The following is a 114,622-nucleotide window of genomic DNA, read 5'->3' on the forward strand; positions in this document are numbered from 1 at the left end:
GTAGTTCAGTTGGTTAGAATACCTGCCTGTCACGCAGGGGGTCGCGGGTTCGAGCCCCGTCCGTTCCGCCAATTATTTGATTATGCCTGCTAATTTTAGCAGGCATAATGTTAAGCGTCATTTAGGGGCGTAGCTCAGTTGGTAGAGCACCGGTCTCCAAAACCGGGTGTCGCGAGTTCGAGTCTCTCCGCCCCTGCCATATTGAAACCCTTCGCGAAAGCGAGGGGTTTTTTTTCGTCTGCAATTTGTACTCCCTTCTTCCCGCGTTCATTAATCCTCCAATAAAATCCCTTCCCTGACGACTTTTGCACCATTTACGCTCAACATGCCCCATTTTCCTGGTTGTTTTTTGTCATGTTTTGGCTGAATACATGCACTAATTGATTGTTATCCCCGTATGTGACCCCGCTCATGCTCCCTTTTTTCCAGTGTACTAAACCTAATCATCGTCCTGTGACGACAAACCGCTCCTGACATTACAGTTTTCATTCTTTTTCCTGACGTCTGGGAGCGAGAAATGAAGACTAATGTCGGGTGAACGTCCTGGCCGTACCCTACGAGTCATAACAAAAAGTAGCTCAGACTACACGCGAGGAAAGAAACATGTACAAACGCTTATTTGTGGCAGCAGCAGTGGCAACAGCACTTTGTGGCGCGGCTCACGCAGCTCCGCTGGTTGTTGGTTTTTCGCAGATCGGCTCTGAGTCTGGGTGGCGTTCTGCGGAAACAAAAGTGTCTAAGTCCGAGGCTGAAAAACGCGGTATCACGCTGAAAATTGCTGATGCACAGCAAAAACAAGAAAACCAAATTAAGGCAATCCGCTCCTTCATCGCTCAGGGCGTGGATGCCATTTTCATCGCGCCGGTTGTGGCAACTGGCTGGGCTCCTGTTCTGACGGAAGCCAAAGAAGCCAAGATCCCGGTATTCCTGTTAGACCGTACTATCGAAGTCAGTGATCCTTCCCTTTACACCGCCGCAGTCGCTTCTGACAGCGTGTATGAAGGCAAAGTGGCCGGAGACTGGTTAGTGAAAGAAGTGGCCGGTAAACCATGTAATGTTGTTGAATTACAAGGCACAGTGGGCGCCAGCGTCGCATTAAACCGTAAGCAAGGCTTTGCCGATGCACTGAAAGCTGCGCCAAACGTCAAAATTATCCGTTCGCAATCTGGTGACTTCACCCGTAGTAAAGGCAAAGAAGTCATGGAAAGCTTCATTAAGGCAGAACAAAACGGTAAGAACATTTGTGCCGTTTATGCCCATAACGATGACATGGCAATCGGTGCAATTCAGGCCATTAAAGAAGCCGGTCTGAAACCTGGCTCGCAGATCAAAATCGTTTCAATCGATGGTGTTCCTGACATATACAAAGCGATGTTAGCGGGTGAAGCGAATGCTTCTGTCGAGCTGACGCCTAACATGGCAGGCCCTGCATTTGATGCCCTGATCGCAATGAAAAAGGATGGGACTCAGCCGAAGAAATTCATTCAAACTCAGTCTGCGCTGATCCTGCCGGATATGGCTCAGAAAGAATATGACATGAAAAAAGACATGGGTTATTAAGCCGGTTTACCGGCTTGCCATTGTGGCAGGCCGGTAAAAATTATTCCCTTTTCGCCCTCTGGCGAATGCAGCAGGAGTAGTGATGTGACGGATAATCCTGGTTTTGAAACACTGCTTGAAGTCCGCGGTTTATCCGTTGAATTCCCTGGCGTGAAAGCACTGGAAAATGTCGACTTCACGCTTGAACGTGGCGAAATAGTGGCACTGTTAGGTGAAAATGGTGCGGGCAAGTCCACGATGATTAAAGCACTTACGGGTGTTTATAAGCGTTCCTCCGGACAAGTCTTCCTCAACGGAAAATCGATCGAACCTGTTAATACCGCTGATGCTCAGACGCTTGGGATTGGCACCGTCTATCAGGAAGTAAATCTCCTGCCGAACATCTCCGTAGCCGCTAATCTCTTCATCGGGCGCGAGCCAACCCGCTTCGGGCTGGTCAATCAGCGCAAGATGGAACAACAGGCTGAAACGCTTCTTGAAGGCTATGGCCTGCATCTGGATGTCAGCCAGCCTCTCTCCACGTATTCCATTGCTATCCAGCAGATCGTGGCCATTGCCCGCGCGGTGGATTTGTCTGCGCAGGTACTGATCCTCGATGAGCCCACCGCCAGCCTTGATGCCAAAGAAGTCAGCATGCTGCTCGATATTCTTGTTCAGTTACGCGAAAAAGGTGTGGGTATGATCTTCGTGACTCATTTCCTCGATCAGGTTTATCGCATCAGCGACCGGATAACTGTTTTAAGGAACGGCAAACGGGTGGGATCTGAACGTACTGTTGATCTGCCGCGTATCGATCTGGTGCCTATGATGCTGGGACACAGCTTTGATGAGAGCCTGCTAAAACGTACCGGGCACCGCAATGTGACGGGCGAGCCTTTAGTGGATTTCAGGGATTATGGTCGTCGTGGAGTGATTGAAAATTTCGATCTGAAAGTGCGGCGTGGCGAAATTGTGGGCCTGGCCGGATTGCTGGGATCAGGGCGAACAGAAACCGCGCAGTTGATCTTCGGTATCAAGGGACATGACAGCGGCAGCGCACAGGTCGATGGTAAATCAGAAACCATCAGCACGCCCCGAAAGGCTGCGAAGCTTGGATTTGGTTACTGTCCGGAAGATCGCAAGACCGATGGCATTATCGGGGCCGCTACAGTGCGTGAAAATATCATTCTTGCCTTACAGGCACAGCGCGGCTGGTTGCGCCCTCTACCGATGAAAGAGCAGCATCAGATCGCCGAAAAATTTATCAAACTGCTCGGTATCCGCACACCCGGAACAGAGCAGGAAATTCAGTATCTCTCCGGGGGTAATCAGCAGAAAGTGCTTCTTTCCCGCTGGCTGGCGACCAACCCCCGTTTCCTCATTCTTGACGAGCCAACCCGCGGCATTGATGTAGGGGCTCATGCAGAAATCATCCGGCTCATTGAGAAACTTTGCGATGAAGGGTTGGCCTTACTGGTCATTTCATCCGAACTGGAAGAGCTGTCAGGGTATGCCGACCGCATCGTGGTGTTACGCGACCGGCGACATGTTACCGAAATTGAGCAGGCTGAGATCTCCGTGCCAGCCATTATGAAAGCCATTGCGGCGCAATGAGGAGATATCAATGAGCAACAGGAGTCTGCCAATGACGGGAAGACCGCGCAAAGTAAGATTTGTGTTTCCTAAAGGTGCCACGCAAATCGGCGCCTTTATCGCAATATTAGTGATCGACAGTCTGGTCGCCCCCGGATTTTTCTCTATTCATATTCAGGATGGCCGTCTGTTTGGCAGCCTGGTGGACATATTCAATCGCGGCGCGCCCGTCGCATTGCTGGCTCTGGGAATGACGCTGGTTATCGCCACCGGCGGTATCGACCTTTCCGTTGGGGCTGTGATGGCAATAGCGGGCGCAACGGCAGCGACCATGACCGTTCAGGGATATCCGCTGGCGATAGTATTACTGGCGTCGATTGGTGTCGGCGCGATATGCGGCTTGTGGAATGGATTTCTGGTCGCAGTCCTGCAAATACAACCCATTGTTGCCACGCTGATGCTGATGGTCGCGGGAAGGGGTATCGCACAGCTGATTACTGAAGGGCAGATCGTCACGTTTGAACACAACGGTTTATCGCAGTTTGGCAGCGGTTCTCTGTTCTATCTGCCGATGCCGGTGATAATTGCCGTCGTCATGCTGGTACTGGTATGGGCATTGACCCGCAAAACGGCGCTCGGACTGTTTATTGAATCTGTCGGTATCAACATTCGTTCTGCTTACAACGCCGGTGTAAATGCCCGTTTGGTCCTGATTTCCACTTACGTTATCTGTGGTATTTGCGCAGCCGTCGCGGGCGTTATCGTGACGGCTGATATCCGTGGGGCGGACGCCAATAACGCCGGATTATGGCTGGAGCTCGACGCCATTCTGGCCGTCGTCATTGGGGGGGGCTCGTTGCTGGGCGGCCGCTTCAACCTGCTTCTTTCGGTAGTCGGTGCGCTGATTATTCAGGGGATGAACACCGGTATTCTGCTTTCCGGCTTTAAACCCGAATTTAATCTGGTACTTAAAGCTCTGGTGGTTCTCGCCGTACTGGTGGTTCAGTCGCCCCGGGTTTCACTCAGTAATCTGTTCCGGAGGAAGGGATAATGCTTAAAAGAAATCTGCCCCTGCTGATTACTATCGTGGTTTTCCTGGCCGGATATGCTTACTGCTTCACGCAGTTTCCGGGCTTTGCGTCCACGCGCGTATTCTTTGATTTACTGACGGACAACGCTTTTCTCGGCATTGTCGCCGTCGGTATGACGTTCGTTATCCTCTCCGGTGGCATCGACCTGTCAGTAGGCTCTGTTATCGCGTTTACCGGGGTTTTGCTGGCCAAACTGATCGGCGCTTACGGGGTTGCACCGGGTTACGCTTTTGTCATTGTCCTGCTGATGGGCGCGTTATTTGGTGCGCTGATGGGATGGATCATTGATACGCTGAAACTGCCGGCTTTCATCATCACGCTGGCGGGCATGTTTTTTGTCCGTGGGATGAGTTTTATCGTCTCGGAAGAATCGTTACCGATTAATCATCCGGTTTATGATTTTCTCGCCAATTACGCCTGGAAAATGCCCGGTGGTGGGCGTTTCACTTTACTGGCTCTGGTGATGCTGCTGGTGGTACTGGGCGGGATTATTCTGGCGCATCGCACACGATTTGGTAACAACGTCTACGCCGTCGGCGGAAGTAATGTATCGGCTGCGCTGATGGGGGTGCCGGTTCGTCGTACCACGATTTATATTTACATGCTCTCAAGCACGCTGGCCGTGTTATCCGGCATTATTTTCTCGCTGTATACGTCAGCGGGTTACGCACTTGCCGCCAGCGGTGTAGAACTCGATGCTATCGCTTCTGTCGTCATCGGCGGCACGTTGCTGAGCGGCGGCGTAGGCACAGTGTTAGGCAGCCTTTTTGGCGTGCTCATTCAGGGGCTGATTCAGACTTACATTACCTTCGATGGCACGCTCAGCTCATGGTGGACCAAAATCGTGATGGGCGTTTTGCTGTTCATCTTCATCGGATTGCAAAAAGGGATGGGCACCTTCTGGACAGCCAGAAGAGCACGTCATCCGAGGCCGGAACCGTCCTGAATCAGAACGGCTTCAGAAATTAGTGAGCAGCGGTGTTTTGAGTAACTGGCGGATCAGAACCTGTTGATCGCTGGTTTGCAGCCAGACGGCGTACAGCGGGCGGATCACCGGAGGGATGTCTTCATGCGCTGCCAGCTGAGGATATTCCTTTGCCCAATGTGCGGGCAGGAAAGCGCAACCCCCGGTGTTTTCCAGCAACTGACGTGTCAGATGCGCAGACGTTGTGGTCAGCACCGGTTCCTGATCGCTGTTTTGCAGCTTTTCCTGTTGCGGAAAATCTGCGCCCCATTCCAGTTTCACATACGGCGGATGCTCTTGCCTGACCGTTTTCTGTGATGAAAAAAGTCGTAACGAGAAATTACCTAGCAGCTGGCTTGAAAGCTCATCCATCTTTGGCGGTTCAGTAGTGATCAGTAAATCCAGTTGTCTTTCATGCAATTGTTTTACCAGCGATTGGCGAAGGGCGATGCGTGCCTCGAGTCTCAGCGTGCCACGCTGGGTGTAAAGCGACTGCATCCAAGGTGTCAGATAGGCTTCCCAAAGTGAGGCCGTGGCACCAATCGACAACTCAGTGTGCTGTAACGAGCGCACCACCTCTTTTTTCGCCATTTGCCAGGTCGACATCAGATTCTCTGCATAAGGCAGCAGACGCTCTCCTGCGGGCGTTAAGCGGATGTTATTGCGATGCCGTGTGAATAAATTGGCGCCAAGTTGGGTTTCCAGTTGTCGGATACGAAAGCTGACAGCAGATTGCGTCAGATAAAGGGATTCCGCCGCCCGACCAAAGTGGCGAGTTCTACTGACCTCCAAAAAGGTTTTCAGTAATTCCGTGTCCAAAACTATCTCCAATATTTTTTGTCGTTAAGATTTAAATGTTTTGTTTTACACAATGTCAAGCCTAACTAATACTCCGCGCCATAACAGCACGACCATGAGAGAATTAGGAGCGTGTCAGATGGCGGAAAGCTTCACCACGACAAATCGTTTTTTTGATAATAAACATTACCCTCGCGGGTTCTCCCGGCATGGCGATTTCACCATTAAAGAAGCGCAAATGCTAGAACGTTACGGCTTTGCATTTAACGAGCTGGATCTGGGAAAACGTGAGCCTGCTAACGACGAAGAAAAACTGTTCCTGGAGGTTTGCCGCGGTACGCGTGAACCTGTGACAGATGCAGAGAAAGTGTGGAACAAATACATTGTCCGCACCCGTCGTCCGAAGAAATTCCACACGTTGTCTGGCGGTAAACCGCAGGCTGACGCTGTAGAAGACTACACGGAAAGCGATGACTAATGAAACGGGGCGATGCCCCGTTTTTTTATGCCAGACTCTTATGCAGAGTTAACAATAGCCTATCCATGCTGCGATAGCTCAATGCCTCAGCAATATGTCTTCGTTCAATCGCTTCCACGCCCCCCAAATCAGCCAATGTTCTCGCGACTTTCAGAATGCGGTGCCAGGCTCTGACCGATAATCCCAGTTTATGCAGTACCTCTTCGAGAAATTCCGCATCCGCTTTGGTTAATACGCAATACATTTCCACTTCGCTGCTGCTCAGATGGGCGTTGATTTTGCCCGCGCGTTTTAACTGAATCTCTCTGGCGAACAGCACCCGTTCCCGCACTTGTCCACTACTTTCCCGGAGGGTGGGAGTATGGTTTTGCTGACTCAAAATGCCGGGCGGCAGCAGCGGGACTTCAATAGAAAGATCGAACCGGTCAAGGAAAGGCCCGGAAAGACGGCTCAGATAGCGTAAAACCTGCTGTGGCGGCGTGCGGTTATGGATGCCCTGATAATGCCCGGTCGGACTGGGATTCATCGCGGCAATCAGCTGCGCTCTTGCCGGATAGCGGACTTTCGCCCTTGCGCGGGAAATGGTGATTTCCCCGGATTCCATCGGCTGGCGTAAAGCATCCAGAACCTGCCGCTGAAATTCAGGTAGTTCGTCAAGAAACAGCACACCGTTATGTGCCAGCGATATTTCTCCCGGTCTGGGCAGCGAGCCACCGCCTACCAGCGCACTCATCGACGTGCTGTGATGCGGCGCCCTGAATGGACGTACGCGTGAAAACCCGCCGTCTTCTTCCGGGTTATACACCAGACTGGCGATGGCAGCGGTTTCTAACTTTTCCTCATTGGTCAGCGGCGGTAATAATCCCGGCAACCGGCTCGCCAGCATAGTTTTTCCGGTGCCCGGCGGTCCTATCAGCAACAAGTTATGGCCGCCTGCCGCCGCGACCTCCAGTGCGCGCTTAGATTGTTCCTGTCCGATGATCTCCGAAATGTCCGGCTGATGTGCCTGAACCGGCGAATGAGCGGAAAATTCGATGGCAGGCAAATTGTCTTCGCCCTGCAAAAATGCACAGACCTGCAGCAAATGCCCGGCAACTTTTGCCACGCCGGGATCAAGCAGCGTCATTTCCGTTTGATTATTTTGCGGCAGGATCAATATCCGGCCCGCTTTCTGCGCCTCCAGTGCTGCCGGAATTGCGCCATTCACGCTGCGCAATGCACCGGAAAGCCCGAGTTCTCCCACAAACTCGTACTCCTCAAGCTTATCCCCCTGAAGTTGCTCAGAGGCCACCAGAATCGCCAGCGCAATGGATAAATCGTACCGGCCACCTTCTTTAGGTAAATCGGCAGGCGCAAGATTCACGGTGATGCGTTTTGCCGGAAAGGTGAATCCGCAGTTGATGATGGCGCTGCGCACCCGATCCCTGGCTTCTTTGACAGTGGTTTCAGGTAAACCGACCAGTGTCAGAGCCGGTAAACCGTTGCTGATATGTACCTCGACCGAGACGCCGGGCGCCTGAACACCCAGTGAGGCGCGGGTATGCACCACGGCTAATGTCATGCTGATTCCTTTGCTGTGAGATTTCCTGACGGCAGCATGCCTGAGCCTGAAACTTTTTCGGGGAGAAGATTTGCACGATGCGTACTATCACGGATAAATATTTTGTAAGTCAGCCGTTTAGCAGGGAGTAATGCGAGGTGCGCCGCAACCTCAGCAATACTCATTAACAGTTTGATGTCTTCGGAAACAAATTAGGCCGCTAATTAAGTTGCTGGTTATACAGGCTGAGGTGTTTAATTTGATTGTATTTAACAATAAATAAACAAATGCGAATCATTGATTAACATCTCGCGGCCTTACTGAGGGTTTTCCGGAACGCTACGGTGAGCGCATAACCTACAGCTATTCCGGAATAGGGATACACCCATGTTTGGTTGGACTTCTCGGCAGCGTAACGTTGCCATCGCCAGCTTCCTCAGCTGGACTCTTGATGCCTTTGACTTCTTCGTTCTGGTCTTCCTGCTCAGTGATATTGCCACGGCGTTTCAGGTGGATATCAAACAGGTTACGCTGGCTATTCTGCTGACGCTGGCCGTGCGGCCCATTGGCGCGCTGCTTTTCGGGCGTGCGGCGGAAAAATACGGGCGCAAGCCGGTGCTGATGGTCAACATCGCGCTGTTTTCATTCTTCGAACTGTGTACTGCGGCGGCACCTTCGCTGACGGTATTCCTCATCCTTCGCGTTATTTACGGCATAGCGATGGGCGGTGTCTGGGGCGTGGCTTCTTCGCTGGCGATGGAAACGATTCCTGACCGTTCACGCGGTCTGATGTCCGGGATTTTCCAGGCAGGTTATCCGTTTGGTTATCTTCTGGCCGCTGTGGTGTATGGCTTGCTGTTTAACGTGGTGGGCTGGCGCGGAATGTTTGTGATAGGTGCGGTGCCGATTTTCCTGCTGCCCTTTATCTGGTTCAAAGTGCAGGAATCACCGGTCTGGCTGGCGGCGCGGGAACGCAACGAAAGCACGGCCCTGATGCCGGTGTTGAAGAAAAACTGGAAGCTGTGCGTCTATCTCGTGGTGCTGATGGCAGGCTTTAATTTCTTCAGCCATGGTACGCAAGATCTCTATCCTACATTCCTGAAGGTTCAGCATGGTTTCGATGCACATACCGTCAGTTTAATTGCCATAAGCTACAACATCGCGTCAATTATTGGCGGGGTCTTCTTCGGTGCGCTTTCTGAAAAGATTGGTCGTAAGAAAGCCATTATCATCGCCGCGCTGCTTTCCCTGCCGGTCATTCCCTTATGGGCATTCTCCGGCGGTTCGTGGATGCTGGGGCTCGGGGCGTTTCTGATGCAGTTTATGGTGCAGGGCGCATGGGGCGTGGTGCCAACCTATCTTACCGAACTGGTGCCCGCCAACACGCGCGCCGTTCTGCCGGGGTTCGTCTACCAGCTCGGGAATCTGATTGCGTCAGTGAATGCGACACTTCAGGCCTACATTGCCGAAAGTCACGGACATAATTACGGACTGGCGATGGCTATTGTAGCCGGTACCGTCGCCATTCTGATTTCTGTTCTGGTGGCATTTGGCCGGGATACCCGCGGAAAAGCCATTGCCGGAGCAATAAATAATCAGGCGGTCAATGATCACGCTAAGGTTTGATTTATCTGACGATTTCTTGCGGATTGTGCAACGGACTGCAAATAATAACGCAAGAAAAGTGTTGTCATTAAATAGCTGACTGTGATAACTCTGTAGGTAATCGTTCGCAATATGAATTTCAGAAACCTAAAAATGAAAGCCCTTCTCCTCGTAGTTAGCCTAGTCGTGATTAGCGTGGTGGTGATTATTATCCCACCGTGCGGGGCTGCACTTGGACGAAGAAAGGCTTATTAAACAAGCCTGAAACTGAAAAGAAACCCCGCACCGAAAGGTCCGGGGTTTTTTTTTGGGTCAGGAATTTCAGAGAACAGTGAAGCGGGGTCGGAAAATGAGCAACAGCATAATATTCTGCACTTGTCGCAAAAAGGCAGGAGAATAAGGATGAATGGAGCACAGTGGGTAGTACAAGCGTTGCGTGCGCAGGGTGTAAATACAGTATTTGGTTATCCTGGCGGGGCAATCATGCCGGTATACGATGCATTGTATGACGGCGGCGTGGAACACCTTCTGTGCCGGCATGAGCAGGGCGCCGCAATGGCGGCCATCGGTTATGCCCGTTCAACCGGTAAAGTCGGGGTGTGTATCGCCACTTCCGGCCCTGGCGCGACCAACCTGATCACCGGTCTGGCCGACGCCTTGCTCGACTCCGTTCCTCTGGTTGCCATCACCGGTCAGGTCGGTTCTGCCTTCATCGGTACCGATGCGTTTCAGGAAATTGACGTTTTAGGTTTATCCCTGGCCTGCACCAAACACAGCTTCCTGGTCGAATCGCTGGACGCACTGCCGGAAATCATGGCTGAAGCGTTTGCCATCGCCACGTCCGGGCGTCCGGGTCCGGTTCTGATCGACATCCCGAAAGACATTCAGCTGGCGACCGGCGAACTGCCACCGCATCTGCTGGCGGTGGAAGAGATTTTCCCGCACCCGATAGCTGAACTGGAACAGGCCAGCGCGATGATCGCCGCAGCACAAAAACCGATGGTTTACGTCGGCGGCGGTGTGGGCATAGCACAGGCGGTTCCGGCGTTACGTGAATTCATTTCAGCCACAGGAATTCCGTCTGTTGCGACCCTGAAAGGCCTGGGCGCACCGGATGCCGCTGACCCATGTTACCTGGGGATGCTCGGCATGCACGGCACCAAAGCCGCGAATCTGGCGGTTCAGTCCTGTGATTTACTGATTGCCGTCGGTGCACGTTTTGATGACCGGGTGACCGGGAAACTGAATACCTTCGCGCCAAACGCGGCCGTTATCCACATGGATATCGATCCCGCCGAGCTGAACAAACTGCGTCAGGCGCACGTGGCGTTGCAGGGCGATTTGAACTCCCTGTTACCGGCATTGCACCAGCCGCTGAATATCAATGCCTGGCGTGATGAAGTGATGACCCTGAAAGCACAGGGCGAATGGCGCTACGATCATCCGGGTGAAGCCATCTATGCGCCGCTGTTACTGAAACAAATCTCAGATCGTAAATCTGCCAGTACCGTCGTGACCACCGACGTCGGGCAGCACCAGATGTGGACTGCGCAGCATATGCAGTTCAGCCGCCCGGAAAACTTCATCACCTCCAGCGGTCTGGGCACGATGGGCTTTGGGGTTCCGGCTGCCGTCGGCGCACAGGTTGCCCGTCCGGACGATATGGTGATCTGCGTTTCCGGTGACGGTTCATTCATGATGAACGTTCAGGAACTGGGCACCATCAAGCGAAAACAGCTGCCCGTCAAAATACTGTTACTGGATAACCAGCGGTTAGGCATGGTCCGGCAGTGGCAGGAGTTGTTCTTTGACGGACGCTTTAGTGAAACCAACCTTTCTGATAATCCCGATTTTGTGACGCTGGCAAGCGCATTCAACATCCCCGGCCAGCGTATTCACCGTAAAGACCAAGTCGATGCCGCTCTGGATGCGTTCTTCAATAGCGAAGGCCCGTATTTGCTTCAGGTTTCCATCGACGAAAATGAGAATGTCTGGCCGCTGGTTCCACCGGGCGCAGGCAACGAAACCATGTTGGAGAAAATGTCATGATGCAGCATAACGTCTCAATCCAGGCCCGTTTCCGCCCTGAAATGTTAGAACGCGTATTACGCGTTGTTCGCCACCGTGGTTTCCAGGTGTGCGCGATGAACATGACCCCGATGGTCAATGCGGAAAACATAAATATCGAATTGACCGTTGCCAGCCAGCGCCCGGTGGATTTACTGTCTTCACAGTTACGCAAACTTATGGATGTCGCTTGTGTCGAGATCCAGCAACATACATCACAACAAATACGCGCGAATGCGTGAGTAAAGGAACGAGAGAATGACGAAGAAAGCTGATTACATTTGGTTCAATGGCGAGATGGTTCCGTGGGCAGAAGCAAAAGTTCACGTCATGTCACACGCACTGCATTACGGCACTTCCGTATTCGAAGGCGTGCGTTGCTACGACTCCCACAAAGGGCCGGTCGTATTCCGTCACCGTGAACATATGCAGCGTCTGCGCGATTCCGCAAAAATCTACCGTATGCCGGTTTCTCAGAGCGTGGATGAGCTGATGGAAGCTTGCCGCGAGACCCTGCGCAAAAACAATCTGGTCAGCGCGTATATCCGTCCGCTGGTGTTTGTCGGCGATGTGGGTATGGGCGTTAACCCACCGGATGGCTACAAAACTGACGTGATCATCGCCGCTTTCCCATGGGGCGCATATCTGGGTGAAGAAGCGCTGGAGCAGGGTATCGACGCGATGGTGTCTTCCTGGAACCGCGTTGCTGCGAACACTATCCCGACAGCGGCAAAAGCCGGTGGTAACTACCTGTCCTCATTGCTGGTCGGCAGCGAAGCACGTCGCCACGGTTATCAGGAAGGTATCGCACTGGACGTTCACGGTTATGTGTCTGAAGGCGCTGGCGAAAACCTGTTTGAAGTGAAAGAGGGCATTCTGTTTACGCCTCCGTTTACCTCTTCCGCCCTGCCGGGTATCACCCGCGACGCTATTATTAAACTGGCGAAAGACATGGGCCTGGAAGTGCGTGAACAAGTTCTGTCCCGTGAATCTCTGTATCTGGCAGACGAAGTCTTCATGTCCGGTACCGCCGCAGAAATCACGCCAGTTCGCAGTGTTGACGGCATTCAGGTCGGCATCGGCAAACGTGGTCCGGTCACCAAACAAATTCAGGATGCGTTCTTCGGCTTGTTCACAGGCAAAACCGAAGACAAATGGGGTTGGCTGGATCCAATCAACCCACAATAATTTTAAGAATGAAATTCAGCAGGCAGCGATTTCGCAGCCTGCTAAACAGAAATGATTTGGAGTGAACAGAGCATGCCTAAGTACCGTTCCCACACCACGACACATGGCCGCAACATGGCTGGTGCCCGCGCTTTATGGCGTGCCACCGGCATGACCGATGACGATTTCGGCAAACCGATTATTGCTGTCGTCAACTCATTCACCCAGTTCGTTCCGGGCCACGTGCATTTGCGTGACTTGGGTAAACTGGTTGCCGAGCAAATTGAAGCGTCCGGCGGCGTAGCGAAAGAATTCAACACTATCGCCGTGGATGACGGGATCGCCATGGGTCATGGCGGCATGCTGTATTCACTGCCTTCCCGTGAGCTGATCGCAGACTCCGTGGAATACATGGTTAACGCGCACTGCGCCGATGCCATGGTGTGTATTTCCAACTGCGACAAAATCACGCCGGGAATGCTGATGGCGTCACTGCGCCTGAACATTCCGGTGATCTTCGTTTCCGGCGGTCCGATGGAAGCCGGTAAAACTAAGCTGTCTGACAAAATCATCAAACTTGACCTGGTCGATGCGATGATTCAGGGCGCAAACCCGAACGTCAGCGATGCCGACAGCGAGCAAATCGAGCGTTCTGCCTGTCCGACCTGCGGTTCCTGTTCCGGTATGTTTACCGCCAACTCCATGAACTGTCTGACCGAAGCGCTGGGCCTGTCTCAGCCGGGTAACGGTTCATTGCTGGCGACCCACGCCGACCGCCGTGACCTGTTCCTGAACGCCGGTCGTCGCATCGTTGAGCTGACCAAGCGTTATTACGAGCAGGACGACGCCAGTGCGTTGCCGCGCAACATCGCCAGCAAAGCCGCATTCGAAAACGCCATGATCCTGGATATCGCCATGGGCGGTTCCACCAATACCGTTCTGCACCTGCTGGCTGCGGCGCAGGAAGGCGAAATCGAATTCGACATGACCGACATCGACCGGCTGTCACGCAAAGTACCGCATCTGTGTAAAGTCGCGCCAAGCACCCAGAAATACCATATGGAAGACGTTCACCGTGCCGGTGGCGTGCTGGCCATTTTGGGCGAACTGGATCGTGCCAATCTTCTGAACCGCGACGTGAAGAACATTCTCGGCCTGACCCTGAACCAGACGCTGGATCAGTACGACATCATGCTGACCAAAGACGAAGCGGTGAAAAAAATGTTCCGTGCGGGCCCGGCCGGTATCCGCACCACTCAGGCATTCTCACAGGATTGCCGTTGGGACACGCTCGATGATGACCGTGCTGAAGGCTGTATCCGCTCGCTGGAACACGCGTTCAGCAAAGACGGTGGTCTGGCCGTGCTTTACGGCAACATCGCCGAAGCAGGAAGCATCGTTAAAACCGCTGGCGTGGATGCATCCAATCTGACCTTCCGTGGTCCGGCAAAAGTTTACGAAAGCCAGGACGATGCCGTTTCCGCAATTCTCGGTGGCAAAGTGGTGTCCGGCGACGTGGTGGTTATCCGTTACGAAGGGCCAAAAGGCGGGCCGGGCATGCAGGAAATGCTGTATCCGACCACTTACCTGAAATCCATGGGTCTCGGCAAAGAATGTGCGTTGATCACCGACGGTCGTTTCTCCGGCGGTACCTCGGGTCTGTCTATCGGCCACGTTTCTCCGGAAGCGGGCAGCGGTGGTCTGATTGCACTGGTTGAAGATGGCGACATCATCGATATCGATATTCCAAACCGCAAAATGGTGCTGGACGTTCCTGCGGCGGAACTGGCTGCACGTCACGAAGCCGAGCTGGCTCGCGGCGACAAAGCCTGGACGCCGAAGAACCGCGAACGAGTGGTTTCTCTGGCGTTGCGTGCTTACGCATTGCTGGCGACAAGTGCTGATAAAGGCGCAGTACGCGACAAGTCTAAGCTGGGAGGCTGACGGTCATGGCGGTATCACAACCTCTACCCGACCAGCCGTGCGGCGCAGAATATCTGCGTGCCGTGCTGCGAGCGCCGGTTTATGAAGTCGCGCAGGTGACGCCTTTGCAGGTCATGGAAAAGATCTCTTCCCGGCTGGGTAACACCATTCTGGTGAAGAGGGAGGACCGCCAGGCCGTACACAGTTTTAAACTGCGCGGCGCATATTCCATGATCGCCGGCCTGACCGAAGACGAGGCCGCACGCGGTGTCGTCACGGCATCAGCCGGTAATCACGCGCAGGGCGTGGCGCTTTCAGCCACCAAAAAAGGCATCAAATCCCTGATTGTGATGCCGGTCGCGACGGCTGATATCAAAGTCGACGCCGTGCGTAATTTCGGTGGCGAAGTGTTGCTGTATGGTGCGAATTTCGATGAGGCGAAAGCCAAAGCGGTCACGCTGTCGCAGGAACAAGGCATGACCTTTGTGCCGCCGTTCGACCATCCGGCGGTGATCGCCGGACAGGGCACGCTGGCGATGGAACTGCTGCAACAGGATGCGCATCTCGATCGCGTATTCGTTCCCGTCGGCGGCGGTGGTTTAGCTGCCGGTGTGGCGGTGTTGATCAAACAGCTGATGCCGCAAATTCAGGTGATAGGCGTTGAAGCAGAAGATTCTGCCTGCCTGCGTGCTGCGCTGGATGCCGGTGAACCGGTTGATCTGGCGCGTGTTGGGTTGTTCGCAGAAGGCGTGGCCGTGAAGCGTATCGGTAACGAAACCTTCCGTTTGTGCCGCGAATATCTGGATGACGTGATCACCGTTGACAGCGATTCCATCTGCGCGGCAGTGAAAGATTTATTCGAAGATGTTCGTGCAATTGCTGAACCTTCCGGCGCGCTGGCGCTGGCAGGGCTGAAGAAATACGTGCAGCAGCACAATATTCAGGGCGAGCGCCTGGCGCATGTGCTTTCCGGCGCGAACGTGAATTTCCACGGTCTGCGTTATGTGTCAGAACGCTGCGAGCTGGGCGAGCAACGCGAAGCGCTGCTGGCGGTGACTATTCCTGAGCGTAAAGGCAGCTTCCTGAAATTCTGTCAGCTGCTGGGTGGCCGTTCGGTGACGGAGTTCAACTACCGTTATGCCGATGCGGATAATGCCTGCATCTTTGTGGGCGTGCGCCTGACGCGCGGTCATGCAGAACGTCAGGAAATTATCGACGAGCTGAATCACGACGGTTATCAGGTAGTGGATCTGTCCGACGATGAAATGGCGAAACTTCACGTGCGTTACATGGTGGGCGGGCGCCCGACCAAACCTTTGCGCGAGCGGCTTTACAGCTTTGAATTCCCGGAATCTCCGGGTGCTTTGCTGAAATTCCTGCATACGCTGGGCACGCACTGGAATATTTCGCTGTTCCATTACCGCAGCCATGGCACCGATTTTGGTCGCGTGCTGGCGGCGTTTGAGCTGAATGAAGAAGAGCCGGAGTTCGAGCAGAACCTGTCTGCTCTGGGTTATGACTGTCACAACGAAAGTGATAATCCGGCGTTCCGCTTCTTCTTAGCGGGCTAGAAAATCCAGGGGCCCAAACGGGCCCTTTTTCTTTGCCATCATTTTGTCGCGAAGACCGGTTATAACAGCTGCCAGAACGCGTCGATCAGCGGTTCGTTCAGCCGTTTTTTCTGCACGCAAACGCCCAGTTCCAGCGGTGCGCCGAGCGTGACGTTATCCAGAATAGAAATACGGTTGCGCACCGGTTCCGGGCTGTTATCGACCACCACCGACGGAATGAGCGCGATGCCGCAACCTAGCGCGACCATCGACACAATGGCTTCATGGCCGGACACCGTGGCGTAAATCAGCGGGTTGCTCAGACGGTTGCGTTTGAACCACACGTCGATGCGTTTTCGTGCCGGGCCATGTTCCGGCAGGATGAACGGGATTTGTGACCAGTCCGGATGCGGTTCGCTGACTTGCGTACGAACGGCGCAAGGCAGGGAAGGGGAAATCAGGATCATCGGAATTTCGCCGATCTGCGTGAAATCGACGCTGCCCGGCAAACTTTCCGGACGACCGGCAATCCCCAAATCCGCTTCGGTGGACTGCACTTTTTCCACCGCGTCGGCAGCATCGCCGGTGGTCAGTTTGATTTCGACCAGCGGATGCTGCGCACGAAAGCGGTCTAGGATTGGCGGCAGATGGCTGTAGGCAGCCGTCACCGAGCAGAACAGATGCAGTTCGCCGCTCAGCGTCGGGCCATGTTGATCTAACCCGCTGCGCAGTTGCTGATAATGCAGCAGCGTCTGCTGGGCAAAGCTTTTGAGTTGTTCGCCCGCACTGGTCAGCTGCACGGTGCGGTTATCTCTCTGAAATAACGGCTGGCCAAGTTCCTCTTCCAGCCGCTGTATCTGGCGCGATAACGTGGACGGGCTGACATGCATTGCCTTCGACGACCGCCCAAAATGGCGGCTTTCCGCCAGATGTAAAAACAGTTTCAGATCACGTAAGTCCATAAAGAATATCCGGCTCTTTGGTTTCACAGATGACAGGTTAAGTATATTGCATAATCTGCAACGTCATCTTCGTAATATATCAATTTAAGCAATGTGTCACATGACATATAGTGAATTCACGGCGTTCACCAGCTCAACGGTGAAACAAAAAATAACAGCACTTACCTCGATAGAACGGAGCAATACATGGCTAACTATTTCAACACACTGAACCTGCGTCAGCAGCTGGCACAACTGGGCAAATGCCGCTTCATGGGTCGCGATGAATTCGCAGACGAAGCCAGCTACCTCAAAGGTAAAAAAGTGGTGATTGTAGGCTGTGGCGCACAGGGCCTGAACCAGGGTCTGAACATGCGTGATTCCGGTCTGGATGTGTCCTACACCCTGCGTGCAGAAGCAATTGCTGAGAAGCGTGCTTCATGGCGTAAAGCGACCGAAAACGGCTTTAAAGTGGGCACCTACGAAGAACTGATCCCGCAGGCTGATCTGGTGGTTAACCTGACGCCAGACAAACAGCACAGCGCTGTGGTTAAAGCGGTTCAGCCTCTGATGAAAGATGGCGCAACACTGGGTTATTCCCACGGTTTCAACATCGTTGAAGTTGGCGAGCAAATTCGTAAAGACATCACCGTCGTGATGGTTGCGCCGAAATGCCCAGGTACTGAAGTACGTGAAGAATACAAACGTGGTTTCGGCGTACCGACTCTGATCGCGGTTCACCCGGAAAACGACCCGAAAGGCGAAGGCATGGCGATTGCTAAAGCCTGGGCAGCAGCAACCGGCGGCCACCGTGCGGGCGTTCTGCAATCTTCCTTCGTTGCTGAAGTGAAATCTGACCTGATGGGTGAGCAAACTATCCTGTGCGGTATGTTGCAGGCGGGTTCTCTGCTGTGCTTCGACAAACTGGTCGCTGACGGCGTAGATGAAGCTTACGCAGAAAAACTGCTGCAGTTCGGCTGGGAAACCATCACCGAAGCGCTGAAACAAGGCGGCATCACGCTGATGATGGATCGCCTGTCCAACCCGGCGAAACTGCGTGCTTACGCGCTGTCCGAACAACTGAAAGAGATCATGGCGCCACTGTTCCAGAAACACATGGATGACATCATCTCCGGTGAATTCTCCAGCGGCATGATGGCTGACTGGGCGAACGACGACAAAAATCTGCTGACCTGGCGTGAAGAAACGGGCGCAACTGCGTTCGAAAACGCACCACAGTTCGACGGTAAAATTTCCGAGCAGGAATACTTCGACCACGGTGTTGTGATGATTGCGATGGTGAAAGCAGGCGTTGAACTGGCCTTCGAAACCATGGTTGACGCCGGGATTATCGAAGAGTCTGCTTACTACGAATCACTGCACGAGCTGCCGCTGATCGCCAATACTGTTGCACGTAAGCGTCTGTATGAAATGAACGTGGTTATCTCTGACACCGCTGAATACGGTAACTACCTGTTTGCTAACGCAGCAGTGCCGTTGCTGAAAGAGTTTATGACCACACTGCAGGCAGGTGATCTGGGTAAATCTGTTGCGGGCACCAACGTTGATAACGCGCAGCTGCGTGACGTTAACGAAGCCATCCGTAACCACCCGATCGAAGAAGTAGGCCACAAGCTGCGCGGCTATATGACCGATATGAAGCGCATTGCTGTAGCAAGCTGATACCCTTCATACTTCGAACTACAGATGCAAACAAAAGGGCACTGCATGAAAATGCGGTGCCCTTTCTTTTACTGCGACTGTGCTAAAACGGAAACTCAGTTGCGGTACAGGATCTTAATAATGTGGTAACCAAACTGGGTGTGCAGCGGGCCTTGTGGCTCGATAAGTGGTGCAGAGAAAACCACTTTATCGAAAGCCGGCACCATTGCGCCTTGCTTGAACTCACCTAAGTGGCCGCCTTTCTTACCCGACGGACAGGTAGAGTGCTTCTTAGCCAGTTTTTCGAAATCGCCACCGTTCTTGAGTTGTTCAAGAAGATCAAGCGCCTGTGCTTCTTCCTTTACTAGGATGTGCATTGCTGCGGCAGTTTTTGCCATGATAAGACCTTTTTGCGAGAGTGTTTCCAGGCGGGTAATGTAACATCTGCAACCACCTGAGTGGAATCCGGCCTGCGTTCCGGGATGACAAATTGCCCGATAAAGCCAGTCAATCTTGGAAGACGTTTCTGCTACAATCGCCGTCCTTGTCTATCAGGTGAGCAAAAATACGCCATGCGATTAAACCCCAGCCAACAAAACGCCGTCGAATTCGTCGCCGGACCCTGCCTGGTTCTGGCGGGGGCTGGCTCCGGTAAAACCCGGGTAATTACCAATAAAATCGCACACCTGATCCGTGAATGTGGCTATCAGGCGCGTCACATTGCGGCCGTCACCTTTACCAATAAAGCTGCGCGTGAAATGAAAGAGCGTGTCGGGCAAACCCTCGGACGCAAAGAAGCGCGGGGCTTGCTGATTGCGACGTTCCATACGCTCGGGCTGGAAATCATTAAACGTGAATTTGCCGCGCTGGGGATGAAATCAAACTTCTCCTTATTTGATGATCAGGACCAGCTGGCGCTGCTCAAAGAGCTGAGTGAGAAATGGCTTGAGAACGACAAGGCGTTGCTGCAGCAGCTGGTTTCGACGATCTCCAACTGGAAAAACGATCTTATTGATCCTTCTCATGCCGCCGGGCTGGCACGATCAGAGCGTGATCAGATCTTCGCGCACTGCTACAGCCTTTATCATGACCACATGCGTGCCTGTAATATTCTCGATTTCGATGACCTGATCCTGCTGCCGACCCTGCTGTTGCAGAAAAATGAAGAAGTCCGTGAGCGCTGGCAGAACAAGCTGCGTTATCTGCTGGTCGATGAATATCAGGACACCAACACCAGCCAGTACATGATGGTGAAATTACTGGTCGGTAACCGCGCACGCTTCACCGTGGTGGGCGATGATGACCAGTCGATTTACTCCTGGCGTGGCGCGCGTCCGCAAAACCTGGTGCTGCTGAAAGAAGATTTCCCGCAGTTGCAGGTCATTAAGCTGGAGCAGAATTACCGTTCCACGCAACGGATCCTGAAAGCCGCCAACATTCTGATCGCCAACAATCCGCATGTGTTCGAGAAACGTCTGTTCTCTGAACTGGCATATGGCGAGTCACTGAAAGTTGTCACGGCGAATAATGAAGACCATGAAGCAGAACGCGTCGTGGGTGAGCTAATTGCGCATCACTTCATTAATAAAACCGCTTACGGCGATTACGCGATTTTGTATCGCGGGAACCACCAGTCACGCCTGTTTGAAAAAATGCTGATGCAGAACCGCATCCCGTACCGGATTTCCGGCGGCACTTCCTTCTTCTCTCGTCCTGAAATTAAAGACCTGCTGGCGTATTTGCGTGTACTGACCAATCCCGATGATGACAGCGCATTCCTGCGAATTGTGAATACGCCACGCCGTGAAATCGGCGCCGCAACATTGCAAAAACTGGGCGAGTGGGCGAATCAGCGTAACAAAGGGTTGTTCAAAGCCAGTTTTGATATGGGGCTGAGCCAGTCTCTGACAGGGCGCGGGCTGGAATCCCTGCAACGTTTCACGCACTGGATGGGCAATATTTCCGCACTGGCAGAACGTGAACCGGTCGCTGCCGTAAGAGATTTGATCCACGGTGTTGATTACGAAAGCTGGTTGTTCGAAACCTCGCCGAGCCCTAAAGCAGCGGAAATGCGAATGAAAAACGTCAATCAGCTGTTCAGCTGGATGACGGAAATGCTCGAAGGCACTGATCTGGATGAGCCAATGACGCTCACCCAGGTGGTCACGCGCTTTACCCTGCGCGACATGATGGAACGTGGCGAGAATGACGAAGAGCTGGATCAGGTTCAGCTGATGACGCTGCATGCCTCTAAAGGTCTGGAATTCCCGTATGTCTATCTGGTCGGTATGGAAGAGGGGCTTTTACCGCATCAGAGCAGCATTGACGAAGACAACGTGGATGAAGAGCGGCGTCTGGCCTACGTGGGGATCACACGCGCGCAGAAAGAACTGACGTTTACCCTTTGCCGCGAACGCCGTCAGTACGGCGAGCTGATCCGCCCGGAGCCGAGCCGCTTCCTGCTGGAGTTACCACAGGACGATCTGGCGTGGGAAAGTGAGCGCAAAGTAGTGAGCGCGCAGGAACGCATGGTGAAAGGGCAAAGCCATCTGGAAAAAATCCGCGAACAGCTGGCGAAAGCCAAAAACGGAAATTAAGCATGAATCACAAAAAAAGCAGAGGCTGATAACTCAGGCTCTGCTTTTTGGTAATGATTTATCAGACCAGCAGTTTACTGCTCTTCGACAAACAGCGGCCAGTGGACATAACTTTGCCAGTGGCTTTCCTGTTCTAACTCTTCAGCGCGCAGCGGATGCTGTTCCAGCCAGCCCTGCGGCACAATCACACTCAGCTCATCATCATTGGCACGTAAACGCACCGCAGGCAATGTGTCGTCGCGACGACGGCTGGCAAAGATAATCGCCAGTCGCATGATGCGGCAAAGACGTTGCGCCTGACGCGGCGGAAGGGCGTTTTGCTCGTTAAGCAGCGGTAAATCCAGCGTGCCATTCTGATTTTGCAAAAGCGTTGCCAGCAGCTTTTTTTGCGCAGGCGTGAAGCCCGGCAAATCCAGATGACGGATCAGATACGCGGCGTGATGTGGCGCTTTTTTGAAATCGACACTCAGTCCGATTTCGTGGATCAGACAGGCGCTGTTGAGTAAATCACGGGCGCGGGCATCCAGTTTCCATTCCTGTGCCACCTGCAGCGAAAAGTTTTCTGCCAGTTGCGCCACACGTTCTGCCTGTTCATTATCGAGCAGATAACGGCGTTGCAAATTTCGCAGCGTACGCTGGCGGATATCCTGCTCAATAGGCAAATGCAGCATGCCATAGACCAGACCTTCACGCAGTGCACCGCCTGCCAGAGTCATCATTTCGATGTTCAGCGTTTTGAAGATGGCGATCAGAATGGACAGTCCGCTAGGGAAAACCAGCGCGCGTTCGAGTGTCAGGCCTTCAATTTCCAGCTCTTCCAGTTTGCCGCACTGAATGGCGCGCTGTTTGAGTTGCTGAAGTTTAGGCAGCGTGATGCGTTCATCCATGCCCTGAGCGACCATGATTTCCTGCAATGCCTGCACGGTACCGGAAGCGCCGACGCAAATCTGCCAGCCGTTAGCTATCAGTTCAGGAGCAACAGGAAGGATCATATCGATCGCGGCCTGTTCGGCCTGATCGAAGTTTTCTTTGGCCAGATTGCGGTCAGTAAAATAGCGCTCAAGCCACGTCACACAACCCATTGAAAGGCTGAACAGCGTAGTAGCCTGCGCGCCGACACCAGTGACCAGCTCTGTGCTGCCGCCACCAATATCAACGACCAGACGTTTATCCGGGCCGCCCGTCGTATGGGCAACACCGTGATAAATCAGACGCGCTTCTTCTTCGCCGGAGATAACCTGAATCGGACAGCCGAGGATTTCCTGTGCTTTACCCAGAAATTCATCAGCATTGCTGGCAAGCCGCAGCGTTGCGGTGGCAACGACGCGGATTTGATCCCGGGGGATGTCCTGCAATCTTTCAGAAAACAGCCTCAGGCATTGCCAGCCACGCTGCATGGCATCCTGAGAAAGCAGGTTTTGTTTATCCAGACCGGCAGCCAGACGCACTTTGCGTTTAATTCTGGCGAGGGTCTGGATACTGCCTGCCACCTCACGAACAACCAGCATGTGAAAGCTGTTAGAGCCCAGATCAATCGCTGCATAAAGTGAGGTGGAGCTAAGCATAGGTTATCAGCCCGGACGTTTACGGTTGCTACGTGGTGCACTGCTGCGACGTGAAGACGAATTGCTGTTGCGACGCGGGCCGTTACCGGTACGCGAGCGGGCAAGACGTTTTGCAGGAGGCAAATCAGCTAACAGCGCATCGCTGTTGTATTTACTGACCGGAATGCTGTGGCCGGTATAGGTTTCGATCGCCGGCAGATTCAGGGCATATTCTTCACACGCCAGGCTGATGGAATGACCACTCAGACCCGCGCGACCGGTACGGCCAATGCGGTGAACGTAGTCTTCGCAATCGTCAGGCAGGTCATAGTTAAAGACGTGCGTCACGGCAGGAATGTGCAAGCCACGGGCAGCAACGTCGGTTGCAACCAGAATATCCAGCGTACCTTTGGTGAAATCTTCCAGAACGCGCAGACGTTTTTTCTGCGGAACGTCGCCGGTCAGCAAGCCAACGCGATGTCCATCGGCAGCCAGGTGGCCCCAGACGTCTTCACAGCGATGTTTGGTGTTCGCGAAGATAATGCAGCGGTCTGGCCATTCTTCTTCAATCAGCGTCTGCAACAGGCGCATTTTTTCTTCATTTGAAGGGTAGAACAGCTCTTCCTGAATACGGTGACCGGTTTTTTGTTCCGGTTCGATTTCAATCGACTCGGCATTGTTCATGTTTTCGAACGCCAGTTCTTTCACACGATAGGAAAGCGTTGCTGAGAACAGCATGTTCAGGCGTTGATTAGCAGGCGGCATCCGGCGGAACAACCAGCGGATATCTTTGATGAAGCCAAGATCGAACATACGATCTGCTTCGTCCAGTACCACCACCTGAATCGCGCCCAGGTCGATGTGGTTCTGTTTGGTGTAATCGATTAAACGGCCGGTGGTTCCGATCAGGATGTCCACGCCGCTTTCCAGCACTTTAAGCTGTTTGTCGTAACCGTCGCCGCCATAGGCCAGACCTAATTTCAGTCCGGTAGATTCAGATAATGCTTCGGCGTCGGAGTGGATCTGCACCGCGAGTTCACGCGTAGGTGCCATGATCAAGGCACGCGGCTGGTTAGTCTGACGACCTTCCGCAGCAGGGTTAGAAAGCAGATAATGGAAAGTAGACGCTAGAAAAGCCAGCGTCTTGCCGGTACCGGTTTGCGCCTGACCTGCAACATCACGCCCAGCGAGCGTGATCGGCAATGCCAATGCCTGAATTGGCGTACAGTAATGGAACCCTTTCTTTTCAAGGGCTTCTACTGCCAGCGGGTGCAGGGCGAAGTCGGAAAACTTCTGTTCGGTCAAGTGTGTTTTGCTCATAGTGTGGTAGAATATCAGCTAACTATTGCTTTACGAAAGCGTATCCGGTGAAATAAAGTCAACCTGATGTTGGTTAATGCTACATCAACAAGGTAAAGATAATCCTTTGGAGTAAACATGAGCGATAAAATTATTCACCTGACCGATGACAGTTTCGACAACGACGTATTGAAAGCCGAAGGGCTGGTGCTGGTCGATTTCTGGGCAGAGTGGTGCGGACCATGCAAAATGATCGCTCCGATTCTGGATGAGATTGCCACTGAGTTCGAAGGCAAGCTGACCATCGCGAAACTGAATATCGATGACAACCCAGGTACTGCACCTAAATACGGCATCCGTGGTATTCCTACCCTGCTGTTATTTAAAGGCGGCGAAGTCGCAGCAACTAAAGTTGGCGCACTGTCGAAAGGTCAGCTGAAAGAGTTCTTAACAGCTAATCTGTAATCGGTCGGGATGACCAAAGCCAGGTGTTTAGCGGGCTGCCGTGTTTTTCACATTGTCCGCTAGACGCCTGTCAAGAAGCGTGCTAAGTTTACGCTTACTGCAAATAGAGCTTACCTGTAGTTTGATTCTTACGTTTTACTCTGTTGTGTCAAAAACATCTGCCTATAAAGTTTCTTTGAATAATAATTAAATTGAACTGGCACTGTGCTTGACCATCTAACGGTTTTGACAAAATCGGCTTTAAGACACCTTCAATATCAGCATTACCCCTCAAGAATCGCCCGCGAGCGACTGCCTGCGGCTGGATTTCTGGGCTGTTATTTGAGTGTCATACAATAAACAGGCATGGATGACCCTGCCATACCCATTCACGACAGATGTTCGAGACATACCCCGAGTTTAAGAACCCACCATTATGAATCTTACCGAATTAAAGAATACGCCGGTCTCTGACCTGATTGCACTCGGCGAAAATATGGGACTGGAAAACCAGGCCCGCATGCGCAAGCAAGACATTATCTTTTCAATATTGAAGCAGCATGCGAAAAGCGGAGAAGACATCTTCGGTGATGGCGTACTGGAGATATTGCAGGATGGATTTGGTTTCCTCCGCTCCGGAGACAGTTCCTACCTCGCAGGCCCCGACGACATCTACGTATCACCAAGCCAAATCCGCCGCTTCAACCTTCGCACTGGCGACACCATTTCCGGTAAAATCCGTCCACCTAAAGAAGGTGAACGCTATTTTGCCCTGTTGAAAGTTAACGAAGTTAACTACGACAAACCAGAAAACGCCCGCAGCAAAATCTTGTTCGAAAACTTAACCCCTCTGCATGCAAACTCACGTCTGCGTATGGAACGTGGTAACGGTTCAACAGAAGATTTGACCGCTCGCGTACTTGACTTAGCTTCCCCGATTGGCCGTGGCCAACGTGGTCTGATTGTTGCACCGCCGAAAGCCGGTAAAACCATGCTGCTGCAAAACATCGCTACCAGCATTGCGTACAACCATCCTGATTGCGTACTGATGGTTCTGCTAATTGACGAACGTCCGGAAGAAGTGACCGAGATGCAACGTCTGGTAAAAGGTGAAGTTATCGCTTCTACCTTTGACGAGCCTGCATCCCGTCACGTCCAGGTAGCCGAAATGGTTATCGAGAAGGCGAAGCGTCTGGTTGAGCATAAGAAAGACGTTATCATTTTGCTGGACTCCATCACCCGTCTGGCGCGTGCCTACAACACCGTAGTTCCAGCGTCAGGTAAAGTCCTGACCGGTGGTGTGGACGCCAACGCCCTGCACCGTCCAAAACGTTTCTTCGGTGCTGCACGTAACGTGGAAGAGGGCGGAAGCCTGACCATCATCGCGACGGCGCTGGTCGATACCGGTTCTAAAATGGATGAAGTTATCTATGAAGAATTCAAAGGTACCGGCAACATGGAACTGCATCTGGCGCGTAAAATCGCTGAGAAACGTGTATTCCCTGCGATTGATTACAACCGCTCAGGTACCCGTAAAGAAGAGCTGCTGACTACGTCTGAAGAGCTGCAAAAAATGTGGATCCTGCGCAAAATCATTCACCCAATGGGTGAGATTGATGCGATGGAATTCCTCATCAACAAGCTCGCCATGACCAAAACCAATGACGACTTCTTCGACATGATGAAACGTTCGTAATTTGGTGTAAAACTCAGTCTAACGCCACGCTCAGTCGTGGCGTTTTTTGCTTTTGGTAGCTACCATAATGCTACTTTTGAGAAAATTGTCAGACTATTCGGATAATAGCTGATGGTTTTTCAGATGCCCTTTCTTTACTTTGTCGGTTGATTAACTGGGAAATGGCAGCAGATAAGGTCTTGCACGAGACCAAACCATAACTGTCACCATAGGATATGATTTAAGGCTGTGAGGTTTATGATGTTTTCGCTCCCCCGCACCTTATTTTTGCAGAAGAGATCTCTTAACTGTGAATTTACTCAATATGAGTACTGAGCTAGCTGTTGTCTTCGTATTTTCATTCCTCTTTTTGTTCGTTGCCAGGAAGGTCGCGAATAAAATAGGACTCGTTGATAAACCCAATTTTCGTAAACGTCACCAGGGTCTGATCCCGCTGGTGGGTGGCATCTCTGTCTATGCTGGCGTTTGCTTTGCCTTTCTGATCACCAATTACACTATTCCACACGGCAGGCTTTATCTCGCCTGCGCCGGTCTGCTGGTGCTCGTCGGCGCACTGGACGACCGGTACGATATCAGTGTCAAAATCCGCGCCATGGTTCAGGCCGTCGTCGCTATCGCGATGATGAGTTTTGCTGGCCTCAACCTGCGCAGTCTCGGCCATCTGATAGGCCCGTGGGAAATGGTATTAGGCCCGTTTGGCTACCTCATCACCCTGTTTGCCGTATGGGCGGCCATCAATGCCTTTAATATGGTCGATGGCATCGACGGATTACTGGGCGGACTGTCTTGTGTCAGCTTTGGTTCCTTGGGCATCATCATGTATGACAGCGGGCACATGGAGCTGGCGTTGTGGTGCTTTGCCATGATTGCTGCCATCGTTCCTTATATTCTGCTCAATCTGGGTGTTTTGGGGCCGCGCTATAAAGTCTTTATGGGCGATGCGGGTAGTACGCTGATTGGGTTCACCGTGATTTGGATCCTTTTGCAAAGCACGCAAGGGGAATCACACCCTATGAACCCGGTAACCGCGCTGTGGCTAATCGCCATTCCGCTGATGGACATGGTTGCCATCATGTACCGCCGCTTACGCAAAGGGATGAGCCCGTTCTCTGCCGACCGTCAGCACATTCATCATTTGATCATGCGGGCAGGTTTTACTTCCCGTCAGGCTTTTGTTCTGATCACATTAGCGGCAGCGCTCCTCGCGGGCGTTGGCGTGATTGGCGAGCATCTGAGTTTTGTGCCCGAATGGGTCATGCTGGCCTTATTTTTTGTTGCCTTTCTGTTGTACGGTATTTGTATTAAACACGCATGGCGTGTGGCGCGGTTTATTAAACGTATTAAAAGGCGTATGCGCCGTTCCTCCAATCAATAATCACTCTCTTAAGCAAGGGTATACTGGCTGTGGATAAACCAGAAATGATCAGAAACCAGAACGAACACGACATCGAGAATGAACTCGATATTCGCGGCCTGTGCTGCACGCTATGGAAAGGTAAATTCTGGATTGCTGGCCTGGCGATACTGTTTGCTTTGGTGGCTCTGGGTTCGTCTTATCTGATGAAACAGGAGTGGAGTTCCACGGCGATTACCGATCGTCCGACAGTGAACAATCTGTCCTCCTATTTCTCCCAGGCACAGTTTCTGCGCAATTTAGATATCCGAAATGCGCCGCCATCGGACGTCAGCCGTCCTGCGATTTCTGATGAAGCGTATAACGAGTTTGTTATGCAACTGGCCGCGTATGACACACGTCGTGATTTCTGGCTGCAAAGCCCTTATTACAAGCAGCGTCAGGAAAATGACCCGCGTTCCGATGCCGTTCTGCTCGATGAACTGATTAACGACATTCAGTTTACTGCGCGTGATGCGGCAAAAGTCCCGAATGACATTGTTAAACTGACGGCGGAAGACGCACCGGACGCCAACAAACTGTTGCGTCAGTATGTTGATTTCGCCAGCCAGCGCGCGGCACAGCATTTATATGATGAACTGGAAGGCGCGTGGGCCGCGCGTACCCAGTCCATGAAAGCACAGGTAAAGCGTCAGGAAGCTGTGGCGCAGGCTGTTTTCGCCCGCACGACCAACAACACCGAACAGGCACTAAAGATAGCTCAGCAGCAAAATATCAATAAAAGCGTGACCGATACGCCTGCCGAAGAGCTGCCAGATTCCGATATGTTCCTGTTGGGCGTGCCGATGTTGAAAGCGCGTCTGGAATTATTACAAGCTTCAGGTCCGGGTTTTGATCTCGATTACGATCAGAACCGCGCGATGCTTTCCACGCTGAATGTCGGCCCAACGCTCACTGCTAAATTCCAGACTTATCGTTATCTGAGAACACCGGAAGAGCCAGTAAAACGTGACAGTCCTCGCAGGGTATTACTGATGATTATGTGGGGCATTGTCGGTGGTTTAATCGGGGCTGGTGTGGCCCTGACTCGCCGTAAAAATAAGAGAAACACATTGTGAAAGTGTTGACGATTTTCGGCACTCGTCCGGAGGCCATTAAAATGGCCCCGCTGGTGCTCGCTTTGTCGCAGGATGCGGCATTTGAATCCAAAGTTTGTGTCACGGCTCAGCACCGTGAAATGCTCGACCAGGTATTACGCCTCTTTGAAATTACACCGGATTATGATCTTAACGTCATGAAACCGGGACAGGGGCTGACTGAAATTACCAGCCGCATTCTGACCGGGCTGAAACCCGTTCTCGATGAATTCCAGCCTGATGTTGTGTTGGTTCATGGCGATACGACGACCACTTTGTCGGCCAGCCTCGCCGCGTTTTATCACCAGATCCCTGTCGGTCATGTTGAGGCCGGATTGCGTACCGGTGACCTGTCCTCACCCTGGCCGGAAGAAGGCAACCGCCTGCTGACGGGGCACCTGGCTAAATGGCATTTCGCGCCTACGGAAAATGCCCGTGAAAATTTGCAGCAGGAAAATATTTCTCCGCAGGGCATTTTTGTCACTGGTAATACCGTGATTGATGCGCTGCTGTGGGTACGCGACCGCTTTAGCAGTGATGCGTCGCTGGCTCAGCAGCTGGCAGATAGCTATCCGTTTCTTGATGCCTCAAAAAAGCTAATCCTGGTCACCGGCCATCGCCGTGAAAGTTTCGGCGGTGGTTTCGAGCGGATCTGCTCAGCACTGGCCGATATTGCCCTCCAGCATCCGGACGTACAAATTGTTTACCCGGTGCATCTCAATCCCAACGTCAGTGAACCGGTAAACCGTATTCTGCAAGGCATTGATAATATCGTTCTGATTGATCCGCAGGACTATCTGCCGTTTGTTTATCTGATGGATAAAGCGTATCTGATCCTCACCGATTCCGGTGGTGTGCAGGAAGAAGCGCCGTCGCTGGGTAAACCGGTTCTGGTGATGCGCGAAACCACAGAACGTCCGGAAGCGGTGGATGCCGGAACAGTGAGGCTGGTTGGGACAGATCCCGCTAAAATAGTAGAGGAAGTGAATCGCCTGCTGAACGATGAAAACGAATACAACAGCATGAGCCGGGCGCACAATCCTTACGGTGACGGGCATGCCTGTCGCCATATTCTTGATGCTTTGAAAAATCATTGGGTATCACAATGAGTTTTAACACTATTTCTGTTATCGGCCTGGGTTACATCGGTTTACCTACCGCCGCCGCTTTTGCCTCCCGCCAGAAAAAAGTGGTGGGTGTGGATATCAATAATCACGCCGTGGAGACGATTAACCGCGGGGCTATTCATATCGTTGAGCCGGATCTCGATGTGCTGGTAAAGCGTGCAGTTGACGAAGGTTTCCTGCGCGCAGTCACACAGCCTGAATCTGCCGACGCTTTCCTGATTGCGGTACCGACGCCATTTAAAGGCGACCATCTGCCGGATATGAAATTCGTCGAATCCGCCGCCCGCTCGCTGTCTCCGGTTCTGAAGAAAGGCGATCTGATTATTCTGGAATCCACTTCGCCGGTTGGCGCGACGGAGCAGATGGCGCAGTGGCTGGCAGAAGCCCGTCCTGATCTGAGCTTCCCTCAGCAGGCCGGCGAGCAGTCTGATATCAATATTGCCTATTGTCCGGAACGTGTTTTGCCGGGGCAGGTGATGGTTGAGCTGATTAAAAATGACCGCGTGATTGGTGGCATGACCGCGGTTTGTTCACAGCGTGCCAGCGATTTGTACAACATTTTCCTTGAAGGGGAATGCGTCATTACCAACTCCCGCACCGCTGAAATGTGCAAACTGACCGAGAACAGTTTCCGTGACGTGAATATTGCGTTTGCGAACGAGTTATCACTGATTTGCGATGCGCAGGGGATTAACGTCTGGGAGCTGATCAGTCTGGCTAACCGCCATCCGCGTGTGAATATTTTACAACCGGGTCCGGGTGTCGGCGGCCACTGTATCGCAGTTGATCCGTGGTTTATTGTGGCGCAAAACCCTGAGCTGGCGCGGATGATCCGCACGGCGCGTGAAGTGAATGACAGCAAGCCGCACTGGGTGGTTGACCGCGTGAAAGCGGCGCTGGCGGATTGCCTGACCGTGACCGGCAAGCGTGCTGCTGACATCAAAATCGCCTGCTTCGGTCTGGCGTTCAAACCCAATATCGACGACCTGCGTGAAAGCCCGGCAGTGGAAGTCACCCATCTGATTGCCGACTGGCATTCTGGGGAAACATGGGCGGTTGAACCGAACGTTCATCAGCTTCCGGCCTCAATTGCCGGTAATGTCACGCTGCAACCGCTTGATCGTGCGCTGAAAGAAGCCGATCTGCTGGTGATGCTGGTCGATCACGCTCCTTTCAAAGCGATCCCTGCCGATCAGATTCGACAATCCTGGGTAGTGGACACCAAAGGCGTATGGCGATAAACCTGTCGTTGCGCGGCGTGCTTGAACCGCTCGTCTGGGAGAGTGATTTCTTCCGGCTGAAAAGCGCGCGACTGACACCTGACGCCGCAGCGACTGACATCACGACGCAGGCGCTGGATAACTATGCGCTGGTGCAGGCAAAAGTGGATGCGTCAGAAACGCACACCCTGGACGCGCTTTCGGCATTGGGTTTCCGGCTGGCAGAAGGTGAAACTGACCTTTGCGTGGCGGTAACTGCGCAGGATAACGTCCTGATGTCAGGCCGTCTGGCGGTGCCGGAAGATATTGCGGATGTGACGGCGATTGCCTGTCAGGCATTTCGCCACAGCCGTTTTCGTGCGCCCTGGTATCAGCCGGATGACAGCGCACGTTTTTACGCGATGTGGGCGGAAAAAGCAGTCCTAGGCACCTTTGATCATCTTTGCCTGTGGGCTGATGATGAACAGGGTAACGGACTGGGATTTGTTACCCTGCGGCGTCTTTCTGCAGATGAAGTAAGAATTGGCTTGCTGGCTGTGAAACCTGAGTTTCAGGGACAGGGAGCGGGCAAAAAGTTAATGGCGGCTGCGAAAAAATGGTGTGCTGAGCAGGGCGTGACGCGATTGTATGTCGCCACGCAAACCGGCAACCTCGCGGCCTTGAATCTTTATCTCGCCAGCGGTGGCAAAGTCACCCGCACGGCGTACTGGTTGTACAGGTGAAACGATGATCCCTTTTAATGCGCCACCGATTGTGGGTACTGAAATTGATTTCATGCGCGAGGCGATGAGCAGCGGCAAACTCTGTGGCGATGGCGGATTTACCCTGCGCTGTCAGAAATGGTTCGAACAACGTTTTAACTGCCCGAAAGTTTTGCTGACCCCTTCCTGTACCGCGTCTCTGGAAATGGCGGCGTTATTGCTCGACATCCAGCCTGGCGACGAAGTGATCATGCCGAGCTTCACCTTTGTTTCTACCGCCAATGCGTTTGTTCTGCGCGGCGCGAAAATCGTCTTTGTGGATGTCCGTCCGGACACCATGAACATCGATGAAACTCTGATTGAAGCGGCCATCACTGAAAAAACCAAAGTCATTGTTCCGGTGCATTACGCCGGGGTGGCCTGTGAAATGGACACCATTATGGCGCTGGCCGAAAAACATCATCTGTTTGTGGTGGAAGACGCCGCGCAGGGCGTGATGTCGACTTACAAAGGCAAGGCGCTGGGCACTATCGGTCACATCGGTTGTTTCAGTTTCCACGAAACCAAAAATTACACCGCAGGTGGCGAAGGCGGAGCAACGCTGATTAACGATCCGGCGCTGATTGATCGCGCAGAAATCATTCGCGAAAAAGGTACTAACCGCAGCCAGTTCTTCCGCGGGCAGGTGGATAAATACACCTGGCGCGACATCGGCTCCAGCTATCTGATGTCTGACTTACAGGCCGCGTATCTGTGGGGAAATCTGGATGCCGCTGAAAAGATTAATCAGCGTCGTCTGAGCATCTGGAACCAGTACTACGAAACGTTGCAGGATCTGGCCGACGCGGGGCGTGTTCAGCTGCCTTCAATCCCGCAGGATTGCGTGCAAAACGCCCACATGTTCTATGTGCGTCTGAACGATATCGAAGATCGTGATGCGTTTATTCGCCACATGAAAGCGGCGGATATCCTCACCGTCTTCCACTACATTCCTCTACACGCCTGTCCGGCAGGTGAAGATTTTGGCCGTTTCTCCGGCGTGGACTCTTTCACGACAAAAGAGAGCGAACGTCTGGTACGTCTGCCGCTGTTCTACAACATGACTGATGACACGCAGCGCACGGTAATTGCGGCCATGCTGCAATACTTCGCCTGACATGTCGCTGGCAAAAGCGTCCGTCTGGACCGCCGGTTCCACGCTGATTAAAATTGGTGCCGGGCTGCTGGTGGTGAAACTGCTGGCTGTGGCTTTCGGCCCTGATGGTGTCGGGCAGGCGGGGAATTTCCGCCAGCTGGTGACCGTGCTGGGTGTGTTATCCGGCGCTGGAATTTTCAACGGTGTCACCAAATACGTTGCCGAGCATCATGAAAATCCGGAGCGGCTTAAAGCCGTTCTCGGAACATCTTCCACGATGATTTTAGGTTTCTCGACAGTGCTGGCGGCTGTTTTTCTGCTGGCCGCCGGACCGGTGAGTGTCGCGCTGTTCGGTCATGACCGCTATCAGGCGGTGGTTCGCTTTGTGGCTTTTATTCAGATGGGCATCGCCTATGCCAACTATTTTCAGGCGATACTGAAAGGCTATCGCGATGCCATGGGCAACGCGCTGGCGGTGATCGGCGGCAGCCTGATTGGTCTTCTGGCCTATTTGTTGTGTTTCAAACTGGGCGGATATGAAGGCGCGCTGGCCGGACTGGCGCTGGTACCTGCGCTGGTTGTCCTGCCAGCGGGCGGTATGTTGTGGCGGCGAAAATCCTTCCCGCTGCACTATTTAAAGCCGGGCTGGGATCGCTTTATTGCCAGTCATTTAGGCAAGTTTACGCTGATGGCGCTGATCACATCCGTTACCTTGCCGGTCGCGTATGTGATGATGCGAAACCTGCTGGCGGAACATTACAGCTGGAAAGAGGTGGGGATCTGGCAGGGCGTGAGCAGTATTTCAGATGCCTATCTGCAATTCATTACCGCCTCTTTCAGCGTATATCTGTTACCGACATTATCGCGCCTGACCGACAAACGGGACGTCACGCGTGAGATAATGAAATCGCTGAAATTCGTTTTACCTGCGGTGGCCGCGGTCAGTTTTACCGTCTGGCTGCTGCGCGACTTCGCCATCTGGTTGCTCTTTTCAAAACAATTTATTGCGATGCGTGATTTGTTCGCCTGGCAATTGGTCGGCGATGTACTGAAAGTCGGCTCGTATGTTTTTGGGTATCTGGTGATCGCCAGAGCGTCATTGCGCTTTTATGTGCTGACTGAAATCAGCCAGTTCGCGTTACTGACCGGTTTTTCTCACTGGCTGATCCCGATACACGGTTCTCTTGGCGCTGCGCAGGCCTATATGGCGACCTACATCGTCTATTTCACCCTGTGTTGCACCGTTTTTGTTATCTATCGTAGACGAGCATGACAACGCTGATTCACGTTTTGGGCTCTGACATTCCCCACCATAATGTCACCGTACTGCGCTTTTTTAATGATGTTCTGGCCGAATCCGCGCCAGAAAAGCTGATCTGTCATTTTATGGTCGCAGCAGCGGATGCTTCCGCATTTTCTGAGTTCACGCGTCTGGATATTCGCGTTTATCCGGATAAAAAGACGCTGGCAGCGGCAGTTATTTCCCGCGCGCAGGACCGGACACATCACTTTTTCTTCCACGGTCAGTTTAATCCGACGCTCTGGCTGGCATTGCTGACGGGCAAAATTAAAGCGCGGCAGGTCAGCTGGCACATCTGGGGTGCAGATCTTTATGAATCGGCGGGAGGATTGAAATTCCGCCTGTTCTATCTGATGCGTCGTCTGGCACAGGGGCGTATCGGACATGTTTTCGCCACCCGCGGAGACCTGATCCATTTCCATCAGCGCCACCCCCGCGTGCCGTCTTCGTTGCTTTATTTCCCGACGCGAATGGATCCGGCACTGACGCAGGCTGCGGATCTGCCTGAGCCGCAAGGGCCGATGACGGTCCTGGTTGGCAACTCCGGCGACCGTACTAACCGCCATATTGAAGCGCTGCGTTCGTTGCATCGGCAGTTCGGTGCCAATATCCGGGTAATTATCCCGATGGGGTATCCGGCCAATAATGACGCGTATATCGAACAGGTTCGCAGTGAAGCGTTAAAGCTGTTTGCGCCCGAAAACATTGAACTGATGACCGGCGCGATGGCCTTTGACGACTATCTCAACGTGCTGCGCCGCTGTTCGCTGGGGTATTTTATTTTCGACCGCCAGCAGGGCATTGGGACGCAGTGTCTGTTAATCCAGTTTGGCGTGCCCTTTGTGGTCAGCCGTCAGAATCCATTCTGGCAGGATTTGGCTGAGCAGCATCTGCCGGTGCTGTTTTATGGTGATGCATTGGATGCCCGGACGGTGGCGGAAGCGCGCCGTCAGTTACTGAACGCTGACCGCGAAAATATCGCCTTCTTTAATCCGAATTACATTGCGGGCTGGGAGCAGGCACTGCTGCTGGCAGCGGGAGAGGCATCATGACACTGACACAGCTCGGTGGCTTGTCATTGGTGTATGCGTTCTCGCTGATGTTCATTCTGACGCTGACGTACAAAGAGTTTCGCCGCGTGCGTTTCAACTTCAACGTCTTGTTCTCGCTGCTTTACCTGCTGACTTTCTATTTTGGCTTCCCGCTGACCTGTCTGCTGGTTTTCCAGTTTGACGTGAAAGTCGTGCCGGTCGAAAACCTGTTGCAGGCCATGCTGGCAGCTACCTGTTTCTACGGCATCTACTATGTCAGCTACAAAACGCGGCTGAAGGCAAAACGTGACGGCCCCTCGCGCCCGCTGTTTACCATGAACCGGGTGGAAACCCATCTGACCTGGATGCTGCTGGCGCTGATTGCAGTGGTGACTGTTTCTGTCTTCTTTATGCACAACGGCTTTTTGCTGTTTAAACTGAAGTCCTACAGCCAGATCTTTTCCAGTGATGTTTCCGGTGTGGCGCTCAAGCGCTTCTTCTACTTCTTTATTCCGGCCATGCTGGTGGTCTTTTTCCTCAAGCCCGATGTGCGCCGCTGGCTGTTTTTCCTCGCCAGTACGGTAGCTTTTGGTTTCCTGACGTATGTGATCGTCGGCGGAACCCGCGCCAATATCATTATCGCGTTCGCCCTGTTTCTGTTTATCGGCATTGTCCGCGGCTGGATCAGCTTATGGATGCTGGCGGTGGCGGGCGTGCTGGGTATCGTCGGGATGTTCTGGCTGGCGCTTAAACGCTACGGTCTGAATGTCAGCGGTCCGGAAGCCATTTATACGTTCCTTTATTTGACGCGCGATACTTTCTCGCCGTGGGAGAATCTGGGGCTGTTGTTGCAAAACTACGACAAAATCAGTTTCCAGGGACTGGCTCCGATCGTGCGCGACTTCTATGTCTTTATCCCGAGCTGGCTGTGGCACGATCGCCCGGGCGTGGTGCTCAACACCGCCAACTACTTCACCTGGGATGTGCTGGATAACCATTCCGGTCTGGCGATTTCACCGACACTGATTGGCTCGCTGGTCGTGATGGGCGGCGTGTGGTTTATTCCACTGGGTGCGGTAGCTGTGGGTATGATCATCAAGTGGTTTGACTGGTTGTACGAAAAAGGCAAAGCAGATACCAACCGCTACAAAGCCGCCATCCTGCAAAGTTTTTGCTTTGGTGCGGTATTTAATATGATTGTGCTGGCCCGTGAAGGCGTTGATTCCTTCTTCTCACGGGTGGTCTTTTTCTGTGTTGTTTTCGGCGCATGTCTGGTGGTCGCCAAATTGTTGTACTGGATGTTTGACGCCGCCGGGTTGATACATGCCAAAATACCCCGCAAAAGAAACCTCATGGAGCCGCTGGCAGTAAGGAAGAGTCATGAATCTGGAGAGTAACGTTCCGCAGTACGACATCCGTGGGATCCGCCTTTGGGGCTTTCGCAACATGGAGCATTTTCTCGATTACCTTTTTGCCGGACATAAAGTGAAAACAGGTGCTCTGGTGGCGATGAATGCCGAGAAGGTGCTGACCGTCGAAAGTAATCCGGAGATGAGTGAGCTGATTGGCCGTGCGGAATACAAATATGCGGATGGCATCAGTATTGTGCGGGCTATCCGCCGTAAATACCCGCAGGCGCAGGTTTCGCGTATCGCCGGTGCAGATCTCTGGGAAGGACTGATGGAGCGCGCCGGTCGCGAAGGTACGCCAGTCTTTCTGATTGGCGGCAAACCTGAAGTTCTGGCACAAACGGAAGATAAGCTGCGTGCGCAGTGGAACGTGAACATTGTCGGCAGCCAGAATGGTTACTTTACGCCGGAGCAACGTGGCGCTTTATTTGAACGCGTCAGAAGCAGCGGGGCAGCTATTGTCACGGTGGCAATGGGGTCGCCGAAGCAGGAAATCCTGATGCGAGATTGCCGTCAGGTTCATCCTGACGCGCTCTATATGGGCATCGGAGGTACCTATGATGTTTTCACCGGACACGTTAAGCGGGCGCCAAAAATCTGGCAAAACATGGGGCTGGAATGGCTCTATCGCCTGATTTCACAGCCAAGTCGTTTGCGTCGCCAGCTGAAACTGCTCAAATTCGTTCGTTATTACTACACCGGTCGTCTGTAATGAATTCGCCGTTCTGAATCTTCAGGACGGCGTGTCACCTCTCATTTCTTCATTTTTTGCCTGCCTTTAGTACCCGCTATGCCAATCAATGCTTATCTTTCTCAATAGACGTTTGCAACTCTTCGGGAAATACGGAAACATAGCGCCGTTTTTCCGTCCTATACGGGCATTTCCATCATAAAAATAACATTCCGGTCCTTCCGGAAGGCAAACACAATTACAGAGAAATTGAGGATCTATGGCGAACCAAGAAGAGAAGGGTGGGCTACACCGGGGGCTTGAAGCCAGGCACATTGAGCTGATCGCACTGGGCGGCACTATCGGTGTCGGATTATTTATGGGCGCGGCGAGCACCCTGAAATGGGCCGGGCCGTCAGTGTTACTGGCGTATATTCTGGCCGGTGTATTCGTCTTCTTTATTATGCGCTCAATGGGTGAAATGCTGCACCTGGAACCCGTCGCCGGTTCGTTTGCGGTGTATGCGCATAAATACCTCGGGCCGTATTACGGCTATCTCACCGCGTGGAGTTACTGGTTCATGTGGATAGCGGTGGGGATATCGGAAATCACCGCGATTGGCGTTTACGCGCAGTACTGGTTCCCTGATTTACCCCAGTGGATCCCCGCGCTGGCTGCGGTGCTGATTGTCGCTGCGGCAAACCTCGCGGCGGTCAAACTGTATGGCGAGATGGAGTTCTGGTTTGCGCTGATCAAAATCACCACGATCATTGTGATGATCGTGGTCGGTCTGGCGGTCATTTTCTTCGGATTTGGTAATCACGGAGAAGCCGTTGGTTTTGCGAATCTGACGGCGCACGGCGGCTTCTTTGCAGGGGGCTGGAAAGGTTTCCTGTTTGCGTTGTGTATTGTGGTGGCGTCCTATCAGGGCGTGGAGCTGGTGGGGATTACCGCCGGTGAAGCGAAGAATCCGCAGGTTACGCTTAAACGCGCCATCAATAACATCCTGTGGCGTATCCTGATTTTCTACGTCGGCGCGATTTTCGTCATTATTACCATCTTCCCGTGGAACGAGATGGGTACGCATGGCAGCCCGTTTGTCCTGACCTTCGCGAAGATTGGTATCGCTTCTGCGGCAGGCATTATCAACTTTGTGGTGCTGACGGCGGCGCTGTCAGGCTGTAACAGCGGAATGTACAGCTGCGGGCGTATGCTCTATGCATTATCGCAGAATCGTCAGTTGCCTGCGTTCCTGAGCAAAGTCTCGAAAAGCGGCGTACCGGTTTACGGGATTGCGATCACCATTTTATGTCTGCTGGTCGGCTCGTGTCTGAACTACATCATCCCGAATCCTGAAAAAGTGTTCGTGTATGTCTACAGTGCCAGCGTCCTGCCGGGCATGGTGCCGTGGTTTGTGGTGCTGGTCAGCCAGCTCCGTTTTCGCGAGGCGCACAAAGAGAAACTGAAAAACCATCCGTTTAAATCGATTCTCTTCCCTTATACCAATTACCTGACATTGATTTTCCTGGTGTGTGTACTGGTGGGGATGGCGATTAATCCGGATACGCGGGTTTCTTTACTGGTAGGCGGTATTTTCATCGCGGCGGTGTCGCTGATATACTTCTGCCTCGGCATGCACAAACGTGCCGCGCTGACGGCGGAAAAAGCAAAATAACGCTGTAAGTCATGGGTGGGGAAGGGAAGGCGCTTACTTTTAAGGCGTATTGGATAAAGCGTAATCAAACGCAATATTTCTGAAAAAAAGCACTAGACAGCCAAGCGTTAAAACCGTAGTATCCCCACCCGCAACGGCGCTAAGCGCCCGTAGCTCAGCTGGATAGAGCGCTGCCCTCCGGAGGCAGAGGTCTCAGGTTCGAATCCTGTCGGGCGCACCATTTAGTATGCGCTAGAGTTGCGGTGAAATGTTGAAGTTTGACAGTTCACGTTAGTAGTTAGAGATATGGTGGCTATAGCTCAGTTGGTAGAGCCCTGGATTGTGATTCCAGTTGTCGTGGGTTCGAGCCCCATTAGCCACCCCACTCTAAAAATGATTTTGTGATTGTGACATGCGATGGTGGCGGAATTGGTAGACGCGCTAGCTTCAGGTGTTAGTGTCCTTCGGATGTGAGGGTTCGAGTCCCTCCCTTCGCACCACACACAAATTTCATTTAAATGATGCAGTTAGCATCATAAAGTAGTAAGATGCACGACATCGGCGAGTAGCGCAGCTTGGTAGCGCAACTGGTTTGGGACCAGTGGGTCGGAGGTTCGAATCCTCTCTCGCCGACCAATTCGAAGAAACCTGCTTTTTAAAGCAGGTTTTTTTTCGTCTGTAGTAAATGAGGATGAGAACCTCCGAAGGAGGTTTGAGCCGAGCGAAGCGAGACCACGTTGCTTTAGCAACGGCCCGCAGGGCAAGCATCGAAGATGCGCGTCATCCTCTCTCGCCGACCAATTCGAAGAAACCTGCTTTTTAAAGCAGGTTTTTTTTCGTGTGGAGTTTATGAGAATGAGCCTTTCTGGTCTTGTTGTTTATCTGCGACATTCGTACTTTTCTCTGTCTCTTTCAGGAGACACCTATCTTGTTGATAATTAAAGAGTCACATAAGCTGACATTCAAACGTCGTTTACCGGCGACAGAATGGCGGTGTACTGACCTATTCCTGTCTCCCGCAAAAACTCAGTTGTGCAGCCTGATAAAATAAAAACGTTAATTATTAGTGCAATAGAAAAATTTAAACAGATACTTGCCATCCTGGCACGCGTCCTGCAATATTCCCGCCGTAGATGCTCATTCCACCCATTATGTTTGCTCCGGCTTCATAAACCTGGGAATGATGCAGAGCCAATTTACAGTGCCTATTGTCATCCTGACCGATATCGCGCAAGCGTTATCATCCAGAAGGCAAAACGTTGAGTGAGGCACTAAATCTGTTGTCCTAGACCTGATTGTTTTTATACACCTGCCCATACGCAGGTGTTTTTTTTTGCCCGTACCCGTCATCCTTTGAGCTGCAGAGGTGTTGGCTGCTCTTAGTCACCCGGAACCACTGACTTATGTCAGCTCATCGGGATTCTTGCTTATGCCGCCTTTTAGCAACTCAAATGATTCTGGGTATAAGTATTGAAGACATAAAAAAGGCTCCCGAAGGAGCCTTTTGCAGACAGCAATTGAATCAGGGTTGCTGTGAATTATTCAGCGTCAGCATCAGCCCTTCACGGCGCATCTCTGCAGCTTCTGCCGGTTTATGCAGTTTATCCAGCGCATCAGCCAGCCACGCATAATCATACGCGTCAGGGCGTTGTTTCAGCGCTTCACGGAACGCATCGCTCGCCTGTTGCCATTCACCATGCTTCATCAGCAACTGACCCAGCGTGCTGCTCAGCAGCGGAGTGGTGCCATTTTGCTTAATGAGCTGGTGCAGGGTTTTTTCCAGTTGCTCAGGATTGCCCGAACGCAGTTTAGGCATCAGGGCGACCAGACGGTCGTCGTAATGACGTTTAAGACCGTCAAGTATCACTTCCTGCGCCAGATCCTGATCGTTGCATTCAATCAGATGCGTCGCCATTGCCACCTGCAACGCCACTTCATGACGGGTTTTGCGGCTCTGATCCTTCCACCAGCGTTTCAGGCCTTCGCTGCCTTCTTCTGCCATCAGCTGATTCATCATGCCGATATAAGCCTGTTCCTGAAGAACGCGGATTTCATCGTCACTACGGACATCGGCTTTGGCCATTGAAGGCAAAATTTCCAGCAACGAACCGTACGCGCCGGTACGCAGATAGGCCTGTTCCGCGAGACGTAAAACTTCCGGATGGCGTGGCGACTGTCCGAGTAAACGGTCAACGCCGTGGCGCGCGGCATGAATTTCACCCTGCGCCAGTTGGATGCGCACACGGGTGATATCCACCGGCATCTGATCGGTATCAGCGATTTCCGCCGCACGTTCCAGATACTGATTGGTGCGGATATCATCGCCGCGCTGCTGCGCCGCTTCCGCTGCCAGCAAATAGTTCACCACCGGTTGTTCGGCGTGATCGGCATTGCGTGCCAGCAGTTTTTCCATCTGGCGATGATCGCCTTCTGCCAGTTTGAGCATCGCAGCATGAGTTTGCTTACGTGCTTTAGAGCTTTTACGCCCGGCAAACCAGCCGCGGGTACGTGCACCGGTGCGCAGAACGCGTCGCAGGACCCATTCAATAAAGAACAGCACCAGAATCAGCACGACCAACATAATGACTAAACCGGTGACGCTGGTTTCAATGTTGTAGTTGTCTGTCTGGATCAGGACATAGCCCTGATGACCGGCGAGGATCGGGCCGACAATAATCCCGGCAAACACAATCAGGAATAATACGAAGACTCGTAACATGCGTTATTCCCCCTGCGTTGCGGCGGCGGGCTGCTGGAGCAGGTTACGCACGCGGGTCTGCATCAGTTTTTCCAGTAACGGCTGGCTTTTCAGCTCGTCCGGTACATCCATTGAAATGGATTGCTGACTGAGATTATCCAGTTCTTCCAGGAAAGCTTTGGTAGACGGGTCAGACGTATCAAAATAGGCGCGAACCCAGGTCGAAACGCTTTCCAGCGACTGTTTGTAGACTTCATCCTGATGACGCGGCACGGCCTGTGCGGCAATCAGCAGACGCGAACGGATATTTTCGCGCAGATACACATCCTGATTCGGTGCCAGCAACGGTTCAGCGCTGCTATCACGGCGGCGGATGGTGATAAAGTCATCCATAAAGTTGTGCCAGCTTTTGGTCAGGTTCTGACGCCATTCCGTCAATGAACCAGAAAGGCTTGAGCTGTCGTTGTCCATCGGGGAGTCGTCAGTGTCATTGTCGGCCAGGCGCAGGTTATCCACCTGATTTGACAGCTGATTCAGTTTAAGAATGATACCGTCGAAATCAACCTGTGCAACAGCAGACAGGCCGCCCACGTCTTCGTTCAGCGCGCGGCGCACGTCAATCAGGCTCGGGTCATTCATGTCAGCAAGGCTGGCATCGGCGCTTTTCAGCAGTGCAGCCGCAGTGGTGACATCCTGATCGCTCCACAGCTTGCGACCCGCCAGTTTCACCAGATAATCGGCCTGAGCCAGTAACCAGGTTTTGGCATCGCTGCCTGAAATGCTGGCAACTTTATCTTGTAACTCATTCAGCTGACGACCATACGACGCCTGCTGGCGATCAGCAGCCTGCTGAGTTTTATCCTGCTGAGCGAGCAGGGCAGCGATTTGCTGCTTATCCTGTTGCTGGCTTTTTTGCAGGGCATCAAGCTGTGCAGAAAGCGCCTCGTTGGAGGCGGCCTGGGCCAGCGATTGCTGGTGTCCGTGATAGTAAAGACCAGCACCAAGTGCGATCACTAATACAATCGCGATAGCGCCTAACACCGGCGCGGTACGTTGCTTTTTACGCAGCGTTGTCAGCTCCTGGTCACGGTCTGAAGCTTCTGGCTGGGGGCTCTCAACCGCTGGGGAGATAACAACATTCTCATCCGGCGCGGAAGGTTTTTTTTGTTCCGTCATTTTGGCACATCCCTTAGTCAGGTAGTTGTAATGCGCGGATCAGCGCATCATTGTCTGCATTTTCGGCAACCCGAACAGCACTCCAGCCGAGCTGGCGGGCGAGGGTTGCCAAACGTTCACTGACCACGACCAGATTACAGCGCAGTAACCATGAGTTTCGGTAGTAATCAGGAACTAACTGGTACAGCTGTTGCAGCATTTCTCCGCTGGTCACGACCAGCGTATCAATTCCGGCGCGTTGCCAGAGAGCGCTCTGTTCGCTGGCATCGTAGTAAACCGGGCTGCGTTGATAACATTCGCAGTAGGTCACTTCAACGCCGCGTTCGGTGAGCGTTTCGGCCAGCAATTCCCTTCCGCCATTGCCACGCAATATCAGCGCTTTTTTGCCTTGTATGCGTTGCAATGCCGGGAGATTCAACAACATCTCGCTGGTTTCACCATCCTGTGGATAGACAACCGGGAGACTGCTGGCACGATGAAACAACAGGCCTGTGGTGCGGCCAATCGCATAATAGCTGACGTTATCCGGCCAGCGGGTGGCAGACTGACGCAGTGCGCGATCGGCGTAGTTCACGGCATGTTGAGAGAGAACAAATACCAGATCCTGCTGATTTAATGAGGATAGCAGGTTCGGCAACATTACGAGCTGGTTCCCCGGCGCAAATTCAATCAGCGGGGAATGAAAGGCTACCCGGCCCATAGTACGCAGCCGGTTAACCAGCTTTTCTCCTGCCGGAGAGGGACGGGTAACCAGAATGGTCATTGGGGAGCGTTCCCTTTATAGACCTCTTGCAGAATTTCACGTGCGCCGTTTGCCAGCAGTTCTTCGGCAAGTTCCACGCCCATGCTGTACGCGTTAGCGGCAGGACCGCGACGTTCGCCGGATACCATCTGGCTTCCGTCGGGTGCGCCCACCAGCGCACGCAGCCACAGCTGGTCGCCGTCGAGTTCGGCGTAGCTGCCAATCGGCACCTGACAACCGCCTTCGAGGCGCATGTTCATCGCCCGTTCAGCCTCAACGCGTACCGTGGTTTCGCGGTGCGCCAGGGGGGCAAGTAAATCGCGGGTGTTTTGATCGTCGAGACGGCATTCGATGCCGACTGCACCCTGTCCGACCGCTGGCAGACACTCTTCGGGCGTCAGCGCCGTACGGATGCGATTCTCAAGACCCAGGCGTTTGAGTCCGGCGACGGCCAGAATAATGGCATCGTATTCGCCGTTATCGAGTTTGGATAAGCGGGTGCCTACATTGCCGCGCAAATCACGGATCACCAGATCCGGGCGTTTCTGGCGCAGCTGGCACTGACGGCGCAGGCTGGAGGTACCTACTACGCTACCATGCGGCAACTCGGCCAGACTGGCATAATGATTTGAGACGAAAGCATCGCGCGGGTCTTCGCGTTCACAAATTGTGACCAGTCCCAGGCCTTCAGGAAACTCAACCGGCACATCTTTCATAGAGTGCACGGCAATATCCGCGCGGCCATCGAGCATCGCCAGCTCAAGCTCTTTCACAAACAAGCCTTTGCCGCCGACCTTGGCCAGCGGGGTATCTAAAATGATATCGCCCTTGGTGACCATCGGGACCAGTTCCACTTGCAAACCGGGATGACAGGCCATCAGCTGGCTTTGAACATATTGTGCCTGCCACAGAGCCAGAGGGCTCTGACGGGTGGCAATTCGAATGATTTTGTCTAACATGTTTGTTACCGTTTAACTGTCTCTGTGACCATCCTACCACTGACAATAGAAAGCTGTCAGCGTAAGAAGCCATTCGGAAAAGTAGGGTAACGGTCAGTGCGGGGAATTGTCCCTTTCAGGAACAGACGGTAAAATCCAGAGAAGCGGAAGAGTAATTGTGGTGCGTTACTTTCTTTACGGTCAATCAGCAAGGTGTTAAATTGATCACGTTTCCAGCAATAATTCGTCAACTATTTGCGCAATCATGATTGTTCAAAGCATAAGCATCACGATAAATGACGGATTTGGAACGGGGTTATTTCCAGACACTGTATAATCAGGCGAAACGTCTTGTACCTCTACATCGAGACATTGAAGCAAAGATTGGATGCGATCAACCAGTTACGAGTCGATCGTGCGCTGGCAGCCATGGGTCCTGCGTTTCAACAGGTCTACACACTGCTTCCTGTCTTTTTACATCAACATCACCCTCTGATGCCGGGATACCTTGAAGGTAAGGTTCCGCATGGTATCTGCATTTTCACGCCTGATGAATCCCAGCAAACCTATCTGACTGACCTCGAAGATAAATGGGGCAGCGCGCTCGAGCCTATGGTGAAAGGCGAATTGCCGATAACCGGCGTCTATTCGATGGGCAGCACCTCCTCAATCGGTCAGAGCCAAAGTTCTGATCTGGATATCTGGGTCTGTCATCAGTCCTGGCTCGATAACGAAGAACGCAACCGCTTACAGCAAAAATGCAGCCTGTTAGAAAAATGGGCGGCCTCGCTGGGCGTGGAAGTCAGCTTCTTCCTGATCGACGAAAACCGCTTCCGCCATAACGAAAGTGGCAGCCTGGGTGGCGAAGACTGCGGTTCAACGCAGCACATCTTATTACTCGACGAATTCTATCGTACCGCGGTGCGCATGGCCGGTAAGCGTATTCTGTGGAATATGGTGCCGGGCGAAGAAGAAGCACATTACGACGAATACGTCCTTTCGCTATACGCGCAGGGCGCTCTGACACCAAATGAGTGGCTTGATCTGGGCGGCCTCAGCACGCTTTCGGCGGAAGAGTATTTCGGCGCGAGCCTGTGGCAGCTGTATAAAAGTATCGATTCGCCTTATAAAGCGGTACTAAAAACGCTGCTGCTGGAAGCCTATTCGTGGGAATACCCGCAAACTCAGTTGCTGGCGATGGATATCAAACAACGTCTGCATCAGGGCGAGATTGTCAGCTTCGGGCTGGATCCTTACTGTATGATGCTCGACCGCGTGACCCGTTATCTCACCCAGATTGAAGACCCGACCCGCCTTGATTTAGTCCGCCGCTGTTTCTATTTAAAGGTCTGTGAAAAACTTTCCCGCGCACGGGCATCCGTTGGCTGGCGTCGTGAAATTCTCAGTCAACTGGTCGCGGAATGGGGCTGGGACGAAGAACGTCTGGCGATCCTGGATAACCGGGCGAACTGGAAAATCGAGCGTGTGCGTGAAGCGCATAACGAACTGCTCGATGCCATGATGCAAAGCTATCGCAACCTGATCCGCTTTGCCCGTCGTAACAATTTAAGCGTCAGCGCCAGCCCGCAGGATATCGGCGTGCTGACCCGTAAGTTGTACGCCGCATTCGAAGCGCTGCCGGGCAAAGTGACGCTGGTGAACCCGCAGATTTCGCCTGACTTGTCTGAGAACGATTTAACCTTTATTCATGTGCCGATTGGCCGTGCGAACCGCACCGGCTGGTATTTGTATAACCAGTCGCCGTCGATGGAATCCATCGTCAGCCATCAGCCGCTGGAATATAACCGTTATCTGAACAAACTGGTGGCGTGGGCCTATTTCAACGGTCTGCTGACGTCTACGACGCGCCTGCATATAAAAAGCGGCAGTCTGTGTGATATCGCTAAATTGCGCGAACTGGTGGCGGATGTGTCGCATAACTTCCCGCTGCGACTGGCTGCGCCGACGCCAAAAGCGTTATACAGCCCGTGTGAAATTCGCCACTTAGCGATTATCGTCAATCTGGAACACGATCCGACCGCCGCCTTCCGCAATCAGGTGGTGCATTTTGATTTCCGTAAACTGGATGTTTTCAGCTTTGGGCAAAATCAGGAATGTATGGTCGGCAGTATCGACCTGCTTTATCGCAACTCGTGGAACGAAGTGCGTACGCTGCATTTCAGTGGTGAACAGGCGGTGCTGGAAGCGCTGAAAACTATTCTGGGCAAAATGCATCAGGACGCCGCACCGCCGGAATCGGTGGAAGTGTTCTGCTACAGCCAGCATTTACGCGGCCTTATCCGCACGCGTGTTCAGCAACTGGTGTCGGAATGCATTGAACTTCGCCTTTCGAGCAAGCGTCTCGAACCTGGCCGTTTCAAAGCCGTGCGTGTCGCCGGACAAACCTGGGGCCTGTTCTTCGAACGCCTGAGTGTTTCAGTGCAGAAGCTGGAAAACGCCATCGAGTTCTACGGTGCGATTTCCAATAATAAGCTGCATGGACTGTCGGTAAAATTGCAGACTGACCAGGCGCATCTGCCGGCGGTTATTGACGGCTACGCCAGCGAAGGGATCATTCAGTTCTTCTTCGAAGACAGCTCCGACGACATTGGTTTTAATATTTATATTCTTGACGAGTCGAACCGCGTTGAGGTCTATCACCATTGTGAAGGCAGTAAAGAAGATCTGGTGCGCGACGTGAGCCGCTTCTACTCCTCCTCGCACGACCGGTTTACCTACGGCTCAAGCTTTATCAACTTCAATCTGCCGCAGTTCTACCAGATCGTGTCCCTTGATGAGCGCATTCAGGTGATCCCGTTTCGCAGCAACGTGTTATCTGCGGCCTGCGCCACTGTGCCTGAAACTGAGGTCGAACCTTCCCGGTTGAAACAGCAATTTCAGTTGCATTAGAAAAGATGTCCCAATCCCGGACACGCGGCAGAATATCTGGCTTTCCTTCTCTTTAAACCCTGAAAATGTGCCCGCGTGTTTTATCGATTCCTGTTGCTTTTCATGATCCACCTGCGATTATAGAGAGCTTGGTCGCATGAATTACGGGCATTCATAAAATGAAAAACGCTTTACGCTGGTCTCTGGCCGCGACGATATTATTTTCTCTCTCCGGTTGTGGACTGAAAGGGCCGTTGTATTTCCCACCACCGGAAAAATCAACGACTCAGAAAACCAGTAATGTTCCAGGTACTGCTAACGACGGTTCATCGCAGCAGAAAGGTGTATCACCAGAAGATCTCACGACTAATTCCAGAGATTAACCGGCCTGTGCCGGGGGTTTCGTGCAGCACTGCCGGAGCCCTTTTCTTAAGGGATCATCGCGACTGGATTTGACCAGCGGTAAACGGAGTCAGTTATGCAGTTCTCCAAAATGCACGGCCTGGGAAACGATTTTATGGTCGTTGATGCCGTTACTCAAAATGTCTACTTCTCGCCTGAGTTGATCCGCCGTTTGTCCGATCGTCACCGTGGTGTGGGTTTTGACCAGCTACTGGTGGTAGAGCCACCTTATGACCCCGAACTCGATTTCCATTACCGAATCTTCAATGCCGACGGCAGCGAAGTGGCGCAGTGCGGCAATGGCGCGCGTTGCTTTGCCCGCTTTGTCCGCATTAAAGGTCTGACCAACAAACGCGATATTCGCGTCAGTACGCAGACCGGCCGCATGGTGTTGACGGTAACGGAAGATGAAGAAGTTCAGGTCAATATGGGCGAGCCGGTGTTTGAACCGCAACAGGTTCCTTTCCGTGCAGCGAAACCGGAAAAGACCTATATTCTGCGTGCAGAAGAGCGCACAGTATTCTGCGGCGTAGTGTCGATGGGAAACCCGCACTGCGTGCTACAGGTTGAGGATGTGTTAACGGCAGAAGTCGAAGTTCTCGGACCCATGCTGGAAAGCCACGAACGCTTCCCCGAACGTGTGAATGTCGGGTTCATGCAGATCCTCAGTCCGGAAAGCGTAAAGTTGCGCGTGTACGAACGAGGTGCCGGTGAAACACAGGCGTGCGGAAGCGGTGCCTGTGCCGCCGTTGCGGTAGGCATCCAGCAAGGGTTACTTGCTGAAGAAGTTCAGGTGGAACTGCCGGGAGGCAGCCTCGAAATTCGCTGGAAAGGGCCGGGTCACCCGCTGTATATGACCGGACCCGCCACTCATGTTTACGACGGATTTATTCATCTATGAACAATCTTGATGACCAGATTGAACCGGTGATAGCGCTCGACGACGACAGCGTGATGCAATATCTGCTGCAAAACCCGGATTTCTTTATTCGTAATGCCCGCAGCGTCGAGCAGATGCACGTACCGCATCCGGTGAAAGGCAGCATTTCGCTGGTTGAATGGCAACTCGGGCGTCAGCGTCATCAGATTGCGCAGCTTGAAGAAGAAATTACCTTGCTGATGGAGCAGGCGTCGATCAACGAATCGCTGTTCGGGCGGATGATCGAGTTACAGGCTACGCTCGCGGCGGCCAGCAGTTTGCAGGATATGCTAAACCGCCTGCAACGCTGGGCGCGCAGTCTCGGGCTGGCGGGTGCCAATGTGCGTCTGTTCAGCGAGGGATGGCGCATCGGCGCGCCTTCTGATTTCACCCATCTGGCGGTGAGCCGCAGCGCGTTTGAATCGATGCGTATTCAGCGTCTGGGCGAAACCCCGCACTATCTTGGTGGCCTGAACGGCCCGGAACTGTTGCTGTTATTACCGCAAGCCAAAGCCGTCGGTTCTGTCGCGCTTTCCCTGATGGGTGAGCACGGTGAACTGGGTGTGCTGATTTTCAGCAGCCGCGACCCGCAACACTACCAGCCGGGAATGGGCACAGTCTTACTCGATCAGCTGGCCAAAATGTTACCTGGCCTGCTGGAACGCTGGATAGAAAGGGTATGAGCCACACCGAATCGCCTCTCTATCCCGCGGTCGAGGCGTTTCTGCGTTACCTGCACGTCGAACGTCAACTCAGTCCGCTCACAACCACCAATTACAGCCGTCAGTTAGAAGCCCTGATCGCCATCAGCGGCGAAATAGGCATTTCTCACTGGCAGCAGCTTGATGCACCTAAAGTCCGCATGTTACTGGCGCGCAGCAAACGCGCCGGTTTAGGGCCTTCCAGTCTGGCGCTTCGCATGTCTTCGTTGCGCAGTTTTCTCGACTGGCTGGTGCGTCAGGGCGTATTAAGCGCCAATCCTGCCAAAGGAATTTCCACGCCGCGCTCCCCGAAACATCTGCCAAAAAATCTGGATGTCGATGAAGTGAATAAACTGCTGGAAATCGATCTTAACGATCCGCTTTCCGTGCGTGACCGCGCGATGCTGGAAGTGATGTACGGCGGCGGGCTGCGTCTTTCTGAACTGGTGGGTATCGACTGTAAACATATCGACATGGCCTCCGGCGAAGTGCGCGTGCTGGGTAAAGGCAGTAAAGAACGCAAGGTGCCGATCGGGCGTACTGCCGTCACCTGGCTGGAACACTGGCTGAAACACCGCGCTGATTTTAATCCGCAGGATGACGCGATGTTTTTGTCGAGCAAAGGCAACCGTATTTCTGCGCGTAATGTTCAGAAGCGTTTTGCCGAATGGGGCGTGAAACAGGGTGTTAACAGCCATATTCATCCGCATAAACTGCGTCACTCGTTTGCCACACATGTGCTGGAATCCAGCGGTGATTTACGCGCGGTACAGGAACTGCTGGGTCATGCGAATTTGTCCACTACGCAAATCTATACCCATCTGGACTTTCAACATCTGGCGACGGTTTACGACGCCGCGCATCCCCGCGCAAAACGAGGAAAATCATGATGAAGTTCTATCGTCCGCTGAAACGCATTGAAGCGATCACCTTCGATTTAGACGACACGCTGTATGACAATTACGATGTTATTCGTCGTACCGATTCTGAAACGCTGAAATCGATTCAGGGTTTCCATCCGGCGCTGGCTGAAATGGCACCGGACACCATCCGCCTGATGCGCGCAGAATTGCTGGCAGAGGACGCTGAGATTTATCACGACGTCACCGAATGGCGTCGTCAGGCCGTGTTGCTGGCGATGACCCGCGCAGGCCTGAGCGAAGGCGATGCCAAACTGGGCACAAAAGCCGCGATGGAAACCTTCGCCCTGTGGCGCAGCCGGATTTATGTTCCCGGAGAAAATCACGACGCGCTGGCCGCGCTGGCTGAACGCTGGCCTTTAGTGGCGATCACTAATGGCAATGCCGATCCGCACGCCTGCGGTCTGGCGCAATATTTCCAGTTCACCTTGCGCGCGGGCGATCATGGCCGGGCGAAACCTTACGCCGACATGTATAAAAAGGCGTCGATGAAGCTGGATATTCCGCTGGAAAACATTCTCCACGTCGGCGATGACCTGACAACTGACGTCGCGGGTGCCGTGCGTTGCGGCATGCAATCGTGCTGGATTAATTTGCGCGAAGGCGACCTGATGCACATTAACGATGCCCGCCTGTTACCGCATATTGAGATTTCGCAGTTGGCATCGCTGACAGCATTGCTATAATCCCTTCTTAAATTACTCTGTATAAATTCACAGTAGAAAAGCATTCACGTGGTGAGTGCTTTTCTCATCCTGACAAACGGTGCCTATGGACGTTTCTGACCTGCTCGACAGCCTGAATGAAAAACAACGTGAAGCCGTGGCCGCGCCGCGCAGCAATCTGTTGGTGCTGGCCGGGGCAGGCAGTGGCAAAACCCGCGTACTGGTTCATCGCATCGCGTGGCTGCTGGCAGTCGAAAAGTGCTCGCCGTATTCCATTATGGCGGTGACTTTCACCAACAAAGCGGCAGCGGAAATGCGCCACCGTATCGACCAGCTGATTGGCACCAGTCAGGGTGGCATGTGGATTGGTACCTTCCACGGCCTTGCGCACCGCTTGCTGCGTGCGCACCATCTGGACGCTAATCTGCCGCAGGATTTCCAGATCCTCGACAGTGACGACCAGATGCGTCTCATTAAGCGTCTGATCAAAGCGCTGAACATCGACGAGAAACAATGGCCGCCGCGCCAGGCAATGTGGTACATCAACGGCAAAAAAGACGAAGGTCTGCGTCCGCAGCACGTTGAGACTTACAACAATCCTGTCGAAGCGACGTGGTTACGCATCTATCAGGCCTATCAGGAAGCCTGTGACCGCGCCGGGCTGGTGGATTTCGCCGAGTTACTGCTGCGCGCTCATGAGCTCTGGCTGAACAAGCCGCATATTTTGCAGCATTACCGCGAACGCTTTACCAACCTGATGGTGGACGAATTCCAGGACACCAACAGCATTCAGTACGCGTGGATCCGTCTGCTGGCGGGCGATAACAATAACGTGATGATCGTCGGCGACGATGACCAGTCGATCTACGGCTGGCGTGGTGCGCAGGTTGAAAACATCCAGCGCTTCCTGAAAGATTTCCCAAATGCAGAAACCATTCGTCTGGAGCAGAACTACCGTTCAACCAGCACCATTCTGAAAGCTGCCAACTCGCTGATTGAAAACAATAATGGCCGTATGGGTAAAAACCTGTGGACTGAAGACGGCGAGGGCGAACCGATTTCACTGTATTGCGCATTCAACGAACTGGATGAATCGCGCTTTGTGGTTAACCGTATCAAAACCTGGCAGGACAACGGCGGTGCGCTGAAGGATTGCGCCATTCTTTACCGCAGCAACGCCCAGTCGCGTGTGCTGGAAGAAGCGTTGTTGCAGATGGCGATGCCATACCGAATTTATGGCGGGCAGCGGTTCTTCGACCGTCAGGAAATCAAAGATGCGCTGGCGTATCTGCGTCTGATGTCCAACCGCAATGATGATGCGGCGTTTGAACGGGTGGTGAACACTCCGACGCGCGGCATCGGCGACCGTACGCTGGATGTGGTTCGCCAGACCGCCCGTGATCGTCAGCTGACCATGTGGCAGGCTACGCGAGCGCTGTTACAGGAAAAGGTGCTGGCGGGCCGTGCAGCGTCTTCCCTGCAACGATTTACCGAACTGGTGGACGCGCTGGCACATGAAACTTCAGACATGCCGCTGCACGTGCAAACTGACCGGGTGATCAAGGATTCCGGCCTGTTCATCATGTATGAGCAGGAAAAAGGTGAAAAAGGTCAGGCGCGAATCGAAAACTTAGAGGAACTGGTGACGGCAACGCGTCAGTTCAGCTATCAGGATGAAGACGAAGATCTGATGCCGTTGCAGGCGTTCCTGTCGCACGCTGCGCTCGAAGCGGGCGAAGGGCAGGCGGATGCCAATCAGGATGCCACCCAGCTGATGACACTGCACTCTGCAAAAGGTCTGGAGTTCCCGCAGGTGTTCATCGTCGGTATGGAAGAAGGCATGTTCCCGAGCCAGATGTCGCTGGAAGAAAGCGGGCGTCTGGAGGAAGAACGTCGTCTGGCGTACGTTGGCGTCACCCGCGCCATGCAGAAACTGACCCTGACTTACGCCGAAACCCGCCGCTTATACGGCAAAGAAGTCTCACATCGTCCGTCGCGTTTCGTGGGTGAATTACCGGAAGACTGTGTCGAAGAGGTGAGGATGCGCGCTAATGTGTCGCGTCCGATGAGCAACCGCAGCGTCGGCACGTCAACCAGCGTCAGCGATACCGGCTTCAAACTCGGCCAGCGGGTTACACATCCTAAATTTGGCGAAGGTACCATCGTCAACATGGAAGGCAGCGGCGAACATAGCCGGTTGCAGGTGGCGTTCCCGGGGGAAGGGATCAAGTGGCTGGTTGCCGCCTACGCACGGTTAGAAGCCGCAAGCTAGCTTACTTGCGATCTTGAGCCCGGGCAGTGCTCGACATCCTCATGGACTACGTGTCCATTCCGGTGTCTCCGCGCTGGCCGGACTCAACCTCGCTGCGCCGCTGACGCTTGCACAACGGTGTATTAAAGGGCAAAAACGTCGCCCACTTCGGCTTTCGCATACCATTCCAGCGTTTCTTTTACGCCTTCTTCGCCTTCCGGCGGCGTGCCTGGCAGATAGTCTTGTTCTTGCACCGGCTGATACGCGCCGTGTTTCACTTCAAAAATCACGCCGCCTTCGTCGAGGGATAACACGCTGTGCCAGGTGTTGGCCGGGATTTCCAGCAGGCGGGTTTCTGCGCCGAGCCAAAGGCGGTCGGTGACTTTGCCGCTGTTATCGTAAATCAACACCAGAAAACGTCCGCGCAGGGCAGTCAGCATTTCCCACGTGTGGGGATGGCGGTGGATACGCACGTATGTACCCGGTTCCATCGCAATCGCCAGACGTTGCACGTCATCTTCCGGTGCCGGATGGATATTCAGATTCTGGCGCAGTCGCGGGGAATGAGAGGCTTTGGTGATCAGATCACACAGAGTGTCCTGGTTTATTTGCTTAATCATGATGAGTCTCTGCCTGAGAAGCTATGGGAATGGGGAAATCCAGTGCCTGAGTGTAGCCAAAAAAACGGTCAGACATAAGCCGGGAACGCTTACCAACACCGTCTGAAATTTATGCATAAATGTTGCCAGAATAGATTTGTTCGCGGTTGACAGTCTTTTTATTACCGGCGTAACATGCGCGCACTATTATCAATGAGGAACTGCGCCTTGGACACACCCAGTAGATACTGGCTCAATAACCTGTTTTCCAGGTACCACTTCTAAGGCCCTCCTCATTGCTGATGGCCTTAGTGGTTGTCAGCGACCCCGTTCTGTCGCTGTGAGTCAGATCTGAAGTTGGTCTGAATTACGCCGGTGACATTTTTCACTCCGTGATTTTCTGTGCTTCAACGCGTTGTCCACTTTCCGTAATTTTTGGGAGAACGGGCACATGCTGAGTGCTTTTAAATTAGAAAACAGCCGCTTATCCCGTTTAGAACTGGACGAGTCAGACGATCTCAAAACTTCATTGTGGGTAGATCTGGTTGAGCCTGACGAGCAGGAACGTGAGCGCGTTCAATGTGAATTAGGGCAAAGCCTGGCGACGCGTCCTGAACTGGACGACATCGAAGCCTCTGCACGTTTCTTTGAAGACGAAGACGGTCTGCATATTCACTCCTTCTTTTATTACGAAGATGCCGAAGACCATGCGGGCAACAGCACCGTCGCATTTACCGTGCGCGAAGGCCGTCTGTACACCCTGCGTGAACGCGAATTACCGGCGTTTCGTCTTTACCGTATGCGTGCCCGCAACCAGAAACTGGTCGATGGCAATGCGTACGAACTGCTGCTGGATTTGTTCGAAACCAAAATCGAACAGCTGGCAGACGAAATTGAAAATATCTACAGTGATCTGGAAAAACTCAGCCGCGTGATTATGGAAGGGCATCAGGGCGACGAATATGACGCCGCGCTTTCCACGCTGGCAGAGCTGGAAGATATCGGCTGGAAAGTCCGTCTGTGTCTGATGGATACCCAGCGCGCGCTGAATTTCCTGGTGCGTAAAGCCCGTTTACCGGCAGGTCAGCTGGAGCAGGCGCGCGAAGTATTACGCGATATCGAATCCCTGCTGCCGCACAACGAATCCCTGTTCCAGAAAGTGAACTTCCTGATGCAGGCGGCGATGGGCTTTATCAACATCGAGCAGAACCGCATTATCAAGATTTTCTCGGTGGTATCCGTCGTATTCCTGCCGCCAACGCTGGTGGCATCCAGCTACGGGATGAACTTCGAATTCATGCCTGAGCTGAAATGGTCATTCGGTTATCCGGGGGCGATTGCACTGATGATCCTCGCCGGTCTGGCACCTTATCTGTACTTCAAACGTAAAAACTGGTTATAACCGGGCAGACAATATTTCTCCCTCTCAGGCGCGCTCTGAGAGGGAAATTCCTGCATTGTTTCCCCCTCCGGCGTTTGAAATATGTTAATAAAGAGCGTCGAATTCTCTTAACTACAGACCAGAAACCATGTTGATGGAAAGGATGGCTCCGGCGGGCCAGTGGTTTATACTCGTTGTTGCCTCGCTTGTCCTGGGCATTATTTTTCAGACCTTCCATGTGCCAGCCGCACTGTTACTGGGGCCGATGATTGTCGGCGTCATCATGGGGCTGCTGGGCGCCAGCGTGCGTATCCACCCGCTGTTTTTCAAAATCTCTCAGGGCGTTTTGGGTTGCATGATTGCCCAAAGCCTGTCGCCGTCGATATTACCTCCGTTACTCAATGACTGGCCGCTGGTGCTGATGGTGCTGGTCGCAACGCTGCTGGCCAGCGGCCTTTCCGGCTGGCTGCTGGTGCGCTTTAGCCAGTTACCCGGCCCGACCGGTGCATGGGGTTCATCCCCCGGCGGTGCCAGCGCCATGGTCGCCATGGCCGGGGATTTCGGGGCAGATGTACGTCTGGTGGCGTTTATGCAGTATCTGCGCGTGCTGTTTGTTGCCACGGCTGCCGCATTTGTTGCCCGCATGGCGATGGGCGACAGCGCGTCGCTGGCGGCTGCGGTCGTGTGGTTTCCGCCGCTGACGTGGCGCTTTTTCGCCACGGTATTTCTGGCGCTGGCGGGCGTCTGGCTCGGGCCGCGTTTGCGTATTCCTTCCGGCGCATTGCTGTTTCCTGCGGTGGTCGGTGCGGTCTTACATTCCACCGGCACCGTCACGTTAGAAGTACCGGAATGGTTGCTGGCGATGGCTTATACCCTGATTGGCTGGAGTGTCGGACTGCGGTTCACGCGTCCCATTTTCAAACTGGCACTGCGTACGCTGCCGCAGATGATCGCATCGATTATCGGGCTGATGCTGATTTGCGGCGGTATGGCGTGGGTGCTCACCAAATTACTTGGCGTGGATATGCTGACGGCGTATCTGGCGACCAGCCCTGGCGGGCTGGACACCGTGGCCATTATTGCAGCAGGGAGTCATGCGGATTTAGGGTTTGTGATGGCGATGCAGACGTTGCGTCTGATCACCATCCTGGCGACCGGTCCGGCGATGGCGCGGTTTATATCACGCAGCGCTGTTCCCGCTTCTTCCTCGTCGTAAACGGCCCTGGGTGTAGAGTGCGTCGGTGATAAAGCACAGCAATCCCACCCAGATAAATCCAAAGGTGATGAGCTGCGATGTATTAACGGTTTCGCCGTAGAATACTACCGCCAGCAGGAACATCAGTGTCGGGCCGAGATACTGGAAAAACCCCAGCGTTGAAAGCTTCAGTCGGGCGGCGGCGGCGGTGAAGAACAGCAGCGGAATAGTGGTAATAATCCCGGCGGCCATCAGCAGTAAATCCAGCGACCACGGATTAGCAGCCAGATTGCTGGTCGGACTGTTGGCGATAAAGAACAGATAGACTCCCGCAACTGGCAGCAGCCACAGCGTTTCAATCAGCATGCCCGTTTGCGAATCCACACCGATTTTTTTACGCAGCAGACCATAAAAGGCAAATGTCAGTGACAGCCCGATAGCGATGATGGGCACCGAACCAAAAATCCACACCTGAATCAGTACTCCGCCGAAAGCCAGCGCGACAGCAAACCATTGCAAACTACGGAATCTTTCCCGCAAAAACAGCATGCCAAGCACCACATTCACCAGCGGATTGATAAAGTACCCCAGGCTGGCTTCCAGAATGTGATCGTGATTTATCGCCCAGATAAAAATCAGCCAGTTCCCACCGACAAGCAGGGCGGTAATCAGTAACATGCCGACTTTCTTTGGTTGTGCCAGCACCCGCCGGACATCGCCCCAGCTGCGGCTGACGGAGAGCAGCACTAACATAAAGAAGAATGACCAGATCACCCGGTGAGTCAGAATTTCATCAGCAGGCACCTGTTTGATCAGTTTGAAGTACGCGGGCGCGACTCCCCAGATCAGATAGGCGATAAAGGCAAAAATAACACCTTGCCGGGTACGTTGTGCGTCCATGAGGTACCTGAAAAAAGAGTAAGGAAAGAAGCGGAGTTTACCTGATCTCAGCCGACCATATAGGTCGCCGTGGTCGTGGCGATGTGAACGCCGGTATCACTGTGCAAATCGACACGCGCCACCGAAACTTTATTCCCGGCGCGGACCAGGCTTGCCGAAGCAATAAAGTAATCACCACGGCCCGGACGCAGATAATCCACGCGCAAATCGATGGTACCCATTTTTGATAACCGCTGGCGCATTTCCGCTTCCAGCAACGGGTGATCGGGTTTGTCGCGGCGGATAAGCGAACTGGTCACGCAGACCAGACCGGCGGCGACATCCAGCACTGCCGCAATCACGCCGCCATGCAGGATTTTTTGTGCAGCATTGCCCACCAGTTTGGTCTGGTTGGTAAATTTTAATTCTGCGTAATCGCAGTCGAGACGTTTCAGCTCGAGGCCCAGTTCGCGGTTAAACGGCATATCGTAAACGAAAATATTGCCGATCAGTTGCAGGGCAGCCTCGTGGCTGAGGGACAAAGCAGACATGAATGAATTCCTGACGAAAACGAGTGGAACCTATGTTCGCCGAAAAAGTTAACGAAGTGTTGATTTTAGGTGCGGGAGAAAGGGATTACTACCTGACGAACGATAAATGTATTACATATTCATGTGGAAATGTATTTGCATGTAAAATACTCTGCTGCGAGATTTTTGGAATTTAGCCAATAATTCGCCGATCAAAACAGCAGGATTATTTCAAAAATAATTAATCAATAACTTTAGGGCGAGGATAAGGAATAATGCGTAAAAATTGGGCTGTCGGTGCCACGTTGTTGGCGTTGCCATTAGCAGGCTTTGCAGAAGAAGCCACGGTACAGGAAGTGCATGATAAACCTGCTGTGCGCGGAAGCATCATTGCGAATATGCTGCAGGAGCACGACAACCCGTTCACTTTGTATCCTTACGAACCGAACTATCTGCTGTATACCGATACCAGCAATATCAATAAGAAAGCGATTCAGTCTTATGACTGGGCGAACGAAGCAAAACATGACGAAGTGGCTTTCCAGCTGAGTCTGGCATTCCCTTTATGGCGTGGAATTGCGGGTGATAACTCGGTTCTCGGTGCATCTTATACGCAGAACTCTTTCTGGCAGCTTTCCAACCGCGCCGCGTCTTCGCCTTTTCGTGAAACCAACTACGAACCGCAGCTCTTCCTCGCCTGGGCAACGGATTATGATTTCCTCGGATGGACACTGCGTGAAGCAGAATATGGCGTCGTCCATCAGTCTAACGGCCGCTCAGACCCGACTTCCCGCAGCTGGAACCGCGTGTACGCCCGCTTTATGGCGCAACACGGCAACTGGCAGGTGGATTTAAAACCGTGGTATCGCATTCCTGAAAGCGATGAAAACGACGATAACCCGGACATCAACAAATACATGGGTTATTACCGCCTGAAAGTGGGCTATGCATGGGGCGACAGCGTGTTCAGCGTGGAAAGTCGTTACAACTGGAATACCGGCTACGGCGGCGCAACCACCGGCTGGAGCTACCCGATTTCCAAACAGGTTCGCTTCTATACTCAGGTCTTCAGCGGGTATGGCGAATCCCTCATCGACTACAACCATAAGCAGACCCGTATCGGCGTCGGTATCATGCTTAACGACATCATGTAATTCCCGCCATACGTCTGGTTGCAGTTGCGTTAGCTGCATCGCAGATAATTTAGGGTATATTATGTCGGTGCAGTACAGCCCCGGCGGCTTTTGGGCTTAGCCGGGTGGTTTGAACAGTTGGGGAATTGAGTGTCTACGGCGGCAGTGATAAACAAAGAAGAGCTGGCTCATCAGGTATTACGCGATACCTTCGGTTATCAGCAATTCAGACCAGGCCAGCAAACTATCATCAACACCGCCATTTCTGGCCGGGATTGTCTGGTAGTGATGCCAACCGGCGGCGGTAAATCGCTGTGCTATCAAATCCCTGCACTGGTGATGGACGGCCTGACGCTGGTCGTTTCGCCGCTCATTTCCCTGATGAAAGATCAGGTCGATCAGTTGATGGCGGCGGGCGTTGAAGCCGGTTGCCTGAACTCGACGCAGACCCGCGATCAACAGCAGGAAGTGATGGCCGGTTGCCGCGCGGGACGCATCAAAATGCTGTATATCGCGCCGGAACGCCTGATGATGGGCGATTTCCTCGAACAGCTGCAACAGTGGAATCCGGCGATGCTCGCCGTGGATGAAGCTCACTGTATTTCCCAATGGGGCCACGATTTCCGTCCGGAATACCGTGCGCTCGGCCAGCTGAAACTGCGCTATCCGCAGTTACCGGTGATTGCGCTGACCGCAACCGCCGATGAAGCCACCCGTAACGATATTGTCCGGTTGCTGGAACTGAACGATCCGCTGATTGAAGTCAGCAGTTTCGACCGCCCGAATATTCGTTACACGCTGGTGGAAAAATTTAAGCCGCTCGATCAGCTGATCCGCTTTGTGCAGGATCAGCGCGGCAAAAGCGGCATCATTTATTGTAATAGCCGTGCCAAAGTCGAAGACACCGCCGCCCGTCTGCAAAGTCGCGGTCTGAGCGTGGGTGCGTATCACGCCGGACTGGATAACGAAACCCGCGCCCGCGTGCAGGAAGGTTTTCAGCGCGACGACCTGCAAATTGTGGTCGCCACCGTCGCCTTCGGTATGGGCATTAACAAACCTAACGTGCGTTTTGTGGTGCACTTCGATATTCCGCGCACCATTGAGTCCTATTATCAGGAAACAGGCCGTGCCGGGCGTGATGGCCTGCCTGCGGAAGCGGTGCTGCTTTACGATCCGGCTGATATGGCCTGGTTGCGCCGTTGCCTGGAAGAAAAACCGGCGGGAGCGCAGCAGGATGTGGAACGCCACAAACTGAATGCCATGAACGCCTTTGCCGAAGCGCAAACCTGCCGCCGTCTGGTGCTGCTCAATTACTTTGGCGAAGGCAAACAGAATGCCTGTGGTAACTGCGATGTGTGCCTGGATCCGCCAAAACGCTACGACGGTTTGCTGGACGCGCAGAAAGCGCTGTCAGTCATCGCTCGTGTCGGACAGCGGTTTGGTCTGGGTTATGTGGTCGAAGTTCTGCGCGGCTCGAACAATCAGCGCATCCGCGAATACGGTCACGAAAAGCTGTCGGTCTATGGTATCGGTAAAGAACACAGTAACGAGCACTGGACCAGCGTGGTTCGACAGCTGATCCACCTCGGGCTGGTGATGCAAAATATCGCCATGCACTCCGCGTTACAACTGACCGAGTCAGCGCGTCCGGTATTGCGTGGCGAAATTCCATTGCAGCTGGCGGTGCCACGAATTCAGACGCTGAAGATTAAAAGTACTTCCCGCCAGAAAACATACGGCGGAAACTACGATCACAAGCTGTTTGCCAAATTGCGTAAGCTGCGTAAGTCGCTGGCGGATGAAAATAATGTGCCGCCTTACGTGGTGTTTAACGATACGACGCTGCTGGAAATGGCGGAGCATCTGCCGATCAGTCCGAGCGATTTGCTAGATATTACCGGCGTCGGGCAGCGTAAGCTGGAGAAATTCGGGCGACCGTTTATGACTATGATCCGTGACCATATCGATAACGGCGACGAATAAGAATTCTGTTCCCTACCTACATATAATACAGAGAGTTAATCATGCTGATGTTATTCCTGACGGTTGCGATGGTTCATCTGATTGCGCTGATGAGTCCGGGGCCGGACTTCTTCTTTGTTTCACAAACCGCTGCCAGCCGGTCGCGGAAAGAAGCCATGATGGGTGTGATTGGTATTACGCTGGGCGTTCTGGTTTGGGCCGCCGTTGCGCTGATGGGTTTACATTTGATTCTGCAAAAAATGGCCTGGTTGCATCAGGTCATCACCGTCGGTGGCGGCCTGTATCTGTGCTGGATGGGCTGGCAGTTGCTTAAATCTGCGCGTGCTAAAAAGCAAAGCGGCGATGAAACACCGGTGGAATTACCCGCCCGTGGTCGCACGTTTATGCGCGGACTGCTGACCAATCTTTCCAACCCGAAAGCTGTGATTTATTTCGGCAGCGTATTCTCCATGTTCGTTGGCGACAGCGTCAGTGGCGGCGAACGTCTGGGTATATTCCTGCTGATCGTCGTCGAAACCCTGGCCTGGTTCTCGTTAGTGGCACTGGTTTTTGCCCTGCCGAAAATGCGTCGCGGGTATCAGCGTTTAGCAAAATGGATTGATGGTGTGGCGGGCGTGGTGTTTGCGGGCTTTGGTATCGCGCTGATCATGAATCGTTAATCAGAAAATAGTCAAAAAAAAGGGTCCGGTTTATACCGGGCCCTTTTTGCATTCTGAAGGATCACACCTTTCTGGCACTCGCCAGCAATACACCGACCAGCATAAACAGCGAGCCGAAAATGCGGTTCAGCAGTTGCATCTGTTTCGGGGCTTTTACCCAGTTGGCGATGCGGGTGGCCAGCGTTGCATAGCCAATCATCACAATGATATCCACCACGACCGTTGTCGTGCCCAGTACCACATATTGTGCAGCCTGCGGCTGGTGAGCAATGATAAACTGCGGGAACAGTGCGGCGAGAAACACAATGCTTTTCGGATTGGTCAGGTTCACCAGAATGGCGCGTTTGAACAAACGACGACGCGGCATACTGCTGGCGAGCGCGTTCAGGTCAATCGCACCGGCAGAACGCCACTGGCAAATGCCCAGCCAGATTAAGTATGCCGCACCGAGCCATTTGAGAATTTCAAAGGCCATCAGCGATGATGAAATGAGTGCGCCGAGCCCGATACCCACCAGCACGATGTGGATGGTCAAACCGAGCTGTAAGCCGGCAATCGATGCCACGGCACCACGATAGCCGTGGCTGATGCCCGTACTCATGGTATTAATCGCGCCGGAACCGGGTGATAAACTTAAAATAGAAGTGGTGAGCAGGTAGGTTAACCACCAGTCCAGTGTCATTGCGAGACTCCCTGAGTACGTTTTAGGTTGTTTTATGGCACAATACGCCATTGTCTATAATTGCGCTATAACTCACAAATAACACTTTCTTCCTCTCCGTTTGACGACTCTGGATCATTGAATGCCTGTGAATTTTGCGAAGTGGTTAACACGTGAGAAGGAGTTTGCTGCCTTTGCGACCGGGCCTTTGCTGGATTTCTGGCGGACGCGCGAAGAAGGTGAGTTTAGCGGCGTCGATGATGTTCCTATCCGCTACGTCCGGTTTTGTTCCCCTGAGCACGATAAAGTCATCGTGGTGTCACCGGGGCGTATAGAAAGCTACGTAAAATATCCTGAAGTGGCCTACGATTTATTTCATTGCGGCTATGATGTCATGATTGTCGATCACCGCGGGCAGGGGCGTTCCGGGCGTATGCTCGACGACCCGCATTGCGGCCACGTGAAACACTTTGACGATTATGTCGAAGATTTCGAGAGCTTTTATCAGCGGGAGATTGCGCCGCGTCAGTACACTAAAAAGTTCGCGCTGGCACACTCCATGGGCGGCGCGATCCTGGCGCTATACCTGGCGAAAAATCCGCAGAATTTCGATGCTGCGGCGTTACTCGCGCCGATGACCGGTATTTATTTGCCGATGCCGGGTTGGTTATCCCGCCGCATTCTTAACTGGGCAGAGAATCGTCCGGTTCGTCGTGATGGTTATGCGCTGGGCACAGGACACTGGCGTCCGTTGCCATTTGTGGTCAATCGCCTGACGCACAGCCGGGCACGTTATCGCCGCAATCTGCGTTTTTATGCGGATTACCCTGAGTTGCAGGTCGGCGGGCCCACCTATCACTGGGTGCGTGAAGGGATTGAGGCGGGGATGCATATCCTGAAAGAAGCCGAAAAAATCACCACTCCTGTTCTTTTATTGCAGGCGAGCGAAGACCGCGTGGTGGATAACCGGTCCCATCTTGCTTTTTGTCAGGCCATGGCCGTTGCGGGACACCCTTGTGAAGGGGAAAAACCGCTGGTCATCGAAGGCGCGCGCCACGAGATCCTGTTTGAACGGGACGACCTGAGGGCACAGGCGCTGGACGCTATCATGCGCTTTTTTGCGCGACAGCTTTAATCCGCGGTTCGCCGCGCACAACTCCATCAGAGGTTAGAACCTAACGCTATGTACCATGTTGTTGCTTCCGATTTAGATGGCACGCTGCTATCACCTGATCATACCCTGAGCCCGTTCGCTAAAGAGACGCTGAAACTGCTGACACAGCGCGACGTGCATTTTGTGTTCGCCACCGGGCGTCACCATATCGACGTGGCGCAGATGCGCGACAATCTGGAAATCAGTGCGTACATGATCACCTCCAACGGTGCGCGCGTGCATAACACCGACGGCGATCTGATTTTCTCGCACAATCTGGATGAAGATATCGCCAGAGACCTGTTTGGCATCATGCATAACAACCCGGATATTCTGACCAACGTTTATCGCAACGACGACTGGTACATGAACCGTGACCGCGCCGATCAGGATGATTTCTTCCGCGAATCCGTTTTCAAATACAAACTGTTTGAACCAGGTTTGCTGGAAACCGACGGTATCTGCAAAGTGTATTTCACCTGTGAAGACCACGAAAAACTGCTGCCGCTGGAAGAAGCGATCAATGCGCGCTGGGGCGATCGTGTGAACGTCAGTTTCTCACTGCCGGTTTGTCTGGAAGTGATGGCGGGTGGCGTATCGAAAGGCCATGCGCTGGAATATGTATCCAAGCTGATGGGCTATTCGCTCAAAGATTGCATCGCGTTTGGTGATGGTCTGAATGACCTTGAAATGCTGACGATGGCCGGTAAAGGTTGTCTGATGAGCGGTTCCTTGCCGCGTCTGAAAGCCGCAATGCCGGATGCAGAAATCATCGGCTCTAACGCGGATGACGCCGTACCGCATTACCTGCGCAAGATGTATCTGGCTGAAGAAAGCTAATCCGCAGTAAAACCAAAGCAGGGTTTCCACTCTGCTTTGGTTCCCTTATTATCCTCTCGAATCAGGCATTTCTCGCCAGCTGCGCCTTGTGTTTGTTCTCACTCAGCATGGTCAGTAACAGCAGCAGAACGGCCAGCACGCAACCGGCGATCATTACGATAAAACCGCCGTCCCAGCCAAAGTAATCCACGGTGTAACCGACAATCGCACTGGCCGCAACCGAGCCACCCAGATAACCAAACAAACCGGTAAAGCCTGCCGCGGTTCCGGCTGCTTTCTTCGGTGCCAGCTCCAGCGCATGTAAACCAATTAGCATCACCGGACCGTAAATCAGGAAGCCGATGGTGATCATACACGCCATATCAATACCCGGATTGCCGACCGGATTCAGCCAGTAAACCACCGTTGCGATAGTCACCAGCACCATAAAGAACACGCCGGTGGCGCCGCGGTTGCCTTTAAACACTTTGTCTGACATCCAGCCGCACAGCAACGTGCCGGGGATCCCTGCGTATTCATAAAGGAAATACGCCCACGAGGATTTATCCAGCGCGAAATGTTTCACTTCTTTCAGGTATGTCGGTGACCAGTCGAGAATGCCATAACGCAGCAGGTAGACAAATACGTTAGCCAGCGCGATGTACCACAGCAATTTGTTGGGCAAAATGTACTGCATGAAAATCTGTTTCGCCGTCAGTTCCTGCTCGGCAGACTCTTTCACATAGTCCGGCGGATAATCGTTTTTGTACTCTTCAATCGGAGGCAAACCGCAGGATTGCGGCGTATCGCGCATGGTCATAAAGGCAAACACGGCCAGCAGGATCGCGCCGAAAGCAGGCATATACAGCGCCGCGTGCCAGTCGTTAAACCACGCCATACCGAGCAGAAACAGCAACGGAGGAATGCCGCCGCCGACGTTATGCGCGCAGTTCCACACCGACACCACGCCGCCACGTTCTTTCTGCGACCACCAGTGGACCATGGTGCGACCGCACGGCGGCCAGCCCATTCCCTGGAACCAACCGCACAGGAACAGCAGCACAAACATAATGGCGATGCTCGACGTTGCCCACGGCACGAAGCCCATAAACAACATTACCGATGCGGCCAGAATTAAACCGGCGGGCAAAAACACGCGCGGATTCGAGCGGTCAGACACCGAACCCATAATGAATTTTGAGATGCCGTAAGCGATGGAAATCCCGGACAACGCAAACCCGAGATCGCCGCGGGAGAAGCCCTGATCAATCAGATAAGGCATGGCCAGCGCGAAGTTTTTGCGTACCAGATAATAGGCCGCATAACCGAAGAAAATCCCCATGAAGATTTGCCAGCGGAGACGGCGGTAGAGCGGATCGACGTGAGCCTCATCAACAGGAGCTTGGTGGGGCGCGGGTTTAAAGATACTGAGCATAAATGCCTCCGATGGCATAAATCAGGTCGGACTCATCATGAGCCACGAACGGAATGGCGGAGCCAGTGTGTTCCAAAACGAACATCATTTTAGCCATTCGCGCACAAACGAACTGTGATTTATGACGGAATTGTTACATTTATATTACAGTGGAGGCGGAATCTGTGAGGATGAGTAACAACATAAGACAAAAAAGGCGGAGCCTGAGCTCCGCCTGATAGCTTCACAACAACACAAATTACTGAATTTTCAGAGTGTTGATAATAGCTTCCGCATCAATCTGCGCCTGCTGCTGATTATCCGCCGGCAGGGTGATTTGCATGGTCAGCAAATGGCTGTCGACTTTACCCAGCACAATGGAAGAATAGGCTTTCTGGCCCGCCGATGTGATCACAGTGTCCAGCTGTTGCAGCGTCTGACCATTCACCTGAATAGATTTATTGGTCACAATCTGCAGATTAGTATCACGGGCTTTTTGCTGATCCTGTAAACGACCCGCCAGAACGTCAAGTGATTCGGTGGTGTTATCACCGAGGATCACAATGACGGCTTTCTGACCGGTGCTGTCAGCGTATACGTGCATGTTATTGGCCTGAGTGCCCAGCTTGCCGCTCTGGTCGCTCATTCCCTGCGGCAGGGAGAAGGTGACTTTACCTTCCAGCAGGCTGACCGGCGCGGTTGCTGCCGTTGCTGCGGCGGCTGGCGCACCTTTATCGGCGGCAGGTGCGTCGGTGGTTTTACCGTCACACGCAGCCAGACCGGCGATCAATACTGCCATTCCCATCATTTTCGCGATATTACGCATCGGGCTTCCTTAAGTGGCCTGTTCACCAGGCTTACATGTTGACTTAACGGCCTTTATGGCAACCTATTCAGGCCATAAATGCAAGTCAGATTATGGCGCGATTTGTGTCTTACCGGAGAACAATTTTAGTGCGCGCGGAGGGCAGAATGCGGGTTATTTCCCTGCACTGATAAACGCTTCAGCAGCATATTCAGCAGCATGCCATACATCGGCAGGAAGAACACCAGGCAGATCAGTACCTTGAACGTATAATCCACCATCGCGATTTCCACCCAGTGCTGCGCCATAAAGGCATCAGTACTTTTGTAGAAAGCGATGAAGAAGAAGGACAGCGTGTCGCTGATATTGCCGAGGAACATCGAGGCCACCGGCGCAATCCACCAGCGGCGGTTCTGACGCAGGCGGTTGAACACGTGAACGTCGAGGATTTGTCCCAGCACATAGGCCATAAAACTGGCGGTGGCGATACGGGCGACCATGATATTCAGGCTGCTGAGCGCTTGCGCGCCCTGCCATTGGGCTTCAAAGAATAACGCCGAGATGACATAGGAAATGGCCAGCGCAGGTACCATCACGGAAAGGATGATCCGTCGTGCCAGCGGTGCGCCGAAAATCCGCACGGTCAGGTCAGTTGCCAGGAATATGAACGGGAAAGTGAACGCGCCCCAGGTGGTATGGAAACCAAAAATGGAAACGGGCAGCTGAACCAGATAGTTACTGGAGGTGATGATGGCAATGTGGAATAGCGAAAGCCATATCAGCGCGGAAAACCGCTGCTGAGCAGTAAAGGAGTACATACATGTGACCTTTTTTTATTAGCAGATTGGGGTGAGGGAACCCAAGAATATTTTTACTTTCGCAGCGATTATCGCATGCGGCGCGCATAGTACCTGTTTGCGCCCCGTTTGCGCAACAGATACGACGGTTAATTTTAGCGCAATGCGCCGTGTTTGTTGCGTCAGAAAACCAGCGGGTTAAACTATCCGCCTTTGCCAAACAACCGCCCATTGACGAATGCAGATGTTGAGAAACGAAATGACCGATCCCTTTATCAACCCTGACCACCGCCTCGACGCGCTGGGTCTGCGTTGCCCGGAACCTGTGATGATGGTTCGCAAAGCGGTACGCACCATGAAAGATGGAGAAACGCTGCTGATCATCGCCGATGATCCGGCAACGACCCGCGATATTCCCGGTTTCTGCCGTTTTATGGAACATACGCTGCTGGCGTCGGATACGGAAAACCAGCCGTACCGTTATTTACTTTGCAAAGGTCTGGTCGAAAAACAGGGCTGATATTTCAGCCCTGAGTCTTGTTCCCTTCGATTAAGTTCACTTCGATTTATTGCGCAACAGCCTCAGCGCATTGGCGGTGACCAGTGCCGTTGCGCCGGAGTCCGCCAGCACTGCCAGCCACAATCCGGTCAGCCCCATCAGCGTGGTGACCAGAAAAATCGCTTTCAGTCCCAGCGCAATCGTGATGTTCTGACGGATATTTGCCCGCGTGGCGCGTGACAGGCTGATCATCTGCGCCAGCCCGCTCAGGCGGTTGTGTGTCAGCGCCGCATCCGCCGTTTCCAGCGCGACGTCCGTTCCGCTTCCCATTGCAATACCAATGGTCGCGGCTTTCATCGCTGGGGCATCGTTAATGCCGTCACCGACCATCGCCACCGGTTTCTGCGCATTCAGTGCGGTGACTGCCGAAACTTTATCCGCAGGCAGCAAACCCGCTCGGAAATCAATACCCAGGCGATCAGCGATTGTTTTCGCCGCACGCGGATTGTCACCGGTCAGCATCACTGCCGACACGCCGAGCGCTTTGAGTTTCTGTAAGGCTTCTGCGGCGTCATCGCGCAGGCGATCCTGCATCGCAATCAGGCCTATCGGATTATCTTCCTGCAACACCACAACCACGGTTTTCCCGGTGGATTCCCAGTCAGTTATTTGCGCAAGGGTCTCTGTTGTCAGACTGTTTCCGGCCACGCTTTTGGGTGCCAGCACCTTAATCTTACGACCTGAAACTATCCCTTCGACACCAGAGCCTGCCAGCGCGCGGCGATCCTGCGCCGTCAGCGCTAACGGATTACTGACTTTGGCACGGGTTAAAATCGCCTGCGCCAGCGGGTGGTGCGACCCTTCTTCCACTGCTGAAGCCAGACTTAACACTTCGCCTTCACTGGCACCGTTAAGGGTTAAAACGTCGGTGACTTCCGGTTTACCTTCGGTCAGCGTACCGGTTTTATCCAGCGCGACAGTCTGAATCAGCGCCAGCTGTTCCAGCGCCGCACCGCCTTTGATTAATGCGCCCTGACGCGTCGCCGCAGCCAGTGCGGAGGTTATCGCCGCCGGAGTCGAAATCACCAGCGCACAAGGGCAGCCAATCAGCAGCAGCGTCAGCCCGCGGTAAATCCAGGTTTCCCACGAAAGTCCCATTGCCAGCGGCGGAACGATAATCACCAGCAGCGCCATCAGCATAATGACCGGCGTGTAATAGCGGCTGAAAGTATCGAGGAAACGCTCGATAGGCGCACGCCGTTCGTCAGCTTCTTCAATCAGTTGCAGAATGCGGTCGATGGCGCTGTTGCCGGGCGCGGAGGCCACTTCCAGATGCGCGAGGCGGTCAACGCACAGGCTACCCGCCGGGACTTTCTCCCCCGGCTGGCGGTCTACAGGCACCGATTCACCGGTCAGGGCGCTTTCATCGAAACTGGCGGCGCTTTGCAAAATGGCATCGGCGGGCAGACGTGCGCCAGCGGCGATTTCGATAACGTCACCGGGCCGCAAACGGCTGACCGGAACGGTTTCAGATTTGCCATTCACCACGCGAACAGCGGTATCGGGTATCAGCGCCATCAGCGATTTCACACCGCTGCGTGCCCGGTTAGCGGCAAAGGATTCCAGCCGTTCGCCTACCATAAACAGCAGCAGCACCATGGCGGCTTCGGCTGTAGCGCCGATAAAGAGCGCGCCGATCGCAGCAATGCTCATCAGCGTTTCAATGGCGAACGGCGAACCGGCGCGGGTCTGGCGGATGGCCTGACGAAGTACCGGCCACAATCCCACCAGCGTCGTGGCGATAAACGCGATTTCACCCAATTGTGGATTGAAATGATCCAGCACCCAGCTCAGCAGCATCAGAACCGAAAGGGCAATCAGCGGCAGCGCCTCTTTCAGGCGTGACTCTTCAGGTTGCGGGGTATTTTGTTCTTTATCGAGAGATTGCAGCGTGAATCCTGCGGCGGTAACGGCATTCTGTACGTTTTGCGTGATGTCAAAACCGGCGTCAATCACCAGTTTTTCTGTAGCAAAAAGCACTTTAGCGCGGCTGATACCGTCAATGCCGGACACCGCTTTTTCGATTTTTCGGGCACATGCCGGGCAGTCCATTCCTTCCACCATCCAGCTGTATTGCTGGCTGCCGGAAAGCGGCGCGCTGGGGTCATCTTCGCCCGGTGAGCCTTCCGCGCTGCCATCATCTGAGGTGTGTGAGTGCTCACCTATTTTCGGGGCGCAGCAACTGTCTGAGGTGGAAGCGCAAGTCGAAGCCGCCAGCGGGGCTTTATCACTGCAACAGCTGGCAGGATGCGTGCCGGACTGTACGGGCGCGCTGATTTTGTTGATATGCAATGCAGGCGCGCGTTTGCCCTGACATCCGCAGCTACAACTGTTGTTATTTTTCATTGGGATCATAAAGCCTCCGGTTCGAAACCGAGTGGAATTACCCCCATTGTAAACGTTGGAGTCAGCTCTAAGGTCAAGAACAATTTTGAGATAGCGGAACCAGAACGGTTCCGCCGCAGGAATTTACAGGTAAAGCGACCGGACTATCAGGAAGTGCCCGCCGAAGTAACAGGCGGCGATCAGGGCGTCAGCCGCGCGAAATTTGACGCGATAACGGCTGACCAGCCAGAAAATGTTCCCGAGCAGCAACAGCGCCGCGCCGCAAAACAGCGAAAACGCCATATCGGTACTGCGCGCGAAATACTGCTCACCGGCCAGCCAGACCATCAGCAGCGCCATGGCGATGTAAGTGGTCACTGCCCATCGGAGCTCGGCCAGTCGCGTCCAGATCACCGCCAGCAATATGGCACCGATGATCAGCAACGTCAGCGGCAACGGCCAGAAAAACGTAATGGTCATCTGGCTGGCGAAACTCAGCGTATACAGCAGATGCGAGAGGAAGAACGCCCCGATGGCGTACATGAACCGCTCTTCAGGCAGCAACAACAGGCCGTCTGCCACCAGCGTTGCCGCCAGTCCCAGCAGGATCAGATAGCTGTAAACATTGAGCGTAGGTGCCTGCCAGGCAAGCAAAAGCAGCAGCAATAACGTGACGGGTTTAAATACCCAACGTTGCCAGCGCGGTCCGCGATAGCTGGCATCAACAAATAACCAGCCAGAGAAAAATACAGCGAGGAATGGCCAACTCATTGTTTATCCTTATTATGTTTCAGAACTGAAAATCAAACTAACGCAAGGATCTGCCTTCAGGAAAACGCATCCTGTTTCCCTGTACTCATCCTCAGTGTAGGAGAGTCACCATGCCGCCGACAATCAGAAATCCCTGTATCGGACTGTCTGAGCTGCTCCCCTGTGGTAAATTGGACTGATTGATTCCTGTTTTTATCTTCAGCGAAGCCATCCAGATTATGAATAAACCCCCGATGATTTTTATTTTGTTTGTCCTGGTGATTGCGATTTTCGCCACCCGTCAGTATTTCCAGCAGCGGCGGACGAATGCTGATAATGATGCTGCGCCGCCGCGTTCGGTCAGCGTCGAGGTCACGGCCAAACGCGAATATTTATCCCCGAACCGTCGCTCACGTCAGCGCGAACATATTCCGGTCGAAGATAAGAAATATGAAGGATATTTCAAACCGCTGAGTGGCGGTTCAGAGATTAAATTGCAACTGGATGAAACAGCGTATAACACACTGGCGAAGGGACAAAAGGGCGAATTAACTGTGAAAGGGACACGGTTTGTGTCCTTTACGGCGCAGGACGCGCCGTAAAGCGGAAAACTATTTTTTAGCAGGCAACGGCGGCTGTTTTTTCTGCCACGCCATCAGCTCGAAGACGCCAAACAGGAAAATACGGGTTTGCAGCCACGGGCCGATGGTGTCCTTTTCCTTGCCCTGCGTGGCTTTAAGCAACATGACCTGCAAGCCGTGCATGAAGAACATGAACACAATCGCCACGTCTAAAAAGTATTTGATCGGCTTCGGGAAAGGGTGGATCAGGTTAAACGCCAGAAACGCCCAAATACATAACATCAACAACCGACCAATATTGATCAACATCTTACAGCTCCTGTTCTGGTGAGCCGGTTTCAGGCGTCACATCGCGATGGTAAAGACGATAAGCAACTTGTCCGGCGACTTTTTCGCGGTGCAGCCGCCAGCTGGCGGGCACATCCAACGTCCCGTGCTCGGCTTCTGTTTCGACATAAATCCAGGCTTCATCAGCCAGCCACTGGTTTTGCTCCAGCAGGTTCAGGGTGTCTTGCAGAATACCTTTACGGAAAGGCGGATCGAGGAAAACCACATCAAAGGCATTTCCGGCTTTTGCCAGCCAGTTCAATGTATTGACGTTAAATACTTTCGCATCACCGGCGTTTAGCAGCGCCAGGTTTTTCTCTAACTGTTGCGCAACCGGGCGTTCGAACTCCAGCAATGTGGTGCTCGCCGCGTAGCGTGACAACGCTTCCAGACCCAGTGCGCCGCTGCCTGCAAAACAGTCCAGACAATGCGCGCCCTGTAAAACCGGTGCCAGCCAGTTAAACAGCGTTTCGCGTACGCGATCGGTGGTCGGGCGCAATCCCGGACTGTGTGGAACCGGAAGTTTGCGTCCGCGCCATTGTCCGCCAATAATTCGGATCTGGCCTGCGGCGGGAGTATTGGGTTTCTTTGCCATAGTTCGCTTGTGTAATCCAAAGCCGTCGGGCTTCGTTGCATATCGTTTGGAAGGCTATTCTACCGGTGTGCGGGCATTGGGCAAATGTTTAACATTGTTGGTTGAAAAACCTCCGGAATTCAATACGCGGGCGTGTTGCCTGAAAGGGAAAGTGTTAGACTGCCTGACCATAACCTTATTAATAATCCGTTCGCCAGTCATTAACGGCGAGGAGTGAAGTTGTAAAATGGCAAAAGATAAAAAACGCGGTTTCTTCTCCTGGTTTGGCCGTGGCCGTCAGGAAGAAGAGCAGCAGAAGGAAGAAATCCACGAAGAACTGCCGGTTGTCGAAGAGCAACCTACCGGGACGCCTGCCGGTGAATCTGTCCATGAACCTATCCATGGAAAAACAGCTGAAGAACCCGGCGTGCCGGTTGAACAGCATCCGGGCGAATGGGATGCCGCGGCATCGACGGAATCCGCTGCTGAAATCGCGCCTGTAGCTGAACCGGTCCCGCACGTCGAACCTGAGCCAGAAATTGAACCTGAGCCAGAAGTGGAACCCGAGCCTGTCATTGAGCCGGAACCGGTTCGCGAGCAGGCTGCCGCTGAACTGGCAGAAGAAATTGTTCACATCACTGAGCAGGTTGCTGCACAGCCTGCCGTTGTTGAAGACGATCTTATTGAAGAAGACGTCGCTGAAGACGAGTTTGTTGAATCGGCTGCAGAAATCGCTGAAGACCAACGTCTGGACGCCATTGATTATGTAGAGGATGCCGTCGCTGCTGAAGAACCACTGCCGGTAACGCTGGATCCCATCGTCGTTTTACCTGCCGGTGAAACGGAGCAGGAACGTCCGACCAAAGAAGGTTTTTTCGCACGTCTCAAACGCAGCCTGGTCAAAACCAAGCAAAATCTCGGTTCCGGCTTTGTCGGGCTATTTCGTGGTAAGAAAATCGACGACGATCTGTTTGAAGAGCTGGAAGAACAGCTGCTGATCGCCGACGTTGGTGTCGAAACCACCCGCAAAATTATTGCTTCACTGACCGAACATGCTTCGCGTAAACAGCTGAAAGATGCTGACGCGCTGTACGGTAAGCTGAAGGAAGAAATGTCCGAAATACTGGCGAAAGTTGACGAGCCACTGGATGTCAGCGGGAAAACCCCGTATGTCATTCTGATGGTGGGTGTAAACGGCGTCGGTAAAACCACGACTATCGGTAAAATGGCGCGCCAGTTTGAAGCACAGGGTAAATCTGTAATGCTGGCGGCGGGCGATACCTTCCGTGCCGCAGCCGTTGAACAGTTGCAGGTCTGGGGTCAGCGCAACAAGATCCCGGTGATTGCGCAGCATACCGGTGCGGATTCTGCGTCTGTTATCTTCGATGCCATTCAGGCGGCGAAAGCCCGTAATATCGACGTGCTGATTGCTGATACCGCAGGGCGTCTGCAAAACAAAGCGCACCTGATGGAAGAGCTGAAGAAAATTGTTCGGGTGATGAAGAAGCTCGACGAAGATGCGCCGCATGAAGTGATGCTGACGCTCGACGCCAGCACCGGCCAGAACGCGGTGAGTCAGGCGAAATTGTTCAACGAAGCCGTCGGGCTGACCGGGATAACGCTGACTAAACTGGATGGCACCGCGAAAGGCGGCGTGATCTTTGCCATCGCCGATCAGTTCAGCATTCCGATCCGCTACATTGGTGTCGGTGAAGGTATCGAAGATTTAAGGCCGTTTAAGGCAGACGATTTTATTGAGGCACTTTTTGCCCGAGAGGATTAATACGGATGATTCGCTTTGAACAGGTCAGTAAAGCTTATCTGGGCGGACGACAGGCGCTTCAGGGCGTCAACTTTCACATCCAGCAAGCGGAAATGGCATTTCTGACCGGACACTCTGGCGCGGGTAAAAGTACCCTGCTCAAGCTGATTTGCGGCATTGAGCGCCCGAGTGCCGGACACATTTTGTTTGGCGGCCATGACATCAGCCGTCTGAAATCCAGCGAAGTACCTTTCCTGCGTCGTCAGATCGGCATGATCTTTCAGGATCACCATCTGCTGATGGATCGCACCGTCTATGACAACGTAGCGATGCCGCTGATCATTTCCGGTGCCAGCAGTGAAGATATCCGCCGCCGTGTTTCAGCGGCACTGGATAAGGTCGGATTACTGGATAAAGCGAAAAACCTGCCCATCCAGCTTTCCGGCGGTGAACAGCAGCGTGTGGGCATCGCCCGTGCGGTGGTGAACAAGCCTGCGGTGCTGCTGGCAGATGAACCGACCGGTAACCTGGATGGCGAACTGTCAGAAGGCATTTTGCGTTTATTCGAAGAATTTAACCGCGTGGGCGTCACCGTTCTGATGGCGACGCATGATGTGGGTCTGATCGCCCGTCGTAATTACCGCACGCTGACGTTAAGTCAGGGGCGCATGTCGGGAGGGATGTACTAATGGCGAACAGTCCGAACCCGGCGAAAACCGCAAAAAGCGCCCGCGCAGCAAAAAGCAAAGCGTTGCAGGGCGGCTGGCGCGAACAGTGGCGCTATGCGTGGATGAATGCGCTGGCTGACATGCTGCGTCAGCCGCTGGCGACATTGCTCACGGTGATGGTGATCGCCATCTCCCTGACGCTGCCGAGCGTCTGTTATCTGGTGTGGAAAAACGTCAGTACCGCGGCTGAGCAGTGGTATCCGACGCCGCAGCTGACCGTGTATCTCGACAAAGCGCTGGATGATGACGCCGCAGAAAACGTGGTGAAAACCCTCAAAACCGAAGCGGGCGTGGATAAAGTTAACTATCTGTCCCGTGAAGAAGCGATGGGTGAATTCCGCAACTGGTCAGGCTTTGGTGGTGCGATGGACATGCTGGAGCAAAATCCGCTGCCAGCTGTGGCTATCATCACGCCTAAAATGAATTTCCAGGACTCAGCAACGCTCAACACATTGCGTGATCGCGTGGCGGCTGTGCATGGTGTTGACGAAGTGAGGATGGACGACAGCTGGTTTGCGCGTCTTGCGGCGCTCACCGGGCTGGTCGGACAGATTGCCGCGATGATTGGCGCTCTGATGGTGATCGCCGTCTTCCTGGTGATTGGTAACAGTGTGCGTCTGAGCATCTTCAGCCGCCGCGATACTATCAACGTCATGAAGCTGATTGGCGCGACCGACGGGTTCATTTTAAGGCCGTTCCTGAACGGCGGGGCAATGCTTGGTTTCACCGGTGCATTGTTGTCGCTGATCCTCTCAGAAGTGCTGGTACTGCGGCTTGAGAGCGTGGTGACGCAGGTCGCGCAGGTCTTCGGTACCACCTTTGACCTGCACGGTCTGGGCTGGGACGAAAGCTTACTGTTGCTCATCGTGTCCGCCATGATTGGCTGGATTGCCGCCTGGCTGGCAACGGTTCAACATTTACGACGATTTACACCACAGTAGCGATAATTTGCTATAATGTTCCCCTGCTGCTCAGTCTTTGTGTACAGGGGAACAGCCGATTCTTGCTTTTTCGCCCCATCATTTTCCTGCTTCCCCTGCAATGGCACAAATTCACTATCCAATAGTCAGTCTGTCACATACAGTCTTCAGACTGTTGAATCTGCCCGTGAACTTTATGTAAAATTCGTGGTCGAAGAGCAGCGAATATGAAGGGCTCGGCGTTGCTTTGTTGTCGCCAATAATGGCCAGCAACGTAGCGGTATCATCCCGCAGCAACGTGGTATAAAACCTGCATTACGTCATACATGAGAGGCTTGAATGACCAAAGAAATGCGCACTTTAGCATTAGTCCCCCAAGGTAGCCTGGAAGCCTATGTTCGGGCCGCCAATGCCTATCCTATGCTTACCGCAGAGGAAGAACGGGCACTGGCTGAACGGCTGCATTACGACGGTGATCTGGAAGCAGCGAAAGAGCTGATCCTGTCTCACCTGCGCTTTGTTGCTCACATTGCCCGTAACTATTCAGGCTACGGTTTGCCACAGGCAGACCTTATCCAGGAAGGGAATATCGGCCTGATGAAAGCGGTTCGTCGCTTTAATCCGGAAGTTGGTGTGCGTCTGGTGTCCTTTGCCGTGCATTGGATCAAGGCAGAAATTCACGAGTATGTGCTGCGTAACTGGCGCATCGTGAAAGTCGCTACCACCAAAGCCCAGCGTAAATTGTTCTTTAACCTGCGCAAAAACAAACAACGTCTGGGCTGGTTCAGTCACGACGAAGTCGAGCACGTTGCCCGCGAACTGGGTGTGACCAGCAAAGATGTGCTGGAAATGGAATCGCGCATGGCCGCTCAGGACATGACGTTTGATCCGACCCCGGACGATGAACCACGCGACGGCGCAGCGATGGCACCGATGCTGTACCTGCAAGACAAGAGTTCTGACTTTGCAGAAACCATCGAAGAAGATAACTGGGATCAGGACGCGACCGACAAACTTTCCTGTGCAATGGAAGGTCTGGACGAGCGCAGCCAGGATATTATCCGTGCCCGCTGGTTAGACGACGAAAACAAATCGACCCTGCAAGAGCTCGCCGATAAATACGGTGTGTCCGCAGAACGTGTTCGTCAGCTGGAAAAGAACGCGATGAAAAAACTGCGTATGGCGATCGAAGCCTGATCCCGTACTTTGCAGTAACGAAAAAGCGACCTTCGGGGTCGCTTTTTTTTTATGCCTGAAATCTGATGCCGGGGTTTACGGCTTCGTCCAGATATTCCCTTCCAGTGAAAACCCGCACGCCTGCATAAATGCAGGGGTGACAGCGTCGTCATCAGCTTTCATCGTCCAGCTTTTCACCTGTGGCAACTGCGCCTGCAAATCTTCCAGCAGATATAACCCGACACCGCGACGGCGCGTCACTTCTCGCACCAGCAGATCTCTTAGTTCAGCCTGATTGCCGTCGAGCGTAATTTTCACTGCGCCGAGAATACGTTCGTTAAACACCGCGGCAAACAGAGCACGGTCATTTTGCAGGCTGGCTTGCCAGTCGCTTTCGGTTTGCTCCGGCCAGATTTTTGCCAGGTCGATGAGATCCTGCGCGCTGAGTGACGTCAGTTTTTGGATAGTTAATTTCATGATGCGGAAGGTCAGAAAAAGGAGGTGTTTAGTGTAGCGGAATCCACTAAAAATCGGGCGTAACTTTTTTTGTACAGTAACAGGTCGAAAAGTTTTTTAGCGATCTCTGCATAAGCGATAAATGTTGGCTTTAATTAATAAAGCCAGTGTTAACCACTGATTGTTTAATTCCGCACCGCCTTTTCACCCAAATAAAATTCTGTTTACACCTCATATTTCTGATTGTGCTATTTGATTTGCAGAAGAAAATTCCTGTTTAATGATATGAATTATAAAGTCTTATTCAAAAATAAGACGAAATAAGCCGGTAACTCATTATTACTTATACCAAATTTCGTAAGTGACGATGTTTTGAACAGGCAAAAAAGAGCAAACCACAACACACATCAAACGGGGTAATCGGATGAAAGTAACTAAGGGTAAGATCTGGCTGGCAGGTTGTATTGCAGTAGCAATGAGTCAGGCGGCATTCGCAAAAGACATCAAAGTCGCCATTGTTGGTGCAATGTCAGGTCCGGTCGCCCAGTACGGTGACATGGAATTTACGGGTGCAAAACAAGCCATCGCTGACATCAACGCCAAAGGCGGCGTGAAAGGCGACAAACTGGTTGGCATAGAATATGACGATGCCTGTGACCCGAAACAAGCGGTTGCAGTAGCGAACAAAGTGATCAACGACGGTATCCGTTACGTCATCGGTCATCTGTGTTCTTCTTCTACTCAGCCTGCTTCCGATATCTATGAAGACGAAGGCGTGCTGATGATCACCCCTGCTGCGACCAACGCAGACCTGACCACCCGTGGTTATAAAATGGTGATGCGCACCACCGGTCTGGATTCCGACCAGGGCCCGACAGCAGCAAAATACATCCTCGACACTATCAAACCAAAACGCATCGCCGTTGTGCATGACAAACAACAGTACGGCGAAGGTCTGGCCCGTTCTGTACAGGACGCGCTGAAAAAAGGCGGCGGCAACGTCGTTCTTTTTGAAGGCGTGACCGCTGGCGACAAAGACTTCTCTACGCTGGTTGCGCGTCTGAAGAAAGAAAACGTCGATTTCGTTTACTTCGGCGGTTACTACCCGGAAATGGGCCAGATCCTGCGTCAGTCAAAACAGGCCGGTCTGAACGCGAAATTCATGGGTCCGGAAGGCGTGGGCAACTCCTCACTGTCTAACATCGCCGGTGATGCCTCTGAAGGTATGCTGGTGACTCTGCCAAAACGTTATGACCAGGTTCCGGCCAACCAGCCAATCGTAGATGCGCTGAAAGCCAAGAAACTGGATCCAACCGGCCCGTTCGTCTGGACAACTTATGCGGCATTGCAGGCGCTGACTACCGGTATGGAACGCAGCGGCAGCATGGAACCGGCTGACATTGCTAAAAATCTGAAATCAGCTTCTGTGGATACCGTAATGGGCCCGCTGAGCTGGGATGAGAAAGGCGACCTGAAAGGATTCGAATTCGGTATTTTCGAGTGGCATAAGGACGGCACGTCTACCCCAATCAAATAAAGGGTCTCAATTCCTCCCCTGCGAAGGGGAAGGCTATCACCGTTCTGCTCCCTCCCCTGCGAAGGGGAGGGTTGGGGTGGGGTATTAATGGCATCTTAGCGGTGTGAAAACCCCCTCCCGGTCTCCCTCTTCGCAGGGGGAGGAGCTATGCAAGTCTTCAAACCCTTGATTAATAAGGATAGGGTATGTCAGAGCAGTTCCTCTATTTCATTCAGCAGATGTTCAACGGCGTGACGTTGGGCAGTACTTATGCGCTGATCGCCATTGGTTACACCATGGTTTACGGCATTATCGGCATGATCAACTTCGCCCACGGCGAGGTGTATATGATCGGCAGTTATGTCTCCTTTATCGTAATCGCCGCTTTGATGATGATGGGTATCGACGCCAGCTGGTTGCTGATCGGTGCCGGTTTTATCGCCGCGATTGTGATTTCCAGTGCTTACGGCTGGAGTATTGAACGCGTGGCGTATAAGCCGGTGCGTAACTCCAAGCGTCTGATTGCACTGATTTCTGCCATCGGGATGTCAATTTTTCTCCAAAACTACGTCAGCCTGACTCAGGGCTCGCGTGACCTTGCTTTACCAAGTCTGGTGACTGGCCAGTGGAAACTGGGCGAGGCGAATGGTTTCGCCGCGACGATCAGCACCATGCAACTGATTATCTGGATCGTCACGTTTGTCGCCATGCTGGCGCTGACGCTGTTCATCCGTTATTCGCGTATGGGACGTGCCTGCCGTGCCTGCGCCGAAGATCTCAAAATGGCCAGCCTGCTGGGGATCAGCACTGACCGCGTGATCTCGCTGACCTTCGTCATCGGCGCATTAATGGCCGCCGTCGCCGGTGTTCTGCTCGGTCAGTTCTATGGCGTCATCAACCCGTACATCGGCTTTATGGCCGGGATGAAAGCCTTTACCGCTGCGGTTCTCGGCGGTATCGGCAGCATTCCGGGCGCGATGATCGGCGGCCTGATTTTAGGCGTGGCCGAAGCGCTGACCTCAGCGTATCTGAGCACCGAATACAAAGACGTGGTCTCCTTCGCACTGCTCATCGTGGTGCTGCTGGTGCTGCCGACCGGTATTCTCGGACGTCCGGAGGTTGAGAAAGTATGAAGCGCCTGAATCTGTTAAATGCGCTGGTCTCCGCTTTCGTCCTGCTGGTGCTGGCCTCGTTCATCATGGGGCTGCAACTGGGCCTCGATGGCACAAAACTGGTGGTTAACGGCGCCGGTGAAGTCCGCTGGATGTGGATCGCCATTGGCTGCGCCATCGTCTTCGTGTTCCAGTTATTCCGACCGATGGTCAGCAGCGGCCTGAAAAAAGTATCCGGCCCTGGCTGGGTTTTGCCGAGCTTTGATGGCTCGACGCCGAAACAAAAACTGCTGGCGCTGGTGCTAATTATCGCCGCTATCGCCTGGCCGTTTATCGTCTCGCGCGGTACGGTGGATATCGCCACGCTGACGCTCATCTATATCATGTTGGGTCTCGGCCTGAACGTGGTGGTCGGGCTGTCCGGTCTGCTGGTACTGGGCTACGGCGGTTTTTATGCCATCGGTGCCTATACGTATGCGCTGCTGAACCACTATTACGGCATCGGTTTCTGGGAAGCGTTACCGCTGGCGGGTCTGGTCTCTGCGGCGTTTGGTTTCCTGCTCGGATTTCCGGTTCTGAGGCTGCGGGGTGACTATCTGGCGATTGTGACACTCGGATTTGGCGAAATCGTCCGTATCCTGCTGCTCAACAATACCGAACTGACCGGCGGCCCGAACGGCATAAGCCAGATCCCAAAACCGACGCTGTTCGGGCTGGAATTCAGCCGCACGCCACGCGACGGTGGCTGGGATACGTTCAGTAATTTCTTCCATATTGCGTATGATCCGAGCGACCGCATCATTTTCCTGTATATGGTGGCGCTGCTGCTGGTGATCGCAACCTTGTTCATCATCAACCGTCTGCTGCGTATGCCGCTGGGCCGTGCGTGGGAAGCGCTGCGTGAAGATGAAATTGCCTGTCGTTCTCTGGGGCTGAATCCGACCCGCATCAAACTGACCGCGTTCACCATCAGTGCTGCGTTTGCCGGTTTCGCCGGTACGCTGTTCGCCGCGCGTCAGGGCTTTGTCAGCCCGGAATCCTTCACCTTTGCGGAATCCGCTTTCGTGCTGGCTATCGTGGTACTTGGCGGAATGGGCTCGCAGTTTGCAGTGATTCTGGCGGCAATTTTGCTGGTGGTTTCCCGCGAGCTGATGCGTGACCTGAACGAATACAGCATGTTGCTGCTCGGTGCGTTAATGGTGCTGATGATGATCTGGCGTCCGCAGGGCTTGTTGCCGATGAAACGTGTCCATCTCAAACTGAAGCTTTCGAAGAAACAAATCGCGGATCAGGGGGAGCAGGCATGAGTACGCAACCTCTGTTAGCGGTTGAAGGGCTGATGATGCGTTTTGGCGGTCTGCTGGCGGTCAATAACGTAGCGCTGAATCTCAACCAGGGCGAAATTGTTTCGCTGATCGGCCCGAACGGTGCTGGTAAAACCACGGTGTTTAACTGCCTGACCGGTTTCTACAAACCGAGCGGCGGTACCATTAAATTGCGCGACCAGCATCTTGAAGGATTGCCGGGGCAGAAAATTGCCCGCATGGGTGTGGTGCGTACCTTCCAGCACGTGCGTCTGTTCCGTGAAATGACGGTGATTGAAAACCTGCTGGTCGCCCAGCATCAGCACCTGAAAAGCGGTGTGCTGGCGGGCTTATTTAAAACGCCGGGATTTCGTCGCGCCGAAGCCGATGCGCTCGATCGCGCCGCCGACTGGCTGGAACGTGTCGGATTACTCGAGCTGGCTAACCGTCAGGCGGGTAATCTGGCTTATGGTCAGCAACGCCGTCTGGAAATCGTCCGCTGCATGGTGACGCGTCCGGAAATCCTGATGCTCGATGAACCGGCAGCGGGTCTGAACCCGCGCGAAACTGAAGAGCTGAACCAGCTGATTGCCGAGTTGCGTAACCAGCACAATGTGTCAGTGCTGCTGATTGAGCACGACATGAAACTGGTGATGGGCATTTCTGACCGTATCTACGTGGTGAATCAGGGCACACCTCTGGCTCAGGGCACACCGGCTGAAATTCGCAATAATCCTGACGTGATCCGTGCCTATCTGGGCGAAAGTTAATGGGTGAAGGGACAGAACAAGATGTTGTCATTTAATCAGGTATCCGCCCATTACGGCAAAATTCAGGCGCTGCATGAAGTCAGTCTGAGCATTAATAAAGGGGAAATCGTCACGCTGATCGGCGCGAACGGCGCGGGTAAAACCACGCTGCTCGGCAGTTTATGTGGCGAACCGCGCGCGACTCACGGCTCGATCATTTTCGAAGGGCAGGACATCACGCAGTGGCAGACTGCCAAAATCATGCGTGGCGATATCGCGATTGTGCCGGAAGGCCGCCGCGTATTTTCGCGTATGACCGTTGAAGAGAATCTGGCGATGGGGGGATTCTTTGCCACGCGCGATCAGTTCCATTCCCGTCTGGAGCGCGTATTTACACTGTTCCCGCGCCTGAAGGAGCGCCGTATTCAGCGTTCGGGCACCATGTCCGGCGGCGAGCAACAGATGCTGGCCATCGGTCGTGCGCTGATGAGTCAGCCACGTTTACTGCTCCTTGATGAGCCGTCGCTGGGGCTGGCGCCGATCATCATCCAGCAGATTTTCGATACCATCCAGCAACTGCGCGAAGAGGGAATGACCATCTTCCTGGTCGAGCAAAATGCCAATCAGGCGCTGAAACTCGCCGACCGTGGATATGTGCTGGAGAACGGTCATGTGGTGCTGGAAGACACCGGCGCGGCATTGCTGGCGAACGAAGCGGTACGTGCGGCCTATCTCGGCGCATAAATTGAATTCGATTTTTGAAAATCTGTGATAAATCTATAAAACCGCACGGCAAGCGCTTTGCGGTTTTTATTTTGTCTATAAATTAACATCTCTCACATCCGTATAACTTTGCACATCATCAGGAACATGTCATGAACACAGAAGGTTTACTCGCCGCCCGTATGGTCAGGCTCAAAAGTTCGGCCATCCGGGAATTGCTGAAACACAGCAAAATGGAAGGCGTTATCTCACTGGCGGGTGGTATTCCTTCTTCAGCGCTTTTTGATTTCGAGGGCCTGCGTGAAGCCACACAACTGGCGATCACTGAACAGCCTGAACACGCTTTCCAGTATGGCCTGACCGAAGGCAGTTATACCCTGCGCCAACGTATTGCGGAGCTTTGTCAGGAACGTGGCGTAGTTGCGAGCCCGGACGATATCGTAGTTACCGCAGGGTCCCAGCAGGCGCTGGATCTGGTAATGCGCGCCGTGGTGAACCCGGATGACGTGTTTGTGGTGGAACGCCCGACCTATCTGGCGGCGTTACAGACGCTGGAACTGGCCGAGGCCAAACTGTTGTCCGTGGGTTCTGACGGCGACGGCATGATTGTTGATGAGCTGGCTGAACTGCTGAAAACGCAGAAAATCAAAGGAGTGTATCTGGTGCCGACGTTCGGTAACCCGAGCGGCGTAACCCTGAGCCGTGCCCGTCGTGAACAGCTGGTGAAACTGGCAGCGCAGCATGAATTCCTGATTGTAGAAGATGATCCGTACGGCGAACTGCGTTTCACCGACGAACGCCAGCCGACGCTGTTCGAACTGTCCAAATCGCTGTTTGGCCACGCCGACAACATCATCTACACCTCGACGTTCTCCAAAATTCTGGCACCGGGTCTGCGTCTGGGCTGGGTGATTATGCCTGACTGGTTGCTGCACAAAGTCGCGATCATTAAACAGGCCGCCGATTTGCACGCCAGCGCGCTGTCACAGACCATTGCGGAATATTATCTCGGTCTGGGCCGTCTGCCGAAGCAGATCGAAACCATCCGTGCCGCGTATAAAAAGAAATGTCAGATTATGGCCGAACTGCTGGAACGCGAGCTGGGTGACGTGCTGACGTTTGAATATCCGAAAGGCGGCATGTTCCTGTGGGCGCGTTTCCGCGAGCCGCGTAACTGTGCTGACTGGATGAAAAAGACGCTGGAGCAGGGCGTGGTGTTTGTACCGGGCGAATTCTTCTATGCCGATAACCCGGATCACTCGACCTTCCGACTGTCTTTCGCCACCGCGACCGAAGAGCAGATGCACGAGGCGGTCGCCCGTCTGAAACGCGCACTGTAATCCTCTTTTTCCGGTACCCCAAAGGCGCATCGTTCACCCGATGCGCCTTATTTTTTGCCATCTGTTCGTCACCTGCACTTAACGCGGCTGTCACTTTATTGTCATTTAACGGTTATTTTTCTGTCACTTAACCGTGTCATTTTACCTCCCGACTCTACCCGGCATATTTCAAGCTGCACTTGCAGCACACCAGCAGAATTCAGGAGACAGGCATGTTCATCAACCTCAAAAAAACGGTCATCGGCACCGCGCTGACGCTGGCTTTCAGCGCCAATGCTTTCGCTGTGACAGAAATTCCATTCTGGCACTCCATGGACGGCGAATTAGGCAAAGAAGTTAACTCGCTGGCCGACCGTTTTAACCAGACGCACCCTGATGTCAAAATTGTGCCTGTCTACAAAGGCAAATACGACGAGAGCCTGGCTGCGGGTATCGCGGCATACCGTACGGGTAATGCGCCAGCTATTTTGCAGGTTTACGAAGTGGGCACCGCGACCATGATGGCCAGCAAAGCCATCAAACCGGTGTACGAAGTATTCAGCGACGCGGGCATTAAAGAAGACGTTTCTCAGTTCGTGCCGACTGTTTCCGGCTATTACTCCGATTCCAAAGGCCGCCTGCTGTCCCAGCCTTTCAACAGCTCCACGCCGGTGCTGTATTACAACAAAGATGCTTTCAAGAAAGCCGGTCTGAATCCGGATCAGCCGCCAAAAACCTGGCAGGACATGGCCGCGTACACCGAGAAATTGCGTGAAGCGGGTATGAAGTGTGGATACGCCAGCGGCTGGCAGGGCTGGATCCAGATTGAAAACTTCAGCGCCTGGCACGGTCTGCCAATCGCCACCAAAAATAACGGTTTCGATGGCACTGATGCGGTTCTGGAATTCAACAAACCAGAACAAATCAAACACATCCAGATGCTGGAAGACATGAACAAGAAAGGTGATTTCACTTATTTTGGTCGTAAGGATGAATCTACCGCCAAGTTCTACAACGGCGACTGCGCGATGACTACCGCCTCTTCCGGTTCACTGGCTGATATCCGTCAGTATTCCAAGTTCAACTACGGCGTGGGCATGATGCCTTACGACGCAGACATCAAAGGCGCGCCACAAAACGCCATTATCGGCGGTGCAAGCCTGTGGGTGATGAACGGCAAAGACAAAGATACCTACAAAGGCGTTGCCGAATTCCTGCAATTCCTGACCACGCCGGAAATTGCGGCCGAATGGCATCAGAAAACCGGTTATCTGCCAGTGACGACAGCGGCGTATGAGCTGACCAAAAAAGAAGGCTTCTACGACAAGAATCCGGGTTCTGACGTCGCGACCCGCCAGATGCTCAACAAGCCACCATTACCGTTCACCAAAGGCCTGCGTCTGGGCAACATGCCGCAGATCCGTACCATCGTGGATGAAGAACTGGAAAGCGTGTGGAGCGGCAAGAAAACCGCCAAAGAAGCGTTGGATACCGCTGTTCAGCGCGGGAACCTGCTGCTACGTCGCTTCGAAACTTCTACTAAGTAATCCAGTTTGGCTCCTCCCCCTTCGCAGGGGGGGAGCAAAACCCGTCATCGCATCAACGAGTACACCATCATGAGTTCACACCGTCCCGGTTTTGGTTGCAGCTGGTTGCCCTATGCACTGGTGCTGCCGCAGCTGCTGATCACCGCGATATTCTTCCTGTGGCCTGCGGGTCAGGCGCTGTGGTATTCAGTGCAGACGCTGGATCCGTTCGGACTTTCCAGCACCTTCGCCGGTATGACCAACTTCACGCAGCTGTTTCAGGATCCGTACTATCTCGATTCTTTCTACACCACGCTGAAATTCAGCTTTATGGTGGCGTTTATCGGGCTGGCCGTTTCGCTGTTTTTCGCGGCGCTGGTCGATCACGTGGTACGCGGCAGCCGAATTTATCAGACGCTGATGATCCTGCCTTACGCCGTCGCGCCTGCCGTGGCCGCCGTCTTGTGGATGTTTCTGTTCAGCCCCGGTCTGGGTCTGATCACCCATTTCTTAGGCTCGATTGGCTATAACTGGAACCACGCACAAAACAGCGGTCAGGCGATGTTCCTGGTGGTACTGGCGTCGGTCTGGAAGCAAATCAGCTACAACTTTCTGTTTTTTCTGGCAGCGTTGCAGTCGATCCCAAAATCGCTGGTTGAAGCGGCGGCTATCGACGGCGCAGGCCCGGTGCGTCGTTTCTTCCATCTGGTATTACCGCTGATTTCGCCGGTGAGCTTCTTCCTGCTGGTGGTCAATCTGGTGTACGCCTTCTTTGATACCTTCCCGGTGATTGATGCCGCGACAGCGGGTGGCCCGGTGCAGGCGACGACCACGCTGATTTATAAAGTCTATCGCGAAGGTTTCTCCGGTCTGGATTTGTCCAGCTCCGCCGCGCAGTCCGTCATTCTGATGCTGCTGGTTTGCGGCCTGACGTTCATTCAGTTCCGCTTTGTCGAGCGTAAGGTGCGTTACCAATGATTGAAAACCGCAGAGGGCTGGATATTTTCAGCCACATCATGCTGCTGCTCGGCGTGCTGGTGATTTTATTCCCGCTCTATGTCGCGTTTGTGGCGGCATCGCTGGATAACAAACAGATTTTTGATGTGCCGATGACGCTGCTCCCAGGTACGCATTTATGGGAAAACATCAGCACTATCTGGACGCAGGGCGCGGGCAACAACAGCCCGGCGTTCGGACGTTTGCTTATCAACAGTTTCATCATGGCGATGGTCATCACCCTCGGCAAAATTTCGGTGTCGATGCTTTCGGCTTACGCGATTGTCTATTTCCGTTTTCCGCTGCGTAACCTGTTTTTCTGGCTGATTTTCATGACCCTGATGCTGCCGGTGGAAGTGCGTATTTTCCCGACCGTTCAGGTGATTGCCAATCTGCATATGCTCGACAGCTACACCGGCCTGACGCTGCCGCTGATGGCCTCGGCGACCGCGACTTTCCTGTTCCGCCAGTTCTTTATGACCCTGCCGGATGAATTGCTGGAAGCCGCGCGTATCGACGGTGCAGGCGCGATGCGCTTTTTCTGGGACATCGTTCTGCCGCTGTCGAAAACCAATCTTGCGGCGCTGTTTGTTATCACCTTCATCTATGGCTGGAACCAGTATCTGTGGCCAATTCTGATCACCAGCGATGCCTCTATGGGCACGGCGGTGGCGGGGATTAAAAGCATGATCTCTTCCGGTGACGGTTCGACCCAATGGAATCAGGTGATGGCGGCCATGATCCTGACCTTATTGCCACCGCTGGCGGTGGTGCTCCTGATGCAGCGCTGGTTTGTGCGCGGCCTGGTAGACAGTGAGAAGTAAACTGAAATGGCAAATTTGAAATTACAGGCAGTGACCAAATCCTACGACGGCAAAAATCAGATTATCCAGAGCATTGATCTGGACGTCGCCGACGGTGAATTTATTGTGATGGTCGGGCCTTCCGGCTGCGGAAAATCGACCCTGCTGCGCATGGTCGCCGGGCTGGAGCGCACTACCTCCGGCGATATCTACATTAACGACCAGCGTGTGACCGAGCTGGAACCGAAAGATCGCGGCATCGCGATGGTGTTCCAGAACTACGCGCTGTATCCGCACATGAGCGTGTACGACAACATGGCGTATGGCCTGAAAATCCGCGGTTTCGGCAAAGCGCAGATTAATGACCGTGTTGAAGAAGCGGCGCGTATTCTCGAACTCGGCCCGTTACTTAAACGTAAACCGCGCGAGCTTTCCGGCGGTCAGCGTCAGCGCGTGGCGATGGGGCGCGCCATCGTGCGTGAACCGGCGGTGTTCCTGTTCGATGAACCGCTTTCTAACCTCGACGCCAAACTGCGCGTGCAGATGCGTCTTGAACTGCAACAGCTTCACCGCCGTCTGCGTACCACCAGTCTGTACGTCACACACGATCAGGTGGAAGCCATGACACTGGCGGAACGCGTGATTGTGATGAACAAAGGTATCGCCGAACAGATCGGTACGCCGTCAGAAGTTTACCGTCGTCCGGCCAGCCTGTTTGTCGCCAGCTTTATCGGCTCTCCGGCTATGAACCTGTTGCCCGGTCAGCTGACCACCGACGGTACGTCGCTGGTGATGGAAGGCGGTTTTGAACTGCCGCTGCCGGTTCCACGCCCGGAATGGGGCGGCCGTGAGCTGACGGTCGGTATCCGCCCTGAACATATTCATCTGACCGATGACACTCAAAACGGTATTCCGATGGTGCTCAATACGCTGGAACTGCTGGGCGCGGATAATCTGGCGCATGGCAAACTGGCGGGCAGCGGCGTCGTGGTTCGGTTATCGCATGAAATATTCCCGACAGCCGGTTCGTTGTTGCGCTTGGTTTTCCCGGCGAAAGCGTTAAACTTTTTCGATACTGAAACCGGATTACGGATGGAATGAACATGAAAGCCTGGCCTTACCCTCGCATTGTGGCGCACCGTGGCGGCGGCGCCCTGGCTCCGGAAAACACGCTGGCTGCTATCGATATGGGCGCTAAATATGGTCATACCATGATCGAGTTTGACGCCAAGCTGGCGCAGGACGGGGAAATCTTCCTGTTGCATGACGACACCCTGAACCGCACCAGTAACGGCTGGGGCGTGGCGGGTGAACTGCCGTGGGATAAGCTCGAACAGCTGGACGCCGGTAACTGGTACAGCGCCGCGTTTAAAGGCGAGAAATTGCCGCTGCTGGCGCAGGTCGCCGAACGCTGTGCGCGTCTCCACATGATGGTCAATATTGAGATCAAACCGACCACCGGCCTGAATGAAAAAACCGGCACCGACGTGGCGCTGGCGGCACGCGAATTATGGAAGGATCAGGCCGTTGCGCCGCTGCTTTCCTCGTTCGAATTCGACGCACTGGTTGCCGCCAAAAAAGCAGCACCAGAATTGCCGCGCGGTTTACTTATCGACGAATGGCACGAAGACTGGAAAGCGCTGACCGACGAACTGGAATGCGTTTCCCTGCACCTCAATCACAAATTGCTCAACGAAGAACGTGTGCGGGCGATTAAAGACGCGGGTCTGCATATTCTGGTGTACACGGTGAATAACCCGGCGCGCGCCCGTGAACTGCTGGACTGGGGCGTGGACTGTATTTGTACCGATAAGATTGATGTGATTGGGCCGGATTTTAAATAATCAGCAACGGGCGCTGGAATAGCGCCCGCGTTAATTTAGTTCTGAGGCTTCTTCTTCCATTTGTGGAAAGGGTCTTCATACAGCGTTGCAGGTGTATCCTCTCGCGGCTGATCTCTGGGTCTGATCATAATCGGCAGATTTCGTTTCACGCATTCATTGGCATCTTTGACGTACAACGTTGGGCCCTTCATATTTTCTTTCCAACAGTGTCCGTATCCTTCTTGCTCCAGAGCGCTTATAAAGCCAATCGGATAGATGATGGCTAGAAAAAGTCCCACGAGGGCTAGATAACAAGCTGGGATCAGTACCCGTCTTCCTTTTCCATAGGGAATAACACCCTTAAGAGCGATATATGGGCAACCAAAAGCACATATGAAGCATACAGGAGCGCCACCGAGAACCATAAACGCTAAAGTATCAACCGAAACGATGTCAGGATAGGATAGATTATAAATAACCTGCTCTTTAAAAATAAAGGGAAGCATGTAACAAATCCAAATAAATATCGGAGAGATAGCGATAGCACTCCATCTCTGTTTTTTTGTAAAAACAACGAATTTTTCTTTTTTATTTTTCATATATGTTTGAACAACAACTGACTTTCTCTTCCTAAGGTGTCTGAAATACTAGGGGTATCTTTTTGCATTTCATTTATTTTAATAATAATCGCATCTGTGATACCAAGTTTTTCGTCCAGATACTCAAGGGAGTAAGTTAAAGTAATACTTGCTATAACAACGACGAAAAGGGCCCCCCTAATGTAAGGCCTGCTATGCCCATCAATACTGTGGCAGCAACTTTCATCACTGCAGCAGCTACGATCACTTTTGCTACATCGCTGGTTACTTTTCCCAAAAATTCTTCGGTAGAATACGGGTCCCTTAGCTGAAACTCTAGCGTCCTATAAGCCAGTCCTACGTAGATACAAAATTTCATACCGGAAATAATATTGGTATTGATTCCTTTTTGGCCGATGCCAATTTCGACAATCTGCATATTTCTGAGTTTATAATGTGTGCCCATCAAAATCTTTCTGACGCCAGCATAACCGGTAATTTTCACCATTTGCTCGCCATGTCTGGCCCGATAAATTTGAGCCGCAACACCAAACCCTTTCAGCTTCCAGACAATCTGGGTTGCTGTAATCCCATCTTTTGCATTTCCTGCGTAAGTTGCACCAAATCCTAACCTATCAAGATTGCGTTCTGAAACTTCGTACTCACCGACAGGGGCAAGTTCTTTCACAATGGCATAGGCCTCTTCCTGAGTGAGGAACATAATGTAATGAAGGTTTTTACTGACACTGTTAATTAATAACTCTCGGTAATCACTGCCAGGTCGGTTAATTTCTAAAGGGAGAAACGATGTGGCGGAATTTGGGAAGCCAGGAAAGGGATTGTTGTAAAACGTCGGCATTTTACTATTTGGCATTTGAATCCATCCTTCGAATTTTTGGATTAAGTGATTTTCATCGATCAATTCAAAGGAAATAGTGAGAATGGTCATATAAACAGGAAGATGAATACCCGCAGGGGGAGTTATTTTCTCTCTGCGGGGCTGTATTATTATGTTGATGAATAATTAATTTGTTTACCCATCAAATTTATTATTGTTTCAAATTCTGCTGCAACTGCTGATTGTTCTGGTTCAACTGTTGGGTTTGCAACCGCTGCTGATTGCCCTGGATTTGCGATTTCAGCTTCAGCTGCTGCTGTTGCTGACTGTTACGCAGATCCTGCTCCTGCTGACGTTTTTGCATCTGCTGGTTAGTTTGCTGTTGCTGCTGCATCCGCTGTTGCGAAGGATTGGTCAGCAGCGGATCGTTCGGGTTAGGCACCTTTTCGACTGCGCTGGCGGTCTGAACGGCAAACAGCAGCGGCAGCGCGGCGAGCGTTCCATACAAATATTTCATCAGTTCATCCTCCGTTTCCAGTCATACATTAAGTGTATGCCATCGCAGCCGTGAACGTGTCCTTTGAGCGCACGTTTCCCTCAAAGCGTGGCGCTGCTCTCGTTTGCTCTATAATTGAACAGATGTAAACCACCTTCACGCTTCGCGGTTTCCTTCATTCCGTTACAATTATCCATCTTTAACATTTTAGGGCTCAACTGCCGTGCCTTTACTCATTATCACCACTATTTTGTGGGCCTTTTCATTCAGCCTGATCGGCGTCTATCTGGCCGGACAGGTCGACAGCGTGTTTTCCGTTCTGGTCCGTCTCGGTCTGGCGGCGCTGGTATTCCTGCCGTTCCTGCGCTGGAAAGGCCATCAACTCACCACCATCTTGCTATATATGGCTGTGGGTGCGATGCAGCTTGGCATCATGTATCTCATCAGCTTCGAAGCGTATTTGTACCTGTCGGTGCCGGAGTTTCTGCTATTTACGGTGATGACGCCGCTGTACGTCACGCTGATTTATGACCTGATCAGTGGCCGCAAAATCCGCATCGGGTATGCGCTCAGCGCGTTGCTGGCGGTGGCGGGCGCGGCGATTATCCGTTACGACCACATCAGCGAACATTTCATCATTGGCTTATTGCTGGTGCAGGCGGCGAATATCTGTTTTGCCATCGGGCAGGTGGGCTATAAACGCCTGATGGAAACCCGTCCGATGCCGCAGCATACGGCGTTTTCCTGGTTTTATCTTGGGGCGCTACTGTGTGCGGTGGTGGCGTGGTTCCTGTGGGGCAATCCGCAAAAACTGCCGACCACTAACCTGCAATGGGGCATTCTGTTATGGCTGGGGATCGGCGCTTCAGGCCTGGGATATTTCATGTGGAACTACGGCGCGACGCAGGTCGATGCGGGAACGCTTGGGATTATGAACAACTTTCACGTCCCGGCCGGGCTGCTGGTTAACCTGGCAATCTGGCAACAACAGCCGCACTGGCCGAGTTTTATCATCGGCGCCGCCGTGATTATGTCCTCACTGTGGGTGCACCGGCGTTGGGTCGTGCCGCGTCGCGAACAAAAGGCAGATGATCGCACGCATGCTGCCGCGCCGAACGAATAAACGCTTCGGTAACTGGCTGACGCTGTTCGCCGTCACGTACGGCGGCGTACAGGCGACTCCATAAGCCATCGCCCAGGGTTTTGGTCACGATCAGACCCTGGCGCTCAAAACTCTCCACCACCCAGTGTGGTAACGCCGCTATACCCATTCTCGCCGACACCATCTGAATCAATAACAATGTGTTATCGACGCTTTTCAGCGCCGGGCTGACGCCTGCCGGTTGCAGGAAATGCCGCCAGATATCCAGACGCTGACGCTGTACCGGATAAATCATCAGGGTTTCCGCGCTGAGATCTTCCGGCGTAATCACCGTTTTGTCTGCCAGCGGATGATCCGGTGCCAGCACCAGACGCACTTCAAAATCGAACATCGGAGAATAATGCAAACCGCTGCGCGGCAGAATGTCAGAGGTCAACACGATATCCAGCTCGCCCTGTTGCAGCGCAGGCTGCGGATCAAAAGTCACGCCGGATTTGAAATCCATCAATACCTGTGGCCAGCTCTGGTGGAAGCTATCCAGTGCAGGCGTCAGCCACTGAATACAGCTGTGACATTCAATCGCGATACGCAGAGAAGCCTGATGCGGCTCATTACAGGCCTGCAACGCTTGCTGGATTTGCGGCAGCACCTGTTCTGCCAGATTCAGCATGATTTCGCCCTGCGGCGTGAACCGCAGTGGCTGACTTTTTCGCACGAACAACCTGAAACCGAGCCGTTGCTCCAGGTCGCTGAACTGGTGCGACAGAGCCGATTGGGTCTGATGAAGCTGCGAGGCGGCTGCGGCCAGTGACCCGGTGTTACGCAGTGCTTGCAACGTTCGCAGGTGTTTCAGTTCGATCATGAGAGTCCTTCACTGTGTCATGAATAATTTGCGCTTGTGGATTATACACTACCTGCGGATTATGGATGTGTAAACATCTGGATGGCTAAACAGGAATTTAAAAGATGACGATACTGAATCACACTCTGGGTTTTCCACGCGTTGGTCTGCGTCGTGAACTTAAAAAAGCACAAGAAAGCTACTGGGCAGGCAATTCCACTCAGGAAGAACTGCTGGCAACCGGACGTGAACTTCGCGCCCGTCACTGGAAGCAACAATCTGAAGCAGGCGTGGATTTGGTGCCGGTGGGCGATTTCGCCTGGTACGATCACGTACTGACCACCAGCCTGCTGCTGGGTAACGTCCCGGCTCGTCATCAGAATGCCGACGGCTCTGCGGATCTTGATACCTTATTCCGCCTTGGCCGTGGCCGCGCACCGACCGGTAAACCAGCAGCGGCGGCTGAAATGACCAAATGGTTCAACACCAACTATCACTACATGGTGCCGGAGTTTGTGAAAGGGCAGAAATTCAAACTGACCTGGACGCAGCTGCTGGAAGAAGTGGACGAAGCGCTGGCGCTCGGCCATAAAGTGAAACCTGTTCTGCTTGGCCCGCTGACCTATCTGTGGCTCGGCAAAGTAAAAGGCGAGCAGTTTGACCGTCTTTCCCTGCTTAACGACATTCTGCCTGTTTATCAGCAGGTGCTGGCGGAACTGGCCAAACGCGACATCGAATGGGTGCAGATTGACGAACCGGCTCTGGTGCTGGAGCTGCCGAAGGATTGGCTGGATGCCTGTAAACCGGCGTACACCGCGCTGCAACAGAACAAAACCAAACTGCTGCTGACCACCTATTTCGACAGCGTCGGGCATAACCTCGACACAATCCGCCAGCTGCCGGTTCAGGGCCTGCACATTGACGCGGTAGCCGGTCGTGACGACCTGCAAACCCTCATCAACGCGCTGCCACAAGACTGGTTGATTTCGCTGGGCGTGATCAACGGCCGTAACGTCTGGCGTGCGGATCTGAGCACCTGGTTTGATCGTCTGAAGCCGCTGGTGGCGGGACGCAATGTCTGGATTGGCAGCTCCTGTTCACTGCTGCATAGCCCCATCGATTTAAGCGTTGAAAGCCGCCTCGATGAAGAGGTCAAAAGCTGGTTCGCCTTTGCGCTGCAAAAATGTGCCGAGCTGTCATTACTGGCTTGCGCCCTGAATAACCCGACAGAAGAAGCTAAGCAGAAACTGGCGGAATACAGCGCGCCTATCCGCGCCCGCCGCGAGTCCGCCCGCGTGAATAATGCCGCTGTGGGTAAGCGCGTTGCCGCGATTACCGGCGCAGATATCGAGCGTCCGCACGTTTACACCGAACGCGCCAAAGCGCAGCGCGCCCGTTTCAATCTGCCCGCCTGGCCGACAACCACCATCGGTTCATTCCCGCAAACCACTGAAATCCGTGGCCTGCGTCTGGACTTCAAACAAGGCCGACTGGACAACACTAAATACCGCACCGGTATCAGCGAGCACATTAAACAGGCCATCAGAGAGCAGGAGCGTCTGGATATAGACGTGCTGGTTCACGGCGAAGCCGAACGTAACGACATGGTCGAATATTTCGGTGAGCATCTTGACGGATTTGTGTTCACGCAAAACGGCTGGGTGCAGAGCTACGGTTCACGTTGCGTGAAACCTCCGGTGATTATCGGCGACGTCAGCCGTCCGCAAGCCATTACCGTTGAGTGGGCGAAGTACGCGCAGTCTCTGACTAAAAAACCGGTGAAAGGCATGCTGACCGGGCCGATTACCATTCTCTGCTGGTCATTCCCGCGTGAAGATGTCAGCCGTGAAACTATCGCCAAACAAATTGCGCTGGCGCTGCGTGATGAAGTAGAGGATCTGGAAAAAGCCGGTATCGGCATCATCCAGATTGATGAACCGGCACTGCGCGAAGGCCTGCCACTGCGTCAGTCGGAGTGGAATGCGTACCTGCGCTGGGCGGTGGACGCGTTCAAACTGAATGCCGCAATTGCCAGCGATGACACGCAGATCCACACCCATATGTGTTACTGCGAATTCAACGACATCATGGATTCCATTGCCGCGCTGGATGCCGACGTGATCACTATCGAAACCTCGCGTTCCGATATGGATTTGCTGGAATCGTTCAAAGACTTCGAGTATCCGAACGAAATCGGGCCGGGCGTTTACGACATTCACTCACCTAACGTGCCAAGCGTGGAATGGATTGAAGATTTGCTGCGTAAAGCCGCGGACCGTATCCCGGCAGAACGCCTGTGGGTGAACCCGGACTGCGGCCTGAAAACCCGCGGCTGGCCGGAAACCCGCGAGTCGCTGGAAAACATGGTGAAAGCCGCCAAGCGTCTGCGTGCTGAGAAAGCCTGAAATAAAGAATCGTTGTGGTGTTGCTGAAACCTTTGGGGCACTCCGGTGCCCCTTTTTTATGTCCTCATTCGTACTTTGTTACGTCTCTTTCAGCCCGCATCAAAGGGTGGCTGTGGCGCGATTGCGGCGCTGAACAGCAGACAGTTTCCACGCACCGCGCAGTTCTCCGCTAGGCTTAAATCAGGCTTCACTTTCTTATTACCCATCAGGCAAGGAGAAAATATGAACCGGTTTACAGACAAAGTCGTGGTAGTGACTGGCGCAGGTTCCGGCATGGGGGCCGCATCGGCCCGGCGTTTTTCTTCAGAAGGGGCGATAGTGGTTCTTGTCGGACGGACGAAGGAAAAGCTGGAGAAAGTCGCAAAAACGCTGAGCAGTACGCAGTATTACATTCATCTGGCAGATGTTTCTTCCGCAGCGGATGTGGAGCGTATGGCCGAAGTGGTTGAGGATAAATTCGGTCGTGTCGACGTGCTGGTGAATGGCGCGGGCGTGGTGGTGCAGGGCAATGTGACAGAGGTTAGCCTCGAAGACTGGCAGAAAATTATTGGTATCGATCTCAGTGGCGTTTTCTACTGCACGCGGTTCTTTATGCCCGCGCTGATTAAAAGCAAAGGAAATATCGTCAATATTTCGTCGGTGTCCGGTATCGGCGGCGACTGGGGAATGAGTTTTTATAATGCCGCAAAAGGCGGAGTGACTAACTTCACCCGTTCGATTGCAATGGATCACGGCAAAGATGGCGTGCGCGTCAACGCCGTATGTCCGTCGCTGACTTTCACGGATATGGCGGCTGGCATTAAAGACAACAAGGCGTTGCTGGCGAAATTTGCCGAACGTATTCCTTTAGGGCGGGGAGCGGAGCCGGAAGAAATTGCCGATGTCATTGCGTTTCTCGCCAGTGATGACGCCCGTTTCGTGACGGGGGTAAATCTGCCGGTTGATGGTGGCCTTTCTGCCTCCAACGGGCAGCCTTCGCTGGTGTAGTTGCTGAAGAATCCGCGATAAAATTCGCTTTCACCGGCCCGCCATTTCACTGGCGGGCCATTTTTTCGCGGTCTGCCGCAAATTTGCGTCATGTTTTCCTTTCCCCGCAACAGATTCGCTATCATGGCGATGATTCTGCGCAAAGGTAGCCTGACCATGACTCATCTTCTTTTTCCCCTTTTAACTCCGGTGATTGAACATCCGGCGGGTATCCGTCAGGTGTATTTTGCCGGTGCTCTGCATCCGGTGCCGGAGCTGGCCTATCAGGTGGATTTTCCCCGTCTTGAGCTGGTTCTGGACGGTGTGCAGATAATGAACTGGGAAGATGAACACGGTAATGTTCAGACGACCCGGATGCAGGCTGGCGATGTGCTGTTCGTTCCGGCAAAAGGCTGGAACAGTCCGCAGTGGCAGCAACCGGTGCGGACGCTGAGTTTTTTATTTGGTAAACAACAGCTGGGCTTTAGCCTGCTTAACTGGGATGGAGAACAGTTTTCTTCCAGCGAAAAAGGCAATGTCGGGCGGCGCGGGCCGCGAACCGGTGCATTCATGTTACAGGCGCTCAACGAACTGGCGTGGCATCGCCAGGATCAGCCCACGGCGAAGTTTCTGGTGAAAGGACTGCTCAGCCACGCACTGGATCTCTTCAGTTCTTCAGTGCAAACCGTTTCGCGCAGCCAGGCGCTTTTCGCCGCTATCCGTCAGTATATTGAAGAGCATTATCGCGAACCTCTGACCCGCGATTCTGTCGCTAAAGCATTTTATATTTCGCCGAACTATTTATCGCATCTGTTCCAGAAAAGTGGCGGCGTCGGCCTGAATGAGTACCTGAATTATGTGCGGCTGGAGCAGGCGAAGAATTTGCTGAAAGGGTATGACATGAAAGTCAGGGAAGTGGCTCACGCCTGCGGGTTTATCGACAGTAACTATTTTTGCCGCCAGTTCAGAAAGAGCACCGAAAGGTCTCCTTCAGAATACCGCCGTCAATACCGCAGCCAGTTTGAAAATGCCTGACTGCTGACCTGTTTCGAGAGATTTACGCTAAAACGATTTTTGTGCCCTGTGGCGATGTAGAGATTTTTTTTACGGCAGTCATCACTTTTTCAGGGGTACGTAAAAACGTATGAATACTCGTCTGAACACAGCGGCTGTGAGCGAAACGTTCGCTTTGTTCCAGCTGAATTTCAGTGATCAGCAAGGTAATATCCGCCTGAGCAATGTCCGCTTCAGACAGTAAGTTCTCGACGCCCAGCGCGCCCTGAGTTTCGACTTTTACCTGCCACTTTTCCTGCGCGCAGAGTTTTTCCAGACGCTCCGCCGCCATATAAGTATGTGCCACACCGCTGATACAGGCGGTGACTGCGACCAGTTTGAGCGACATAGTATTTCCCCTGATTTAAAAATTTACCCACCCAGCGTGACTTTATAACCGTATTTTTCAGCCATCGCATAAAACGGCGCAATAGTTGCGGCATCCGGCACCTTTGTCTTATGCATCGAGTAAGTTTTGTCCAGCAACGGGTACTTTGCTTCGCCGTATTTATGGAAGGGTAGCAGATGGATTTCGGCCAAGTTGAAAAGTCGGAGGAAATCCAGAACCTGCTGCATATTTTCCTCTGTCAGAGTGAAGCCGGGGATCAGCGGCAGACGTGGGAGAAGATTTACGCCGCGCTCAGCCAACGCACGGAAGTTTTCCAGCACTCTCGGCTGGTTCATATTGAGCAACGATCTCGCCTGCTGAGGATCCATAATTTTAAAATCGTACAGAACCTGATCGCAGTTTTCAGCCAGTGCAAGCAGATGAGACAACGGCGCATCGCCCGCGGTTTCTATTGCCGTAGAAATGCCCAACGCCCGCAACGCTTTGAGCAATTCACCGGCAAACGCGTGCTGCATCAGCACCTCGCCGCCGGAAAGCGTGACGCCGCCGCCCGATGAACGGAAAAACACTTCATCTTTGAGTAACTGCGTCATCAGTTGTGGCAGCGTGACATCCTCGCCGACATATTCCATCGCGCCGCTCGGGCATTCGGCGGGATCCTGCAAACAAGTGCGACAGTTCAGGCATTTTGCCTGCCGCTTGATGACCTGAATTCGCGGTGATATCGATTCAGGATTGGCGCACCACGGGCAGCGGTGCGGACAGCCTTTGAAGAAAACCAGAGTACGGATACCCTGGCCATCGTTGAGCGAAAAACGCTGAATGTTGAAGATGCGTCCGCGTTTTTCCGGCTCTTCTGTGACGGGGAGCCGCCGTTCAGAGCTGGTGTGCGGTGCGACCAATAATGTCATCCTGAATCTCCTTAGACAGTTCGACAAAGAATGCGCTGTATCCCGCCACCCTGACGACCAGCCCGGCGAAATCCTGCGGACGTTTTTGCGCTTCACGTAGCTGTTCAGCATTCACCACGTTGAACTGTACATGCTGCAATTTCAATCGGGTGAAGGCCCCAAGGAAGTCAGCTAATTTATTCAGTCCCTGCTGGCCTTCGAGCGTCGATGGCGTGAATTTAACGTTCAGCAGTGTGCCGTTTGAGAGCAACGTATTGTCGAGTTTACTCACGGATTTCAGCACCGCGGTTGGCCCCTGATGATCCTGCCCCAGCATTGGGGAAAGCCCGCCGTCCGCCAGCTGTTCCCCGGCAAAGCGACCATCCGGCGTAGCACCGACCACGGCACCTAAAGGCACGTGCGCGGATACGGTGTAAGAGCCTGGCGTAAACTGTCCGCCGCGCGGATTGCGGTACTGCTCAACTTCTTTGCAGTAATAGCGCAGCAAATCGGCGCTGATTAAATCAACCTCATCCACATCATTGCCGTATTTTTCAAAGCGGTTAATCAGACGCGCGCGAATGGCCCGGCCCTCTTCGCTGGCAAAGTTTTCTTTCAGCGAGGCCAGCAACTCGTCAAATGTCAGACGCTGCTGGTCAAACACCATGCCTTTCAGTGCATGTAACGAGTCGCTGAGGTTTGCGATGCCGATGCCCTGTACGCCGGAGAAGTTATAACGTGCGCCGCCTGCGGTAATGTCTTTGCCGCTGTCCAGACACCCTTCGATAAAGGAAGAGAGCAGCGGGACCGGAGCCCAGTCGCGGTGGCCGATATCGCAGATATTGCTGCCCTGCGCCATCAGCCGGACGTAATGGCTGATTTTCCGACGGATTTGCTCCATCAGTTCTGCATAGGTGAGCGTCGCGTTGCCTTCGTTCTCATGCAGAGTCAGCTCCATAACTTTCAGCAGGTTAAACATGGCGATGTCGTGCAGACCATAGGTTTTGCCGGGAATGGATAATTCGACGCAGCCAACCACCGCATAATCTCGTGCATCTTCAAGGCGTACGCCGCGATTAAGAAATGCCGGAACCACCACTTCGTCGTTGAAAATTTGCGGAATGCCGGTGCCGAGACGGATGGTTTCGGCCGTTTTCAGCAGGAAAGGACGGTCGATGAGTTCGTTGACCCGTACACCAAGGTTTGGCTGAGGCAGACAAATACTCTGATACGCATCCAGACACAGAAACGACAGCACATTGACGGCGCTGCGACCGGTGTCGGTCAGGCCGCCCAGCAAAATAGTGTAACCGGTCGGAAATCCGGCGAAGTAACGCGCGCTGGAAGTTGAACGTAGCAGCACGATGTCGTTGCATTTCACCCACAGGCTTTCCAGCAATTCCTTAAGGAATTCCGGAGATTCCCCCTGGGACAGCGAATGTTGATAGAACGGCAGCATGTACTGATCGAAACGCCCGAGGGAAAGCGAACTGGCGTTGGATTCAAACTGCAAAATGATGTTCATGTACCAGAACAGCTGACAGGCCTGATAGAAATCCTGCGGCTTGTTGCCGGAAATGTGCTGTGAAAGGCGGGCAATACGTTCGAGTTCCCCCTTTCTTTGCGGGGCTTCGCACGCTTGCGCCATTTTCTCTGCCAGCGAGGCATAACGCAAAATGTGCCGTTGCGACGCTTCCAGCAGAATCAATGCTGCCTGATAAAAGGCATTATCCGGCGCATCGTTAACGTGCTGCTTAAGTTCAGCAACTAAGTTATCCAGACCGCAACGGAGCAGGCGCGGGTAATCGATGATGATATGCCCCTGGCCTTTGTCAGTCTGATTGATACTGAATATCTGCGTTTTGGTGGCAGCTTTTACCTCTTCCGGCATCTGACTGTTGATAAAATCTTTCATCGAACGCGATTCCCAGTAAGGGAAAAGCTGTTCGCGATAAATCTCTTTATCCTCATCAGAAATCGTAAAGCGATCCTGCGGACGGGTTGAAAAAGCATCCAGCTCCTTCAGCAGCCAGTAAGGGTCCATTTCAGGAGAGATGATCCCCGCACGCGGTTTTACCGTTCGGTTACCGGCAATCAGTTCGTCCTCACGCAGGGTAATTTCTAAGTGATCAAGAATATAAGCCGTCGCTTTTGCCCGGCGTAAAAGCGTGGGCTCACCCTCTGTCGTGCGGTGGCTTGCTGTGTACAGCAGAGCCCGTTCCAGCGAGATTTCACGCGGGCTAGCGAAAAGCGCAGTTTTCAGACGTTCGATGCGGGAAGTCATCCTGTTCTCCTTACTTTCAATCCGTGACAGCAGTTTTGGCGAGATGCGCCGCAATTTTTTCCATGATGGCGTCAGCGCGTTTAACGGCGTCGCTGATGGCGACGCGTACGGTGACTTTGCCTTTGAAACGTTCTTCTTGTTTGATGCCGATGTCTTTGGTCAGGATCACGATATCAGCAGCCGCAACGTCTGCCTGTGTCAGTTCATTTTCCAGGCCAATGGAGCCCTGCGTTTCGACTTTGCATTCCCAGCCTCTGGCTTTTGCCGCACGTTCAATGGCTTCGGCCGCCATGTAGGTGTGAGCAACGCCGGACGGGCAAGCGGTGACAGCAATAATGTGAGTCATGGTTTCTTCCTTCTATATTTTCAAAGAAATCAGTTAATTTCGAAGTCCAGATCCAGGTCGGATTCCTGATGTTTTTTAGCGGATTGTTTTTTGGCCGCCAGGTGTTTCAGCAGGTTGACGCACAGTGCTGTGACCACCATGCCGACCAGCAATGCGCCGATGTAACCCAGTTTTCCTTCGACGACAGGCAGCACAATCAGCCCGCCCCAACCGGCATAGCATTGCGCACCGACCAGTGCGGCGGTAACGGCTGCACAGGCAGAGCCAATCATGATGGAAGGGATAACGCGTAGCGGGTCAGCGGCGGCGAAAGGTATCGCCCCCTCGGTGACACCGACGCAACCCATCAGCATCGCGGCTTTGCCCGCTTCACGTTCTTCGGTGGTGTAGTATTTGCGGCCAATCAGTGTGGCAAAACCCAGTCCGAGTGGTGGTGTGGCGATGGCCACCGCAGCAATCGCGACCACCGTATACACGCCCTGCGCCACACAAATCAGCATAAAGGCATAAGCGACTTTGTTAACCGGGCCGCCCATGTCAAAGGCGAGCATCAGCCCCATGATGATGGCGAGCACAATAATGCTGCCTTGCTGCATGCCCTGTAGCCAGTGAGTGAGTGAGGCGGTCAGCAGGCCGACCGGTTCACCCAGCCCCCACATCATGATCCCCGCCGTAAGAAGCGTACCGATGATCGGGATCACGAAGATCGGCATCACGGAACGCAGGATCTTCGGCACTGGGATCTTCTTGAGATAGAAAACAATGATGCCGCCGAGCAGGCCAGCGATGATTGCGCCGAAGAAGCCGGCACCAAAGGAGGCACCGACCCAGGCACCGATGGCTGACGGAGCCAGTGCTGAACGGTCGGAAATTGAATAGCCGATATAGGCGGCCAGGAAAGGCACCATCAGGGTTAGACCGGCCACGCCGATATCAAACAGCTTTTTCAGATTCGGATCGGTAGCAGCATCCGGCACCGCGCCTTTGCCATACAGCATGACCGAGACAGCCAGCAGAATACCGCCTGCGACCACGAACGGGATCATATGAGACACGCCGGTCATCAGATGCTGGCGGGTATTTTTTAGAATATTGAGCAAGTCTTTCATGATTGGCTCCACGAAATCCGGTGTCGGGCTAAAAATCGCAAATATCAGCGGCCTTAATTCAAAAGCCGCAGATACAGAAAGGCTATCGGTCTCAACAATAGGCTGCTGACCGTGGCGCTAATAGTGGACAAAATTGTGTTTTACTGGACTTTTGTAATGTCAGATCAAAAATGCGAGCAGGTTCAAATAACCCGAAATATGGCGAGGTTTCTGCTGGCATTCGGTGTGTGAGCTGGCTCGCAAAAAAGCACTGACAATACATTTGTCCAGCATTTGTCATTTTTGTCTGGTAGCTATCAGCGCCTGCTGACTCTTATCCTGCAATAAGCCGGTACATTGCACCGGAATTTGGGATGAGGATTCAGAAATGACCAAGAAGTTGAGCTTCACCTGCGTGCTGGTAAATGGTGTTCATGCCCGTCCGGCCAGTCATATTGAAACGTTGTGCAACGGTTTCGGCTCCGCATTTGAGTGGCATAACGTCCGTACTGACCGTCAGGCTGATGGTAAAAGTGTGTTGTCACTGATTGGCGCTGATATTTTACTGGGCGATGAATGCCATGTGACCATCAAAGGCGATGACGAAGACGCGGCGCACGCTGCGCTGGCCCATTTCATCGAGCATCAGTTCCCGCTCTGCGATGAAGCCCTGCCTGAACACAATGAAAACGCTGAACTTGAGCCGCTTCCTGAATCCCTGATGCATCTTTCCCCGCTGATTTTCCGCGCCCGTTCCGTCAGCGAAGGCTGTGCGCTGGGCAAACTGGTCAGCCTTTCCAGCGTCAATCTGGCAGCACTGACGGATTTGCCGGAGTCTCAGGGAAAAGATAAGGAGCAAAGTCTGCTTTCCGCCGGGCTGGCGCAGCTTGATAAATCTATCGAATTACAGCTGATGGCGGGCAGCGGAACGATTACCGCCGTGCTGGAAGCGCACCGTTCTTTACTGCGTGATAATAGCCTGCGCGAAGCATTATTGAGCCGCGTGGCACAAGGCCAGAGTTGTGCACAAAGCATTGTCGACACTGCCGCGCATTTCAGTGCGCAACTTGCACAATCGTCCAGTGCTTATTTGCGTGAACGCGAACTGGATATTCGTGATGTCAGCTTCCAGCTTTTACAGCAAATCTATGGCGAGGAACGCTTTGCTTCCCAGCGGGCGCTGAGCGAAGCCAGTATTTGTCTGGCGGATGAACTGACGCCAAGTCAGTTTCTGGAGCTGGATAAAAAACACCTCAAAGGATTGTTACTCGGCAGCGGGGGCAGCACGTCGCATACCGTAATCCTCGCCCGATCGTTCAATATTCCTGCGCTTGTCGGCGTTGATCCCAAACCGTTGCAGAATTATTTACAGCAGGATGTGCAGATCGACGGCGATCTGGGGCTGGTTGCCTGCGCGCTCAGCGAACCGGTGCGTCGTTATTATCGTCAGGAGCAGGCGGTGCATCAGGCGCTACGTGAACAGCAAAGTGAATATCTGGATAAACCGGGCTATACCGCCGACTGCGTACGTCTTGAAGTTGCGGCTAATATTGCGCATTCGGTTGAAGCCAGCGCGGCGTTTGGCAATGGCGCCGAGGCCGTCGGGTTGTTCCGTACAGAAATGCTGTATATGGATCGCGCCAGTGCGCCTTCCGAGGATGAGTTATACAACATTTACTGCCAGGCCACGGAGGCCGCCAAAGGCAAAACCATTATCGTCCGCACTATGGATATCGGTGGCGATAAGCCAGTCAATTATCTGAATATTCCGGCTGAGAATAATCCGTTCCTTGGTTATCGCGCGGTGCGTATCTATCAGGAATTTCTGCCTTTATTCCACACACAACTGCGTTCGATCCTGCGCGCTTCAGCGCACGGAACACTGAAAATTATGATCCCGATGATTTCTTCGATGGAAGAAATCTTATGGGTGAAAGAGAAGCTGGCGGAAGCCAAGCAGTCGCTGCGCAGTGAGCAAATCCCGTTTGATGAAAAAATTCAGCTGGGGATCATGCTGGAAGTGCCGTCGGTGATGTTCATCATCGACCAGTGCTGCGAGGAGATTGATTTCTTTAGCATCGGCAGCAACGACCTGACGCAGTATCTGCTGGCGGTCGATCGCGATAACGCCAAAGTGACCCGCCATTACAACAGCCTGAATCCGGCTTTCCTGCGCGGTCTCGACCATGTTGTGCGCGAAGTGCATCGTCACGGTAAGTGGATTGGTTTGTGCGGCGAACTGGGGGCGAAAGGCTCGGTGCTACCGCTGCTGGTCGGGCTGGGGCTGGATGAAGTCAGCATGAGCGCGCCGTCGATTCCGGTGACCAAAGCGCGTCTGGCGAAACTCGACAGCCGCGAGTGCCGTTTGCTGCTCAACCGCGCCATGCAGTGCCGCACCTCGCTTGAAGTTGAACATCTGCTCGCGCAGTTCCGTATGGCGGTCAATGATGCACCGCTGATCACCGCGGAATGTGTGGCGCTCAATACTGACTGGCGCAGCAAAGAAGAAGTGATTAAAGGCATGGTCGATAACCTGATGCTGGCCGGTCGCTGCCGTTATCCGCGCAAACTTGCCGCCGACGTCTGGGCGCGTGAGGCGGTATTTTCCACCGGTCTCGGTTTCGGTTTTGCGATTCCGCACACCAAATCCGAACACATTGAGCAGTCGACCATCAGCGTCGCGAAGCTCACGCAACCGGTGCAGTGGGGCGACGAAGAGGCGCAGTTCGTCATCATGCTGACACTCAATAAACATGCCGCGGGCGACCAACATATGCGGATTTTCTCAAAGCTGGCGCGACGGATTATGCACGACAGTTTCCGCGATGCGCTGATGAATTCGACCACAGCAGCACAGATAGAAGCGCTGCTCAAACAAGAGCTTGAACTCTGACAGGAGAGGGTATGGAACTTTATCTGGATACGGCTGATATCAGCGCAGTAAAACGCTTATCCCGTATTTTGCCGTTGCAGGGCGTGACGACGAATCCGAGCATTGTGGCTAAATCGCAGACGTCCCTGTGGGAAGTGCTGCCCGCGCTTCGGGATGCGTTAGGCGGTGAAGGAAAACTCTTTGCGCAGGTTCTGGCGAATCAGACTGAGCAAATGGTGGAAGAAGCTGAATTACTGCACTCCCGCGTACCGGGACTGGTAGTGAAAGTGCCGGTGACAGCCGCTGGCCTTGCCGCGATTAAGATCCTGCGCACCCGTAAAATTCCGACGCTGGGCACTGCGGTTTACGGGGCCGGGCAGGGACTGCTTTCGGCACTGGCCGGTGCAGAATATGTCGCGCCGTATGTGAACCGGCTGGACGCGCAGGGCGGCGACGGCATTGCGATGGTGACGGAGTTGCAGCAATTACTGTCACTCCATGCGCCGCACGCCAAAGTGCTGGCCGCCAGTTTCAAAACGCCACGTCAGGTTCTGGCCTGTCTGCTGGCGGGCTGTCAGTCGGTCACTATTCCGGTAGACGTGGCGGAGCAGTTTATCAGCGCACCGGCGGTACAGGCTGCGGTCGATAAATTCGAACAGGACTGGCAGGGTGCTTTTGGACGATTGTCGTTGTAAATAGATTGTCGCTGTAACGCGCTGAATAGCATTAAAAAGCCCGACAGGAAAACCTGCCGGGCTGTTTTTATTTATGTCACCGCAATTTTTTATTTCACGCCGTACTGGGTAAAGAAATCCAGCATACGTTGCCAGCCATCGGCGGCGGCTTCAGGGTGGTAACTCGGACGATAGTCGGCATTAAAGGCGTGACCGGCTTCCGGATAGACGACGATTTCCGCCGTGGCATTGGCTGCACGGATCGCCTGACGCATGGTTTCAATCGTATCCAGAGGAATACTGGAATCTTCTGCGCCGTACAAACCCAGCACCGGAGCATCGAGCGCGGCTGCGCGATCTACCGGCTGCGACGGGCTGGTCAGCGTTTTATCACCGACCAGTTTTCCATACCACGCTACGCCCGCTTTCAGCTGCGGATTGTGCGCCGCATAGAGCCAGGTGATACGCCCGCCCCAGCAGAAACCGGTGATGCCTAATTTGGAAATATCCCCGCCGTGTTGTGCGGCCCAGTGGGCAGTGTGGTCGAGATCGGAAAGCACCTGCTGATCCGGCACTTTGCTGACCAGTTTGGCGAAAAGCTCGCTGATTTCGGTGTAATCACGCGGGTCGCCCTGACGGAAATACAGCTCAGGTGCGATAGCCATATAGCCCTGTTTTGCCAGACGGCGGCAGACATCCTGAATATGTTCGTGTACGCCGAAAATTTCCTGCACTACCAGAATTATCGGCAATTTACCGGTGAACTGTTCCGGGCGGGCGAGATAGGCGGGCATGTCTTCGCCCTGCGAGGGAATAGTGGTCTGGCCTGCGTGCAGCCCGTCGGTATCGGTGTGAATGGTGGTGCTGGCGACGGGAGTGACCGCAGGCGCAAAGCTGGTCGGAGCCTGTTTCAGGGTAAGTAATTCTTCTTCTTTCATCGGGAGTCTCCAGGCAAGTGTCCATACGAAAATAGATAGCTATGGATTAAAACTATAGCCGGAAAGCATGAACAGCAAGGCGCAAGAGATGTTCTATAGTTAAAAGTTAATCAGGAAAGTCATCAGGGAAGATTTAGATAACGTCCACAGAACACCCGAAACCTTTGTCTGAGGAGCTATGTTCAATGTCAAAATCACCGTCTAAAGTGACCAAAAAAAGTGAGCCAAAACCGGTAAGCCGCGCCCCCGCCACGGGCATCAAGTCCTCACAACCAGGCCTTGGCGATTTGGCACCGGCAGATCGCGCTTATCAGCCTTCGCCACAACCGACGCCGCCGGGAAAAGAGCCGACCGCTTCCGGCAGTGCCAAAAGTCCGAAAAATACCAATGCCAAACTCGATGCGTTAGAGCGTCATCGTAAAAATGGTGAAAAGCAGCCGCTGACCACCAATCAGGGCACTAAAATCTCCGATGACCAGAACTCGCTGAAAGCAGGTAACCGTGGCCCGACGCTGCTGGAAGATTTTATTCTCCGCGAAAAAATTACTCACTTTGACCACGAGCGCATTCCTGAACGCATCGTTCATGCGCGCGGTGCGGCGGCGCACGGCTATTTTCAGCCTTACCGCAGCATGAAGTCGGTGACAAAAGCCAGTTTCCTTTCTGATCCGAAAAAGAAAACGCCGGTCTTTGTGCGTTTCTCTACCGTTCAGGGCGCGCGCGGGTCGGCGGATTCCGTTCGTGATATCCGCGGCTGGGCAACCAAGTTTTATACCGATGAAGGGATTTACGATCTGGTTGGCAACAATACGCCGGTATTCTTTATTCAGGATGCGCATAAATTCCCCGATTTTGTACATGCGGTAAAACCCGAACCGCATAACGAAATCCCGCAGGGCGCCAGCGCGCACGACTCCTTTTGGGATTACGTGTCCCTGCAACCGGAAACCCTGCACAACGTTTTCTGGGCGATGTCCGACCGCGGGATCCCGCGTAGTTACCGCACGATGGAAGGTTTTGGTATCCATACTTTCCGGTTCGTGAATGCCAAAGGTAAAGCTACCTTTGTGCGTTTCCACTGGAAACCGCTGGCCGGAAAGGCCTCTTTGTTATGGGATGAGGCGCAGAAACTGGCCGGGAAAGATGCGGATTTCCACCGCCGAGATTTGTGGGAATCCATCGAAGCCGGTGATTATCCGGAATACGAGCTGGGCGTTCAGCTGATCCCGGAAGAAGATGAATTTAAATTCGATTTCGATTTGCTCGACCCGACCAAGCTCATTCCCGAAAAACTGGTGCCGGTAGAACTTATCGGCAAGATGGTGCTTGACCGTAACCCCGATAATTACTTTGCGGAAACCGAACAGGTCGCATTCCATCCGGGGCACGTGGTGCCGGGCATTGATTTTACCAATGATCCGCTGTTGCAGGGCCGCCTGTTTTCTTACACCGATACGCAGATCAGCCGTCTTGGCGGGCCGAATTTCCATGAGATCCCGATTAACCGCCCGACCTGTCCGTACCATAACTTCCAGCGCGACGGCATGCACCGGCAGGATATCGATACGAATCCGGCGAATTACGAGCCGAATTCCATCAACAATAACTGGCCGAGGGAAACGCCTCCGGCAGCGTCCGGCGGCGGTTTTGAAAGCTATCCGGAGCGAATTGATGCAGAAAAAATTCGTCAGCGCAGTCCGTCATTTGCCGAATATTATGCTCATCCGCGCCTGTTCTGGCTGAGCCAGACGGCGGTGGAGCAGGATCATATCGCCGGAGCTTTCTCATTTGAATTAGCGAAAGTCGCGCGGCCTTATATCCGCGAACGTGTGGTGGATTTACTGGCGCATGTCGATCAGGGACTGGCTCAGACAGTGGCGAAAAATCTGGGGATTACGCTGTCGGCTGAAACCCAGAAAATTAAACCACCGAAGCCGGTGAATGGCCTGAAAAATGATCCGTCACTGAGTTTGTACGCCAGTGGCAAAGGCACAATCAAAGGACGTCAGGTGGCGGTATTGCTGGGTGAGGGCGTGAATGCGGCGGATGTACTGGAAACCTTACAGGCGCTTCAGGCGGCGGGTGTGCATCCTAAACTGCTGGCCAGCCATTTAGGGAATGTCACCGCCGATGATGGTTCGACACTGCCGGTGGATGCCACATTTGCCGGTTTGCCTTCCATTACCGTTGATGCAGTCATTGTTCCTCACGGGCACATTGATGCGTTGCTGATGAACGGCGATTCCCGTCATTACCTGCTTGAAGCCTATAAGCATCTGAAAGTCATCGGATTAAGCGGTGACGCGCGCCGCTTCAAATCGCTGCTGGGGCTGACGGATGATGTGCCGGAAGAAGGTGTCGTCGAGGGCGAGAAAGCTGAGGGAGCATTACTGAAAACGTTCCTGAAAGAAATGCTCAAACACCGGATCTGGTCGCGCAGTGCGGCGGCAGATTCCGTTCCTGCCTGATCCGCCATAATCTGAAAACAGCCCGTCTCCGATAGCGGAGATGGGCTGTTCAAAACCTCATCAATTGCCCGTTAATTTGTGATTTGCATCACAAATTAAATGTATGCGTAATTTCTGTTGTTACACCATAGTGACGACCGTCACGAAATAACGTCACAATGTTCAGTACAGTTGCCGGGTGTTCCTCCTGCCAATTTATGACCTTACACACAGAGGAGTTTGTTATGTCTCAGCCTGAAGTTTTCCATCTTGGCCTGGCCAAAAAAGATTTAAACGGCGCGACGCTGGCGATTGTTCCCGGCGACCCTGAGCGCGTGGAAAAAATTGCCAAACTGATGGAGAATCCGGTTCGTCTGGCTTCCCACCGCGAATTTACCTCATGGCGTGCTGAGCTTGACGGCAAATCTGTGATTGTTTGTTCGACCGGTATTGGTGGTCCTTCGACTTCCATCGCGGTTGAAGAACTGGCACAGCTGGGGATCCGTACTTTCCTGCGCGTCGGTACAACCGGTGCTATCCAGCCACACATTAATGTTGGCGACGTGCTGGTCACTACCGCAGCCGTCCGCCTTGATGGCGCAAGCCTGCACTTCGCACCAATGGAATTCCCGGCGGTAGCCGATTTTGCCTGCACTACCGCACTGGTTGCTGCCGCAGAATCCGTTGGCGCTGCCACGCACATTGGCGTTACCGCGTCTTCTGACACCTTCTATCCGGGTCAGGAACGTTATGACACGTTCTCCGGCCGCGTCGTTCGTCGCTTCAAAGAATCGATGAAAGAGTGGCAGGAAATGGGCGTTATGAACTACGAAATGGAATCCGCTACCTTGCTGACCATGTGTGCCAGCCAGGGCCTGCGTGCGGGTATGGTTGCCGGTGTTATCGTGAACCGTACGCAGCAGGAAATTCCTAATGCGGAAACCATGAAGAAGACCGAGAGCCATGCGGTCAGGATTGTTGTAGAAGCCGCTCGACGTCTGATCTAATTTCCCGTCATCCTTCGAGCCGCAGATGCGATGGCTGCGCTCGCAAACCTGAATCACTGACTAATCTCACATTGATGGGCTGCCTCTGGCGGCCCATTTTTTTGCCCTGTTAAGCAGATCTGTTAAGGTCATGTTAGTAATGCGTCTGGAATAATTGATGAATTCCGGCTCCGTATCTCTGATTAAAGGAACTGCATTTTTGACTGTTCATGACCTTCTCGATTACACGACCACCTTTATCCGTGCACATCAGGTATGGGCCGCGCCTATCGTCTTCTTTCTGGCTTTTGGCGAGTCTCTGGCCTTTTTGTCGTTGCTCCTTCCGGCAACCTTTATCCTGCTGGGACTGGGCGCGCTGATTGGCGAAACCGGTATTCCCTTCTGGCCAATCTGGGCTGCTGCGGCTGCAGGGGCTTTCTTCGGCGACTGGCTTTCCTATTGGGTCGGCAACCATTTTCAGGACAGAGTTGGGAACTTCTGGCCTTTCTCCCGTCATCCGCAAATGCTGGTTCGCGGGCATGCCTTTTTTGAAAAATGGGGTATGCCGGGCGCATTTATAGGCCGTTTCTTTGGCCCGCTGCGCGCCGTTGTGCCGCTGGTCGCCGGTATCTGCGGTATGCCGCAAAAGTATTTTCAGATAGCCAATGTAACGTCGGCGCTTATCTGGGCTTTCGGCATTCTGGCTCCCGGTGCTTTCGGCATTCAGTGGCTGAGCCGCTGGTTCTGAATCCTGCTCCCTGTGGCTGACCGCCGCAAGGGGGCAGGTGCAGAGAAATTCTCTTCTGGAAGACGTCTCGCAAAGGCTCAATGCAACAGAAAATAGACTGGACATCCATACAGCCTGACATTACCTTGGCCGCAAGAGACTTCAAGAGGGAAATCGCGTGGATATCAGCATTCTGACTGCCCTGGCAGCGGCGTTAATTGGCTTACTGTTGGGATGGCTCATCGCCAGTTTGCGACAACAGCAACAGCAGACGGAGTATGAAACGCAACGCCGTTTACTGGAACAATCGCTGGAACAGGTCAGGGCGGAAAATGATACGTATAAAAGCGAGAGGCTGTCGGGCCAGCAGCAACTGCGTGAAGCCGAACTGGAACTGAGGAAACTGCACAGCCTGCAGGCCGCCAGTCAGGAGAAACTGCAATTACTGGCGCACTGGCAAAACGAGTGCGAGCAACTGAATCAGGAACTGCGCGCACAGCGGGAAATCAACAGTGCTCAGGAGGCCGAATTGCGTGAGGTGTCCACCCGTCTGGATGAAACCCGCATGGCAGCCGAAGAAAAACAACGTCTGCTGATCAACAGCGAACAGCGCCTGAGCAGCCAGTTTGAAAATCTGGCGAACCGGATTTTTGAACAAAATGGCCGTCGCGCCGACGAACAGAACAAGCAAAGCCTCGACAAATTACTGTTGCCGCTGCGCGAGCAACTCGACGGATTCCGACGTCAGGTGCAGGACAGCTTCGGACAAGAAGCCCGTGAACGGCATACGCTGGCGCACGAGATCCGCAATCTGCAACAGCTGAACGTCGAAATGGCGCGTGAAGCTGTCAATCTGACCAAGGCTCTGAAAGGTGACAACAAAACCCAGGGTAACTGGGGTGAAGTGGTACTCAGCCGCGTGCTTGAAGCTTCCGGATTGCGCGAAGGATATGAGTATCAGAAGCAGGTCAGTGTGCAGGTAGACAGCAACAGCCGCATGCAACCCGATGTGGTCGTACGGTTACCGCAGAACAAAGACGTGGTGATTGATGCCAAAATGACGCTGGTCGCTTACGAGCGTTATTTTAACAGTGAAGATGACGCTGAGCGTGAAATCGCGCTGAATGAGCACATTGCCTCGGTGCGTGGCCATATCCGCTTGCTGGGCCGTAAAGATTATCAGCAACTGCCTGGTTTGCGCAGCCTGGATTATGTGCTGATGTTTATCCCCGTCGAACCCGCGTTTCTGCTGGCGATCGACCGGGAGCCCGAATTGATCAGCGAAGCCCTGCGCCACAATATTATGCTTGTCAGCCCGACAACTCTGCTGGTGGCGTTACGTACGATCAGCAACCTGTGGCGCTACGAACACCAGAGCCAGAATGCCAAACGTATCGCCGATCGCGCTGCGCGTCTTTACGACAAACTGCGGCTGTTTGTGGATGACATGGAGTCGATGGGGCAAAGTCTCGATAAAGCGCAGGGAAGTTATCGTTCCGCGATGAATAAACTCTCGCAAGGCCGTGGTAATCTTATCGGGCAGGTTGAGAGTTTTCGTGCTCTGGGTGTTGAAGTTAAACGGCCAATTAGTCCGTCTCTGGCTGAGATGGCTAAAGCGGAAAATGAACCTGAAGATACCGCATCTCTGCCAGATACCTCTGATGCGGAAGAAGAACAAACACTGAACCCGCGCGAGCTAAACCCGCATCAATAGGCCGCGCTTGCCCGAATGATCCGTAGTGCATTTCTGATTCAACGAATGAATCATTGCAATATGTTGAATCACCATCGGTGATGGGGCTTTCCTATGGGTTCTGATACACTTCTCCCCAAGAGTTCGACTGAAAAAGCAGGCATATAAAATGGAAAAGCAGACGCAGGAAACCACTCATTTTGGTTTTCGCACAGTAGCCAAAGATGAAAAACAGGAAATGGTGGCAGAAGTCTTCCATTCCGTTGCGGCAAAATATGATTTGATGAATGACCTGATGTCTTTCGGTATTCATCGCATCTGGAAGCGTTTCACTATCGATTGCAGCGGTGTCCGTCAGGGGCAACGTGTGCTCGATCTGGCCGGTGGTACGGGTGACCTGACCGCAAAATTCTCCCGTCTGGTGGGTGAAAAGGGCGAAGTGGTTCTCGCTGATATCAACGATTCCATGCTGAAGATGGGCCGCGAAAAGCTGCGTAATCTCGGCATCGTCGGTAACGTCAGCTACGTTCAGGCGAACGCCGAAGCACTGCCTTTCCCCGATAATTATTTTGACTGCATCACGATTTCCTTCGGCTTACGTAATGTCACCGAAAAAGAAAAAGCGCTGCGTTCAATGTTCCGTGTGCTTAAGCCGGGTGGCCGTTTACTGGTTCTGGAATTCTCCAAACCTCTCCTCAAGCCGTTGAGCAAAGCCTACGATACCTATTCCTTCCACATCCTGCCGCGCATTGGTGAACTGGTTGCGCAGGATGCTGAGAGCTACCGCTATCTGGCCGAATCTATTCGTATGCACCCTGATCAGGAAACCCTGAAGGGCATGATGGGCGATGCCGGTTTTGAAAATGTGACGTATCACAATCTGACGGGTGGCATTGTCGCGCTGCATCGGGGTTTCAAATTCTGATATGGGTATGCCGATGTTGTTAACGCCGTTGCTGACTGCCGCTATCGAGACGCCGCTTAATTTTCTGCTTTTCAAAGATCGCAGCATGAAGGCGGCGCGCACGCGTCTGGCAGGTAAAGTTTTACGTGTTGAATTGCAGGAACTGAGCGCACCGCTGACGTTTGTTTTCAGCGAGCAAAAAATCGACGTGCTCGGACAATGGGACGGCGCGGCCGATTGCACCGTCACTTCCCGGATTTCATCTCTGCGTAAATTACGTGATCGTCAGCAGCTGTCGCCAATGATGCGCAGCGGCGAACTGGTGGTCGACGGTGATATTTCCGTGGTTCAGCAGTTTTCCGCGTTGCTGGATTTGGCTGAGTTTGAGCCCGCAGAATTCCTGGCACCCTATATCGGTGATATTGCCGCTCAGGGGTTAAGTCAGGCGGTTCAGGGTGGTTTTCGTTTTCTGCAAAAAGGCGTGAAGCACCAGCAAAGTTATGTGGCGCAGACGCTTACCGAAGAGTGGAAAATGGCGCCTGGCCCGCTGGAAGTTGTCTGGTTTAGCGATG

At 53.3% G+C, this 114,622-nt stretch carries 103 protein-coding genes, 5 tRNA genes and 1 other RNA gene (1 of these 109 cut by a window edge); 77 read left to right on the forward strand and 32 right to left on the reverse strand.

All coding sequences use genetic code 11. From position 1 onward, the window contains the following. The first annotated feature begins 123 nt into the window (after nucleotides 1-123). The 5 genes from D5398_RS20105 (at nucleotide 124) to yjfF (ending at nucleotide 5,169) form a co-directional block, all read left to right on the forward strand. Nucleotides 124-199 (forward strand) — tRNA-Trp (locus D5398_RS20105). A 404-nt stretch (nucleotides 200-603) separates the two neighbouring features. After that, nucleotides 604-1,560, forward strand: a complete 957-nt coding sequence (gene ytfQ / locus D5398_RS20110) for a galactofuranose ABC transporter, galactofuranose-binding protein YtfQ (protein WP_120134436.1) — start codon at nucleotides 604-606, stop codon at nucleotides 1,558-1,560. Nucleotides 1,561-1,671: 111 nt separating this feature from the next. Then, entirely contained in the window at nucleotides 1,672-3,153 is a 1,482-nt protein-coding gene (ytfR, locus tag D5398_RS20115; RefSeq protein ID WP_208646040.1) for a galactofuranose ABC transporter, ATP-binding protein YtfR, read from the forward strand. A 10-nt stretch (nucleotides 3,154-3,163) separates the two neighbouring features. Beyond that, entirely contained in the window at nucleotides 3,164-4,183 is a 1,020-nt protein-coding gene (gene ytfT, locus D5398_RS20120; RefSeq protein WP_120509221.1) for a galactofuranose ABC transporter, ATP-binding protein YtfT, read from the forward strand. Beyond that, complete coding sequence (yjfF, locus tag D5398_RS20125) at nucleotides 4,183-5,169, forward strand: galactofuranose ABC transporter, permease protein YjfF (protein WP_120509222.1); 987 nt, start codon at nucleotides 4,183-4,185, stop codon at nucleotides 5,167-5,169. Before ytfT ends, yjfF begins: the two co-directional genes overlap by 1 nt. Before the next feature lie 12 nt (nucleotides 5,170-5,181). Here the strand turns inward: yjfF and hdfR are convergent, their stop codons facing one another. After that, the gene (gene hdfR, locus D5398_RS20130) at nucleotides 5,182-6,006 is read right to left on the reverse strand and encodes an HTH-type transcriptional regulator HdfR (protein ID WP_120509223.1); all 825 of its coding nucleotides are present in this window, start codon (nucleotides 6,004-6,006) and stop codon (nucleotides 5,182-5,184) included. Between the two features lie 118 nt (nucleotides 6,007-6,124). Between hdfR and D5398_RS20135 the strand changes: the two genes are divergently transcribed. Beyond that, entirely contained in the window at nucleotides 6,125-6,463 is a 339-nt protein-coding gene (locus D5398_RS20135) for a MaoP family protein (protein WP_112290286.1), read from the forward strand. Nucleotides 6,464-6,488: 25 nt separating this feature from the next. Here the strand turns inward: D5398_RS20135 and D5398_RS20140 are convergent, their stop codons facing one another. After that, entirely contained in the window at nucleotides 6,489-8,024 is a 1,536-nt protein-coding gene (locus tag D5398_RS20140; protein ID WP_120509224.1) for a YifB family Mg chelatase-like AAA ATPase, read from the reverse strand. Between the two features lie 366 nt (nucleotides 8,025-8,390). Between D5398_RS20140 and D5398_RS20145 the strand changes: the two genes are divergently transcribed. The 7 genes from D5398_RS20145 to ilvA all read left to right on the forward strand — a co-directional run bounded on the left by D5398_RS20145 (nucleotide 8,391) and on the right by ilvA (nucleotide 16,336). Continuing rightward, nucleotides 8,391-9,629 (forward strand): MFS transporter, encoded by a 1,239-nt coding sequence (locus D5398_RS20145; RefSeq protein ID WP_120509225.1) that lies wholly within the window; start codon nucleotides 8,391-8,393, stop codon nucleotides 9,627-9,629. Nucleotides 9,630-9,761: 132 nt separating this feature from the next. Beyond that, nucleotides 9,762-9,863: an ilv operon leader peptide gene (gene ilvL / locus D5398_RS20150; protein WP_015699153.1), complete on the forward strand. Its 102-nt coding sequence runs from the start codon at nucleotides 9,762-9,764 to the stop codon at nucleotides 9,861-9,863. Nucleotides 9,864-10,010: 147 nt separating this feature from the next. Further along, entirely contained in the window at nucleotides 10,011-11,657 is a 1,647-nt protein-coding gene (ilvG, locus tag D5398_RS20155; RefSeq protein WP_120509226.1) for an acetolactate synthase 2 catalytic subunit, read from the forward strand. Then, nucleotides 11,654-11,917, forward strand: coding sequence for an acetolactate synthase 2 small subunit (gene ilvM, locus D5398_RS20160; protein ID WP_013577547.1), 264 nt, complete (start codon nucleotides 11,654-11,656; stop codon nucleotides 11,915-11,917). Before ilvG ends, ilvM begins: the two co-directional genes overlap by 4 nt. A gap of 16 nt (nucleotides 11,918-11,933) precedes the next feature. Continuing rightward, nucleotides 11,934-12,863 carry a branched-chain amino acid transaminase gene (locus D5398_RS20165; protein ID WP_095924174.1) on the forward strand — a complete coding sequence of 310 codons (930 nt, stop codon included), beginning with the start codon at nucleotides 11,934-11,936 and terminating at the stop codon, nucleotides 12,861-12,863. Nucleotides 12,864-12,935: 72 nt separating this feature from the next. After that, nucleotides 12,936-14,786: a dihydroxy-acid dehydratase gene (gene ilvD / locus D5398_RS20170; protein ID WP_120134492.1), complete on the forward strand. Its 1,851-nt coding sequence runs from the start codon at nucleotides 12,936-12,938 to the stop codon at nucleotides 14,784-14,786. 5 nt (nucleotides 14,787-14,791) lie between these two features. Then, nucleotides 14,792-16,336, forward strand: a complete 1,545-nt coding sequence (gene ilvA / locus D5398_RS20175; protein WP_120509227.1) for a threonine ammonia-lyase, biosynthetic — start codon at nucleotides 14,792-14,794, stop codon at nucleotides 16,334-16,336. 59 nt (nucleotides 16,337-16,395) lie between these two features. Here ilvA and ilvY read toward each other — a convergent pair whose 3' ends face one another. After that, nucleotides 16,396-17,277, reverse strand: a complete 882-nt coding sequence (ilvY, locus tag D5398_RS20180) for an HTH-type transcriptional activator IlvY (protein ID WP_120509228.1) — start codon at nucleotides 17,275-17,277, stop codon at nucleotides 16,396-16,398. Between the two features lie 186 nt (nucleotides 17,278-17,463). On the opposite strand from ilvY, the gene ilvC reads away from it, so the two are divergent. Continuing rightward, nucleotides 17,464-18,939: a ketol-acid reductoisomerase gene (ilvC, locus tag D5398_RS20185; protein WP_120509229.1), complete on the forward strand. Its 1,476-nt coding sequence runs from the start codon at nucleotides 17,464-17,466 to the stop codon at nucleotides 18,937-18,939. A gap of 95 nt (nucleotides 18,940-19,034) precedes the next feature. Here ilvC and ppiC read toward each other — a convergent pair whose 3' ends face one another. After that, a complete protein-coding gene (gene ppiC / locus D5398_RS20190; protein WP_015690589.1) occupies nucleotides 19,035-19,316 on the reverse strand; it encodes a peptidylprolyl isomerase PpiC in 282 nt (93 codons plus the stop codon). A 174-nt stretch (nucleotides 19,317-19,490) separates the two neighbouring features. Here ppiC and rep point away from each other — a divergent pair, with 174 nt between their 5' ends. Continuing rightward, entirely contained in the window at nucleotides 19,491-21,515 is a 2,025-nt protein-coding gene (gene rep, locus D5398_RS20195; protein ID WP_120509230.1) for a DNA helicase Rep, read from the forward strand. 74 nt (nucleotides 21,516-21,589) lie between these two features. Here the strand turns inward: rep and gppA are convergent, their stop codons facing one another. Both gppA and rhlB read right to left on the reverse strand, forming a co-directional pair. Beyond that, on the reverse strand, nucleotides 21,590-23,080 hold the full coding sequence (gene gppA / locus D5398_RS20200) for a guanosine-5'-triphosphate,3'-diphosphate diphosphatase (protein ID WP_120509231.1): 1,491 nt from the start codon (nucleotides 23,078-23,080) through the stop codon (nucleotides 21,590-21,592). Between the two features lie 6 nt (nucleotides 23,081-23,086). Continuing rightward, a complete protein-coding gene (gene rhlB, locus D5398_RS20205) occupies nucleotides 23,087-24,379 on the reverse strand; it encodes an ATP-dependent RNA helicase RhlB (RefSeq protein WP_120509232.1) in 1,293 nt (430 codons plus the stop codon). Nucleotides 24,380-24,496: 117 nt separating this feature from the next. Between rhlB and trxA the strand changes: the two genes are divergently transcribed. The 18 genes from trxA (at nucleotide 24,497) to D5398_RS20295 (ending at nucleotide 40,035) form a co-directional block, all read left to right on the forward strand. Continuing rightward, on the forward strand, nucleotides 24,497-24,823 hold the full coding sequence (gene trxA / locus D5398_RS20210; protein ID WP_120509233.1) for a thioredoxin TrxA: 327 nt from the start codon (nucleotides 24,497-24,499) through the stop codon (nucleotides 24,821-24,823). Nucleotides 24,824-25,238: 415 nt separating this feature from the next. Then, nucleotides 25,239-26,498: a transcription termination factor Rho gene (gene rho, locus D5398_RS20215; RefSeq protein ID WP_013577536.1), complete on the forward strand. Its 1,260-nt coding sequence runs from the start codon at nucleotides 25,239-25,241 to the stop codon at nucleotides 26,496-26,498. A 289-nt stretch (nucleotides 26,499-26,787) separates the two neighbouring features. After that, nucleotides 26,788-27,873 carry a UDP-N-acetylglucosamine--undecaprenyl-phosphate N-acetylglucosaminephosphotransferase gene (gene wecA / locus D5398_RS20220; RefSeq protein WP_120509234.1) on the forward strand — a complete coding sequence of 362 codons (1,086 nt, stop codon included), beginning with the start codon at nucleotides 26,788-26,790 and terminating at the stop codon, nucleotides 27,871-27,873. Nucleotides 27,874-27,917: 44 nt separating this feature from the next. Then, nucleotides 27,918-28,970 carry an ECA polysaccharide chain length modulation protein gene (gene wzzE / locus D5398_RS20225; RefSeq protein ID WP_120509311.1) on the forward strand — a complete coding sequence of 351 codons (1,053 nt, stop codon included), beginning with the start codon at nucleotides 27,918-27,920 and terminating at the stop codon, nucleotides 28,968-28,970. Next, on the forward strand, nucleotides 28,967-30,097 hold the full coding sequence (wecB, locus tag D5398_RS20230; protein ID WP_120509235.1) for a non-hydrolyzing UDP-N-acetylglucosamine 2-epimerase: 1,131 nt from the start codon (nucleotides 28,967-28,969) through the stop codon (nucleotides 30,095-30,097). Before wzzE ends, wecB begins: the two co-directional genes overlap by 4 nt. Continuing rightward, nucleotides 30,094-31,356 carry a UDP-N-acetyl-D-mannosamine dehydrogenase gene (wecC, locus tag D5398_RS20235; protein ID WP_120509236.1) on the forward strand — a complete coding sequence of 421 codons (1,263 nt, stop codon included), beginning with the start codon at nucleotides 30,094-30,096 and terminating at the stop codon, nucleotides 31,354-31,356. Before wecB ends, wecC begins: the two co-directional genes overlap by 4 nt. Further along, complete coding sequence (gene rffC, locus D5398_RS20240) at nucleotides 31,347-32,057, forward strand: dTDP-4-amino-4,6-dideoxy-D-galactose acyltransferase (RefSeq protein WP_208646036.1); 711 nt, start codon at nucleotides 31,347-31,349, stop codon at nucleotides 32,055-32,057. Before wecC ends, rffC begins: the two co-directional genes overlap by 10 nt. 4 nt (nucleotides 32,058-32,061) lie before the next feature. Next, nucleotides 32,062-33,192: a dTDP-4-amino-4,6-dideoxygalactose transaminase gene (gene rffA / locus D5398_RS20245; RefSeq protein WP_120509238.1), complete on the forward strand. Its 1,131-nt coding sequence runs from the start codon at nucleotides 32,062-32,064 to the stop codon at nucleotides 33,190-33,192. 1 nt (nucleotide 33,193) lies between these two features. After that, entirely contained in the window at nucleotides 33,194-34,444 is a 1,251-nt protein-coding gene (wzxE, locus tag D5398_RS20250; protein ID WP_120509239.1) for a lipid III flippase WzxE, read from the forward strand. After that, nucleotides 34,441-35,523, forward strand: coding sequence for a TDP-N-acetylfucosamine:lipid II N-acetylfucosaminyltransferase (locus D5398_RS20255; protein WP_120509240.1), 1,083 nt, complete (start codon nucleotides 34,441-34,443; stop codon nucleotides 35,521-35,523). The genes wzxE and D5398_RS20255 overlap by 4 nt, the downstream gene beginning before the upstream one ends. Next, on the forward strand, nucleotides 35,520-36,899 hold the full coding sequence (gene wzyE / locus D5398_RS20260; RefSeq protein ID WP_120509241.1) for an ECA oligosaccharide polymerase: 1,380 nt from the start codon (nucleotides 35,520-35,522) through the stop codon (nucleotides 36,897-36,899). The genes D5398_RS20255 and wzyE overlap by 4 nt, the downstream gene beginning before the upstream one ends. Further along, entirely contained in the window at nucleotides 36,883-37,623 is a 741-nt protein-coding gene (gene wecG / locus D5398_RS20265) for a lipopolysaccharide N-acetylmannosaminouronosyltransferase (RefSeq protein WP_120509242.1), read from the forward strand. Before wzyE ends, wecG begins: the two co-directional genes overlap by 17 nt. Nucleotides 37,624-37,861: 238 nt before the next feature. Further along, on the forward strand, nucleotides 37,862-39,256 hold the full coding sequence (gene thrP, locus D5398_RS20270) for a bifunctional threonine/serine APC transporter ThrP (protein WP_120509243.1): 1,395 nt from the start codon (nucleotides 37,862-37,864) through the stop codon (nucleotides 39,254-39,256). 143 nt (nucleotides 39,257-39,399) lie between these two features. After that, nucleotides 39,400-39,476: transfer RNA gene (locus D5398_RS20275), tRNA-Arg, on the forward strand. 68 nt (nucleotides 39,477-39,544) lie between these two features. Then, nucleotides 39,545-39,620, forward strand: a tRNA-His gene (locus D5398_RS20280). A 29-nt stretch (nucleotides 39,621-39,649) separates the two neighbouring features. Beyond that, nucleotides 39,650-39,735: transfer RNA gene (locus D5398_RS20285), tRNA-Leu, on the forward strand. A gap of 59 nt (nucleotides 39,736-39,794) precedes the next feature. Beyond that, a tRNA-Pro gene (locus D5398_RS20290) sits at nucleotides 39,795-39,871 on the forward strand. A gap of 34 nt (nucleotides 39,872-39,905) precedes the next feature. Next, a non-coding RNA gene (locus D5398_RS20295) (RtT sRNA) lies at nucleotides 39,906-40,035 on the forward strand. A gap of 722 nt (nucleotides 40,036-40,757) precedes the next feature. Here D5398_RS20295 and hemY read toward each other — a convergent pair. From hemY to hemC, 4 genes are read right to left on the reverse strand one after another with little or no spacing between them, the layout of a single operon-like run. Continuing rightward, nucleotides 40,758-41,954 (reverse strand): protoheme IX biogenesis protein HemY, encoded by a 1,197-nt coding sequence (gene hemY, locus D5398_RS20300; protein ID WP_120509244.1) that lies wholly within the window; start codon nucleotides 41,952-41,954, stop codon nucleotides 40,758-40,760. 3 nt (nucleotides 41,955-41,957) lie between these two features. After that, a complete protein-coding gene (gene hemX, locus D5398_RS20305) occupies nucleotides 41,958-43,109 on the reverse strand; it encodes a uroporphyrinogen-III C-methyltransferase (protein ID WP_120509245.1) in 1,152 nt (383 codons plus the stop codon). A gap of 13 nt (nucleotides 43,110-43,122) precedes the next feature. Beyond that, nucleotides 43,123-43,872 (reverse strand): uroporphyrinogen-III synthase, encoded by a 750-nt coding sequence (gene hemD, locus D5398_RS20310; protein WP_120509246.1) that lies wholly within the window; start codon nucleotides 43,870-43,872, stop codon nucleotides 43,123-43,125. Further along, on the reverse strand, nucleotides 43,869-44,810 hold the full coding sequence (hemC, locus tag D5398_RS20315; RefSeq protein WP_120509247.1) for a hydroxymethylbilane synthase: 942 nt from the start codon (nucleotides 44,808-44,810) through the stop codon (nucleotides 43,869-43,871). Before hemC ends, hemD begins: the two co-directional genes overlap by 4 nt. Before the next feature lie 330 nt (nucleotides 44,811-45,140). Here hemC and D5398_RS20320 point away from each other — a divergent pair, with 330 nt between their 5' ends. The 7 genes from D5398_RS20320 (at nucleotide 45,141) to uvrD (ending at nucleotide 53,557) form a co-directional block, all read left to right on the forward strand. Continuing rightward, nucleotides 45,141-47,699: a class I adenylate cyclase gene (locus D5398_RS20320; protein ID WP_120509248.1), complete on the forward strand. Its 2,559-nt coding sequence runs from the start codon at nucleotides 45,141-45,143 to the stop codon at nucleotides 47,697-47,699. Nucleotides 47,700-47,857: 158 nt separating this feature from the next. Then, nucleotides 47,858-48,061, forward strand: a complete 204-nt coding sequence (lptM, locus tag D5398_RS20325) for an LPS translocon maturation chaperone LptM (RefSeq protein ID WP_112290268.1) — start codon at nucleotides 47,858-47,860, stop codon at nucleotides 48,059-48,061. 95 nt (nucleotides 48,062-48,156) lie between these two features. Continuing rightward, nucleotides 48,157-48,981, forward strand: coding sequence for a diaminopimelate epimerase (dapF, locus tag D5398_RS20330; protein ID WP_120134467.1), 825 nt, complete (start codon nucleotides 48,157-48,159; stop codon nucleotides 48,979-48,981). Then, complete coding sequence (locus D5398_RS20335) at nucleotides 48,978-49,682, forward strand: DUF484 domain-containing protein (RefSeq protein WP_120509249.1); 705 nt, start codon at nucleotides 48,978-48,980, stop codon at nucleotides 49,680-49,682. Before dapF ends, D5398_RS20335 begins: the two co-directional genes overlap by 4 nt. Then, nucleotides 49,679-50,590, forward strand: coding sequence for a tyrosine recombinase XerC (xerC, locus tag D5398_RS20340; protein ID WP_120509250.1), 912 nt, complete (start codon nucleotides 49,679-49,681; stop codon nucleotides 50,588-50,590). Before D5398_RS20335 ends, xerC begins: the two co-directional genes overlap by 4 nt. After that, nucleotides 50,590-51,306 (forward strand): 5-amino-6-(5-phospho-D-ribitylamino)uracil phosphatase YigB, encoded by a 717-nt coding sequence (yigB, locus tag D5398_RS20345; RefSeq protein WP_120509251.1) that lies wholly within the window; start codon nucleotides 50,590-50,592, stop codon nucleotides 51,304-51,306. The genes xerC and yigB overlap by 1 nt, the downstream gene beginning before the upstream one ends. A gap of 85 nt (nucleotides 51,307-51,391) precedes the next feature. Continuing rightward, nucleotides 51,392-53,557: a DNA helicase II gene (gene uvrD, locus D5398_RS20350; RefSeq protein WP_120509252.1), complete on the forward strand. Its 2,166-nt coding sequence runs from the start codon at nucleotides 51,392-51,394 to the stop codon at nucleotides 53,555-53,557. Nucleotides 53,558-53,679: 122 nt separating this feature from the next. Here the strand turns inward: uvrD and D5398_RS20355 are convergent, their stop codons facing one another. Continuing rightward, nucleotides 53,680-54,156, reverse strand: a complete 477-nt coding sequence (locus D5398_RS20355; protein WP_120509253.1) for a WbuC family cupin fold metalloprotein — start codon at nucleotides 54,154-54,156, stop codon at nucleotides 53,680-53,682. 207 nt (nucleotides 54,157-54,363) lie between these two features. Between D5398_RS20355 and ysgD the strand changes: the two genes are divergently transcribed. The 3 genes from ysgD to D5398_RS20365 all read left to right on the forward strand — a co-directional run bounded on the left by ysgD (nucleotide 54,364) and on the right by D5398_RS20365 (nucleotide 56,732). Further along, nucleotides 54,364-54,420 (forward strand): YsgD/CorL family protein, encoded by a 57-nt coding sequence (gene ysgD, locus D5398_RS25865; protein WP_369921081.1) that lies wholly within the window; start codon nucleotides 54,364-54,366, stop codon nucleotides 54,418-54,420. Nucleotides 54,421-54,586: 166 nt separating this feature from the next. Next, entirely contained in the window at nucleotides 54,587-55,537 is a 951-nt protein-coding gene (corA, locus tag D5398_RS20360) for a magnesium/cobalt transporter CorA (protein ID WP_104924058.1), read from the forward strand. A 142-nt stretch (nucleotides 55,538-55,679) separates the two neighbouring features. Beyond that, a complete protein-coding gene (locus D5398_RS20365) occupies nucleotides 55,680-56,732 on the forward strand; it encodes an AbrB family transcriptional regulator (RefSeq protein WP_415838489.1) in 1,053 nt (350 codons plus the stop codon). Here the strand turns inward: D5398_RS20365 and rarD are convergent. Together rarD and D5398_RS20375 are read right to left on the reverse strand one after the other, a co-directional pair. After that, nucleotides 56,697-57,611, reverse strand: a complete 915-nt coding sequence (gene rarD / locus D5398_RS20370) for an EamA family transporter RarD (protein ID WP_120509255.1) — start codon at nucleotides 57,609-57,611, stop codon at nucleotides 56,697-56,699. The two genes, D5398_RS20365 and rarD, sit on opposite strands and share 36 nt — an antisense overlap. 47 nt (nucleotides 57,612-57,658) lie before the next feature. After that, nucleotides 57,659-58,141, reverse strand: coding sequence for a thioesterase family protein (locus D5398_RS20375; protein WP_120509256.1), 483 nt, complete (start codon nucleotides 58,139-58,141; stop codon nucleotides 57,659-57,661). A gap of 254 nt (nucleotides 58,142-58,395) precedes the next feature. On the opposite strand from D5398_RS20375, the gene pldA reads away from it, so the two are divergent. The 3 genes from pldA to rhtC all read left to right on the forward strand — a co-directional run bounded on the left by pldA (nucleotide 58,396) and on the right by rhtC (nucleotide 61,895). Then, entirely contained in the window at nucleotides 58,396-59,274 is an 879-nt protein-coding gene (gene pldA, locus D5398_RS20380) for a phospholipase A (RefSeq protein ID WP_120134476.1), read from the forward strand. A 129-nt stretch (nucleotides 59,275-59,403) separates the two neighbouring features. After that, entirely contained in the window at nucleotides 59,404-61,236 is a 1,833-nt protein-coding gene (gene recQ, locus D5398_RS20385; protein ID WP_120509257.1) for an ATP-dependent DNA helicase RecQ, read from the forward strand. A 41-nt stretch (nucleotides 61,237-61,277) separates the two neighbouring features. Next, nucleotides 61,278-61,895 (forward strand): threonine export protein RhtC, encoded by a 618-nt coding sequence (gene rhtC / locus D5398_RS20390; protein WP_120509258.1) that lies wholly within the window; start codon nucleotides 61,278-61,280, stop codon nucleotides 61,893-61,895. Between the two features lie 61 nt (nucleotides 61,896-61,956). Here the strand turns inward: rhtC and rhtB are convergent, their stop codons facing one another. Beyond that, a complete protein-coding gene (gene rhtB / locus D5398_RS20395) occupies nucleotides 61,957-62,577 on the reverse strand; it encodes a homoserine/homoserine lactone efflux protein (RefSeq protein WP_120134479.1) in 621 nt (206 codons plus the stop codon). A gap of 121 nt (nucleotides 62,578-62,698) precedes the next feature. On the opposite strand from rhtB, the gene pldB reads away from it, so the two are divergent. Together pldB and yigL are read left to right on the forward strand one after the other, a co-directional pair. Continuing rightward, nucleotides 62,699-63,691, forward strand: coding sequence for a lysophospholipase L2 (pldB, locus tag D5398_RS20400; RefSeq protein ID WP_120509259.1), 993 nt, complete (start codon nucleotides 62,699-62,701; stop codon nucleotides 63,689-63,691). Nucleotides 63,692-63,739: 48 nt separating this feature from the next. Next, entirely contained in the window at nucleotides 63,740-64,549 is an 810-nt protein-coding gene (gene yigL, locus D5398_RS20405; protein ID WP_120509260.1) for a sugar/pyridoxal phosphate phosphatase YigL, read from the forward strand. Nucleotides 64,550-64,610: 61 nt separating this feature from the next. Here the strand turns inward: yigL and glpT are convergent, their stop codons facing one another. The 3 genes from glpT to D5398_RS20420 form a co-directional block, all read right to left on the reverse strand. Then, complete coding sequence (gene glpT / locus D5398_RS20410) at nucleotides 64,611-65,963, reverse strand: glycerol-3-phosphate transporter (protein WP_120509261.1); 1,353 nt, start codon at nucleotides 65,961-65,963, stop codon at nucleotides 64,611-64,613. 238 nt (nucleotides 65,964-66,201) lie between these two features. Further along, nucleotides 66,202-66,768 (reverse strand): DcrB family lipoprotein, encoded by a 567-nt coding sequence (locus D5398_RS20415; protein WP_120509262.1) that lies wholly within the window; start codon nucleotides 66,766-66,768, stop codon nucleotides 66,202-66,204. A gap of 125 nt (nucleotides 66,769-66,893) precedes the next feature. Then, nucleotides 66,894-67,565 carry a 7-cyano-7-deazaguanine/7-aminomethyl-7-deazaguanine transporter gene (locus D5398_RS20420; RefSeq protein ID WP_120509263.1) on the reverse strand — a complete coding sequence of 224 codons (672 nt, stop codon included), beginning with the start codon at nucleotides 67,563-67,565 and terminating at the stop codon, nucleotides 66,894-66,896. A 238-nt stretch (nucleotides 67,566-67,803) separates the two neighbouring features. On the opposite strand from D5398_RS20420, the gene tusA reads away from it, so the two are divergent. Next, on the forward strand, nucleotides 67,804-68,064 hold the full coding sequence (gene tusA, locus D5398_RS20425) for a sulfurtransferase TusA (protein WP_120509264.1): 261 nt from the start codon (nucleotides 67,804-67,806) through the stop codon (nucleotides 68,062-68,064). A gap of 36 nt (nucleotides 68,065-68,100) precedes the next feature. On the opposite strand, the gene D5398_RS20430 is transcribed toward tusA, so the two are convergent. Both D5398_RS20430 and D5398_RS20435 read right to left on the reverse strand, forming a co-directional pair. Continuing rightward, the gene (locus D5398_RS20430) at nucleotides 68,101-70,458 is read right to left on the reverse strand and encodes a zinc/cadmium/mercury/lead-transporting ATPase (RefSeq protein ID WP_120509265.1); all 2,358 of its coding nucleotides are present in this window, start codon (nucleotides 70,456-70,458) and stop codon (nucleotides 68,101-68,103) included. Between the two features lie 114 nt (nucleotides 70,459-70,572). Further along, nucleotides 70,573-71,199 (reverse strand): lysoplasmalogenase, encoded by a 627-nt coding sequence (locus tag D5398_RS20435; RefSeq protein WP_120509266.1) that lies wholly within the window; start codon nucleotides 71,197-71,199, stop codon nucleotides 70,573-70,575. A 218-nt stretch (nucleotides 71,200-71,417) separates the two neighbouring features. Here D5398_RS20435 and D5398_RS20440 point away from each other — a divergent pair, with 218 nt between their 5' ends. Beyond that, the gene (locus D5398_RS20440; protein ID WP_120509312.1) at nucleotides 71,418-71,780 is read left to right on the forward strand and encodes a DUF2500 domain-containing protein; all 363 of its coding nucleotides are present in this window, start codon (nucleotides 71,418-71,420) and stop codon (nucleotides 71,778-71,780) included. A 9-nt stretch (nucleotides 71,781-71,789) separates the two neighbouring features. Here D5398_RS20440 and D5398_RS20445 read toward each other — a convergent pair whose 3' ends face one another. Further along, a complete protein-coding gene (locus D5398_RS20445) occupies nucleotides 71,790-72,068 on the reverse strand; it encodes a DUF1145 family protein (protein WP_013577475.1) in 279 nt (92 codons plus the stop codon). 1 nt (nucleotide 72,069) lies between these two features. Next, on the reverse strand, nucleotides 72,070-72,681 hold the full coding sequence (gene rsmD / locus D5398_RS20450) for a 16S rRNA (guanine(966)-N(2))-methyltransferase (protein WP_120509267.1): 612 nt from the start codon (nucleotides 72,679-72,681) through the stop codon (nucleotides 72,070-72,072). 226 nt (nucleotides 72,682-72,907) lie between these two features. On the opposite strand from rsmD, the gene ftsY reads away from it, so the two are divergent. From ftsY to rpoH, 4 genes are all read left to right on the forward strand, one after another. Next, on the forward strand, nucleotides 72,908-74,443 hold the full coding sequence (gene ftsY, locus D5398_RS20455; RefSeq protein ID WP_120509268.1) for a signal recognition particle-docking protein FtsY: 1,536 nt from the start codon (nucleotides 72,908-72,910) through the stop codon (nucleotides 74,441-74,443). Between the two features lie 5 nt (nucleotides 74,444-74,448). Beyond that, nucleotides 74,449-75,111, forward strand: a complete 663-nt coding sequence (gene ftsE, locus D5398_RS20460) for a cell division ATP-binding protein FtsE (RefSeq protein ID WP_095924229.1) — start codon at nucleotides 74,449-74,451, stop codon at nucleotides 75,109-75,111. Continuing rightward, complete coding sequence (ftsX, locus tag D5398_RS20465) at nucleotides 75,111-76,091, forward strand: permease-like cell division protein FtsX (protein ID WP_120134490.1); 981 nt, start codon at nucleotides 75,111-75,113, stop codon at nucleotides 76,089-76,091. Before ftsE ends, ftsX begins: the two co-directional genes overlap by 1 nt. Before the next feature lie 318 nt (nucleotides 76,092-76,409). Then, complete coding sequence (rpoH, locus tag D5398_RS20470; protein WP_120509269.1) at nucleotides 76,410-77,267, forward strand: RNA polymerase sigma factor RpoH; 858 nt, start codon at nucleotides 76,410-76,412, stop codon at nucleotides 77,265-77,267. A gap of 75 nt (nucleotides 77,268-77,342) precedes the next feature. Here rpoH and panM read toward each other — a convergent pair whose 3' ends face one another. Beyond that, nucleotides 77,343-77,723: an aspartate 1-decarboxylase autocleavage activator PanM gene (gene panM / locus D5398_RS20475; RefSeq protein WP_120509270.1), complete on the reverse strand. Its 381-nt coding sequence runs from the start codon at nucleotides 77,721-77,723 to the stop codon at nucleotides 77,343-77,345. Nucleotides 77,724-78,126: 403 nt separating this feature from the next. On the opposite strand from panM, the gene D5398_RS20480 reads away from it, so the two are divergent. The 11 genes from D5398_RS20480 (at nucleotide 78,127) to ugpQ (ending at nucleotide 89,594) form a co-directional block, all read left to right on the forward strand. After that, the gene (locus D5398_RS20480) at nucleotides 78,127-79,239 is read left to right on the forward strand and encodes a branched-chain amino acid ABC transporter substrate-binding protein (RefSeq protein ID WP_120509271.1); all 1,113 of its coding nucleotides are present in this window, start codon (nucleotides 78,127-78,129) and stop codon (nucleotides 79,237-79,239) included. A 185-nt stretch (nucleotides 79,240-79,424) separates the two neighbouring features. Continuing rightward, nucleotides 79,425-80,351, forward strand: a complete 927-nt coding sequence (gene livH / locus D5398_RS20485) for a high-affinity branched-chain amino acid ABC transporter permease LivH (protein ID WP_095924234.1) — start codon at nucleotides 79,425-79,427, stop codon at nucleotides 80,349-80,351. Further along, the gene (locus D5398_RS20490; protein ID WP_120509272.1) at nucleotides 80,348-81,637 is read left to right on the forward strand and encodes a high-affinity branched-chain amino acid ABC transporter permease LivM; all 1,290 of its coding nucleotides are present in this window, start codon (nucleotides 80,348-80,350) and stop codon (nucleotides 81,635-81,637) included. The genes livH and D5398_RS20490 overlap by 4 nt, the downstream gene beginning before the upstream one ends. Beyond that, nucleotides 81,634-82,404 (forward strand): high-affinity branched-chain amino acid ABC transporter ATP-binding protein LivG, encoded by a 771-nt coding sequence (livG, locus tag D5398_RS20495; protein ID WP_120509273.1) that lies wholly within the window; start codon nucleotides 81,634-81,636, stop codon nucleotides 82,402-82,404. Before D5398_RS20490 ends, livG begins: the two co-directional genes overlap by 4 nt. A 21-nt stretch (nucleotides 82,405-82,425) precedes the next feature. Next, complete coding sequence (gene livF / locus D5398_RS20500) at nucleotides 82,426-83,127, forward strand: high-affinity branched-chain amino acid ABC transporter ATP-binding protein LivF (RefSeq protein ID WP_120509274.1); 702 nt, start codon at nucleotides 82,426-82,428, stop codon at nucleotides 83,125-83,127. Between the two features lie 131 nt (nucleotides 83,128-83,258). Then, the gene (locus D5398_RS20505; protein ID WP_120509275.1) at nucleotides 83,259-84,446 is read left to right on the forward strand and encodes an aminotransferase-like domain-containing protein; all 1,188 of its coding nucleotides are present in this window, start codon (nucleotides 83,259-83,261) and stop codon (nucleotides 84,444-84,446) included. A 212-nt stretch (nucleotides 84,447-84,658) separates the two neighbouring features. Continuing rightward, nucleotides 84,659-85,972, forward strand: coding sequence for a sn-glycerol-3-phosphate ABC transporter substrate-binding protein UgpB (gene ugpB / locus D5398_RS20510; protein WP_120509276.1), 1,314 nt, complete (start codon nucleotides 84,659-84,661; stop codon nucleotides 85,970-85,972). A 69-nt stretch (nucleotides 85,973-86,041) separates the two neighbouring features. Beyond that, nucleotides 86,042-86,929 carry a sn-glycerol-3-phosphate ABC transporter permease UgpA gene (gene ugpA / locus D5398_RS20515; protein WP_120509277.1) on the forward strand — a complete coding sequence of 296 codons (888 nt, stop codon included), beginning with the start codon at nucleotides 86,042-86,044 and terminating at the stop codon, nucleotides 86,927-86,929. Continuing rightward, nucleotides 86,926-87,771, forward strand: coding sequence for a sn-glycerol-3-phosphate ABC transporter permease UgpE (gene ugpE, locus D5398_RS20520; RefSeq protein WP_120509278.1), 846 nt, complete (start codon nucleotides 86,926-86,928; stop codon nucleotides 87,769-87,771). The genes ugpA and ugpE overlap by 4 nt, the downstream gene beginning before the upstream one ends. 6 nt (nucleotides 87,772-87,777) lie before the next feature. Next, on the forward strand, nucleotides 87,778-88,851 hold the full coding sequence (locus D5398_RS20525) for a sn-glycerol-3-phosphate import ATP-binding protein UgpC (protein WP_120509279.1): 1,074 nt from the start codon (nucleotides 87,778-87,780) through the stop codon (nucleotides 88,849-88,851). A gap of 2 nt (nucleotides 88,852-88,853) precedes the next feature. Then, entirely contained in the window at nucleotides 88,854-89,594 is a 741-nt protein-coding gene (gene ugpQ / locus D5398_RS20530) for a glycerophosphodiester phosphodiesterase (RefSeq protein WP_120509280.1), read from the forward strand. A gap of 35 nt (nucleotides 89,595-89,629) precedes the next feature. Here the strand turns inward: ugpQ and D5398_RS20535 are convergent, their stop codons facing one another. The 3 genes from D5398_RS20535 to D5398_RS20545 all read right to left on the reverse strand — a co-directional run bounded on the left by D5398_RS20535 (nucleotide 89,630) and on the right by D5398_RS20545 (nucleotide 91,506). Next, a complete protein-coding gene (locus D5398_RS20535; protein ID WP_120509281.1) occupies nucleotides 89,630-90,172 on the reverse strand; it encodes a DUF1240 domain-containing protein in 543 nt (180 codons plus the stop codon). Nucleotides 90,173-90,323: 151 nt separating this feature from the next. Further along, a complete protein-coding gene (locus D5398_RS20540; RefSeq protein ID WP_120509282.1) occupies nucleotides 90,324-91,100 on the reverse strand; it encodes a hypothetical protein in 777 nt (258 codons plus the stop codon). 100 nt (nucleotides 91,101-91,200) lie between these two features. Next, entirely contained in the window at nucleotides 91,201-91,506 is a 306-nt protein-coding gene (locus D5398_RS20545) for a DUF2756 domain-containing protein (RefSeq protein ID WP_120509283.1), read from the reverse strand. A 202-nt stretch (nucleotides 91,507-91,708) separates the two neighbouring features. Here D5398_RS20545 and D5398_RS20550 point away from each other — a divergent pair, with 202 nt between their 5' ends. Further along, the gene (locus D5398_RS20550; RefSeq protein WP_120509284.1) at nucleotides 91,709-92,608 is read left to right on the forward strand and encodes a carboxylate/amino acid/amine transporter; all 900 of its coding nucleotides are present in this window, start codon (nucleotides 91,709-91,711) and stop codon (nucleotides 92,606-92,608) included. Here D5398_RS20550 and metR read toward each other — a convergent pair. Continuing rightward, on the reverse strand, nucleotides 92,514-93,449 hold the full coding sequence (gene metR / locus D5398_RS20555) for an HTH-type transcriptional regulator MetR (protein ID WP_120509285.1): 936 nt from the start codon (nucleotides 93,447-93,449) through the stop codon (nucleotides 92,514-92,516). The genes D5398_RS20550 and metR overlap by 95 nt on opposite strands. A 104-nt stretch (nucleotides 93,450-93,553) precedes the next feature. Between metR and metE the strand changes: the two genes are divergently transcribed. The 3 genes from metE (at nucleotide 93,554) to D5398_RS20570 (ending at nucleotide 97,834) form a co-directional block, all read left to right on the forward strand. Then, nucleotides 93,554-95,833 carry a 5-methyltetrahydropteroyltriglutamate--homocysteine S-methyltransferase gene (gene metE / locus D5398_RS20560; RefSeq protein WP_120509286.1) on the forward strand — a complete coding sequence of 760 codons (2,280 nt, stop codon included), beginning with the start codon at nucleotides 93,554-93,556 and terminating at the stop codon, nucleotides 95,831-95,833. 222 nt (nucleotides 95,834-96,055) lie between these two features. Beyond that, nucleotides 96,056-96,820, forward strand: a complete 765-nt coding sequence (budC, locus tag D5398_RS20565) for a meso-2,3-butanediol dehydrogenase (protein WP_120509287.1) — start codon at nucleotides 96,056-96,058, stop codon at nucleotides 96,818-96,820. 156 nt (nucleotides 96,821-96,976) lie between these two features. Then, nucleotides 96,977-97,834, forward strand: a complete 858-nt coding sequence (locus tag D5398_RS20570; RefSeq protein ID WP_120509313.1) for an AraC family transcriptional regulator — start codon at nucleotides 96,977-96,979, stop codon at nucleotides 97,832-97,834. Nucleotides 97,835-97,856: 22 nt separating this feature from the next. On the opposite strand, the gene D5398_RS20575 is transcribed toward D5398_RS20570, so the two are convergent. Genes D5398_RS20575 through D5398_RS20595 form a run of 5 tightly spaced genes read right to left on the reverse strand, consistent with a single transcriptional unit; the run spans nucleotide 97,857 to nucleotide 102,830 of the window. Then, nucleotides 97,857-98,201 carry a PTS fructose-like transporter subunit IIB gene (locus D5398_RS20575; RefSeq protein ID WP_120509288.1) on the reverse strand — a complete coding sequence of 115 codons (345 nt, stop codon included), beginning with the start codon at nucleotides 98,199-98,201 and terminating at the stop codon, nucleotides 97,857-97,859. 23 nt (nucleotides 98,202-98,224) lie between these two features. Further along, a complete protein-coding gene (locus D5398_RS20580; protein ID WP_120509289.1) occupies nucleotides 98,225-99,112 on the reverse strand; it encodes a [formate-C-acetyltransferase]-activating enzyme in 888 nt (295 codons plus the stop codon). Beyond that, nucleotides 99,078-101,375 (reverse strand): formate C-acetyltransferase, encoded by a 2,298-nt coding sequence (locus D5398_RS20585; RefSeq protein WP_120509290.1) that lies wholly within the window; start codon nucleotides 101,373-101,375, stop codon nucleotides 99,078-99,080. Before D5398_RS20585 ends, D5398_RS20580 begins: the two co-directional genes overlap by 35 nt. Nucleotides 101,376-101,391: 16 nt before the next feature. Next, nucleotides 101,392-101,721: a PTS fructose-like transporter subunit IIB gene (locus D5398_RS20590; RefSeq protein WP_120509291.1), complete on the reverse strand. Its 330-nt coding sequence runs from the start codon at nucleotides 101,719-101,721 to the stop codon at nucleotides 101,392-101,394. Between the two features lie 29 nt (nucleotides 101,722-101,750). After that, on the reverse strand, nucleotides 101,751-102,830 hold the full coding sequence (locus D5398_RS20595; protein ID WP_120134736.1) for a PTS fructose transporter subunit EIIC: 1,080 nt from the start codon (nucleotides 102,828-102,830) through the stop codon (nucleotides 101,751-101,753). A 367-nt stretch (nucleotides 102,831-103,197) separates the two neighbouring features. On the opposite strand from D5398_RS20595, the gene ptsP reads away from it, so the two are divergent. Then, on the forward strand, nucleotides 103,198-105,702 hold the full coding sequence (gene ptsP / locus D5398_RS20600) for a phosphoenolpyruvate--protein phosphotransferase (protein ID WP_120509292.1): 2,505 nt from the start codon (nucleotides 103,198-103,200) through the stop codon (nucleotides 105,700-105,702). Nucleotides 105,703-105,713: 11 nt separating this feature from the next. Further along, nucleotides 105,714-106,376: a fructose-6-phosphate aldolase gene (gene fsa / locus D5398_RS20605; protein WP_120509293.1), complete on the forward strand. Its 663-nt coding sequence runs from the start codon at nucleotides 105,714-105,716 to the stop codon at nucleotides 106,374-106,376. 89 nt (nucleotides 106,377-106,465) lie between these two features. On the opposite strand, the gene D5398_RS20610 is transcribed toward fsa, so the two are convergent. Further along, nucleotides 106,466-107,293 carry a dienelactone hydrolase family protein gene (locus D5398_RS20610; protein WP_120509294.1) on the reverse strand — a complete coding sequence of 276 codons (828 nt, stop codon included), beginning with the start codon at nucleotides 107,291-107,293 and terminating at the stop codon, nucleotides 106,466-106,468. A gap of 185 nt (nucleotides 107,294-107,478) precedes the next feature. On the opposite strand from D5398_RS20610, the gene katE reads away from it, so the two are divergent. The 6 genes from katE to ubiJ form a co-directional block, all read left to right on the forward strand. Next, a complete protein-coding gene (katE, locus tag D5398_RS20615) occupies nucleotides 107,479-109,761 on the forward strand; it encodes a catalase HPII (protein WP_415838488.1) in 2,283 nt (760 codons plus the stop codon). A gap of 224 nt (nucleotides 109,762-109,985) precedes the next feature. After that, on the forward strand, nucleotides 109,986-110,747 hold the full coding sequence (gene udp / locus D5398_RS20620; RefSeq protein WP_120509295.1) for a uridine phosphorylase: 762 nt from the start codon (nucleotides 109,986-109,988) through the stop codon (nucleotides 110,745-110,747). Between the two features lie 199 nt (nucleotides 110,748-110,946). Further along, nucleotides 110,947-111,474: a DedA family protein gene (locus tag D5398_RS20625; RefSeq protein WP_120134776.1), complete on the forward strand. Its 528-nt coding sequence runs from the start codon at nucleotides 110,947-110,949 to the stop codon at nucleotides 111,472-111,474. A gap of 157 nt (nucleotides 111,475-111,631) precedes the next feature. After that, nucleotides 111,632-113,167 (forward strand): DNA recombination protein RmuC, encoded by a 1,536-nt coding sequence (rmuC, locus tag D5398_RS20630; protein WP_120509296.1) that lies wholly within the window; start codon nucleotides 111,632-111,634, stop codon nucleotides 113,165-113,167. 148 nt (nucleotides 113,168-113,315) lie between these two features. Further along, nucleotides 113,316-114,071 carry a bifunctional demethylmenaquinone methyltransferase/2-methoxy-6-polyprenyl-1,4-benzoquinol methylase UbiE gene (gene ubiE / locus D5398_RS20635; protein ID WP_120509297.1) on the forward strand — a complete coding sequence of 252 codons (756 nt, stop codon included), beginning with the start codon at nucleotides 113,316-113,318 and terminating at the stop codon, nucleotides 114,069-114,071. A gap of 13 nt (nucleotides 114,072-114,084) precedes the next feature. Then, nucleotides 114,085-114,622: the 5' portion of a ubiquinone biosynthesis protein UbiJ gene (gene ubiJ, locus D5398_RS20640; protein ID WP_120509315.1), read on the forward strand. It continues 71 nt past the right edge of the window; the window shows 538 of its 609 coding nt (coding positions 1-538); its start codon is at nucleotides 114,085-114,087; the stop codon falls past the right edge of the window.

This window comes from Rahnella bruchi (assembly GCF_003614975.1).
GTDB classification, from domain to species: domain Bacteria; phylum Pseudomonadota; class Gammaproteobacteria; order Enterobacterales; family Enterobacteriaceae; genus Rahnella; species Rahnella bruchi.

What these genes read in the sequence shown, in the direction of transcription:
- ytfQ (WP_120134436.1), top strand. Translation starts at nt 604, where the DNA reads ATGTACAAACGCTTATTTGTGGCAGCAGCAGTGGCAACAGCACTTTGT.
- ytfT (WP_120509221.1), top strand. Translation starts at nt 3,164, where the DNA reads ATGAGCAACAGGAGTCTGCCAATGACGGGAAGACCGCGCAAAGTAAGA.
- yjfF (WP_120509222.1), top strand. Translation starts at nt 4,183, where the DNA reads ATGCTTAAAAGAAATCTGCCCCTGCTGATTACTATCGTGGTTTTCCTG.
- D5398_RS20135 (WP_112290286.1), top strand. Translation starts at nt 6,125, where the DNA reads ATGGCGGAAAGCTTCACCACGACAAATCGTTTTTTTGATAATAAACAT.
- D5398_RS20140 (WP_120509224.1), bottom strand. Translation starts at nt 8,024, where the DNA reads ATGACATTAGCCGTGGTGCATACCCGCGCCTCACTGGGTGTTCAGGCG.
- D5398_RS20145 (WP_120509225.1), top strand. Translation starts at nt 8,391, where the DNA reads ATGTTTGGTTGGACTTCTCGGCAGCGTAACGTTGCCATCGCCAGCTTC.
- ilvL (WP_015699153.1), top strand. Translation starts at nt 9,762, where the DNA reads ATGAAAGCCCTTCTCCTCGTAGTTAGCCTAGTCGTGATTAGCGTGGTG.
- ilvG (WP_120509226.1), top strand. Translation starts at nt 10,011, where the DNA reads ATGAATGGAGCACAGTGGGTAGTACAAGCGTTGCGTGCGCAGGGTGTA.
- ilvM (WP_013577547.1), top strand. Translation starts at nt 11,654, where the DNA reads ATGATGCAGCATAACGTCTCAATCCAGGCCCGTTTCCGCCCTGAAATG.
- D5398_RS20165 (WP_095924174.1), top strand. Translation starts at nt 11,934, where the DNA reads ATGACGAAGAAAGCTGATTACATTTGGTTCAATGGCGAGATGGTTCCG.
- ilvD (WP_120134492.1), top strand. Translation starts at nt 12,936, where the DNA reads ATGCCTAAGTACCGTTCCCACACCACGACACATGGCCGCAACATGGCT.
- ilvA (WP_120509227.1), top strand. Translation starts at nt 14,792, where the DNA reads ATGGCGGTATCACAACCTCTACCCGACCAGCCGTGCGGCGCAGAATAT.
- ilvY (WP_120509228.1), bottom strand. Translation starts at nt 17,277, where the DNA reads ATGGACTTACGTGATCTGAAACTGTTTTTACATCTGGCGGAAAGCCGC.
- ilvC (WP_120509229.1), top strand. Translation starts at nt 17,464, where the DNA reads ATGGCTAACTATTTCAACACACTGAACCTGCGTCAGCAGCTGGCACAA.
- ppiC (WP_015690589.1), bottom strand. Translation starts at nt 19,316, where the DNA reads ATGGCAAAAACTGCCGCAGCAATGCACATCCTAGTAAAGGAAGAAGCA.
- rep (WP_120509230.1), top strand. Translation starts at nt 19,491, where the DNA reads ATGCGATTAAACCCCAGCCAACAAAACGCCGTCGAATTCGTCGCCGGA.
- gppA (WP_120509231.1), bottom strand. Translation starts at nt 23,080, where the DNA reads ATGCTTAGCTCCACCTCACTTTATGCAGCGATTGATCTGGGCTCTAAC.
- rhlB (WP_120509232.1), bottom strand. Translation starts at nt 24,379, where the DNA reads ATGAGCAAAACACACTTGACCGAACAGAAGTTTTCCGACTTCGCCCTG.
- trxA (WP_120509233.1), top strand. Translation starts at nt 24,497, where the DNA reads ATGAGCGATAAAATTATTCACCTGACCGATGACAGTTTCGACAACGAC.
- rho (WP_013577536.1), top strand. Translation starts at nt 25,239, where the DNA reads ATGAATCTTACCGAATTAAAGAATACGCCGGTCTCTGACCTGATTGCA.
- wzzE (WP_120509311.1), top strand. Translation starts at nt 27,918, where the DNA reads ATGATCAGAAACCAGAACGAACACGACATCGAGAATGAACTCGATATT.
- wecC (WP_120509236.1), top strand. Translation starts at nt 30,094, where the DNA reads ATGAGTTTTAACACTATTTCTGTTATCGGCCTGGGTTACATCGGTTTA.
- rffC (WP_208646036.1), top strand. Translation starts at nt 31,347, where the DNA reads ATGGCGATAAACCTGTCGTTGCGCGGCGTGCTTGAACCGCTCGTCTGG.
- rffA (WP_120509238.1), top strand. Translation starts at nt 32,062, where the DNA reads ATGATCCCTTTTAATGCGCCACCGATTGTGGGTACTGAAATTGATTTC.
- wzxE (WP_120509239.1), top strand. Translation starts at nt 33,194, where the DNA reads ATGTCGCTGGCAAAAGCGTCCGTCTGGACCGCCGGTTCCACGCTGATT.
- D5398_RS20255 (WP_120509240.1), top strand. Translation starts at nt 34,441, where the DNA reads ATGACAACGCTGATTCACGTTTTGGGCTCTGACATTCCCCACCATAAT.
- wzyE (WP_120509241.1), top strand. Translation starts at nt 35,520, where the DNA reads ATGACACTGACACAGCTCGGTGGCTTGTCATTGGTGTATGCGTTCTCG.
- wecG (WP_120509242.1), top strand. Translation starts at nt 36,883, where the DNA reads ATGAATCTGGAGAGTAACGTTCCGCAGTACGACATCCGTGGGATCCGC.
- thrP (WP_120509243.1), top strand. Translation starts at nt 37,862, where the DNA reads ATGGCGAACCAAGAAGAGAAGGGTGGGCTACACCGGGGGCTTGAAGCC.
- hemY (WP_120509244.1), bottom strand. Translation starts at nt 41,954, where the DNA reads ATGTTACGAGTCTTCGTATTATTCCTGATTGTGTTTGCCGGGATTATT.
- hemX (WP_120509245.1), bottom strand. Translation starts at nt 43,109, where the DNA reads ATGACGGAACAAAAAAAACCTTCCGCGCCGGATGAGAATGTTGTTATC.
- hemD (WP_120509246.1), bottom strand. Translation starts at nt 43,872, where the DNA reads ATGACCATTCTGGTTACCCGTCCCTCTCCGGCAGGAGAAAAGCTGGTT.
- hemC (WP_120509247.1), bottom strand. Translation starts at nt 44,810, where the DNA reads ATGTTAGACAAAATCATTCGAATTGCCACCCGTCAGAGCCCTCTGGCT.
- lptM (WP_112290268.1), top strand. Translation starts at nt 47,858, where the DNA reads ATGAAAAACGCTTTACGCTGGTCTCTGGCCGCGACGATATTATTTTCT.
- dapF (WP_120134467.1), top strand. Translation starts at nt 48,157, where the DNA reads ATGCAGTTCTCCAAAATGCACGGCCTGGGAAACGATTTTATGGTCGTT.
- D5398_RS20335 (WP_120509249.1), top strand. Translation starts at nt 48,978, where the DNA reads ATGAACAATCTTGATGACCAGATTGAACCGGTGATAGCGCTCGACGAC.
- xerC (WP_120509250.1), top strand. Translation starts at nt 49,679, where the DNA reads ATGAGCCACACCGAATCGCCTCTCTATCCCGCGGTCGAGGCGTTTCTG.
- yigB (WP_120509251.1), top strand. Translation starts at nt 50,590, where the DNA reads ATGAAGTTCTATCGTCCGCTGAAACGCATTGAAGCGATCACCTTCGAT.
- uvrD (WP_120509252.1), top strand. Translation starts at nt 51,392, where the DNA reads ATGGACGTTTCTGACCTGCTCGACAGCCTGAATGAAAAACAACGTGAA.
- D5398_RS20355 (WP_120509253.1), bottom strand. Translation starts at nt 54,156, where the DNA reads ATGATTAAGCAAATAAACCAGGACACTCTGTGTGATCTGATCACCAAA.
- corA (WP_104924058.1), top strand. Translation starts at nt 54,587, where the DNA reads ATGCTGAGTGCTTTTAAATTAGAAAACAGCCGCTTATCCCGTTTAGAA.
- D5398_RS20365 (WP_415838489.1), top strand. Translation starts at nt 55,680, where the DNA reads ATGGCTCCGGCGGGCCAGTGGTTTATACTCGTTGTTGCCTCGCTTGTC.
- rarD (WP_120509255.1), bottom strand. Translation starts at nt 57,611, where the DNA reads ATGGACGCACAACGTACCCGGCAAGGTGTTATTTTTGCCTTTATCGCC.
- D5398_RS20375 (WP_120509256.1), bottom strand. Translation starts at nt 58,141, where the DNA reads ATGTCTGCTTTGTCCCTCAGCCACGAGGCTGCCCTGCAACTGATCGGC.
- pldA (WP_120134476.1), top strand. Translation starts at nt 58,396, where the DNA reads ATGCGTAAAAATTGGGCTGTCGGTGCCACGTTGTTGGCGTTGCCATTA.
- rhtC (WP_120509258.1), top strand. Translation starts at nt 61,278, where the DNA reads ATGCTGATGTTATTCCTGACGGTTGCGATGGTTCATCTGATTGCGCTG.
- rhtB (WP_120134479.1), bottom strand. Translation starts at nt 62,577, where the DNA reads ATGACACTGGACTGGTGGTTAACCTACCTGCTCACCACTTCTATTTTA.
- pldB (WP_120509259.1), top strand. Translation starts at nt 62,699, where the DNA reads ATGCCTGTGAATTTTGCGAAGTGGTTAACACGTGAGAAGGAGTTTGCT.
- yigL (WP_120509260.1), top strand. Translation starts at nt 63,740, where the DNA reads ATGTACCATGTTGTTGCTTCCGATTTAGATGGCACGCTGCTATCACCT.
- glpT (WP_120509261.1), bottom strand. Translation starts at nt 65,963, where the DNA reads ATGCTCAGTATCTTTAAACCCGCGCCCCACCAAGCTCCTGTTGATGAG.
- D5398_RS20415 (WP_120509262.1), bottom strand. Translation starts at nt 66,768, where the DNA reads ATGCGTAATATCGCGAAAATGATGGGAATGGCAGTATTGATCGCCGGT.
- D5398_RS20420 (WP_120509263.1), bottom strand. Translation starts at nt 67,565, where the DNA reads ATGTACTCCTTTACTGCTCAGCAGCGGTTTTCCGCGCTGATATGGCTT.
- tusA (WP_120509264.1), top strand. Translation starts at nt 67,804, where the DNA reads ATGACCGATCCCTTTATCAACCCTGACCACCGCCTCGACGCGCTGGGT.
- D5398_RS20430 (WP_120509265.1), bottom strand. Translation starts at nt 70,458, where the DNA reads ATGATCCCAATGAAAAATAACAACAGTTGTAGCTGCGGATGTCAGGGC.
- D5398_RS20435 (WP_120509266.1), bottom strand. Translation starts at nt 71,199, where the DNA reads ATGAGTTGGCCATTCCTCGCTGTATTTTTCTCTGGCTGGTTATTTGTT.
- D5398_RS20440 (WP_120509312.1), top strand. Translation starts at nt 71,418, where the DNA reads ATGAATAAACCCCCGATGATTTTTATTTTGTTTGTCCTGGTGATTGCG.
- D5398_RS20445 (WP_013577475.1), bottom strand. Translation starts at nt 72,068, where the DNA reads ATGTTGATCAATATTGGTCGGTTGTTGATGTTATGTATTTGGGCGTTT.
- rsmD (WP_120509267.1), bottom strand. Translation starts at nt 72,681, where the DNA reads ATGGCAAAGAAACCCAATACTCCCGCCGCAGGCCAGATCCGAATTATT.
- ftsY (WP_120509268.1), top strand. Translation starts at nt 72,908, where the DNA reads ATGGCAAAAGATAAAAAACGCGGTTTCTTCTCCTGGTTTGGCCGTGGC.
- ftsE (WP_095924229.1), top strand. Translation starts at nt 74,449, where the DNA reads ATGATTCGCTTTGAACAGGTCAGTAAAGCTTATCTGGGCGGACGACAG.
- ftsX (WP_120134490.1), top strand. Translation starts at nt 75,111, where the DNA reads ATGGCGAACAGTCCGAACCCGGCGAAAACCGCAAAAAGCGCCCGCGCA.
- rpoH (WP_120509269.1), top strand. Translation starts at nt 76,410, where the DNA reads ATGACCAAAGAAATGCGCACTTTAGCATTAGTCCCCCAAGGTAGCCTG.
- panM (WP_120509270.1), bottom strand. Translation starts at nt 77,723, where the DNA reads ATGAAATTAACTATCCAAAAACTGACGTCACTCAGCGCGCAGGATCTC.
- D5398_RS20480 (WP_120509271.1), top strand. Translation starts at nt 78,127, where the DNA reads ATGAAAGTAACTAAGGGTAAGATCTGGCTGGCAGGTTGTATTGCAGTA.
- livH (WP_095924234.1), top strand. Translation starts at nt 79,425, where the DNA reads ATGTCAGAGCAGTTCCTCTATTTCATTCAGCAGATGTTCAACGGCGTG.
- D5398_RS20490 (WP_120509272.1), top strand. Translation starts at nt 80,348, where the DNA reads ATGAAGCGCCTGAATCTGTTAAATGCGCTGGTCTCCGCTTTCGTCCTG.
- livG (WP_120509273.1), top strand. Translation starts at nt 81,634, where the DNA reads ATGAGTACGCAACCTCTGTTAGCGGTTGAAGGGCTGATGATGCGTTTT.
- livF (WP_120509274.1), top strand. Translation starts at nt 82,426, where the DNA reads ATGTTGTCATTTAATCAGGTATCCGCCCATTACGGCAAAATTCAGGCG.
- D5398_RS20505 (WP_120509275.1), top strand. Translation starts at nt 83,259, where the DNA reads ATGAACACAGAAGGTTTACTCGCCGCCCGTATGGTCAGGCTCAAAAGT.
- ugpB (WP_120509276.1), top strand. Translation starts at nt 84,659, where the DNA reads ATGTTCATCAACCTCAAAAAAACGGTCATCGGCACCGCGCTGACGCTG.
- ugpA (WP_120509277.1), top strand. Translation starts at nt 86,042, where the DNA reads ATGAGTTCACACCGTCCCGGTTTTGGTTGCAGCTGGTTGCCCTATGCA.
- ugpE (WP_120509278.1), top strand. Translation starts at nt 86,926, where the DNA reads ATGATTGAAAACCGCAGAGGGCTGGATATTTTCAGCCACATCATGCTG.
- D5398_RS20525 (WP_120509279.1), top strand. Translation starts at nt 87,778, where the DNA reads ATGGCAAATTTGAAATTACAGGCAGTGACCAAATCCTACGACGGCAAA.
- ugpQ (WP_120509280.1), top strand. Translation starts at nt 88,854, where the DNA reads ATGAAAGCCTGGCCTTACCCTCGCATTGTGGCGCACCGTGGCGGCGGC.
- D5398_RS20535 (WP_120509281.1), bottom strand. Translation starts at nt 90,172, where the DNA reads ATGAAAAATAAAAAAGAAAAATTCGTTGTTTTTACAAAAAAACAGAGA.
- D5398_RS20540 (WP_120509282.1), bottom strand. Translation starts at nt 91,100, where the DNA reads ATGACCATTCTCACTATTTCCTTTGAATTGATCGATGAAAATCACTTA.
- D5398_RS20545 (WP_120509283.1), bottom strand. Translation starts at nt 91,506, where the DNA reads ATGAAATATTTGTATGGAACGCTCGCCGCGCTGCCGCTGCTGTTTGCC.
- metR (WP_120509285.1), bottom strand. Translation starts at nt 93,449, where the DNA reads ATGATCGAACTGAAACACCTGCGAACGTTGCAAGCACTGCGTAACACC.
- metE (WP_120509286.1), top strand. Translation starts at nt 93,554, where the DNA reads ATGACGATACTGAATCACACTCTGGGTTTTCCACGCGTTGGTCTGCGT.
- budC (WP_120509287.1), top strand. Translation starts at nt 96,056, where the DNA reads ATGAACCGGTTTACAGACAAAGTCGTGGTAGTGACTGGCGCAGGTTCC.
- D5398_RS20570 (WP_120509313.1), top strand. Translation starts at nt 96,977, where the DNA reads ATGACTCATCTTCTTTTTCCCCTTTTAACTCCGGTGATTGAACATCCG.
- D5398_RS20575 (WP_120509288.1), bottom strand. Translation starts at nt 98,201, where the DNA reads ATGTCGCTCAAACTGGTCGCAGTCACCGCCTGTATCAGCGGTGTGGCA.
- D5398_RS20580 (WP_120509289.1), bottom strand. Translation starts at nt 99,112, where the DNA reads ATGACATTATTGGTCGCACCGCACACCAGCTCTGAACGGCGGCTCCCC.
- D5398_RS20585 (WP_120509290.1), bottom strand. Translation starts at nt 101,375, where the DNA reads ATGACTTCCCGCATCGAACGTCTGAAAACTGCGCTTTTCGCTAGCCCG.
- D5398_RS20590 (WP_120509291.1), bottom strand. Translation starts at nt 101,721, where the DNA reads ATGACTCACATTATTGCTGTCACCGCTTGCCCGTCCGGCGTTGCTCAC.
- D5398_RS20595 (WP_120134736.1), bottom strand. Translation starts at nt 102,830, where the DNA reads ATGAAAGACTTGCTCAATATTCTAAAAAATACCCGCCAGCATCTGATG.
- ptsP (WP_120509292.1), top strand. Translation starts at nt 103,198, where the DNA reads ATGACCAAGAAGTTGAGCTTCACCTGCGTGCTGGTAAATGGTGTTCAT.
- fsa (WP_120509293.1), top strand. Translation starts at nt 105,714, where the DNA reads ATGGAACTTTATCTGGATACGGCTGATATCAGCGCAGTAAAACGCTTA.
- D5398_RS20610 (WP_120509294.1), bottom strand. Translation starts at nt 107,293, where the DNA reads ATGAAAGAAGAAGAATTACTTACCCTGAAACAGGCTCCGACCAGCTTT.
- katE (WP_415838488.1), top strand. Translation starts at nt 107,479, where the DNA reads ATGTCAAAATCACCGTCTAAAGTGACCAAAAAAAGTGAGCCAAAACCG.
- udp (WP_120509295.1), top strand. Translation starts at nt 109,986, where the DNA reads ATGTCTCAGCCTGAAGTTTTCCATCTTGGCCTGGCCAAAAAAGATTTA.
- ubiE (WP_120509297.1), top strand. Translation starts at nt 113,316, where the DNA reads ATGGAAAAGCAGACGCAGGAAACCACTCATTTTGGTTTTCGCACAGTA.